This window comes from Fervidobacterium pennivorans, assembly GCF_001644665.1.
Classification (GTDB): domain Bacteria; phylum Thermotogota; class Thermotogae; order Thermotogales; family Fervidobacteriaceae; genus Fervidobacterium; species Fervidobacterium ngatamarikiense.
In genome coordinates this window covers 1,509,900-1,625,242 of the sequence record NZ_CP011393.1, presented here as the reverse complement: position 1 = coordinate 1,625,242, position 115,343 = coordinate 1,509,900, and the positions used below count along the sequence as shown (strand labels likewise).

The window sequence follows — 115,343 nt, the reverse complement described above, 5'->3', positions numbered from 1 at the left end:
CAACACTGCACAGGATGTCTATCCAAGCTTTCGAGCCAAAACTTATAGAAGGTAACGCTATACAACTGCATCCACTGGTATGTCCACCGTTCAACGCAGACTTCGATGGTGACCAGATGGCAGTCCATCTACCGCTTTCGCCAGCAGCGCAAGCGGAAGCAAGGTTACTAATGTTATCAAGGTACAACATAATCTCCCCGGCACATGGAAAACCTATATCGATGCCCGGTAAGGATATTGTTGCCGGTATTTACTACCTAACGATGGTCGATAAGAACTACGATAAAGTTCAACCGGAAGATATCAAATGGAAATTCGCAAGCCCAGAGGAAGCGGAAATCGCTTACGAATTTGGTTACATAAAGCTACATGAACCAATACTTGTCAAAATTGACGATAAGGTCATAAAAACAACATTCGGTAGAGTCATATTCAACTCGATTCTTCCAGAGGAACTCAGAGATTACAACAAAACGTTCGGAAAGAACGGAATCAAAGATGTTGTTTACAAAACTTTCAAAAAGCACGGTATTGATAGGACAGCAGACCTGCTTGATGATATAAAAACGCTTGGATTCCACTACGCCACGATTTCCGGTTTAACGGTCAGTTTGAAAGACTTCCTCATTTCTCCGAAGAAAAACGAAATCATCACTGAAGCGATGAAAAAGATAGATGAGATAGAGAGACTTTACGAGGAAGGTTTACTGAGCGATGAAGAAAAATACAAAGAGACGATAAAGATTTGGACCAAAGCCACAGATTTGGTCCAAGAAGAGACCTACAAATATCTCGGTGAAAATCCATTCAACCCGGTGTTCATAATGGTTGATTCCGGAGCTAGGGGTAACAAAGACCAGCTCAAACAACTTTCTGGTATGCGTGGTCTTATGGCAGACCCATCTGGTAGAACCATTGAAATTCCGATTCTTTCAAACTTCCGAGAAGGACTCTCAGTCCTTGAATTCTTTATCAGTACACACGGTGCGAGAAAAGGTTCAGCCGATACCGCGTTGCGAACAAGCTCTGCTGGATACCTTACAAGAAGGCTCGTTGACGTTGTTCAGAGCGTTGTAATCACACAACCAGATTGTGGAACGCACGAAGGTGTTAGGGCAGCGATACTTAAGAGTTCTGACAACTTCGTTGTTGAAAAAATAGAAGATTTCATATTCGGTCGAGTGTTAGCAAAGGACGTCTACGAACCAGGAAGCGGCAGCATATTAGTTAACCCAGAAACAGGAAAGGTTTACCAGAGAGATACAGTGATACTTGACGATGATGCTAAGTTCTTGTCAAATTACAAAAAGAGAGTCCCTGTTGTTGAAGAAAAAGTTCTCGATTTGAGTGATATTAACATTCCTGAGGTTTACACGGAACTTGCTGAAGATGTCGACCTTGGCACAGAAGTTCTGCCAGCTGAAAGTGAACTCAACTGGGAAATCATTAAAAAGTTAAGAGACGCGCGTGTTAAATCTGTAAAAGTAAAACTCTACCCAATCGTTGGAAACGTAGTAGCAGAGGAAGTTGTTTGGGACAAAGAGCGGAAAAAACAACTTGCCGTAGAAGAAGAACAAATAGATGTAACAGTTGCAAAAATGCTAGAGGAAAATAACATAGACAGCATTGTAGTTAGACCGGAAATCTATGTTCGCTCACCACTCACATGCGAAGCTGAACACGGTGTATGCGCGAAATGTTACGGTCTTGACCTATCGAACCATAAAGTTGTAAGCGTTGGTGAATCTGTAGGTATCGTGGCAGCTCAATCTATCGGCGAACCGGGTACACAGCTCACAATGAGGACGTTCCACACAGGTGGTATCGCTACAACTGCTGACATCACACAAGGTTTGCCAAGAGTTGAGGAACTCTTCGAAGCAAGGAAAAAGACAAAAGATCCAGAAGGTATATTCTCCAAAGTTAAAGGCGTTGTAGTTGATATCTCTCAAGACGAACCAAAGAAGATTTACGTACAAGACGAGCTTGGAACCATGCACGAATACGTTGTTCCATCAAGGGTGAGAGTAAACGTATCCGTTGGTCAAAAAGTCTTACCCGGTCAGTCGCTCACAACAGGTTCTCTCAAAGTGAGAAAGATTCTCGAGGAACTTGGAGTAGAAGACACTGCGATGTACCTACTAAGAGAAATTAAGAAAGTCTACGTACAGCAAGGTGTCGATATCCATGATAAGCATTTTGAACTGATAATTAGGCAGATGCTTAACAAAGCCGAAGTCATTGAACCAGGCGATACCGACTTCTTACCAGGAGACCTTGTACCAATCACTATTCTCAACAAAGTTAATAGAGAAATAATGGAAGGCAACGCGAAGATAGAGCTCAACAGGAAACGCGTTATCGGAAAAGTACTCGCAAAGCATATCCTAATAAAGAACGAAGAAGGTCAAGTTGTAGAACTTGCAAAAGAAGGGGAAGAAATAACAGAAGAACTCTTGGAACAACTCATCAAGTATAATGTAAAAGATGTCCTTGTAATCAACCATGGCAAGGAGAAAGAAGTTTACCAGATAATGCCAAAAGAAACTGTGAAATACAGAAGAAAACTACTCAGAATTACACAGGCATCTCTTGAATACGAAGGCTGGCTGAGCGCGGCAAGCTTCCAGCAAACGCAACAAGTATTAACAGACGCAGCAATCAAAGGTGCGGTCGATTACCTCAAAGGTTTGAAAGAAAACGTTATCGTTGGACAGCTCATACCTGCTGGAACAGGATTTGAAATATTTGCAAACATTCAGTACGAAGAAACGCCAAGACATGCACTCGAAGAAAAAGAAAAGTTGGCATAACCGATTACAAAAAATTGAAAAGCGGCACCTGAAAAAGGTGCCGCTTATTTTTATTTGCTTTCGATTTTACTTACCCTTTCAATCTTTCCTATAGACCACCCACGATGTTGGTGTTTCCCAAAGTCTTACTTCTGTAAGCTTATATCTTTCTGTTGTGAGATGCTTTTCCAACTTATCCCAAATCCACTCCGCGATGTTTTCCGCACTTGGTTGAGGTATTATTTCATTTATGTAGGCATGGTCTAAGTAACTCAGTACTTCTCTTTTTACTATCTCTTTTAACTCAACAAAATCGATGACCATTCCCTCTTCGTCTTTTTCTCCACAAACGACAATTTGGAGTTTGTAAGTATGCCCATGAAGTTTTTCACACTTTCCATGATACTGGACTAAATTGTGAGCAGCATCAAATGTGAATTCTTTAACCACGCATAACATAATGACCTTCCCATCCTTTCATCTGTGTGGAGTCAAACTCGAACGGGAATTTGACAGGTTTGTTCTCAAGCGCAGACTTGTAAATTGCAAGCACGATTTCAACCGCTTTTCTACCTTCTTCACCAGGGATTTTGGGTGCTCTATCGTAAATTATCGATTCGCAGAAATCTCTGTAAAGAGGGACATGTCCGAATCCATACACGGTATCAGGATCCGGTAGTTCCATAAATGGATGACTATCTTCATCCGGGAATTTCCAAACCAAAATCTTGTTAACAGCCAGTCCACCTATAATTACTGTCCCCAGTTCACCAAAAATCGAAAGCGTTTCTTCTAAATTCCTAGGATAAATCGTTGATGTACCTTCAATGATACCAACTTTTCCGTCCTTGAATTTCACAATTGCTCCTCCAAAGTCTTCCGCTTCAATGTAAGGATGCTGGAAGTTACGAATTACTCCATATACTTCTTCTATCTCGCCTCCAAGCATCCACTGAAGCAAGTCAATGTTGTGTGTGCATTGATTCATGAGTGAACCGCCATCAAGCTGCCATGTTCCACGCCAAGGTGCTTGTTCGTAGTAATTCTTATCCCTGTTCCATCTGATATTCGCAACTCCATAGTTTATCCGGCCAAATGCACCGCTCTCAATCTTCTTTCTCAGTTCCACTATTGGAGGATTAAATCTATTTTGGAAACAAACTCCCAATTTTACACTTTTTTCTTTAGCAGTCTTTATCATCTCATCCATGTGCTTCGTTGAAAGTGCCATAGGTTTTTCAACTAAAACATGGACACCTGCTCTCAAAAAGTCCATAGAGATTTCATAATGATAACCGCTTTCTGTGGCAATTGCAACAAAGTCAATATCTTCGCTCTTTATTATATCCTCGTACTTTTGATAGACCCTAGGTTTGTAACCTGCCCGTTCTTCTATACTTTGTGCAACTCGTTCTGCTTTTTCCACAACAATGTCACAAACTGCAATCGCCTGGATAACATCGGAATTCTTCACTATCGCTTCCACATGTTTGGATGAACCTATTCTTCCACACCCAATAAGCGCCATTTTCAGCTTTCTCTCGCTCATTCTACACTCGCACCCCTTTTAACAATTCATTCATTGAATGAACATAAGCAATTACATTATATCATAAAAAAATCTCCGAGGCAATAAGAACGAACTTTTCATTCTTTACTGCTCGGAGATTTGCAATTCAATTATCTGATAGGTCTTTTCTCCGGTATTCCAACTTTTCGTGGATACTTTTCTGGTGTTGGCGACATTTTCTCAAAGATGACCAAAAATCTATCTTTCCCTAAAATGCTGTACTTTCTAATTTCTGCCAGTTTTACTCCCAGCTCTTTCATAGCGTTCACAGCCTGACCTAATTCCTCGTTATATCCAGGACCCTTGTATAGAAGAACCTTCCCACCAACTTTTACGTACGGCGCCGTAAGCTCCAAAACTGTTGCTATCCTGGAAACAGCTCTGGACACTGCACTGTCAAATCTTTCTCTGAACATTCCTTTGTCTTTAAGCTCCTCAGCTCTGACACACATCAATTCTACATTACTTAACCCCAATCTTTCACACAAGTTCTTCACGTAATCTATCTTTTTACATACGCTGTCAATCAAGAAACCATGGATGCCAAATTCTATTAAAAGAAAGACACCGGGAACTCCACCACCTGTTCCTACATCTAAGAAATTATTCCCGAGGTCTTCTGGTTTCACAGCAAGAACGGAATCCATATATAGATAATGAAAAGCTTCGTTGAAGTCTCTGTACCCAACAAGATTTATTGGAGCGTTTATAAGTTCTTCAACGTACTTTTTGACAAGTTCCATTTTTTCCATCGAGAACCACCTTGAAAAAGAATTTAGCAACATCCAGAGGAACACGCGCACGCGCTATGGGTTCGTTTAACCAACGATAAAACCATTCAAGACGCAGTTTCTGAAAGAAAACGGGTGCTCGTTTTTTCACACCTGCGATAACATCAAAACTTCCACCAACTCCCATGGCAAGTTTGAACGGTAGATGTCTATGTTGGTATATCCAAAGTTCTTGTCTTGGAGTGCCCATTCCAACAAATAGAAGATCTGGTTTTAGTTTCTCAATCTCTTCAGCAGGTGTTTGGTCTTCAAAATATCCATGATGGTAACCTACAACGTTCACTCCACGTTTTCTTAAGTTCTCGGCGGTCTTTGGTATAACATCCGGCTTTGCCCCCAACAAGTAAACACTCCACTTCCTGTTTACTGCCTCATTACAAAGGTATATCATAGTGTCTATACCTGGTATCCTATCGGTATGAACCGTGCAGTGCCTTTTTATCGCCCAAACAACACCTGCACCGTCTGGAAGATGAAAAGAGGCGTTTCGTAAAGCTTCTTTGTAATCAGAAATCTGCTCTGCCTTCAAAAATATCTGGCTATTCAACGTTACCACAAATAGCTTTTCACCTTTCTCTATGAGCTCAACAAGATACCCTCTAACATCTTCAGCTTTTCCGCAAAGGACATTGTAGTCATAAAATTGAACCTGTGTCAAAATACCACCACCGAGCTTTTAGAAAATTAAAAAATTTGGGTCGGTTACTCCGACCCTTGCTGACTTACTGTTTGGTGCCGAGGGCGGGATTTGAACCCGCACGGGAAACCCCACATGATCCTGAGTCATGCGCGTCTGCCAATTCCGCCACCTCGGCAAATCTATTTTTATCTACCAGCAAGGTTTATTATACCATATAAGCAAGAGTTTTCAAGTCTCTGGCCCTCAGATAGAGAAGTTTAAACATTTAAAAATATGGTTCCAGTAAACCAACAAGTATTTTGAAGCTTCCTCTATAGTATTGTGCCTCGATGTAAAGCTTATCAACCATTTTCATTCCCGGTGGGTCCGGAACGTAAAATCTCAAGCTTGCAAATATTGCGTTTGATACATCTGTGAAAGTAGTAAAATCACTGAAATAACCAACTTGAACAAAGAGTTGTTTATTAGAAAAGCCCAAAATAGGACCGTATACAACAGAAAAAGCATTCGAAGAGGAATTGTAATCGTACGTCGCATAAATGGCAGGTCCAACTAAAATTCCAAGGTCTGCTTCAAAGTATACGCTAGCGTAAATATTCCATAGTTTATTTAAGGTCCAATCAGCATTCAGGTTAAAACCAATGTACTCGTAACCAGCCCTCAAAACCCAGTTCGATAATTCTCCGTAATTATATCCAATCCCTATGTTGAAGTAAGCGTAAGCAAGAGTGATTATCACGAGAAAACAAAAGACAATCGACCTTTTAAACATCTTTTTATCCCCCTTTTTTGCTCTTCAAAAATAGTTAAAACTACCCTATTACAAATTTGGTGAATTCCAAAACTACTTTTTCATTTGTTTTATCGTTAAGTATCTCTATCTTTTTTGGAAGTTCCCTTTCCATGTAAAGCCTAACTGTTATCGGTTGAACACCGAATCTCGCAAGAATTGCCGCATTCTTTGGTCTGAATTCAACATAATCTCTTCCATACGTCGCGTTGAAAAGTGGTGTTGAAAGGAAATCTGTTATTGACGTTAGTATATCTCCTACTTGCGAGACATTTGGAAGAACGTTCTCCGTCGTTTTGTAGTTTTTGTACACGTATTCCACTTTTCTGGAAATCATATCGTACTGAATGACAATATCTTCGACAACCTCGGGGGATTTAAGATAAAATGTAAATTTTTCCAAGTTTTTGATAACCAAATCGAAAGAGAAAGCAATTTTTTTACGTTGCTGGCCATCAAAAACATCAAAGGTTAGAACCGTGCTTATATTGAAATTACGATTTCCAGCCAACTTCTCGATGAAACCGTAAACACTTATGCCGTCGTCAGACGTTTTTGTTTGAGACAATTGCGAAGTATTCTGCGCACATACAGAGCTGGTAAAGAGAATGAATAACAGCCCCACAATTGCTGCAAAAAAGAAAGTTTTCCTACACTTGAACAAAATCCTCACCTCGTCAAATGGGTCAAAAAGTTTTTAACTTTGCTAAATTTTCAAATCTCCAGCTAAAATTATTATGAAATCTATTGGAAAGACAACTTTCTTACCAGTCTTTGTTAATTCACTTATAATCGCGAGGTATTTAGAAATATAATCAAGCCTGTCTTCGACGTATACAACTTCGAATTCCGTTTCAGAGAATACATCTGTCAAAAGTTTATCAACAAATTTTTTCAGTCCTTCGTTTTTCCTTAATATCAAAACCGCATTTTTCTTTATATCTACGTCTACTCCTTCGTAAAAAATGTTGTTTGGTTTGTAACCTTTCGAAGAGAAGAGATTCCCAATTTTCTCACCAAAGCCGGCTGTTCTGTTCTTAGTATTGTTTACAACGTAGTACCTGTATCTTTCCTCTAACCTCTTTTGCCTAGTTGCAAAACTCGCTCGGTATTCTTCTATCTTAGATTCATCGATGTATAAATTACCGTCTTCTGCTATGTAAAATGGAAATGGGACGCTTTCAATTTGGAAGTTGTTTTTCACTTTTGAAAAGATGTAAACAACTTCCCCTATTTCCATATTGAATTCCGTGCGTTTTTTGATTTCTCTATACAGTTCCGTTAAAGCAAATACGTTTTTCTGTAAGGCTTTCTGGGCAAGCTTTTCTATTATTACCCGCTGTTTGTCCAGCCTTCCTATGTCTCCTTCGGCTGTTTTTCTGAAACGCAGGTAGGCGAGTAATTCCTTTCCCTTCATTTTGTAATAACCAGGCGTGAAGTCGATTTCCAAATTTTGCGCTACGTCTTTGTAATGCATGGGCCTATCGACGAATATCTCAATTGGTCCAAGTTCGTCGCCAAGGAATTTGAAAATGTCGTAATCAACGATAAAATACCTCTTTATTGTTATTCCTGTTAATTGTTCGATTCTCTTTTTAAACTTTTCTAGCCCTTCTGATTGATAGTAGGAGTTAATCTTCTTACCATCAATCATCAAATCCCTCGGAATACTCGAAATTATCATCTTCTTTTTTTCAAGGTCTACACTAGCTACAAGTATAACATCGGTTCGTCTTGTCCCACCAATGTCTTTATCCAACCCAAGAACTAAGATGTTAACAGGGTCCTCAGTGGGGATAAAAAACATCCTCAAAAACATTTCTATCCATATTGTGGAAACAAAGAGCGCGGCAGCTACACCTATGAATATTACAAAAACATAAAGGACATTCTTCATATCACTTTATATCTCCCTTGACCCAACCTATGTATGGAAGGTTTCTGTATCTTTCGTTGTAATCAAGTCCATAACCAATGACAAATTTATCCTCGATTTCAAAGCCTACAAAATCAGGAATAACCTGAGGGGTCCTACCAAGTTTTTTCAATAGGGTCACTACTTTTAAATCGGCTGGGCGATACCTTTTCAAATACTCCAGTATGTATGAAAGTGTTAGCCCGGTGTCGAGAATGTCCTCAACTACTATAACGTGTCTACCTTCTATTGGTTCATCTATCCAGCTTTTCACTCTGATACGTCCGGTTGATGAAACTCCAGAGTAGCTTGAAACCTGGATGAATGAATATTCTACGTTCATATCTATGTTCTGCACTAACTCGCTAAAAAAGTGTATAGACCCCTTAAGAACACAAACTGCATGCAATGTATCGGTTTTGTCCTTGTAGTAGTCCGTAATTTCTTTTCCAAGTTCTTTTACACGCTGTCTGATTTGTTCATTGGATATCATAACCTCTATCAAGGAAATCCCCTCCTACATTAGCTTTTTGGATTTCTAACTTGTTAGAAATAAGTTTTTATTTTCCTGATTCAATTACCCCTGCACAGATAACCCTTGGTCCGTCGTAGAAAACCGCAATTTGACCTGGAGTTACAGCAAATGTAGGTTCGTCGAATGTTACAAATAGTTTTCCACCATTTTCATCTTTGTATTGGACTGTACACCCAACTTCCTTGAACTTTTTGCGAATCTTTACGCTAGCCCGGAATTCATTTGGTAAATAATCGTCATAGACATTCAAATTGGAAACAACCATATGTTTGTCGTATAACTCATCAATAGGGGCAACTAATATAAAATTGCCGTCAACATTCTTTGCCCTCACGTAAAATTTGCTTCCAGCAGCTATACCAAGTTTTCTCTGTCCTATTGTGTAAAATGGTAATCCCTCGTGTTTTCCAATAATCCTGCCATCTGTTGTAATTATGTTCCCCGGTTTGACGTCTATGCCTAAATCCCTAAAGAAGCCTTTCAAATCGTTATCCGGTAAGAAGCACAAATCTTGGGAATCTATCTTCTGCGCCACATGTATGCCTTGTTGTTGAGCGATTTTTCTTATTTCTTCTTTCGTGTAATACCCATTCGGAAGAATAATCCTTCTCAACTTTTCTTTTTTTATTGAAGCTAAAAAGTACGACTGGTCTTTACTTTCATCAACGGCTTTGTAAAGTTTCCCATCTATTATCCTTGCGTAGTGTCCGGAAGCTACATATTCCATTCCATCACTTAGTGCAACATCCATCACTGCACCGAATTTTATGTACTCATTGCAGAAAAAGCACGGATTGGGGGTTCTTCCTATCAAATTTTCGTTTATGAAATAATTAATTATCCTTTCTTTGAAAATATCTTCAACATGAATTATTTTAAACGGAACTCCAAATTTTTTTGCTATCATCTGTGCATCGAACGTATCTGAAGGACTACAACAAACTTTGTGTTTTATCTGTTTGGTTATGTAGAGTTCATCTCTAACAGTCTTCATGTGGTAAGCTGTAACATCGTATCCTTCTTCTAAAAGCAAATACAAAGCAACTGCGCTATCAACACCTCCGCTGAGCAGTACGCCAACTTTGACACCTTTTTTCTTTATTTCAACGTTCAAATTTTGCACCTCGCTTTGTAGTCTTCTATCAAATCTTTGAGTTTTATGCTTCTAAGCGTATCTTCCATCTTTCCTAAAACAATTTCCCATATTTTACTAACTGTGCAAGTCTCTGGACTCTCTTGCTCTGGAACTACATCGACAAAGCACTTGATAGCATCGGTCGGGTTGTCAACTGCCGTAACTATATCGTAAACCGTTATTTCTTCAGTGTCTCTTGCCAGTTCGTAGCCTCCGCCCCTGCCTCTGTAAGCCTTCAGAATACCATTCCTTGCAAGGTCTGCCAAAATCTTTTCAGCAAATTCAAGTGGTAATTTTGCCCTGCATTTTTTCACTAACTCACGTGCACAGACACGTCTATTTTCCAAGCCGATTAGTATCATTATCTTTATTGCGTACTCACTCTTCATTGTGATGGCCAATATCTCACCCTTCCTCTTGTTTAATATATCCAGTTCTTCCAGTTCTTCCAGCTCTTTCAGTTCTTTCAGTTATTCAAATCTGGTCTGATTATATAAACAGGATGTGGAGTAATTCCATTGTTAAGCGCAAGTCTTACGTCACTCACGTAAACATCTATTCTATTACCTTTTATTGCACTGCCTGTATCCTCAGCAATAAAAACCACATTAGCCAACGTTGGGATATAAACAAGCGAGCCAAGTGGGATTACCGAAGGGTCGACTGCTATCGTTAAGAACTGCTGAGGCACTCTTCCATTCCGTGCAATCCTAAATGTGGGATGTGTTGGAACTTTGCCGTCATCCCACTCGGAGTAAAAAGTCACAGTAAAGACTCCCTTGTATTCCGTGAACAATCTTAGGGGATCTCTTGGTTCACCCTCTATGTAGAGCTCGAAATGAAAGACATCAATACACTGCCCGATGGGTTTGTCAATTGTAACGAAACTACCTGGTTTTAGTGAAGTGTTAATTCCTCCGTATACTGCCAATATCATATTTCCGTGGTCGATTGTTACTGTGTTATCGCTAACGCTCAAGACTTTACCTGGTAGAATTGGGTATATGTCCTTGCCTTTTGCGTAGATATCCATCCCAATGGTCTTGCCACCGTTTCTTTCCTGACCATGGTATGAGAGTATATCCGTAGGCTGTATTTTTACAGGAACGCGTACATAGTTTTTTGGATCATCAACAGGAATCTTAATCAATTGCCCAACAGAGAGTTTCGAAGGATCCTTTAAGTTGTTTATACTTGTAAGTGTATTCAAGTCTACTTTGTAAGCAGAAGCAATCGATGAAAGCGTGTCTCCGGCTTTCACAATATAGTAGATATAGCCTGTGTTTAATTTTAGAAGTGTTGCCGGGTCTATGTTCTGAATAGCTGTTTTTATCTCGTTTATTTGCTGTTGTAACTGCCTTAAAAATTCAATATCACTCTGACTTATTTTCTGTGGCATATTCTGCTGAATATTTCTTACTTGAGCGGCAAGTGAATCTACACTTTTTTGTAGGTTTTCAATTTGTTTCAACTGATTCTCAAAGCTAGCAATTTTTCCTTGAATAGTACTATTATTCTTCTCGACGGTGGCAATTTTCTTCGATAAATCATTTATAGAATTTGCGTTACTAGCGTTTGATGATTCTACCTTTTCTACCCTTTTTGAAAGCTTCTCCAAAACCTCCTGAACGCCTTCAATCGATGTAACCTTTGCTTGCAGCTCTGTCACAGACTTTTCGAGTCTAACGACCGAATTTTTGACTTGAGACAACTGCGTTTGCAATTGCTGAGTTTGTTGTATTTGTGAATCGGAAATATTCGGCGATATTCCTGATTTTTCGAGTTTCTCAACCCTTTCCTCAATATTCTTAACTTGCAAAGATAACTCTAAATAATTTCCCAAAGGCATACACGAGTGTGTCAAGAACAAAAGCAACAGGAGTGGCAAAAACAAAAATATAGAAGTGCTCTTTCGCGTATCTAATGTTATTTTATTTCTCCTCTTATACTCTGCCATCTATCTCTCCCTGCCTTGACATAAAAAGAGTTTACGTTCCTATGGTTTGTAACAAGCGTTGAAAACCATTTTGTAGCATCTTCAATTTTTCCAAGCTTATACGATATCTCTCCCAGGTAGAACAGTACCATAGGTTCTTTTTCAGTATCAAGATTTGTTTTTGTGTAGCACTCCTCAAAATACACCAAAGCTCTTGCAAGCGCTTTTAACTCATTATCTTTGTCTGAAATCTCCCGGTAAAGCCAAGCCATTCTTAAATACATCTCTGCTACTCGGCAAGGCTGTTTTTTCGCGTTATAAAACAAGGTTGCAAGTGCATAAGCAAATATTGCAGTTTTGTGGTCACGCTCTTGTGAAAATGAAATACCTTCTGGTATTTTGATTTCATTTTGAACCTTTCTTACTTCATCCATGTAAATAGGAGATACCTGATGTTCAAAATCTTGTTCTAACGCGGCATAAAAGCATCCAGAACAAACGACTACAGAATACAAGAGAGGATTAACACCCTCATAGTTTGGCTTCATATCCTCGTCGTAACTTTTTATCTTTATCCTGTCTGTAAAGACTTTTTTTGAAACTGTGATATTTGAACAAATGGGACACTTGTACCTTTTGTCATACACTTGCGGGAGTTGATTCACTGATTTCATCTCCTGCCAACAAAGCCTCCACGAAATCTTTTGCATTAAATGGCTTCAAATCTTCAATCCTTTCACCTATACCTATGAATTTAATGGGTATTCCAAGTTCCTTTGCGATGGCTATTGCAATTCCACCTTTTGCTGTTCCATCAAGTTTTGTGAGTACGATACCCGTGACGTTAACAACTTCTTTAAATATTTTCGCTTGCTGTAATCCATTTTGCCCAGTTACAGCATCCATAACCAAGAGCACTTCATGTGGTGCCGCCGGAACAAGCTTTTGAACTACTCTGTGAACTTTTTGGAGTTCGTCCATAAGGTGCTTTTTGTTGTGTAATCTACCCGCTGTGTCGAGAATGACCACATCTTTTCCTTTAGAAATAGCATGATTAACAGCATCGTATGCTACAGCGCCTGCATCGGCACCTTCCATATGTGCAATAAACGTTGCTCCACTTCTTTCCGCCCAAACCTTCAGTTGGTCTATAGCAGCTGCCCTGAACGTATCACACGCACCGAGCACAACTTGTTTACCTTCGCTTCTAAACATATACGCCAGTTTTCCGCACGTTGTTGTCTTTCCTGAACCATTTACTCCAACCATGCTTATCACAAAAGGCTTTTCATAAGGAATATAGAGTTTGTTGTCCTTTGAAAGAATTTCAATTAAAATTTCCTTTAAAGCTTCAAAAGCATCTTCTGGTTTCATCTCTTCGAGTCTTTCAAGGATATATTCAGTAGCTTCCACTCCTACATCTGCAAGAATCAACAACTCTTCGATTTCATCACGTGTCTCTCTGTCAAATCTCTTTGTCTTTAGTATCTGACCTATTTTATTAAAAAATGCCTCTCTACTTTTTTTAAGGCCTTCTTTTAGCTTGTCGAAAAATCCCATAGCAATCTGTGACCTCCTCACTTTCTTAAAGCTTTTGTTTTATTTGTCCAAATCGACACATGCATATACTAATCCACTTCGCTTGCTAGTGATTACCCTATCAAACTTCACGGCAAGTCTTTCCAATAAACTATCTTTTATAAGAGTTTTGATAACTATTCTTTTTCTTGCAATCCTTACCATCTCTTTAACAGTCGATGTGTCTAACGTATCGTAACTTGCTAACGGTCTAAGCGGATTGAGGGCCGAACTTTCATACACAGGGTTTTCAAACATTGGGTCACAGTAAACTATATCAAAGGACTTATCGGATTGCTTTTTCATAAAGCTTTTCATATCTTCGTTGAACAAAACTATCTTCTTTATCGCTATGTTTATCCATTCTTCTTTTGATTGATATTTGCTAAGTCCGTAGGAAACCACTCTGTAAATATGCGCTGACACTTCTGTTCCAATAACTTGTTTAACAAAATGTGCCATAAATACTGCATCCATTCCTAATCCAAACGTTGCGTCGTAAATGATATCTTCCGAAGAAGGCTTTAATGCTTCCAAAAGTAAGTCTTTCCCATCTCTTTTGTAATTTTCCATCCTTATCTTCGCCATTCCTGGATGGAAAAATAACCTACCAGTTGGTGTAACTACTGAAAGCTGGAGATTGTTGTCAACAACGTAGTAAACTTTTACCTTACCTTCCTTTACCCTTTCAGACAAATGCCTTCGGTTGTAATAAGGGATACCAAAATCTTGCGAAAGTTTCTTTGCTAACTCCACAGCCTCTTTTGATGGGGTATGTGAAGTAGTGATTACTACTGCATAATCTTCGTTTTTGGACTCGTTTCGTTCTCGACTTACTATGTCCATTGAATTGTCACTGACCATTCTGTGTTTCGTCAACCTCCTCGTATAATAAGTTCGGTAAAAATTAAAATTGGTCTTTGAAAATTGAATGCATATTTTTTAACACCTCTGGTAAAATAGTTTCAGGTTGCCCCTCCTTGAGACTTTGTTCTCTTAAATAAGATTGCCTAACTAGAGTACAGCTTTTTACTTGCCGGAAAATGTTTTGCCTCGTTTTCTTATGTACCGCGAGGTTGTAAGGCTGTACTCAATCCGGAGGTGATTCCTTTGGCTATTTTAGCTATTGATGTCTCAAAGAACTATCTTTCTTTCTTTTCTGATTTCATCGGTAGTGGGACTGTTGAGAACTCTCCTCAAGGTATTGTTGAACTTTTTAACAAAGCTTTTGCTTCTTCTTCCGATTTTTCTCTTGTCCTTGAATCAACTGGTGTTTTTTCTTTTAATGTCGCTAACTTCTTCTTTCAAAACAACGTACCTGTCTTTTGGGTTAAAACTGATAACATTAAGCTCTATCGCAAAATTCTCAATCGTCCTAAAACTGACAAAATCGATGCTGAACTTATTTTCTCTATCGCTTCTAAATTTCCTGAGTCTTTAGTCCCTTTTGTCAATAACTCATATATCATCTCTGAGCTTCGTAATCTCACCAGACTTTATTTAAAGTTCAACGAAGATATCGCTCGATTGAAACTTAGGCTCTATTCGTATGTTTCTCTTTATTTCCCTAAACTTGACTTTAAACTAAATAAGACTTTCGAATGCCTGCTTAAAGATTATACAATCGAAGAAATCGCAAACATGCCAATTGAAGAGTTATTTGAATATATTGCGAAAATTTCCAGACACAATGTCTCTTCACAAGTCTTAGCAGAAAAACTCCAAACTCTTGCTAAAGATGCCTTGAGGTTGTCTGTTAATCCTTCAAACACTCTGAGAATATCTATTGTTTCCACTATCGATTTGATACAGCACTATGAAAAACAAATCGAACTAGTAAAGAAAGAAATAAGTAAATTACTTAAAGTAATTTCGAACACACTAACAACAGTCAAAGGGATAGGAGAAATAACTGCAGCTGGAATTATAGCCGAAATAGGAGACATCAATCGTTTCGAAAAAGCCTCAGCGTTAGCATCATACGCAGGGCTTGTATGGACAATCAATCAAAGTGGAAATTACAAATCAGAAAACAACCAACTAACGAAAAAAGGGAACAAGTATCTAAGAACATACCTAGTAATGGCAGCGAACGGAGTAAAGACATACGATCCTGTATACAAAGAATATTATCGCAAAAAGTACGCAGAAGCAACAACACACAAACACATGAGAGCGCTAATATTAACTGCAAGGAAATTAGTAAATTTAGTGTATTATTTACTAAAGAACAACGTACCGTATGTACCGATGAAATAGGTAAAAAGAACGAAATCAAGTATGTGAAGAATGAAAGTGAAATATTAAGTTATTGAAAGTCAAAGTGTTGACTAGGTTTTTTATTTTTCTATTTTTTCTCCTCTTGACTTATTACCGGAAATCTTGTTGTTGGTGGTATCACTTGCTTCTACCAAATCTTTCAACTTTTGTAATGTCCTTTCTTTATCAGCAATCTGCTCTTTCTCAGCCTCGTAAGCACGCTTTAATTCTCGAAGTTCTTTCGATATCATTATATAGCGTAAAAGACTAGTTAGAAAATACGCTAGGAAAATGATGAATATAATAATGAAAAGCACAAGGAGTATGTTATCTTCTCTCTTTTCTTTCCTACTTTTTACTTTCAAATGCCAACACCTCGGAAGAAACGGATTGAAAAAAGTTACACACTTAGACATTTACATAGAGCTTGTTCCAGTTAAATCAACAACTTCAGTGTCCTTATCAGAATAGGAAGGTGCATCTTTTGTCTGTTGTAGCCCCCGTTCGACAGCTTTGAATGTGTAAGTCTTACCCCTTTCAGCAACGAAAAATGCCTTGAATGTCCCCGAAACATTTTCTGTGAACATCTTGTAACTTCTCCCAGAGTTGATATCGTAAACTTCAACAAACTCACGAGCCTTTGTTCGAATTTCAAAGATGTAACCGTTAACTTTTTTCAAGAATTTAACTTCAGAACTCTCACTAGTGAAATCGTAAATTATGTAAAATTCGTTAGCTCCCCTTATGTCGTAACTTCTGTTTGGAAAGTTTATAGCAACTGTAGTGGCAGGAAGAGTTGTATCTGTGGAAAAAGTTATCGCTAGTTTTGATGAAAAATCCAAATTTTCTTTTGATGTTGTAGGTATATCATACTTACCAAGCGTATCACCAAAAATGTACGAAGACAATTTTGAGACTTTGAAAGGATTTTCAAGAGTCATCGTTGCTTCATGTTCAATCGATGATATAACCAGACCACCTGCGGAGTCTATATCCTGTAGCATCCCCAAAACCTCTTTTGGAAGCCCATTAACGTAAAAATAAAACGTATAGACCTGCTTACCTGTTCCAGACAGAAAATTGCTGAGCAGATAAGCACAGCTAGATAAGATAAGTACCATGGCAACTATTACAGAAACCAATACTGCCCTTTTCAAGCCATTTCGCCTCGCTTGGTTGCTAACTTTTGAACTATTTGAAATTAACATTCGTCACGATCACAATATATCCATTCTGCTCGTGATAATCCACTTTTACCTTCTCCGGTGGTATGTTGAACTTCCTTGAAATCGTTTCAATAACGGCATATTTAATTTCTTCAGAGTTTGCCTCAAACTCTTCCACAGGTATCATCTTGACAATCTCTCTTCTTCTTGTGAGCATTGTTTCGAGTCTTTCTGCCGCTTCCTCTTTAGGTGATTTTGTATTTTTGTGCTTTTTCTTTCTGAATATATCGATAATCCACATCACAATCACCTCTTCTTAAACACAGAAAGTAATGAAGCTAAGAACCCCTTAGAGGCACCTTTGAGATCTTCCTCTATAGGTACCTCTTCCCCCTTGATTCTCTTGACGATATTTTCAAAACTTCTACCTATAACAACACCATCTTCAAGAACAACTGGTATACCTTTGTTTGTTGCTATGATTACCTCTTCGGAGTCAGGTATTACGCCTATTATCCTCATTGCCAAAGCTTTTTCAACATCACTCTTATCGAGCATCTCACCACGTTTAGCCATGTGAGGTTTAAATTTGTTCAGGACGATGTACATCTTGTCTTCAGAAAATCCATAGTTTTCAAGCAATCCGATAACTCTGTCTGCATCCGAAATCGCTGGTAGCTCCGGCGTGGTCACAATGAATGCTGCCTCAGCTGGTGCAACAGAATTCCTGAAACCCCGTTCTATACCAGCAGGCGAATCGATGAGTATGAAATCGAAGTCATCGTACAACTCTTGAACTATTCGCTTCATGTCTTCTGGTGACATCATCTCTTTTGTAGCAACTTGAGAAGCTGCAAGTAAATAGAGGTTTTTCAATTGCTTGTGTTTGACGAGCGCTTCCTTGGCTGAAACAGTCCCGTTTACGACATCAAAAGATGTGTAAATAATCCTATTTTCCAGTCCTAAGACTACATCCAGGTTCTTCAAACCTATGTCAGCATCAATCAAGCACACTCTTTCTCCCATCTTGGCTAATGTACAACCAAGATTTGCGGTGAAGGTTGTTTTGCCCACACCACCTTTCCCTGATGTAACAACAAACACCTTAGGTCTGTTCACATGCCCCACCCCTTTGGTCTTATTAAGAGAAAACTTCACTATTCGTTCAAACCCAATTTTGCATAATAAACCAACTCAGCTTCTATGAACATGTCAATATCTCCATCCATCACAGCTTCAATGTTTCCCGTTTCTACATCTGTTCTGTGGTCTTTCACCATAGTGTATGGATGGAAGACGTAGGATCTAATTTGGTTACCCCAGCTAATGTCTTTCAATTCGCCCTGAATTTGTTCTATCTGCTTTCTTCTTTTTTCAAGCTCAAGTTGGTACAACCTAGCTTTCAACATCTTCATTGCAGTTTCTCTATTTTGGAGCTGTGACCTTTCCGTTTGACATGTTACAACGATACCTGTTGGTAAGTGTGTAATTCTTACGGCAGATTCAGTCTTGTTTACATACTGACCACCAGCACCACTTGCTCTGTATGTGTCAATCCTTAAATCTTCTGGTTTAATCTCGATGTCAATATCATCTTCTATTTCTGGAAGCACGTTAACAGAAGCAAATGATGTGTGTCTTCTTTTGTTAGCATCAAACGGTGAAATCCTCACAAGCCTATGTACTCCACGCTCGTACTTCAAATATCCGTATGCGAAATCGCCCTTAATGTATAGTGTTGCACTCTTTATTCCCGCTTCCTCACCTTCTTGATAATCGACTATCTCCACATCATAGCCTTTCCTTTCAGCCCAGCGCATATACATTCTCAACAACATAGAGGCCCAGTCCTGAGACTCAGTTCCACCGGCACCTGGGTGAATAGAAAGGTATGCATTCGAAGCATCGAATTTCCCGTTGAGAATCATCTCAAGCTCGAATTCCCTTATTTTTTTTGCTACTTCTTCTATCATATCTTCTAAGTGTTCCTGCATCGATGGGTCTTCTTCGGAAAGTTCTATACCCACTTCTATGTCTTCGAAAAGCGCTTTGATACGCTCCATATCTTCGATTATCTTCCTTGTCCTTTGTATCTCTCTATTGACTTGTTGTGCCCTTTTTTGGTCATTCCAAAAATCAGGTTTTAAACTCTCTTCTTCTAGTTCTTTAAGTTTCGCTTTTTTATCCTCGGGGTGGAAGACCTCAATAATATCGTCGAACTTTTTCTTAAGTTCTTCGATTCGTTGTTTTTGCTCGTATGTTATCACACTTATACACCTCTCCTTGCAAATTTTACTTCTTAACTATTATTTTCCAATCAACGTGAGGTAAGTAATGAGCGCTGTCATAAGAAGTAGTATTGTTATTGTGATCTCCTTTGCATAGGTGTAGACAGAATTATCTATAATCGTTCTTGCCTCTTTTTGAATTGTTGTCAAACCATCTGATAACGAAACTTTGACGGTATAAACACCGTCTGGATAACCCTTTCCATCCCATTTTAGTTGTGTTGTGCCGGCATCAATTTTTAAAGGCTTTTCATATACAATTATACCAGAATTATCCACAATTTGAATACTTCCGCTTGCTGGCCTTGATGAGTATATTTTGATAATGCACTCATCGTCAGTCCAATCCCCATTCGGTGAGAATTTATCAGACACGATAAGCTCCAAATTAAATGGGACAGGGCTGAATTTCAACCAAACAGGACTCTCTTTTCCATACTGGACGTTGACACTTTGCTTTATATCTTCAAATCCAGGCGAAGAAAAAACCAGTTCTTGGAGTCCAACTGGTGCCAAGACTTTTTCACCATCTTTTTTTACAACACCATAGAGAAAACCCTTAGGGGAATACACGGAAACAGGGTAGACATTTGAAAAAATCGTAAGTTCACCCAAGCGTGTTGAAGGTATATAGACTATCTTAGGTTGTTTCTCAACATAGAACACTATCTTGTCAAACGAAACATACTTGTTCGAGCTAACAATCCAAACCGAATGATAACCTTCTGCATCAAATTTTACGACAATCCTTCCAAAAACATCGGTATTACCCGCATATTTTCCATCGATGTATACAGCAGCAAATGGTTCATCTGTGTAGAGTAAGACCGAATAATCAGGTAAACTATCAAGAGAAATATTAGGCACATTTCCTATGCCTATGATTATTTGAAAGGAAAGTTCAGAAAACACAGAGACTGATATCACTGTTGTCAATATTAGAAACACCGCTACTCCAAACATCAAAAGATTGACAGGACTTCCACCTGTAATCCTCATGGTTGCGCACCTCCTCAAAAACGCTTCACTTGTTCAAACCAAGCTGGATAAATGCAAGTACCTCTGCCACAGCAACGTAGAGTTTCACTGGTATAGGCTCCAATAAATCTAGCTTGAAAAGCTCTTTGACCAATTCTTCTGATTTCACTATCGGCACGTTACTTTCCATCGCCTTCTTTATTATCATTTCTGCCAAATGACATTTGCCCTTTGCAACAACAAAGGGCACATAGTCTTCTTTTGGTTTGTATCTCAAAGCAACAGCCAACTTCTGTGTGCAATCTTCATCGTATTTTTCATAATCATACGTACGTTCCATCACGCATCGCCTCGAGTTTTATAGACACGACGTCGAAATTATTCCTCAGACGCTTTTCTAACTCCGTTACGTTTTCAGGAATCTTTTCAAAGTAAAGCGTCACACTCGACCTCATTGCGTTTTGTTGAGTCACCCCGTAGATACGGTTATCTTTCAAAAAAACCTCAAAAGTTCCACCCTCTCTGTCAAGAAATACTATCCCTTCATTAATAATTAGACCATATCTACCAGACAAAATGTTCAGATAATTCAAAAAATCCTCTAATTCTTGACGGTCATCATTGCTTTCCTTCTTTTCCATGCTTTGTTGTGCCGAATCCACAGCTTGGGATTGTCTTAAAGCTTTTCTAAGCCTTTGAAGGATTGATTTATCTATTTCTCTTCGTTTAGAAATCTCCTCTAAAAATAGCGCGATGGCAACAATGAGACGCTCTTTAGACAAAACGTCTAACCCTTCGACCAACTCTTCAGCAAGCTGAACAAACCTGACGCTAGGCAATTCCCGAAAGTTGTATGGTTTTTTCGCCAAAACCTTTGCTACGTAATCACCTATGCCGAAATCTTTCAATTCAATTTTTGCACCTTCTTTAGGTGCTTTCTTTCCACTTTTGATTATGTACTCGCCATCGGATGTTTTGACCTTTACGTATTTCCCATAAGACTCCACGACAAACCCAAAAATCTTCACACCCTATACAACCACCTTTGACTGTTCTATCAATTCATCTATATTAACAAAGAACAAGTAAACATCATCTTTCTCGTTGTATATGTAATTTGCGGATATCTCCTCAAAGGAGCCGTTTTTGAATTTAACAACAAGCCCTACGTCCGAGATTGTAGCTTTTGCAACGTTCTTTCTCCATAAGATTATTCGTAAGAGTGCATATTTTAAAAGGTTCTCGACACTTTCAGGCGTTTTACCAAACCTATCAACAAGCTCGTCGTAGATTTCTTGTATCTCTTGTTCACTCGTCGCCGAGGCGATTCTTCTGTAAAACCTCATACGTTCGAATGGGTCGTATATGTAAAATTCCGGTATCACGATACTCCCAGGAATACCTTCGAGTTCTGTATCGATTTTACTTTGGACTTTCCCAGTGTATTCCATGACCGTTTCGTTCAACAGGTCAAGATAGTATTTAAGTCCAAGGTCATTCACAAATCCGTGCTGTTCAACACCGAAGATGGCACCTACGCCTCTTATCTCCATATCCTTCATCGCTATCTTCATACCGCTTCCGGGACCTTGGTATGATTTTATTGCATAAAGTCTTTCTAAAACCTTATCGTTGACGTTCCTTGCATGGAAAAAGTACGCAAAGGCTATCTTATCACTTCTGCCCACCCTACCACGTAGTTGATACAACTGCGCAAGTCCATATCTGTGCGCATCGTCTACGATAAGTGTATTCGCGTCGGGAACATCTACTCCGTTTTCAACTATCGTTGTGCAAAGTAGCACATCCGCATGCTTGTGATAAAACGCATCTATCGCTTTTTTCATCTCGCTCTTTGGTTGTTGCCCGTGTGCGATAACGATATTTGCTTCGGGAACTAACTTCTTCAACCTTTCATAAACTTCGTATATCGAATTAACACGGTTATGAACGTAGATAACCTGGCCTCCTCGTCCTATCTCCCTCAGTATCGCAAGTCTTACTATTCTTTCATCGAATGGGCCAATATGGACCTGTATTTCTTTTCTCCCAAGTGGCGGAGTTTTTATTTCAGACAAATCTTTCAAGTTAGACAAAGCCATATGCAAGGTCCTCGGAATGGGCGTTGCACTCATAGAGAGCACATTGACGTTCACACGCAACTTTTTGAATTTCTCTTTTTGTTCAACTCCAAACTTTTGCTCTTCATCGATAACAACCAAACCGAGGTCTGCAAATTTCACATCACGGAGTACACTGTGTGTTCCCACAAGTAAATCAATTTTTCCTGATTTTACACCTTCCAAAATCTCCTCACGTTCTTTTTTTGTCGAAAACCTGTTCAAGAGGGCTACATTTATACCAAATGGTTTGAACCTCGCTACAAGATTATCGTAATGTTGCTTTGCTAAAATGGTTGTCGGTGCGAGAAGAACAGCTTGTTTACCGGAGACAATTGTTCTAAATATTGCGCGAATAGCTACTTCTGTTTTACCATAGCCAGCATCCCCAACAAGTAACCTATCCATCGGTTTTTCGCTGGCAAGGTCTTCAAGCACCTCATTTATGGCATTCAACTGGTCTGGTGTTTCCACAAATGGGAACGTCTTTGCAAATTCTCCCTCCAACTCCGCATCTCCCGGTAACGAAAGCCCTTTGATGTTGCTTCGTGCATGGTGTATCAGCACAAGTTCGCGAACAAGTTGCTCTATATTTTTCCTTGCTTTCTCCACTTTGCGTGCCCAAGTTCCTTTTTTAAGTGAATCAAGCTTTACATTTACCTCATCACCGACATATTTTTCTACCAAATCTATCCTTTCGATAGGCACGTACAAAACTGAATCCGCAAAATTCAACACTAAGAACTCTCTCTGAGCACCGTTCACCTCTACTTTCTTGATTTCGCTGAACCGAGCAATTCCGTATTTTTTGTGGACAACAATGTCCCCTATTTGCAGTTCTTCTTCTGAAATTATAGGTTCCGAAGGTATGTATTCTTCTTCCTGAACTTTCTTTACAACAAAGAACGCTTTTTCCGAGGGTAACTCCTTGGCGTTCGATAGAATCGTTTCATAGTCTAATACCCCGAAGCGCTTGTAATCCCTCAGTCTATTATCTTGGCCCATCTCTTCCATGGACTTGCGCAGTTCTCGTTCGAAGCGTGTGAAATGTTCGAGCACACTCTTTTTGTCTTTTATATAAAGTTCTACTCCGTAATCAAGTATCGTTCCGTTCACAAACTTACCAGTGAACTGGTTCTCTATAGGCTCTAAAAACTCTTCGTCATTTGATTTAAAATGTTCTTCTTTAAGTATGAACTCACGTGCAGGAAGCAAAAGTGCATTTTGTAAACTTTCCTCACTACGCTGGGTCTTTAGATTAAACTTTCGTATATCCTCGACGACGTTACCAAATAACTCAATTCTAACCGGTACACCATCGGGTCCTAAATAATCAATAATCTCTCCTCTTATAGAAAACGTCCCGCCCTCGCGAACGTTAAAAACTCTTTCATAACCAAGTTTTGCGAACAGTTTTTCAGGTTCCGAAAACCTGTCTCCTAATTTGAGAAGATACGTATTCTCTTTCAACGTCTCCGGGGGCATTACGTAGTGGAGAATTGAACGCAGTGTACAGACTCCCTTTAATTTTCCTTGTGTCGCAAGATAGAGTGCAAATACTCGGCGAGCTCTCACATACCAAGAGGGGCTTAGATTCTCGTAAGGAAGCACATCATAGTCTGGTATATAATAATAACCATCTATCTCACAATCTTTTTCCGTAGGAACTATGATGATTTCATTCATCGCTTTATTAAATAAACACCTCCATTTAAACACTTACACGTTCCATCAAGTCAGTCTCTTTCATTAGTTATTTACAGTTCACATCATTATTGGTTGTTGCTCGAAATCCATACCCGCTGAGCGAACTGACTTATCAGGGTAAAGGAATGCGTATATATCGCTAGCAAGGATATCCTTTTCAAATTGCCACAAGTATAACTCACGGTCCACTTTCCACTCTCGTTTTCCTTCATCTCTTTGTTTTTCAACCTCTTCCAAAATCTGTTTGTAAAGTGATGCCGTGGCAATTAAAGGTATTTCTGATTTTTTCTTTATCTCCTTGAGCAATTCTCTTCCTTTGTTGTTAAATCCCAAGATTCTCAAATACTGTGGACCCGATACGTTAGATTTTTCCATCTTTTCTTTTTCTAAATCAAATAACACATGCAAGATGGCGCGTCTAATTCTTGAATATGTGAACCTTTTGGCTTTTACTAATTCTACAAACTGTTGCAAATCACCTGTTTGCCTTGCAGCTTCCCAAAATCTAAGGTCAAGCCCCTCGTTGAAACTGTATATCTTCTCAAAATCTTCCCTTTTCATCTTTCTAAACATAGCAATCACAAATTCCAGATATTCCCAAAAGATAGGTCCTCTACCTTTGCTAAACTCTTCTTTTAGTATTTCATAGGTCGTAGGAGGAATTGCATCTTTTGCCGTCTCAAACTGCCCTGCTCTAATGACTTTTCTAATAGCCGTTGCTGATGACAACTTTCCTTTGAACTCTGGGTCATTGTCGTCTGCACCTATTCTCTTTATAATGTGTGGTTCTATTGAACTATTGAATTTCATCAAAGCTTTTACGTATTCAACTCCTAGGATATCGTTGGACTTGGAAAGTTTTGCCACTTCCTCGCTCAAAATCCCCATAAGGGCATATTTTCGTGCGTTTGGATAAGAAAAGCCCATCTTCAGTTGCTTTTTGAACTCCGTTTGAAATTCGGGTGTTTGGTTAACGAGTATATGAGCGACTTTCTTTAAAAACTCTATATCTCCGCTTTCGCTTCCAAAAACGATATCTGTAACAACCCCAGTCTTGTGGAGTATGCCAACGGAACCTAGCGCGAATCCTCCGGCATCTTGAATCGCATAAACAGTTGGTAGTTCTAAAACAAGGTCTACACCGTTTAGTAAAGCTATCTTAGCACGCGCGTATTTATTCACAATCGCGGGTTCCCCACGTTGGCAGAAGTTGCCACTCATAACGGCAATCACATAATCTGGGTTGACAAGCTTTATCGATTCTTTCAAATGATGCAGATGACCGTAGTGAAACGGGTTATACTCTACAACAATTCCAAGCACTTTCATATTCCTTACTCCTCAAACTCCCTTTTCATAATCGTGTATATCAAAACAAAGAGTATCAAATTATACACAAAATACACAGCGCCCAGGTACATCATTTCAGCAGTATTTCCATGTTCGCCAAGCAAATCCAATCCTATCCACGTCGGTCCATTAAATGCCAGTTTGTAGACCTGAACGCCTAACGCAATACCGGAAGCTATAAACGAGAGGATTATAAATAAAGAAGAATTTCCATCAACGGCTCTTGAATAAGGATAAACTGCCAAAAAAAACCCACTTAACGTTATCATCGCTAGTGTGAAAAGTAAAAACCTCGAACCTAAGAACGTGAACCCTGTGAGGTTCGATACAATTGGTGAAACGTACATAACAGCAAAATAAACGGCTGTGGATATAAATCCAAAGACAAAAGTTATGAATCCCACAAGGATTATTAAGTAAAACTCCCATTTCGGTAGTTTCGATCGCTCTTTACTGAAAAATCGAACACTTCCAGAATATCTTGAGTGACGCTCCCCTTGAACATTCGTACTAAAATTCTCCTGGCTCATTTTAACGACCTCCTTCTAACTCACGCTCATTTCGTTTTAAATTATACCAGATTTTTACAATTAGGTCTATTTAAACAAACATAGTCGGAGCTTTTCTTTTCTTTTGTTTGCTTAGCAACATATGACTTTATACTTCCGAATAAGGTGTTATAATTATTTTTGACAGAGCTTTTCAAAAAAAAGAGGTGATTTCGTTGGCAATCTTGAACATGTTTACAGATACGACTTTTCGTGATGGTCATCAATCTTTAATAGCTACCCGAATTCGAACAAAAGACATATTAGGAATAATAGATGAAGTGGACAGTTTGGGTTTTCAAGCATTGGAAGTATGGGGTGGTGCAACGTTTGACGTTTGCGTCAGGTATCTAAATGAGGACCCATGGGAACGTTTAAGACTCATAAGCTCAAAACTGAAAAATGCAAAAGCACAGATGCTTCTGCGTGGTCAAAATCTTGTCGGATACAGACACTACGCCGACGATGTTGTAGAACTATTTGTCAAAAAAGCGATTGAAAATGGTATACAGATAATTAGGATATTCGATGCACTTAACGACATCAGGAATTTAGAAAAAAGCATAGAGGTTGCTCTAAAATGTGGCGCACATGTTCAAGGAGCCATATCTTACACTGTTAGCCCTGTCCATACCATTGAATATTACTTAGACTACGCTAAACAACTTGTCGAACGTGGAGTTCATTCGATATGCATCAAAGACATGGCAGGATTATTAACACCAAAAGTTGCTGGCGAATTAGTTAGAAAGTTAAAACAAAAGTTTGATTTGCCAATCGAAGTCCATTCGCATGCGACAGCAGGGCTTGGAGAACTTGCTTATCTTGCAGCAATCGAAGCAGGTGCGGACATTCTTGACACAGCATTTTCACCATTCGGAATGACGACAAGCCAACCCGCTTTTGAACCCATCTACTATGCTTGGTCAGAATATAAACCGCTTCCGGAGATAGATTGGAAAAGAGTCGATAAGATTGTAAAGTATCTAACTGAAGTAAGGAAGAAATACGAAGAATACGACGTAAAGATGTATACTATAGACCACAGGATAATAACCTCACAGGTCCCAGGCGGTATGTATTCAAACCTTGTCAAGCAACTTGCAGAACAAAAGATGCTCAATAAACTTGACGCTGTTCTTGAGGAAATTCCACGTGTAAGAAAGGATTTAGGATATCCCCCATTGGTCACTCCAACTAGTCAAATAGTTGGCGTTCAAGCTGTTTTAAACGTTTTAACAGGTGAACGCTACTTGAAAGTAACAAGAGAAGTCAAAGATTATGTGCGTGGGTTGTACGGAAGACCACCTGCACCCATTGACCCCGAACTTGTAAAGAAAATACTGGGGGATGAAAAACCTATAGAAGGAAGACCGGCTGATTACATTGAGCCAGAGTTAGAAAAAAGAAAAAAAGAGATAGGTCTTTTAGCTGAAACAGACGAGGATTTGCTCATCTACGCAATTTTGGGAGAAGTTGGTAGGCAGTATCTAAAAAAACGGTATGATGAAAAAATACGCGTCGACTGGTCGCTTGTAAATGAATACGAAGGAGGCTATCCAGTTTGATAGTTGGTTTGGGAAACGACATTGTTGATATCTCTCGTGTTGATGAAAGGCTCGAAAAACGAATTCTAACCGAAGAAGAAAGGGAAAACAAGGATGGAAAGATAACGAAAGAATACATAGCTGGTAGATTTGCATTGAAAGAAAGTTATTTTAAGGCTCTCTACACTGGTATATCTGGTAATTCTTTTCAAGACATTTCATTTCTTAACAGAAGAGACGGCAGTGTGTTTTTAATGCTTCATAAATACAAACCTTCGAAAAATGGTATTTACAACTTTGTTTACGCATCGCTTTCGCACGATTCGTTTGCATATGCCACTGTATTGCTCGAGAAGATAGAAGGAAAGGTATTTATTGGTATAGGGACGAACCTTGGGAAGCGAGAAGAGAATATACAAAAAGCTCTTGAAAAACTTACAGAGATTTCAAAGATAGTATCAGTTTCGAATATAATAGAAACCGAACCGTATGGAAAGACAGACCAACCAACATTTTTGAACTGTGTAGTAGAAATAGACACTAACTTAACACCAAACGCACTTTTGGAAGAACTGCTTAGAATAGAAAAGGAAATGGGAAGGATACGCATTGAAAAGTGGGGACCGAGGGTTATTGATTTAGACATCCTGTTTTATGGAAACTTAGTTCTCAAAAATGAAAATTTAACCGTTCCGCACTATGATTTTGAAAACAGGATATTCTTCGTAAAACCAATGCTTGAAATAGCGCCTGATTTTGTCCACCCCATTTCTTTGAAAACTATGAGTGAGATATTTGATGAGTTAAAAAGCAAAAGTTTAAATAATAACATGCACCCATTAAACAGTTGGGAATTTTAAGACAATTTGGAGTGATTCACTATGGAAAATCAAACAGAACGTGATATATTAGCTATCGAAAAGGAAATCGACGAAGCTATTGAAAATGAAGATTACGAAAAATTGAATACCTTGCTCGATGAGCGTGAAAAGCTGCTTCCAAAACTTACGGAAAATGAGCTAAGGGAAATCTATGAACGCGACCAGCTCCGTATGAGAGTACTTGGAGAAAAAATGAAGGAATTTAAGAATATAGCGTTAAAAACAGAAACAGGGAAAAAGATGGTCCAGTCTTACATTCAAACAGAAGACAAGGGTCAAGAAATAGACCGACGTGGTTAAATATTGAATAAAGGTACAAAGGCGAAATAAAAGGATAATATTCAGTTATTTTAAGTGAAGGGGGAGAACACAAATGGACGAAAGATACCAAAAGGCAAAAGCAAAATACGAAGAGGTTGTTGCAAAGTCGATAGCTAAAGTCCCTGAAAGAAAATCTCCGTTCATGTCCACATCAGGCTACGAAATCAAGCGTGTTTACACGCCAGAGGATATTCAGGACCTGGATTACGTAGAAGACCTCGGATTTCCCGGAGATTATCCATATACACGTGGTGTCCAGCCCACAATGTACCGCGCAAGATTCTGGACAATGCGCCAATACGCAGGTTTTGGAACCGCAGAAGAATCGAACAAAAGATATAAATACCTTTTACAACAAGGGCAAACAGGACTTTCAGTTGCTTTCGACCTCCCAACACAAATAGGATATGACTCAGATGACCCAATGGCGGAAGGAGAAGTTGGAAGGGTTGGAGTCGCGATAGATTCTCTTGAAGATATGGAAATACTCTTTGACGGCATACCCCTCGACCAAGTCAGCACGTCAATGACCATCAACAGCACTGCCATGATTCTGCTTGCCATGTACATTGCCGTAGCTGAAAAACAAGGCGTATCACAAGACAAACTCAGTGGAACAATTCAAAACGATATACTTAAAGAATACATCGCACGTGGAACGTACATATATCCACCCGAACCTTCTATGAGACTTATCACAGACATTTTTGAATACTGCTCAAAGTATATGCCAAAGTGGAATCCTATCAGTATCAGCGGTTACCATATTAGAGAAGCAGGTTCTACAGCTGTTCAAGAAGTTGCATTCACTCTCGCCGATGGTATTGCATACGTTGAAGCTGCGATAAAAAAAGGACTTGATCCAAACGTCTTTGGTAAGAGGCTTTCGTTCTTCTTTGCAGCACACAACAACTTCTTAGAAGAAATCGCAAAATTCCGCGCAGCAAGACGATTGTGGGCAAAGATAATGAAGAACAGATTCGGTGTCACAGACCCAGAGGCAATGAAACTCCGATTCCACACACAAACAGGAGGTTCCACATTAACTGCCCAACAACCGCTTAACAATATCATCCGTGTAACAATTCAAGCGCTTGCGGCCGTGCTTGGTGGAACTCAATCATTGCATACCAACAGCTACGATGAAGCGCTCGGTCTACCTACGGAAGAATCTGCAAGAATCGCACTTAGAACTCAACAGATAATTGCATATGAATCTGGCGTTGCTGACACAATAGACCCATTGGGCGGTTCCTATGTAGTGGAAGCGATGACGAACGAAATTGAAAAACGTGCGATGGAATACATAGAAAAAATAGACCAAATGGGCGGTATGGTAAAAGCGATAGAGTCAGGATACGTGCAAAAAGAGATTCACGAAAGTGCGTACAAACACCAGCTTGCTGTTGAAAAGGGCGAGGAAATAATCGTGGGAGTTAACAAGTTCCAGATAGAAGAAGACTTGAAACAAACACAAATTCTTAAAGTAGACCCCGAGCTTGAAAAGAAACAAAAAGAAAGGTTAAAGAAACTCAAAGAACGAAGAGACAACGAAAAAGTGAAAAAGTTACTTAACAAAATCAAAGAAGTTGCCGCTACAGATGAGAACCTCTTCCCGTACGTGCTTGAGGCGGTCAAAGCTTACGCAACGGTTGGAGAAATCAGTAATGCTCTGCGAGAAGTTTTTGGTGAATACACAGAAACAGTGATAATCTAGCTGCCTTCAAAAGTTGGTGGTCTTGAAAATGTTGACAAAGGTAGTTTAATATATTTGAAGGGAGGATTGATATATATGGAAAAGGGAACATGGGAAATCAAGAAAGGTTTTGCTGAAATGTTTAAAGGTGGCGTTATTATGGACGTTACCACAGCAGAGCAAGCTAAGATTGCAGAAGAAGCAGGTGCTGTTGCCGTTATGGCACTTGAGAGAGTGCCAGCAGATATAAGAAAAGCTGGTGGAGTTGCGAGGATGGCTAGTATTGCAAAGATTAAGGAAATCATGGAGGCTGTTTCTATACCAGTTATGGCAAAAGTCAGAATCGGGCACATTGCAGAAGCCAGAATTCTTGAAGCCCTTGGTGTAGACTTTATTGATGAATCGGAAGTCCTCACACCAGCCGATGACAAATACCACATAAACAAACACGAATTCAAAGTTCCGTTCGTTTGTGGTGCAAGAAACCTTGGGGAAGCACTGAGAAGAATCGCAGAAGGTGCCGCAATGATAAGAACAAAAGGTGAGGCAGGAACAGGAAATGTTGTTGAAGCTGTCAAACACATGAGAACAGTTATGGCTGAAATCAGAAAAGTTCAAAACATGCCATATGAAGAAATAGTTACTTATGCAAAAGAAATAGGCGCTCCTGTTGAACTTGTTCAACAAGTAAAAGAACTTGGTAGACTTCCCGTTGTCAACTTCGCAGCAGGTGGCATTGCAACACCAGCAGATGCTGCACTTATGATGATGCTTGGAGCAGATGGTGTCTTCGTAGGAAGCGGTATATTCAAATCAAAAGACCCAATGAAAATGGCAAAGGCTATCGTTATGGCAGTTACATACTGGAACGACCCGGAAATGCTTTTGAAGATTTCTGAAGATATCGGAGAACCAATGGAGGGCTTGGAAATCGAAACACTCGAAGTAAGATTGCAAGAGAGAGGTTGGTGAAAAATGGTAATCGGAGTTTCTGGTATACAAGGTGATTTCAGAGAACACAAATGGATGATAGAGAAGCTCGGAATAGGAACCCACGTTGTCAGAACACCGGAAGACTTGGAGAAAGTCGATGGACTAATTATTCCCGGTGGTGAATCAACAACAATGATTCGAATAATGAAACGCATAGGCTTATTTGACGCGCTAAAGGAAAAAATTCTCAATGGATTTCCAGTTTACGGAACTTGTGCAGGACTTATCGTTCTTGCAAAAGAAATTGAGAATTACCCGCAAGAGTCGTTGGGGGTTATAGACATAAAGGTGCGCAGGAATGCATATGGAAGACAAGTCGACAGCTTTGAAGAATACGTAGAAATCAAAGGATTTGACAGACCTTTCAAAGCTATTTTCATCCGTGCGCCACGTGTCGAAGCTTGGGGAGAAGGGGTAGAAACTCTCGCATTCCTTGATAACCATCCTATCATGCTAAGACAGAACAACGTGCTCGTTACATCTTTCCATCCAGAATTGACAGATGACACACGCATACATGAATATTTCGTCGAGATGGTAAAACAATACAGTAAAAAATGACAATTCTAAAATCATTAAGACGCCGCCACACGGCGGCGTTTTTTGTTCTTTAAATTAAAGTTCCACCTTCTCAATTTTGTTTAAAAAAAGAAATTTGGTATAATACGCTTGAAAATTATTCACAATTTGAAATCAAAAACCCTAACAACAAAAACCAGAGAATGAGATAGATATCTAACATTTTGGACACTTTTTATCTAATTTTCGTATTTGACACTTTTAAAATACGCGGTTAAAATATGCCTGAAAATTAGAGTATTGTTGTCTAATTTCATTTCACAAAGAAAGACTATAAAACTACTTAAAAGTCTCATTTTTCGTTTTTGGGTATCTTGTGAAAAATATCTTAATCCTGAGTGGGAGGGATGTTTGTGAGTTTTTCAGTTTTTATTGTGACATTTTTCACTTGGTTGATTCTCACCTGGACGATTGACCCTCAGGAAATCATTGTAGGTCTCATCGTCTCGTTTGTTGTCTCATTGATATTCAAAAAGTACTACAACATCAAGCTCAACGGGAAGTTTATTCCTGGGTTGTTCAAATTTCTTTTCATTTACGTTCCGGTCTTTGTTTGGGAGATGTTGAAAGCAAACCTTGACGTAGCTTCAAGGGTTGTTGAACCTAAAGTAAGGGTGAAACCCGGCTTTGTTCGAATTAAAACAGGTTTAAAGGGCGATGTTGCAAAGCTGACGCTCGCGAATTCTATAACGCTCACTCCTGGAACGATTACTGTTGATATTAAAGATGATGAACTCTATGTTCACTGGATTGATGTTAAGGGAACCGATGAGGAGTCTAAGAAAGAGTTCTATGGAAGGTTTGAACGCATACTGAAGGGGGTGTACGAATGAGTGGAAGCCTCTTAATCGATCTTATCGTCTTCGGTCTTACAGGTCTTGGAGTTTTCTTCTCACTTTTGCGGTTTCTTATAGGACCAACGAGTTTCGATAGACTTATGGCAATTGACATGATGAATGTAATGATAATTGGGCTCATTTCACTTTTGGCATATATGTTTAAGAACAATATGTACATGGATATCGCAATACTCTACGGATTGCTTGGGTTCATAGAAACCATAGTCTTCGCAAGGTATTTGGAAAATCAAGCGAACACACCCAGCAATTGTGCTGAAACAAAATCTATGGATGGTGATGCGAAATGACAGAATTAACCCAGCAAATAATAGGCTACACATTGACAGGGCTCGGTGCACTTTTCTATTTTTACGCTGGGCTCGGTCTTTTGAGAATGCCTGATTTCTACACTAAATTGCAAGCATCAACGAAAGCAACAACACTCGGTACATTCTCAGTTGTGCTTGGAGTTGGAATACTAAACCCATCTTTCCTTGGTAAATCTTTGTTGCTGATTGTTTTTGTGGCGCTCACAAACCCGGTTGCCTCTTCCGTTATGATTAGAGCTGCATACAAAAACAAAGTACCTGTCTGTAAAGAAACAACAGTTGATGAAATTGCTCCGATACTTACAAATCAAGAAAGTCAAAGAAACGGTGGTGAGAATCATGAGTAAACTCGTAGAATTCTTTACCAATCTTGAACTTATCGACTGGATATTTTACCTAGTAGGTGGGCTTATGGTTGTTTTCTCGATATTTGCAGTCGAAGCAAGGAGAATCTTTGATTCGGTTCTTGCTCTTTCAGCTGTAAGTCTTCTTTCGGTTTTGCTTTTCATTGTCTTGAAAGCTCCAGATGTTGCTATTACTGAAGCTGCCGTGGGCTCTGGTCTCGCGAGCGCCGTTATGATTTTCGCCCTTTTCAGAATGAAGGCAGGTGAAAAGAAATGAGAAGAATTTGGGCAGTACTTATAAGTGTTGTATTTCTTTACTTCTTTTTAGGAACTTACTTTCCAACGCTACCGAAATTTGGAAACATCGATATGTACAGAAGGGTATCATTCGACTACATCAGCAAATCAACGACAACAAGCTACCAACCTGTTGAGTATAAAAAATCCAAAGGGTTAGAAGATGGCAGTGCAAATGTTGTTACATCTATCGTTGTGAATTACCGTTCATTCGACACGCTTGGAGAAGTTACAGTCCTCTTTGCAGCGGCACTTGGAGTAGGAATTCTCGCAAATATCAAAAAGCGAAGAATTGAATTCGAAGAACACAAGGTCTTATCCGTCGCAACGGGTATAATTTTCCCTCTGATACTACTCTTTGGTGCTTATATATTCATCCACGGTCACCTTACTCCAGGTGGCGGATTCCCAGGAGGTACTGTTATCGCTTTAGGTGTTTTGTTATTAATGCTTGCCAAAAACGAGTTTAAAGTCACAGATGTTGCAAAACACACAGAACAAATCGCTGGTTCTGGCTATGTGCTCGTTGGGCTTATTGGTATGGCAGTTGTTGGTGTTTTCCTCGCAAACTTCCTCCCAACAGGAACTATCGGAAATCTCTTTAGTGCAGGTGTAGTGCCTATTGTCTACTCGCTTATTGGTTTCAAAGTTGGAGCCGAGTTGTCGAGTCTTGTATCTGATATGAGGGAGGGGGATAAAGCATGATATACTACATTGCCTTTATTCTCTTCGGTATCGGCTTGTATGGAATAGTCTCCCAGAAAAATCTGTTTAAACAACTTGTCTCGTTAACAATAATAGACACTGCAGTAAACATCTTCATCGTGTCACTTGGGTATTTACACGGTGCGGAAGCGCCTATCTATTCTTCTGTAACTCCCTTAGCTAATTTCGTTGACCCGCTCCCACAAGCTCTCGTTCTCACAGCAATTGTTATAAGCGTTGGAACATTGGCAGTTGCTGCTATGCTATTGGTACACATACACGAAGAGCATGGCTCAGTTGACGCTGATGAAATTCGTGCAGCAAAGGAAGTGATAGAATGATAGCGTTGCTCGTTGCTGTTCCTCTTGCATTTGGGTTTGCAACTGTTGCATTTCCAAAACTGAGTAGATATATTCTCCCATTCGTTGCACTTTTCAACCTAGTGCTTTTGCTTGGTTTTGTTCATCCAGGTCAGGTTACAGAAATAGGCAAATGGCCAGCGGCGTACGGTATTGTTCTTGTACTTGATAATGTTAGCTATCCGTTCCTTATTTTTGTTAACTTAATGTTATTAGCACTCTCCATCTCAGCAACGTATGAAGACAAACTTGGCGTACTTTTGCTTGTTTTAACGGCTGCGTTGAATGGCTTGCTCTTAACAGGCGATTTCTTCAACTCGTTCGTCTTCCTTGAAATCATCGCAGCAGTTGCTTATGTGTTGGCGTCTCAGAACAAGAATTCTTACGCTGCGTTTAAATACCTTATCTTCGGTTCTGTTGCCGGGATACTTTACCTTATAGGTGTTGTTTCGATGTATGTCTATGCTGGGACACTCAATATGGCATATGCAGGTTTCATCGCTTCACCAGAATATGTTCAAGTTGCAGGTATTTTGATTGTTATAGCCCTCCTTGTTGAGTTAAAGATACTACCACTGGGACTTTGGGCTCCTGATGTTTATTCTAACGGTTCAACAGTTACACCCGTTGCTCTTGGCAGTGCGGTAACAGTTGCTATCTTTTACTTGTTCTCTAGGATATTCTTTAATATTTTGGAACCTGTCAAGTCCATGCCGGTCTATGTACTCTCGCTGATATCGATAGTATTTGCTCAGCTTGCAGCAATGAAACAAAAAACATTGGGCAGGACCGTTGCATACGCATCGATTGCAGGAGCAAGTACGGTTATGGCAGCGCTCTCTTCCGGTGCACTTGGAGTAGAAAAAATTGCATCCGCAGCTTATCTATACCTTTTCAACGAAGCAATCTCCATGTTCATTCTTTTTACAATTTATGGTTACCTCAACCACAAAGGTTTCAAAAACAATTCAGTTGCAGGTATTGCGTTCTCGCTTGCTTCAATATCACTCATTGGATTCCCGCTAACTGCTGGTTTTTGGGCTAAGATTAACTTACTCACTGCGCTTTTTGAGGCAGGGGATTACATACTCCCGGCCATACTACTTGTTGCAACAGTTATTGAAGCAGGATACTTAATTAAATGGAACGTTGACCTCTGGTATGTCGATGACGATAGCGAAAATGAAGAAATGGAACTTCCATTCGGAGCGCAAGTCGTTGTTTTGTTATTTGCTCTCGCACTCGTTATAGCAGGTTTTATGCCAGATTTAATCACTGCCTACACAGACAAGATAGCATCTCACATCTTTGATTTCAAAACATACTTCGACACGATACTGAAAGGGGGTATGTGATAATGCAAAGTCTGCAAAGTCTTATAATCTATCTTGCAGTAGGAACGCTTATCGGTTACTTCCTGTCGAAGATAAATAAGCATCTGGGACCTATTGTGCTTTTTGCATTATCCATTTTCGGACTTTACGCTCTTTGGGGAATGCCGACAGGAGTGACAGAGTCACTATTCGGTTTTGAAGGTGTTCTAAAATTCACAGCACTATCTAAATACCTTTCAATTGTCACCCTGATAGTATTTGCATGTTATGGCTTTTTCAACATTTCGTGGATTTCAAAAGCGAAACGTCCAGCAGCGTTCAATGCACTTTCTATATTAACATTGCTCGGTACACTTGGTGTGTTCTTCTCTGCTCATTTAATAGTGCTTTACATATTCTGGGAAATTGCTGTTCTTGCATCTCTCTTTATAGTTCCTATGGGGAAAGAAGAGTCAAGAAAAGCGACAATTTGGTACGTAGTCATAAGCTCGATAGGTACTTATCTGTTCCTATACGGTGTCTTCATGCTCTACGAAAGATATGGAACATTTGATATATTCGAAATCGCTCAACATATTCAAAACGCTTCGACTGGATTTAGATGGGCTGTCGTTCTACTGTTGCTTGCGGCAGGTATAGCAAAAAGCGGTATATTCCCACTCCACGTGTGGCTCAGAAACGTCCATGGCAACGCGCCAGATACGTTCAGTGCAGTCCTTTCTGGTCAACTTGTGAAGATGGGGTCTTACTTAATCGCGCTAATTTTGAGTGTTTTTCCAATAGCAAACATGTTTTCAGAGTTCTACAACGGAGTAAATATCCTTTCCTACATACTTATATGGCTTGGTAATATCTCCATCCTTGTTGGAACGTTGATGGCAATAAAGCAAAACGATATGAAAATGTTGATAGCATACTCTACTGTTGCAAACGGTGGCTATATACTTATAGGTTTGGCTATGCTTCACCAGGTTGGTTACGCAGGTGGTTTGTTCCATGTAATCAATCACGCGCTTGCCGCAACGATGATATTCCTTTCATTCGCAGCGGTTGTTTACAGAACGGGAACGACAAAGATTGACGAAATGGGTGGACTTATTCATAGAATGCCTGTAACATTTGTCACATACCTTGTTGGCATTATCTCGCTAGCTGGAATTCCACCGACAAGTGGATTTATCTCAAAGTGGATGATTTTCCAGGCTCTCGTATCAAAAGGCATGTTCGTTACAGAAATGTTTGTGTTCATAGGAAGTATCGGTTCATTCCTCTATGTCTTCAGACCACTTGCTGGTGTCTTCCTTGGTCAGCTAAAGAGCAAACACAAAGAAGTTAAAGAAGTACCTATAATTATGCAAATTCCAATGATAATCCTTGTTGCATTAACAGTTCTTTGGGGTGTATTTCCGCAGCAAGTGCTCGTATGGATTACCAATGTCCAAAAAGAATTCGGCATGAAACCATTTGAATTCGAAGGCACCGTGTTAAAAACAAGCATGGGCTATTGGGACACATGGATAGTCTTTGTCATGTTCGCAGTTGGTTTTACAATCGCAGCAGTTATTTATATGCTCATGCCAAAGGGAAAGAAGATACCTTTGGAGGACCAGTACACATCAGGAGAATTCCTGCATAATTATGACCTTTACCACTATGCAACTAAGTTCTATGCTTTCCTTGAAAGAGAATATGAAGGTCATCCATCGTTCGAAGACTGGTACTTATCCATTGTGAACGCCCTGAAAGCCTTCGGGAAATTTGTCGACTATTTAGCTCGCAGAACAGCTTCGGCTTACATCTTCTGGGCAGCAATAGTTCTTGCGTTAATCATGTGGGTGAGGTGGTAAGCGATGACGACATTGGCAACTGTTGGAAGAGTGACCGCTGTTTTATTGACTGCATTCTTCTTTGGATTAACATTTGAAGGACTAGGTAGAAAGATAACCGCACGTATCCAAAAAAGATACGGTCCACCTTGGTATCAGAATTTCATTGATGTTTTCAAAACATTAACAAAACATGGTTGGACGCACGGTTGGATTTTCGACTTCGGTGTGCTTATGGCACTCGGAGGAGTAATTGCAACGCTTTCGTTCGTGCCTCTTGGTAATCTTGTTGCATTCCCAGGTCTTGATAATTTCTTCGTTATCGCATACCTTTTCACAGTCGGCGCGCTTGGTATGGCAATGGGTATGGTTGGAACTGGAAACCCTTGGGCATCTATAGGTGTTGCTAGGGCCTTAACCCTTATGCTTGGCTACGAAGTACCATATCTGATAGTGATAACCACATTATTGTTCTATCACAAAACGGGGAACATTTCCAACATAATAATGGCGCAAGCACAGTCTGGTCAATGGAATATAGTTAAATTCCCAATAGGTGCGCTTGTTGCTCTCATTTCGCTCCAGGGTATGCTCGGTAAAGAGCCATTTGAAGCACCTATTGCACCAGCCGAAATTGCATCTGGTCCCATGGTTGAACTTTCTGCGAAATATATGGGATTACTGATCCTCATGAACACCTTTATGGAATTCATCGAAATAAGCCTTTTTGTAAACTTCTTCCTTGGCGGAGGAACATATTTTGTGTTCTTGCTCAAATATTTCTTAGTTTGGATATTTGCAGTAATGGTTTCAGCAGTTTTACCAAGGTTCAGAATAGAACAAGCAGTTGCGTTCTACTGGACGGTTCCGATATTACTTGCTTTCGTGCAAGCGTTCTTCGTTGTAAATGGTTGGGTATTTTAAGAAAAATGGATAATGCGGAGGTGAAATAGATGGCTCAGATAGACGAAAGAAGTGTGTGGGAAAAGATTGCTGACCAACTAAGAAGTAGGTCAATGTGGATGTTGCATTACTGTACCGGGTGTGGTGCGGTAGAACTACCACCATCAATGACTTCACGATTCGATATGGAACGTCTTGGAATGGGACCTATGGCAACCCCAAGGCAAGCTGATATATTCCTTATAACCGGATACCTTAGCGCAAAGACATTAAGAAGGGTTATATATACATACGAAAAAATGGCTGACCCAAAATATGTTATCGGTTTTGGCTCTTGCACCATAAACGGAGGAATTTACTATGATTCCTACTCCACAATCAACAGACTCGACTATTATATACCTGTTGACCTTTACATCGCTGGCTGTATGCCAAGACCAGAGGCAATATTGAATGCTTTTAATACCCTGATGGAAATGATTAGAAAAGGTGAGGCTAACGGTTGGAAGCGCTACAAAGAAAATTACGAATGGTACAAGCAAAATCAAATTAGAAGCCTCGGCGAGGTGATTGTCCATGACGAATTCCACGAATAAACCTGTTACTGAAGTACTTGGGAAGGCTAAAGAACTTTTCAATGTCAAAGTCGAAGACATTGCAGAAAGGCAATACAAACTTATAGCAGAAAAAGACAAGGCTATTCCTCTGCTTGCTTTTCTAAAAGAATCAGGTTATTCACACTTGTCAATTCTTACTTGCGTTGACTGGATTGAAGAGAAAAAGTTTGAACTTGTCTACATACTCTTTAATTGGTCCAACGGTGTGACCTTCCTTGTCTCGACGTTTATCGATAGAGACAAACCTGTGTTCTATACTGTGAAAGATATGTGGCCAACGGCTGAGTATTATGAACGCGATGTCCATGAATTCTTTGGTGTAGAGTTTGAAGGAAACGAAAGATGCAAGCTACCGCTCATTCTTGAACTCTGGAACGATTTACCACCATTGAGGAAAGATTTCGACCCATTGAAATATTCTAAGGAACACTTCCCTGACAGAGAATACGAGAAAGATGCCATACATGAAGCAAAGATAATAAGAGCAGATTTGGAAAATACGAGGGGTGATATAAATGGGTGAGGTCAAACTGTTCTTTGGTCCAAATCACCCTGGAATGCACGGTAACTTCAGTGTTCACATGTACGTCGAAGGAGATATCGTTGTTAAGGCAAGACCACTACCAGGTTTTTTACACCGTGGGTTTGAGAAATTGATGGAAAGAAGACTTTGGTATCAGAATCTTGCATTGATACCAAGAATATGTGTGCCTGAGCCTGATATAAATGAAGCTTGTTATGCAATGGCAATTGAAAAGATAGCCAAAGTGGAAGTACCTGAGAGGGCACAATGGATAAGGATGATAGTTCTTGAACTTGCACGAATTGCAAACCATCTATGGTCCTTTGGAGGTATCGGAGGACCTTTAGGAATGTATACAAGTATGTTTTGGAGCGTTGCTGATAGGGACAAAGTACTTGACATCTTTGAAGAATTGACAGGAGCAAGGGTTTACCATATGTACATCATACCTGGTGGGGTAAGAAAAGATTTACCACCAAAACTTGAGGAAAAGATTATGAAACTCATGGATTACTTGGAACAAAGAATGCCAGAATACGAAACGTTCATCCTTAAAAATAGAATACTCCATACAAGGCTCAAAGGTATTGCAAAGATAGATACAGAAACCTGTTTGAAACTTGGCGTAACAGGTATAGGCCTGAGGGCAACCGGAGTTCCATACGACATCAGAAAGATTGACCCCTACTTATTCTATGACAAGGTAGAATTCGAAATCCCGACTGCTACAGAAGGTGACGCACTAGCAAGAATAAGCCTAAAACCAAAGGAAATAAGGCAGAGTATCAGGATAATCAGGCAAGCACTTGAGAAGATGCCATCTGGTCCTGTGAACACAAAAATCGGTGATGGAAACGGTTTAAGAATTAGGGTTCCGAAAGGAATGGCATATGCGCGTGTTGAATCTACGCGTGGAGAATATGGCTATCTTGTCGTATCCAACGGTGGGGAGACACCTTACAGAGTGGCAGTCAGAGGCGCTTCCTATCCGCAAGGCTTGTATGGCGTTGAACATCTACTACCTGGAACAAGGATAGACGATGTACCTATCTGGCTTGATACAATGGGCGTTTGTGCACCAGAAATTGATAGGTAATGGGAGGTGCCAATGATGGAAATAAAAGAAAATAGAACAGAAACCCCAAAGAAAAGTTTCTTCGCGCCCTTGATTGCTTGGAAGAACCTTTTCGAAAAACCGGTTACCATCCGTGTTCCGAAAGAACAGAGAGAAGCAGCACCAAGATACAGGGGCTTCCATGTGAACGATTGGGAAAAATGCATTGGTTGTGGGACCTGTGCGAAGATATGTCCGACAGACGCAATAACGATGGTCGAAGTACCGGATATGAAACAAGAATACGGTATGAAACCGCAGAGACCAACTATAGACTACGGACGCTGCAGTTTCTGTGCGATGTGTGTTGACATTTGTACAACAGGTTCGCTGAAAATGACCAGGGAATACATCTTCGTTTCTCCTAACCCCGAAGATTTCTACTTTGCACCAACTGAAAAGGGGTTGCTCAAGAAAAACCCAGAGGAAATCAAAATTGGCTGGACCAGGGATGAGAATAGTGAACTTCTCGACCTTGACAGAGTAATGCCGGAAATGTTATCAGCAGAAGAACGCGTAAATTCCTTTGTCGAATTTGTAAAAGCATATAGCAAAGAACAAGCTATAGCGGAAGCGGCAAGATGTGTAGAATGCGGTATATGTGTTGACAGGTGTCCTGAGCACATGCAAATTCCACAATACATAAAGGCTATCTGGAAAGATAATTTGCAAGACGCACTAAAATGGCTCCTTAAGGGCGTGGAGGACCAAAACAATTTTGGTGCGAACCCACTTTCCGGTGTCTGTGGCAGAGTCTGTACGCATCGCTGTGAAGAAGTCTGTGCAATTAGTCACAGGGGAGAACCAATCGCCATTAGATGGCTGAAGAGATACATAACAGATAGTGTTCCGGCTGAGAAATGGCATGAGATTGTGACCTTCGATGTCAAGAAACAACCCAAAAAGGTTGCTATCGTAGGTAGTGGACCTGCTGGATTGTCTGCAGCTTACTTTTTAGCGACGATGGGCTACGAGGTTGATATTTACGAAGCGCTTAACCGTCCTGGTGGTGTAATGAGATACGGTATCCCTAGATACAGGCTTCCAGATGAGGCTCTTGATAGAGACATCGCATTCATCGAATCACTTGGTGTAAGGATTTTCACAGGTGTCGCTGTCGGGAAAGACATCACTTTTGATGAATTGAAAAACAAATACGACGCAATCTTTTTGGCAACAGGTTTGACACTCGGTAGGTCAACGAAGATACCAGGTTCGGACCATCCAGATGTTGTCCAAGCTCTGCCACTGCTAAGAGCTATCAGAGATTACCTACGTGGTGAAGGTCCTGAGCCGAAAATACCAAAACGTGTCGTAGTCATTGGTGGTGGAAATGTTGCAATGGATATTGCAAGGAGCATGGCAAGGTTACAAAAGATGAAATACGGAGAGGTAAACGTAACTGTCACTTGTCTTGAAAGAACACACGACGAAATGCCTGCTGACATGGAAGAAATCGAAGAAGCTATTGAGGAAGGCGTCAAAATCTGCCCGGGTTGGGGTCCACGAAGGGTAGTCTTTGACGACAAAGATAACATCAAAGGTATTGAATGTGTCAAATGTGTCGAAGTATTCGATGAAAACAGAAGGTTTAACCCAAAATTTGACGAATCGACAGTCCAGTACTACGATGGTGATATGATAATTGAAGCTATTGGTCAAGCACCGGATTATTCATATCTACCAGAGGAATGGAAATCCAAGCTCCAATTTGTTGGTCCAAGGATACTGACAAACAACCTTAGGCAGACTCAAATTCCATGGTTGTTCGCTGGTGGAGACATAGTTAATGGACCAGATATAATCCATGGTGTTGCGGACGGATATTGGGCAGCAAGGGGTATTGACCAGTATCTGAGGGAACAAAAATAAAAAAGATAATCACATCTTATCCTTATTTTAGGAGGTGAACTACATGTACGATGTTCTTAAATTAGCGGAACAATTCGAAATCGAGGGCTACAAATTCTACACATCGAAAAAGCAGGAAGTTAAAAACAAATCTGTCGCTGAGATTTTTGAATACCTTGCACAAATGGAAAAAGAACACACTGAATTCATCCGAAACCTTATGAAATCTCTTGAAGAAGGTAGAGAAATACCCGAAATCCCCAGTCAAAGCGCAAGCTATTTCAAATCACGATACGAAGGGCAGAAAATTTCAGAAACATCACCAGAAGATGACATCGCAGACCTTTCTGTTTTAAGAATGGCTTACTTGATTGAAAAAGACTTCATGGAATTTTACGGTAAGGCAGCTGAGAAAGAGACAAACGAGAAAGTGAAGAGCATTTTGACAATCTTGAGGGACTGGGAAGAAGGACACAAAAAGATAATCGAGGAACAAATCAAAGCAATAATTGAAAGAAACAATCTTGAGCTTGGATTTTATCCTTTCTAATAGACAAAACAATAGCATTGAACAATTAGCCGGGGACGAAATGTCCCCGGTTTTTTATACATCAGGTTGAAAACATGAGAACCTATTGAGATTATGCAAATATTCAGTAACATTTGTCCTTAAATATGCTTTTAATGACCGTTTTAAGCTTTCAAAATTTTAACTCTTTTTTGTATAATGTGACAAAAGAACAGAAAATTGTTACATCAAGCTTAGTAAAGCATATATCGGGCTTCTAAGAACTGCTTGTTGGTTTCTCAACTCTTGAAAGGGAGGGATAGTTGTGAGGAAGATTTTGTTGGTTTCACTGATGCTTCTTGCGGTCGTCGCGCTTTCGGCAATTAGGATAGGTGTCTTTGAACCACTTACTGGTGCTTTTGCTGCAGGCGGTCAGCTCACATTGAAAGGCATCAGACTCGCTAACGAAATGTACCGGACTGTTCTAAACCAGAAGGTTGAACTAATAGTGCTTGACAACAAGACCGACAAGGTTGAAGCTGCTAACGCAGTCACAAGACTGATTCAAGTTTATAACGTGAGTGCCATCATTGGTAGTTACGGTAGCTCGCTGGCAATCCCAGGTAGTGAAGTAGCAAATAAGATGAAAGTTCCAATGGTCGGATGTTCACCAACAAATCCACTGGTGACAAAGGACAAAGAGTATGTTTTTAGGGTATGTTTCATCGATCCGTTCCAGGGAAGAGTCATGGCAAAGTTCGCAGTTGAAACCCTTGGTGCCAAGACTGCTTTCATTATACAGGATATCTCATCCGACTACTCAGTAGGGTTAGCGCATTATTTCAGAAATGCGTTTATAGAGTTCACAAAGAACTCTAAATCAGTGGTTGGAGTAGCTTCATACCAAGGTGGTGACCAAGATTTCACTGCTCAACTCACTCTTGCAAAATCCAAAAACCCAGATGTTCTTTTCATCCCAGCAGGTTCATACGGAGATGCGGCTCTTATTATGAAACAAGCTCGCGAAATGGGAATAAAGTCGATATTCCTTGGTGGAGACACTTGGGAAGTACCAGAAATCATAGAAGTTGGCGGTAATGCCGTTGAGGGTGCCTATTTCAGCACACATTTCGACGAAAAGGCTATGACAACTGAGATGACAAAGAAATTCGTAGAGGCTTATAGGAAGAAATACAATGAAGAACCAAGCGCATTTGCCGCTCTTGGTTTCGATGCTTACCTTGTAATTATTGACGCGATAAATAGGGCGAAATCGGCGAAACCTGAAGATATAAAGAACGCTCTTGCACAAACCAAGAACTTCCAAGGTGCGACTGGTTCAATCACCTTTGACGAAAACGGTGATGCTATTAAGGATGCAATAGTAAAGAAAATTGAAAATGGGAAATTCAAACTCGTAAGTATCGTTAAACCATAATTGTTAGCTTTATTAGAGGGAAGGAGTGATGCGTATGTTAAAGCGTTTATTTACTATTCTGGGAATCTTATTAATCTTCTCTGCTATTTTTGCAGCTAATGAAATAGTTATCGGTGTCACGCAACCACTCACGGGAAACTATGCAATGGGTGGGCAACTAGGACTACGAGGCATAGAAATGGCTTACGAAGAAGTTCCTAGTGTTCTAGGCAGACCCATCAAATTAGTTGTTCTCGATAACAAAAGCGACAAGATAGAGGCCGCAAACGTTGTTACAAGGTTGATAGAGCAGTTCAAAGTATCTGCTATAATAGGCACATACTCAAGTGCACTTGGCATTCCCGGTGCGGAAATTGCCAACAAGAATAAGGTAGTATACATTGCACCGTCGAATACAAACCCACTTGTGACAAAGGATAAACCTTTCGTATTCAGAGTATGTTTCATTGATCCTTTCCAAGGAACAGTGATGGCAAAGTTTGCAGTTCAACACTTGAAAGCAAAGACAGCGGCAGTAATCTACGACGTTTCAAATGACTATTCAGTTGGTCTTGCATACTACTTCCGAGACGCTTTTGTAAAACTCACAGGTGACCCAAAATCTGTCAAAGTTTACATCGCCTACCAAGGCGGAGACCAAGACTTCACAGCACAGTTAACAGCGATTAAAAAAGCGAACCCTGATGTTATATTCATACCTGCTGGCATAGTTGGTGATGCCGCACTTATCGCTAAGCAAGCTCGAGAACTCGGACTCAAACAACCTCTACTTGGTGGAGACACGTGGGATTTACCACAGTTGATTGAAATTGGTGGGAGCGCCGTTGAAGGAGCATACTACAGTACTATGTTCGATGTTAAAGCGGAACTTTCAGACAAAACAAAACCGTTTGTGGAAAAATACAGAAAGAAATACAACGAAGACCCAGGTTACTTACCTGCTCTTGCTTACGATGCTTACATGGTATTGGTAGCCGCTATAAAAAGGGCTGGGTCAGACGATCCGGAAAAAATCAGAAGAGCATTACTTACAACAGACTTTATAGGTGTTTCCGGAAGAATAAGATTTGACCAAAATCGCGACGCAATAAAAGATGCCGTCATTAAAACCATCAAGAATGGAAAATTCGAGTTTGTGACAGTTATTAAAGGTGAGTAATACTATCATCAGCTTGTTGCGTGGGAATGGCTTTCTGCCATTCCCACGTTTTAAATAACCAATGCTTCAGGTTCAAAGATTTACAAGTAGATTTCACAAATCTTGGGGGTGCTGTCATAATGGATATAAGCTTGTTTTTACAACATCTTGTTAACGCTATTTCTCTTGGTTTCGTCTTCGGTTTGGTAGCTGTTGGATATGCTCTTGTCTATGGTGTTGTTAAGCTGGTTAATTTTGCACACGGTGATGTGTTCATGATGGCTGCTTATTTCATGTTTTACACTTCGCTCATATTCGGTGCACCATGGCTAAGTGCTGTTATATTAGGTATCGTTCTCACTTCATTATTGGGTGTTGGTATCGAGAAAGTTGCTTACAAACCTTTAAGAAAGTATCCAAGGATAAATTCACTTGTTTCATCGATAGGAATGTCCTTCTTACTGCAAAACTTCGCTGTTGTGGTTTTCGGAGGTATTCAAAGGTCATTTCCAGTTCCTGAACCGATGAAAAAAACACTTGTGTTTGGCGAAATAAGGGTTCAAGCAGTTTCAATTTACACTATCATCTTTTCCATTATAGTTGTGCTCATACTGACGTTCATATTACAAAAAACGAAAATAGGACTTGCCATGCGAATTCTCTCAAGAGATTTCGACACAGCCAGGCTAATGGGAATAAATGTAAACAGAACTATATCTTTCACTTTCGCTCTTGGTTCCGCTCTTGCTGCAGTCAGCGCCGTATTCTGGGCGCTCAGGTATCCCCAGATTTTCCCGTTTATGGGACAATATCCGGGCAGTAGAGCATTTATAGCTGCTGTGGTGGGTGGTATTGGTAGTCTTAAAGGAGCTCTTATCGGTGGTTTCGTCTTAGGCTTACTAACGGTTTTGATACCTGCTTTCTTCCCCGAATATTCTGGTTACCGAGAAGCGTTCATATTCTTGCTTTTGGTGCTTGTCTTAATTTTCAAACCAAATGGGCTCTTTGGTCAAGAGGTTGGTGAGAAAGTATGAAACGTTCAACGAGAGTTCTGCTTAGTATCTTGTTTATAATCTTGATCTACGTGTTTGTCTTCTTTGCCGAAAAACACATGGACCCATTCATTAAAAGGATACTAAACACAGGGTTCATATACGTCATTCTCGCAGTTAGTCTGAATTTAATAAACGGATTCACAGGGCAATTTTCTCTCGGTCATGCAGGGTTCATGGCAATTGGTGCATATACATCGGCATTACTTTACATGTCGCCAGAAAGTAAAATGTCAAACTTTTTCATGGAGCCTCTAATATCTCCATTAGACAGAATCCAAATACCATTTTTCTGGGCTATAATCGTTGGTGGATTAATGGCAGCGCTTGCAGGTTTTATAGTTGGTGCTCCTTCTCTGAGAGTTCGTGGAGATTACCTTGCCATAGTAACGTATGGTTTTTCTGAGATTATTCGCTCTCTTTTCAACAACCTTCAAAATATCACAAACGGACCTCTTGGTCTAAAAGGTCTTCCAACTTACACCAACCTTTGGTGGACTGTTAGTTGGGCTATCATAACCGTGATAGTTGTCCGAAGAATAGTCGACAGCTCTTATGGAAGGGCTTTGAAGGCTATAAGAGATGACGAGGTTGCCGCAGAAAATCTTGGAATTAACCTTTTCAAACACAAAGTTCTCGCATTTGTAGTCGGTGCATTCTTTGCAGGAGTTGCGGGTGGATTACTCGGAAGTCTTCTCATGACTATCGATCCTAACTCGTTTAGTATACTCTTCACATATCAAATAATAACAATAATACTCTTGGGCGGTCTTGGTAATATAACAGGTAGCGTTGTTGTTGCGATCGGCTTTGCATTCCTCATGGAAGCACTAAGATTCGTAGAAATGCCTATGAAAATCTTTGGTATTACAATCCCTGGAATACTCGGTATGCGTATGCTCATATTCTCAATACTGCTTATGATTACAATCCTTTTCTTCAGAAAAGGACTATTTGGAGAGAGAGAATTCACATGGGAAGGATTTGTTCGTTTGTTTACTAAAAGGAAGGTGAACCAACAATGATAGCAACCCAGACTATTCAACAACCAACTAGTGAGAAGAAAACAATTTTAAGAATGGAGCATGTAACGAAACGTTTCGGGGGTCTTGTAGCAGTTTCTGATTTCAATTTAGACCTCAAAGAAGGAGAACTATTAGGTCTCATAGGTCCCAATGGAGCAGGTAAAACCACAATATTCAACCTGATTACCCACGTGTTCCCAGTCACCGAAGGCAAAATCGAATTTATGGGACGAGACATCACAAAGTTGAAAACTGACAAAATTATAAGACTAGGTATTGCACGAACATTTCAGAACATAAGATTATTTGGAAGCATGACAGTCAAAGAAAATATAATGACAGCTTTTCATGCGCACTTGAAGTCTGATTTATTCTCCGCAGTCGCATTTCTTCCAAACTATCAAAGAGAGGAAGAGTACATCCATAGCATGACCTGGGAACTAATGAAAGAAGTTGGAATTGAGCATTTGGCTGACTATAAAGCAACTTCCTTGCCGTATGGTTTACAAAGAAAGCTTGAAATTGCACGCGCTCTGGCAACTAATCCTAAGTTACTCTTGCTTGACGAACCAGCCGCAGGTATGAACCCAGATGAAACACTTGAACTGAACAAATTGATACTCGATATCCGAGAAAAGTTCAAACTAACAATTATAGTTATTGAGCATGACATGAAAGTTATAATGAACATTTGTGAGAGAATCATTGTGCTTGATCACGGTGTAACCATTGCTGAAGGAACACCTGAAGAAATACAGAAAAATCCAGTTGTTATAAAGGCTTACTTAGGTGCAGGTGATGAAGATGCTTGAGATATTAGACCTCCATGTCCATTACGGTGGTATCCATGCGATAAAAGGAATTTCGATGAAAGTTGAGGAAGGTCAAATTATATCGCTTATCGGCGCTAACGGAGCCGGTAAGTCAACAACGTTAAGAACTATTTGCGGTCTAAAAGAGGCAACGAGGGGCAGTATCAAGTACAAAGGTGTTGAACTTACAAAGCTTGATACAAGTGAAATCGTTAAACTCGGGGTAACGATGGTTCCAGAAGGAAGACGCGTGTTCTCAAATCTAACTGTTTACGAAAATTTGCTTGCTGGTGCTTACCTAAGAAAAGATAAAGAGGGTATAAAAAAGGACATCGAATACGTCTTTGACCTCTTCCCAAGATTAAGAGAAAGAATCAACCAGCGTGCAGGAACACTATCTGGTGGGGAGCAACAGATGCTTGCAATAGGTAGAGCCTTAATGTCGCGCCCAAAATTACTCCTATTGGACGAACCATCCCTAGGTCTCGCACCAGTATTGGTTAAGGAAGTTTTCCAAATGATTAAAAAAATACACAGCGAAGGGGTTACTATACTGCTTGTTGAACAAAATGCCTATGAAGCATTGAAGCTATGCGATTATGGCTATGTACTTGAAACAGGTCGAATTGTTTTGCAAGGCACAGGTAAAGAACTGTTGGAAGACGAGAGAGTGAGAAAGGCATACCTTGGAGGGTAATAAAAGAAAATTATTAAGCCATTGGCACAAGTGAAAAGCGGAGGTTCACCCTCCGCTTTTTGTTTTTCGCAAGTGAAGAAATGTGTTATAATCGTTATTTGGAAAAAACCTGTAGAAACATCCAAATATAGCAAGGAGAGTTTGCTGTATGAAATTGGAGAATATGTATGAAACGCTAAGAAACATACACGGTCCTCAAGGCAAATGGTGGCCAGGCTCAGAAGAAGAAATTATAGTTTCGGCAGTACTGACGCAGAATACTAATTGGAAGAATGTTGAAAAGGCACTTGAGAACATTAAAAAAGATTGTAAAAACAATATTCTACATTGCCTGGCAAAAATGAGCACCCAGCAGATATCTTTTTTGATAAAACCTGCAGGCTTTTTCAATATTAAAGCCCAAAGATTGAAAAACCTTTTAACGTGGCTAAAAAACTACGATTTTGATTTAGAGAAAATCAAAACAAAAAACATCGAAGAGATAAGAAAGGAGCTTCTGTCCATAAAAGGAATTGGGAAGGAAACTGCGGATTCTATAATACTTTACGCATTAGAGTTACCCATTTTCGTTATAGACGCTTACACAAAAAGGTTACTTAACAGGCTTTTAGGCATCAAATTAAAAGAATACGACCAGTACAGATTACTTTTTGAAACAACATATCCCAAAGATGTTGCACTCTATCGAGAATTCCATGGGCTTATAGTTGAACACGCCAAGATGTTTTGTAGAACCAAACCTTTGTGTGAATTATGTCCTATTGACTCTTGCCGATACAAAAATGCTAAAGATTAAACAACATGGCTCCGGTGAACCGGAGCCATGTGAATTTATGAATTTGTGTTGCATGAGAGCAATTATTGCGCTTTTAATGCTTTTACTTATTGCTGTTTGTAAAGTTCGAAGTAATCGTTACCGGGCCTCATCGGATTTGGATACCAACCTTTGACCCAAGCCCTCTGAGCCCTTACACCAACTGGCTGATAAACAGGGATACTGATGTAGTTATCTATAGCGAATTTTTGTATCTGCACATACAGCTTCGCTCGCTCTTCTGGGTCAGATGAATTTCTCGCCATTTCTATGAGCTCATCCAAGCTCTTACCTCCAAGCTCTTTTCTTGGTGTACTGACAAATTTCTTAAAGTTATCTCCCTGCCTTGGTGCATACGTTCCAGCAGAGTGGTAGAACGTGAATATGAAGTTATCCGGGTCTGGGAAATCAGCAAGCCAGTTGAAGATTGGCATTGGAAGTTCAGCTTTTCTCATGGCATCGAGGTAACTTGGCCAGTTAAGTGCTGCTATATCAACTTTGATTTTGCCAGGAGCTATCATCTCAAGATACGTCTTAATCATTTCAGCTATTCTTTGCCTCATCAAGTTTCCAGTGTTGTATGCTATCGTAAACTTAAGGCCTATCTTTAAGGCTTTCCCGTCCCATGCTTTTTCAAGTGCTTTTCTTGCCTCAGTTAAGTTGAATTTGTAAAGTGGCAATGTTGGGTCAAATCCTAAGAGTCCATTGGGCAATGCCGCGGGAATTCTTGTTCCGTATCCTTTTAGAACATCCCTAATCACTGCATCATAGTTGATGACATAGGATATCGCTTTTCTCGCGTTGATGTTGCTGAAAAAGTCTGGAGGCATTCCGTTCCCGTCCCATTTTCCACTACCTATGTATTTGCTGTTTGGCGAAACTGACCAGGAGAATCCCACAACGGTGACTGACATAGATGGAATATTGTCTATAATTTGTATGTCCTTGTTCCCTCTTATCTGGTCAAGATATTCAAGAACAACGGCAATATCGTCAGCATCGCCTTTTTCAAGCATAAGTTTTCTTGTACCCCACTCACTAACAGTGAGAAGAATAACCTTCTTAAGTCTTGGTTCGCCACGCCAGTAGTCTTTGAATGCTTCAAGAACAACTTTTCTGTTTGTTCTGTCCCATTCCACAAGTCTGTATGGACCTGTTCCAATCGCTATCGCGTACAATGGTGACTTTTCTTTAGCTATGTTTCTGTACTTCCACCAAGTATCCGGTTTTCCATCCCAGAGTCCCATCTTAATAGATGTTTCTTTGTCAAGCACAGCCGACCATCCAACTGTGTGTGCCATTATTGTGAGGAATGGACCATATGGTCTTGCAAGTCTGAACACTACATTGTCCCCTTCAACCTCGATAGCTGGGTCTATAACTTCTTTGTACATTTGAACTATCTTGTCCTTGTATTCGGGCAGTGGCTCACCATCTTTGAATACCTCAGAAACAGGTTTTCCAACATACTTTTGTATCATCTCGTTGAGTGAGTTAACACCGAAAATAGCGTTCCAAAGCATCCACATTGGACCACCAGCAGGATCGTAAAGCAATCCCCTTTCAAAAGAGTATTCAACATCTTCTGGTGTCAACGTTGCACCGTTATGAAACTTAACTCCTTTCCTTATAGGAAACACGTACGTCTTTCCACCGTCTCTTATAAGTCCGTTCTTAACGCTTGGAACTTGTGTCGCTAACCTTGGTTCGAATTCTGTCAAACTACTACCTTTATAAGCGATAAGGCTTTCGTAGACGTTGTAAATAACTTCTCCGCTGACAGTATCATACGCTTGGTGAATATCAAGTGTATCTGGTTCACCAACACCTGCTGAAACATAGATAGTTGGGTCAAATGCAAAACTAACAACCGCAAGAACTAACAGACTCACCAGTATAGACATTACATACTTCACAGCAATCCCCCCTTTCGGTTTCAGATAATGTTAACTAAAAGTATTGAAACTTTCCAAAAACCGCATTATCCTTATAAAGAGGGGACACCCCCCAACCAACTCTCGACAAAGGAGGTATCCCGATATGAACAACTCAACACTCTCTTGTCCCAAATGCGGTTCCACCAGCTTGTACAAAAACGGTCATGACAAATACGGTAACCAACAATTCCTTTGCAAAGCCTGCCATCATTCTTTCAAACTTTCCCATTCTCACAAACACAAAAACTTCCCTTTCCCTTATCCCAAATGCACTTCTTGTGGTAAATCTAAGGTTTTTGTGTAGTGAAGAATCTTTGGAAAACGCACAATGGTAATATCAATCTCATTCTTTCACACTTACACTCTTTCATCACTACAAGTTAACACTATCCGGTTTCATTTTATTATATCACCTTGTTCTAAATTTCCAAAATTTCTAAACATTCTTATGGAACTCACAATTTCCTAATCTTCTTGATTTTTGAGAACCTATATGGTAAAATTTATTTTGCCGATAAAAATGTTCGGGGTGTAGCGCAGGTGGCTAGCGCGCTTGCATGGGGCGCAAGAGGTCGCTGGTTCAAGTCCAGTCACCCCGACCAAAAAAATCAGGGCTAAATGCCCTGATTTTTTATTATTTGCTTCACAAAGTTCAATGTTCAGATACAATCTTTGCTATTTCAGGAATAACATCATTAGGAAATACGCGAAACCAGAAAGATAAACTTACACATAATAATATGGTACATCAACTTTATACTTACCTCTGAATTCCGTTTCTTTAAGCATCAAAGGACTATCTAAATCATGGAAGTCAAACGCCCCGGTCCCAAGTGCAAAATGGACACTCTGATTCACTCCAAGACTTGATTCCGCCATGCAACCAAGCATTAATCTCTGATTTGCAGCTCTCACCATCTCAACAATCGCAAGTGCATCGCTAATACCAGATTTCATAAGCTTGATGTTTATGTAATCCACCGCTTCTTCTTTAATCAATCTCATTACTTCGTATTTTGTCCTAGCACTTTCGTCGGCTGCAACAGGGAAAGGTGAGTTCCATCTTACGTATTTAAGCCCTTCAATATCGTGCATTGCGACTGGTTGTTCAAAAACATGTATGTCTATCCCTGCACGGTATAACTCGGTAACAAATTTCACCGCTTGTTTTGGTGTATAACCTGTGTTGGCATCAACTATATACTTGCACCCTTTTGAAACTTCATAAATTGCCATCATCGCTTGGATATCTTCTTCAAGGTTTTCTCCCACCTTTATCTTTATCACGCTGTGCCCACGCTCTACAATCTTTTTTACATCCTCCACTCTCTCTTCAATAGTCCCTATGCTTACTGTATAATCCGTCTCTATTTTCGTCTTCATACCACCGAGTATTTGATAAACCGGAACGCCAATTTCTTCACTAAATGCATCAAGAACTGCATACTGCACTGCAGCTTTGATACTTGGTGCACCAAAAAGTTTGTCGGTCACATCGAATATCTGGCGGTAATTTCTAACATCCATTCCAATAATCATTTCATTTACAACAGGTTCTAACCCCAAGAGTGCCTGTATCTTTTCACCGTTTACCCTAAATGATGGCGATGCTTCCCCACGACCTATGATACCGTTTTCAAGCTCGATGATAACCTCAATGTTCTGCGTGTCATATGAAATGTTGTTTGTGATATGAAATGGCTTAACGTATTCAAAACGGTTCAACTTAAACTTTACCGATTTGATTTTTCCCACTTTAAACACCTCCTATTTTCTTTTTCCCATAGTTAACTCTTCGAATTTAACAACCTCAATTTCACTCTTTAAATCAATCACATAGCCGTCTTCTTCTTTGCTGATTATCTCCATTTCTCCTATTTGATTGTCGTAAGGATCCAATCTCCACGCTTTCTTTTCTGGATGGAAATCCCCTTGAAATTCAGTATTAGCGAACATTCTGAAACCATCGATATTCGTAAAGTAAAATATACGCATAGGTTCTTGTTCTCTTCTCGCTCCTCCGAACGAAAGGTCAACTGGAACCCATCCGTATCTTTCAAGATAGACAAGAGCCCAATCGTGTGGAGAAGCTACTAGCGGAGTTATACTCCAGCCAGATTGCCATTTAGCAGGTATACCAGCCATGCGACATAACGTGATGAAGAGCAACGCCTGGAACCCACAATCTCCTTTGAATGTTGTTGCAACATATTCTGGAATGTTATCATACAATGCATAAGGCAAGACATACGAATAGTTCACATTTAATGTCACAAAGTCGTATATCCTTCTCGCACGTGCTAAATCATCGAGCGTGGTCCAATCTTCGTTGTGGAATATCGTGTGAAGCAGCTCTTTTAGAAAAGGAGAGAACACGATATGGGGTGGTAATTCACTGATGTCTTCTTTTGAGGGCTTTTGTGTGTAGAGTGATTGTTGACCAATCCACTCGTGAACTGTGTACTCAAATTCCACATAGAATTTTTCGTTATCCTTTCCTTCCATATATACTGTTCTTTGACCAACTGAATTGTCTGCAATTTCGCACTCGTGACTTGCACTTATCAATTTGACATCGCTCTGCTGAAATTCTTCTTTTGGAAAAGGCAACCATACACGAACTTTTTCCTCTCTTGGATTCTCTTTCTCAACTGTAATTCTTGCTCGCACACGATAGCTCTTTGGCTTCCCGCTTTTCAGTAACCGCTCAACTGCTTTATTTATTAGCTCCCGTCTTTTTAGCGTTTGCTTATCTACCCTTTGCCTTGCCTTGTATTCCTTTTCGTTGAAAGCCAGGTTCTTATCAAACCTGCTTTCAAAGAATCTTTGCGTCTCGATGTAAATCCAATCTAATCGACCTTCTTTCCAAAGTTGTTCAAATTCAGCTTTTGTTGCATTCTTAAACGTCTTTTTAAAGATTTTGAAGGCTTCTTCTTGAGCATATCTGTACGTTCTTTTTAGTAGTTCCATCCTGAAGAGTTCAAATTTTAATCTTTCCCTCATCTGTGGTGGTAGTCTGTGTTCTAATATCTTATCAATTTGCTCACGGGCTTTTTTGAAAAAACCTTGGTAGATGTATTTTTTCAAAATATCTGGAAGTGGGTAACTAAGAAAATCCATCTTTGCCATATCAGTTCCCCCTTGACTTTTAGCTATGCCTTCTAACTTTATCTCACGATTTTATTGTATAACATTTTCAGCAGATAGCAAAACCTCAAAATTAAGAAAACCCCTGCACACAAAGACGTGCAGGGGCAGAAAAGCACTCAAAAGAACACAGTAAGGCGTTGAATGGGAATTTTCATACCTAATTTAATACCCACTACCCGTTGATTTAATCTCAGGGAAAGAAATTGTCGAAAGTTTCGTTAGTTGCATAATAATCTTAGGAATGTCCGTGTTGTCCATAAAACCTGTGAAGTAATATGCTCCAGGACCAAATGCGTATACTGGAACAGGGGCAGCTGTATGGTCGAATGTTGTCCAACCAAATCCTACCTTCTCACTGACAAATCTTGCAAGTTCTCTTCTCAAATTGTTTGATGGAATCTTTCTCAAGTTTTCGTATTCGGAATCTGTAATAGATATACCATACCAATCCTTAAGACCTGCAATAAATTTCTCTTTATCTGCAATATTGAATTGACTTAAAAACATCTGTGTAGTTCCTTTCGCTTTTCTTGCCTGTTCAACATTGATTGTGTAACCACCTTTTGAAAGTGACAAGCCGCCTGTTTCGTGGTCGCCGGTAACAATCACAAGTGTGTTACCGTCTTTAGCCGCAAATTCCAGAGCAACTTTGACCGCGTTATCAAATTCAACAACTTCTTTCCATACGCCGTAAAAATCGTTTGAATGTGATTCCCAGTCTATCTGAGAACCCTCAACCATGAGCATGAATGGTTTGCCATCTTTTGAGAGAAGCTCGATTGCTTTTTTGGTCATAACATCAAGTGTTGGTTGAGCAGATGATCTATTAGAAACTGAGTCAAGATGTCCTTTGGCAAATAAACCAAGAACTTTTGAAGACTGTACAGTACTAAGTTGCTCAACTGTTGTTATATATTCATATCCCTTGCTCTTCATTAATTCAATGAGATTTAGCCCGTCGGTTCTTCTACCACCTTGCGCAGTTGGGACAAACATATCCCATCCACCGCCAAAAATGACGTCAACGGTTCCAGATTCAGCCAGCTGTTTAGCAAGTGTCACTTCGTCATCTCTGTTGGTAACATGACCGTATACAGAAGCTGGAGTAGCGTGAGTTACTCTACACGTAACTGCTAATCCAATATTGTAACCAGTTCTCTTAGCAATTTCAAATATTGAAGGCATTGGTGTACCGTCTGGAAGAACACCTATAGCCCTGTTCAATGTCTTGTAACCACCAAACAGTGCCGTCCCTGCTGGAGCAGAATCGGTCACCCACGAATCAGCAGAGTATGTTGTAGTAATACCTGTGTATGGCAGTGTCATGGTCGTCAAAACCCGTCCCTCGAGAATACTTGCTAAAAGCAGTTGATTGAAACTCATACCATCGCCAACAAGGTAAATGATGTTCAGCGCAAATGAGATGATGGTTACAAATACTAAAAATAACAACACCAACCCTCTAAGTTTCATACCCGACACCTCCAGAGTTTTGATTGATAATGTTAACTAAAAGTATTGAAACTTTCCAAAAACCGCATTATCCTTATAAAGAGGGGACACCCCCCAACCAACTCTTAACAAAAGCAGGTTTCCCAAAATGCATAACCCAATGCTTTCTTGCCTAAGAAGAATACGAAGAATTTAGTGATATATATTCAAAGGTTTTTGTGTAGTGAAGAATCCTTGGAAAATGCATAATGGCAATATCAATCGCATTCTTTTACGATTATACTCTTTCATCACTACAAGTTAACAGTATCGTTTTGATTTTCCCAGTTTTTTCTTTAGGAATCCATCAGCAGTCTAACACGTCTGCATTAGCAGAGTCTTTAAAAGTGTTAAGATTTAAAAAGCCAGCTGGCATTTTCCCAGCTGGCTTTCGTTAATAAATTTTTTTTAGAATTTCTTTATATCCTCCGGCATCCTTGGAAGCATTTCATACATATCTTTGTACAGATACATAACACCTGTTACCGAAACCTTGTCTCCAACTTTTAGTGTTTCAACTTTGAATGGCACTTCTTTTCTTATATACACCAAAATCTCAAAATTATCCGTCTTTACCTTGAACTGATACTTATCAACAGAGCTCACAGTTCCTGTAACCACAACCAAATTTGAAAGATACTTTTTGAAGTCAGCATCTTTAAGTTCAACAGCCGTTGGTGTTGCTGAGCTAATAACCTGAACCTTGTCTGGTATTATCTCAAGAATCCCATAGTAGACTTTTGTCTTGCCAGCAACTTTGACAACATTACCAACTTTTAGGTCGACAGGTAAGACCTTTCCGTATAGCATGATTCCTGCAGTTTCGTCCTGCATGTACGTTGTCAAACTTCCAAGCACTCCAACTGGGGCAAGAATGATACCCGTAGCCTCGACCGTTTCTCCTTCTTTAAGTTTGTAAATATCAGCAATCTTGACTAGGTTCTGTGCAAAGAATACAACACTGAGAATCAATAAAAGTGATACCAAAATCCTTTTCATACTGCCAATCCATCCCCTTTGTTTTTAGTTGACGATTTTAATTTCAAACGGTGCGCGGAGCATAATCATGTACTTTCCTTCGTAGCTATCATACCAGAGTTCACCGTAGAACCTTACCTTTCTACCTTTTAGACCATAGAGGTTGTATCCATTGAATAAATTGTTGTACTCACCACTTCTTATCTTAACGAGCGCAAAGTCAGAATATACGTAGTAAGTATCGTTAGAAAATATTACGTTGTTAACATCCATCTCTAGCCATACAATCTTACCTTTGTATGAACTCAGCTGGCTTGCCTTAGTTTTGTCAATAACCGGTGCGTTATCGTATTTCGAGAATATACCTCTTCTGTTTTCGTATGCTCTTTTATAAGCATCGACGATTGCCTTAGTATAGTTTGGAACTGATGTGCTGTCGTAAATCAAGGGTCGAGCATATCCATTCTCAGTAAGTGATGCTTCATAAAGATACTTCGCATCAGTTTGTCTATCTTTTCCAAAAAGGTAAACCAAAATCCTTCCATAGCTATCTTTTCCTTTTTGCTCATATGAAAGTTCAAAATTACTCGCGAACCAGTAAAGGTAATTCTTTGCATCCTGTCCATATTCACCTACAGGTTTGTCACCTTCATGAATTTCCGGTGCATCAATACCAACAATTCTAAATGATTGTCCTGAAACTCTTAGTGTATCCCCATCGAGCACTTCAACACCACTTACCGCTGTTTCTTGACGAGAACAAGAACTCAGTGTCAAGGTAAGAACCAAGCTAACAGCGATTACAAGAAAATATACAGCGTTTGTTTTGGATTTTCTAAAAACCATTTTCCCTTTTCATTCCTCTATAATTTCTAACCTTGATTTTATTTTACTACGATATCTGCTTGTTTCAAAGGCTGGATTTCAAGCTCATCTTTGAACAAGGTCAATATACCTGTTACTTTAACAGTCTTTCCTTCTGATATGCCAACCAGACTAATACCTGTTGCACTCTTAATGTAAACCTTTACTTTAAAGGCTCCGGTGTTCACAATGAAATTATCTTTTCCAATACTCTCAACTGTGCCGGTTACATATACAAGATTTGAAACGTAAGACTTGTCAAGTAACTTTAATTCAACAGGTTTTACAGTGCCTTTACCAACCACAGTTATGTTATCTACGACTATCTCAAGAACGTTGTTGTAGACTTTCGTTGAGCCACTCACAATAACAGTGTCTCCCACATTCAAACTCGTAGGAATGGACTTTCCATAAAGCATTATTGCTCCTGTTTCATCCTGGATATACGTTACCGAATTGCTCAGCAATCCAACAGGTGCTAGAACGGTTCCAGTCACGGTAACCTTTGAACCTTCTGGCATACTGTAAAGGTCTGCAATTTTGATTGTTGTCTGCTTGCTTTCCTGAACTGCTGGTCTTGGGGTAAGACTTGCAACCAGCGATTGCACTGTACCGAGTAGGTCTATGCTTGTTTGGTATGTATACGTTAGCTTAAGTAAAGCAAACTGAGTTGTTGGAAGTGAGGAAGAAGCATACAAATCACCGTTGGCAAATGAGAGTGAAAAATCTGCAATGTTTAACTTCACACCATACAGCGGCAACCAACCACTACTTGCCCAGTTGCTGTTGTATTTTGTAAAAATCCCAACATAAAATCCTGGGAAGTTGTATCCAACTTCTCCCATAACGTTCCAAGAGCGTGGCATGTTCGGGTTTGAAGGTTCCCCTGTTGCAAAGCTCACATCGTATTTATTCGCACCAATCCAAACAAACTGACCAGCTGCAAACCAAGGACCGGATGTGAGTTTGGCACCAACCAAAACGCTTGGCTCATTGATTGTGTTGGTTGCTGCACCGATACCAGCCCAGTAATCAACCGTTCCAAATGGGAACTTTTGGGAATTGGAGTAATTCAAAGAAACTTGATGGTAGCGGGTTTCATAATAAGCTCCAAAACGGCCAAAATCTGTTGTTAACGTTCCGTAAAGCGCAAAATTATTCAACTCTGTGCTGTATGCTCCACCTATTTCGTATGAATAACTGTCAAATTTGCCATAGACATAACCAGCAACCCCACCAAGTCCAGGTGTTGTATTTGAAGTGTTGTATGTATCAAACTTCAGCCCTCCGAGCGAAACACCCTCGTATTGAGAAGTTAAACCTCTTGAAAGCCTCATCCTACCTGCTGCAAGGTAAATGGTCTGAACATATGGAATATTAACAGAAAGCTTTGTATCAACGAAGTAATACCTTGGGACGATGAAGTCATAGTCAAAGAGCTTAAATGTGGTATGCGAATACGTTAGATAATCGGTGAATTTGATTGCCACGGAATCAAAAGGTGCTGGTGGTGTGACTGTCCAGTATGCTATTGGAAAATTATCGAGATTTCCCAAGTTCATGTCGTAGGTTAAATACCCTGTTAACTTGAAATCAATTTTGAAGGCAAATGAAATCAAAACCAAAAGAATCGAAAAAAACAGGACAAAATATCTAATTAATTTGCCTCTCAACTTAGCTCCCTCCCCAAAAGACTAATTTTCCCATTTCAACCTTGGATAGTCATTACCTTCATTGATTGTCCAAACGTTCGTAAAGTCCCAACCAGCAAATGTAGCTTGTTGTTTCATCTCAGCTGTAGTTTTACCTGTTGCATATGAATCACTAACTCCTAAACCAACTACTTGTGTATCGTAATATGAACTTGTCACAACTGGATCCGCACTCCCACTTTCTTTGTATGCTATGAAAGCCTTACCATTTATTATCGAAGCAGCCACGTAGTTGTTTTCTATCACCGCGCTTCCAGAAGCTGCGCTGAAATTACATATGAAACCTGCTGAACTTGTTGAACTTGAGTAATCGCTACTCACTTGTCCTCCTTCAACATAGCAATTTCTCACAACTACCGCAGGCTTACCTGAATTCACCTTTAACCTACCAAGTAATCCTCCAATCGCATATTTAACTCCCGAAACTATCGTATTTCTAACTGTACATTCTTCGATTTCTGTTCCGTCTGTGGCTTCTCCAATAAGACCTCCACCATAGCCAGAACCGCTGTATGTTACCCTGACAGAACTGTTAACAACTTTGACCCTGTAAACTTTGGAAAGCTGAGAAGCACCTGCTAACGCTCCTGCACGGCTACTTGCCGTAATGTTTGCATTTTCAATTATTAGGTTTGTTACTGTTGCGTTGTACAAGTAACCAAACAGACCAGCATTGCTCTTTGTTGTGTCATTGAAAGATATATTCATTATTTTATGCCCATTACCATCGAACGTTCCGACAAACGCACTTGCTGAAAGATTCGAGCTATATGTTCCTATCGGAGTCCAATCAACCCCTGCAAGGTCTATGTCTGCTCCGAGTTTGAAATACTTATTAGCACTTGCAAACGCTCTTACACTAATTAAGTGTTCAGGTTTCGTGATTATATATGGATCATCTGGTGTTCCTGAACCTGATTCGAACGAGAACATTTCCCATTCTGCATACAGAGGCATTTCAAGTATTCCTTCGTTTCTTTTGGCTTTACCGTAGAAGTTAATACCCTTACCCTCAAGTGACTGTTTGAACTGTTCAAACGTAGAACTGAACAGATATTTGAAATTGCCAGCTGAGATTGTTATCTTGAGCCAGTTGCTGACGTTAATGTTAATGTTTCCTGCTTCATCTTTAGTTACATCTGACACTGTTCCAGAAAAGATAGCATAATTGCCTTCAACATATGTGTTTGAACTTTCAACTGTAATAACAGAAGCTCCAGAGAATGTTGAATAAACACCTTTTTTAGAAGAATATGCAGATTTGTAGGCATTCTTTAGCGTTTCATATATCGTTATATCCTCCCATTCTTCAGCAAGGTTTGGAACAATCACACCATCTTTCAGCGCCTGTTCTTGATACAAAGTCTTACCATCCTTGCTGAACAAGAAAGCATATCTTTTTCCATCTTTTTCACCTTTAACAAGAACCTGGGCAATTCCTTCCGGTTGGGAGTTTATAAATTCTTCAAGCCTCGCCTTTGCCGTTGAAGAATCTACACTATCGTCTATTCCTATAAGTTCGTAAGTTTGTCCATTCACTTTGAACGTTTTTCCATCGACAACTTCATCAACAAAAACGCCAACTCCAGGATAGCTATCTCCGATTTCAGCACTTAGAACTTTTAAACTCCACGCACCATTTGAAAATTGTAGGTAACCTGTCAAAGTAGCTTCCGTGTCGTAGGTGTAAGGAAGAGAGAAGCTCGAGCTTAAGGATACCACATTGATAGTTGCTTTTCTTTTGTTTGTCTTATCGTATTCATAGGTGAATGTCATCTTCCCGCCGTTGAGAATACCGTATACTTTAACGTATTGGAAATCCCAAAGAGCCCGTGTAGGAACGCTTACATTATTTGCAATATCGATTGTCAAGTCGGTAGGTTCAACCGTAAACGTTTCTGTTGCAAAGCTTTTAGAACCACCTTTACTGAAATCTATTTGCACAGAATCTCTGTATGTCGTGCCTATGACGTTATTCAACGTGATCTTCTTTCCAACATCCGAAGAGTAAAATCCCGCTTTGTAAACATAGATACCGGTTTGTCCATCGTGAATAATTGCATCACTTCCTGAGACGTAAATAATCGTTCCTTCAACTTTATCAAGCGATACCGGACCTGCTGAGTTTAAAATCTTCAGCTTTGCATCATAGATGCTTCTAACTGACACAAGCGATGGATGTTGTGGAACACAGCTTGTTACGACAAAAATCAAAACCAATGTCAAAATAACAATAAATGCAATATAAACCCTCTTCACCTATACCACCTCCGAAATTTCAAAGATAATGTTAACTAAAAGTATTGAAACTTTCCAAAAACCGCATTATCCTTTAAAGAGGGGACACCCCCCAACCATCTCTTGAAAAAGGAGGTATCCCGGTATGAACAACTCAACGCTCTCTTGTCCTAAATGCGGTTCTACCAGCTTGTACAAAAACGGTCATGACAAATACGGTAACCAACAATTCCTTTGCAAACTCTGCCATCATTCTTTCAAACTTTCCCATTCTCACAAACGCAAAAACTTCTCTTTCCCTTATCCCAAATGCACTTCTTGTGGTAAATCTATGCAAATTTACAAAGTCCGTCGCTCTTTCGTTGTCTTCCGTTGTAGAACCCGTCATACCAAAGATAGAGTACCTTTTAACCTCCCCGAACCAGTCACTTTTATTCCTGAGAAATTTAAATATTTCCGTTTTCCTATCTACTTCATCTTAAAAGCTTTCGTTTTGTATATGAAACACAATATGTCTTATCGCTCTCTTGCTCATTCTCTTAATATCAAAGTATCTCATGTCACCATATACAAATGGGTTATTAAATTGTGTACTTTATTCTCTGTACTTTTTCCAACATTTACCATCGAAAATGTTTTCTCAGTTCATGCTGATGAAACTGTTCTTGTGTTCAAAGAACAAAAGTACTATGTTTGGCTATTAGTTGATCACGAAACTAACTTAATTCTTTGTTGGCATGTCTCAAAGTATCGTGATATGGGACAAGTCAAAGTGTTGCTCGAGAAGTTCTTTGGTAATTCAAAACCTAAAAACATTGAACTTATTACTGATGGACTTGGTGCATATGAAAGTGCAGTAAAGCTGTTGTTTAGAAATATCAATCACGTAGTAGTACCGCTCGGTAAAAACATGTGTGAATCTAAGTTTTCATTACTGAAAGACTTTTTCCGACTCAAGCGAGGGCTGAAGAATACGAAGAATTTAGCGAAATATATTCAAGGATTTTGTGTAGTGAAGAATCTTTGGAAAATGCACAATGGTAATCTCATTCTTTCACAACTGCATTCTTTCATCACTACAAGTTAACACTATCGAATTAGAAAAAGTCTACATTATTTCTTTAATTTGTGGTTAACGTGAGGAATGAGGTATTTCACCGTAGCTTATTATTATATCGTAATGTTAAGATATTTTTAAGCTCAATTTTCCTATATTAGTCCAGAAAATCTAAAAAAACCGGTAAAGGGTTGCTACTTACCAGTTTTTTTTTAATTTTTGGTATATTTCTTCCATTTCTTAAATGATAATGATAATGATAATGTGTTTAATTTCAGTAGGAAACGACATTTCTTATCGATACTGAATAAATCGTGTATCGTCCATTCTGATAAATTAGCATCAGCTGTTATACTGGCTTTGTAAAGCTCTTTCTTATTCAGTACAACCAGCCCACTTCCTTTCCGTTCACAATAGCGTTGGTCGTAATTCCACTGTTTAACCTTCTCACAACACGTTGTGCGCTAAGCAATTTGAAACGCACTTTTTTGTTATTTTAACAAAAATCTTATTTTGTAAGCGAAATCTTGGAAAGTTCCAAAAGAAAGTTATAAAAAAGTTCGGCTGGTGTTTAAGAAACAGCCGAGCTTTAAACGTTCAATTTCTTGTTAATGCGCTATATCTTTTCACTTATCGCCTTTGCTTGTAAGAACAGTCCAAGGTAGTCCCTTCCGCCCGCTTTACTGTCCGTTCCGGACATGTTGAATCCGCCAAATGGATGGACACCAACGAGTGCTCCTGTGCATTTTCGGTTGAAGTACAAGTTACCAACGTGGAATTCCTCTTTTGCCCTTTCGATGCGTTTTCTATCTCTTGAATAGAGTGAACCGGTAAGTCCGTATTCTGTCGAATTAGCGATCCTTAATGCGTCGTCGAAATCTTCCGCTTTGATTATCGCAAGCACAGGCCCAAAGATTTCTTCTTGAGCAATCCTTGCATCCCAGGCAACATCTTTGAATATTGTTGGCTCGATGAAGTAACCACCAAGGTCTTCTCTTGCATTTCCACCATAAATCAGTTGTCCTTCTTTCTTGCCAACCTCGATGTAAGCCATTATCTTCTCCATTGAACTCTTGTTTATAACAGGACCAAGCCAATTTTCTTTGTATCTAACATCTCCTATCGTTATTTTAGATGTCCTTTCTAAGACCTTTTCAATTACCTTGTCGTATACCTCCTTAACAATTATCGCTCTGCTACCTGCGCTGCATTTTTGACCTTGGAATCCGAATGCACTGACAACGATTCCTTCTGCCGCTGCATCTAAATCTGCTGTTTCGTCAACAATCACGGCATCTTTTCCACCCATTTCAAGTACCGTTCGTTTAATCCAAATCTGACCAGGTTGTGGTTTCGCTGCAAGTTCATGGATGCGAAGTCCAACATCTTTTGAACCAGTGAAACTAATGAATCTTGTCTTCGGATGTTTTACCAAGAACTCCCCAGCCAGTGCACCACTGCCAGGTAAGAAGTTAACAACCCCGTCTGGTAGCCCTATCTCTTGGAGCACTTCAAAGAATTTTGCCGCAACAACTGGGCTGTCACTTGCTGGTTTTAAAACAACCGTGTTTCCTGTGACTATCGCTGCGCTTGTCATCCCAACAAGTATTGCAAGTGGGAAATTCCAAGGTGGAATGATGATACCAACACCAAGTGGTATGTATCTTAGTTCGTTGTATTCACCCGGAATTCTGACAAGTGGTTGTTCCGATGCATAACGTAACATCTCGCGTGCGTAGAATTCTAAAAAGTCGATTGCTTCTGATGTGTCGGCATCCGCTTCTATCCAGTTTTTACCAACCTCGTATACCATTATTGCATCGAATTCTAACTTTCGTTCTCTAATTCTTTTTGCAGCTTTGAGTAGATACTCTGCCCTTACATGCGCAGGTGTTCTGCTCCATGTTTTGTAGGCTTCCCATGCTGCTTCTAGTGCTTTTTCTGCAAGTTCTTCATTTGCACTGCTTACAATACCAACAATTTCATCTGGTTTGCTTGGGTTAATTGACTTAATCTTTTTCTCTGTTTTATACGGCTTACCTCCGATGACTATGTCGTATTCTTTACCAAACTCTTTGTAGACTTTTTCAAGAGCCTCTTTCATCTTTTGCTCATTCTCAGGAACGGAAAAATCAACATATGGTTCGTTTTTGAAAGGTGGTATAATCGTCCAATCTGTTACCTCGTACATCCCAATCCCCCCTGGAATAGATTTGAGTTCCCATTAATTTTTAGTTTCCTTCCCTTTCTTTAAGTTTTTTCACGATAAACGAAGCGACATGGATACCTTTTGTACCTCTCCCGAATCCAGCATCAACACCGTTTTCTACAGCCATGTCGTTGTTTATCTGCGTTCCGCCCACAATGATTAGAACTTTTTCTCTAATCCCTTTTTCTATCGCAAGTTCGTTGAGTCTTCGCATGTTCTTTATATGAACATCGTTGTGTGTAATTATCATGGATGCAAGGATTGCATCTGCACCTGTTTCAATTGCAGCATCGATAAGTTTTTCAGGTGGAACACTCGTGCCAAGGTATACGTATTTTATTCCGTATTTTTCAATACCGCCATGTTTGATATCAAGGATTTCCCTCAATCCAACTGAATGTTCGTCTTCTCCGACAGTCGCTGCAACGACTTTTATCGGTCGTTTGGCAACATATTCGAATATCTCTTCTTCTGGGAGAGTTTCTGGTTTTTTCGGCAGTTTGAGTTCATCTATCTTGATTTCAAAAGGAACTTTCGCTTTGACTTCAACATACGTGCCTTCAGCAGGATGGAGCACGGTTTTTGCAATAATTGTTGGGTCCTCAAGTCCGAGCTTTTCACAAACTGCAAGTGCTGCTGCCTCTGCATATTCTTCTGGTAGTGCGAATGTCATATCAATCTGAATCCATCCATCGGAGTACCATTCGACTTCCGGTTTGATAATGTTTCTTGCTTTCATGTCTTTTATACGCTGTAATCTGAGGTTCACGTTGTCTGTTTCATCGAGTTCATCAATGAATTGTATCTTTTCTGGCTTATGGAATGTGCAACCGCCGATGAGGTCGCATGGTTTTTCTATACCTTCAGGCAGGTTATTGTATCCAAAGTGCTCACAGACCGGAGCCATATAATCTGGGTCTCTTGGAACAACTGTTCCAGCTGCAATTTCCCCGTCTTTCTTTCGTGCGATTCCATCACCAAGTCTTTCCGGATAGTACCCGTTGTCAACGAACATACCAGCTTCGAGTGCTTCAAAATAACCACCCATCTCAAGAATCTCTTCAAGCATTAGAATAGCTCTCATTTTCAGTTCCCTGACTTTTTCTCTAATTGCTTCTTGGTCAATCTTTACGTATTTCTTTATACCATCCATTGCAAGGAGAGTATGCTTTGCTGTTTCGATTCCTCTGATAGAGTTTATATGCCATGGCACATTTCTTCCTTCGTCCGGGGTAATTGTTGATTGTAAGTCTGCGCTTGTTAACCTTGAAAGTACGGCATTCAGAACGTGTACTCTCGTTGCATCAAACAAGTCTGATTCGATGTATCTTGTGTTCATCTGTGCTCTGAATTTGAAACCTTTAAAGAGTTCTCTAAGCGCTACGGCGTATGGCAAATCTATTCTCATCTCTGGTAGCGGTGCAATCACTGGAGGAACAGTTGATAGTGCGATATTTTCCTTTGGCATACCAACTTTTACTGAGAACATACAGTTGATACCATGTTGGACAAGCAGTTCAGGCATAACGGTCCATGCTAGTTTTGCTGATGCGTTTGCATTGTGCGCACCATCAATTTGCAACATGTTAGCCCATGCCATTATTTTCTTAGCAACTGCTGCGTCAACAAAAGACCTAACAGGGTTAACACCTCTGTAGAGAATATTGTATTGTGGGTCTTGGTGGGCACCGTTGACCCCTTCTTCAGCAAACAATACCGCAATCTCAGGACCTGCAACACCAGAGACGTAGCTATGGAAGTTTATAGGTCTTCCCACTTCATCTTCTATCAAATCTAAAGCTTTTCTTGTCGCTCTTACCTGCTTTCTTGTGATGGGTATTCCACCAACCCCTTCTGGTGTTCCTTCGATAAGCCCGTCAAAGTGTGATTGACCGAGGGTTCTAATAACCATTATATGATCTGCACCGTGCCAAGCTGCCATACGCATTCTTCTGATGTCATCTTCAAACCTTCCAGAGGCGATTTCACTAGTGATAACGACGTCCGGTTGTGGGTCGATGTTGTTGAAATAGTGCGCAGCTGGCAATGGAATGCTATTCTTCAAAGGTTCGCTTATTTGGTAATATTCGTATCTATCAACTTTTGTTCCTTCAGGAAGTTTCTTCCTCCATGTCCAACCTCTTCTTCTTGGACGGTATTTATCAAGGTCTTTTAATATTTCTTCAACGTCGATTGGAACTTTTGGATCGAGTCTATCCATTCTTCTTCACCCCTTTGAATATCCTGTCAACATCGTCCCAGTATTCTCCATTTATCATTCTTCTTCCCGCTTCTATGTAATCGATGTTGTGTTCTTTTGCTATTCTCCAGACGATGTGACCGGCGCCCTTTCCAAGGAGTCCTCTTTCGAAAATCATGTCTACAAGCTTTTTCGCTTCCAAACTGTTGAATCCCATCCTCAACAAGACCGACCTTTCAATAGATGGACTTGTGTGTGTTCTGGCAAGTTCAACAAGCGGATCAACAACTTTCTCGACAAGATGCCAAAAGTAAGCGTTGAGTTCTTCATCGGTCATATTTTGAAGATGTTTAGACCTTTCTGCAAAATCATCTGGTCTTGGTTTCATCTGTTTCCCTCCCCATCAAGCTCTTTGCTCTTCCTTATAAGCTCTTTTTGACTTCTTCTATCCATTTGATTATTTCCTCTCTTGTTGCTCTTAAATCTTCTTCAAGGAATTTCATTTCGGTTTCAGTAAATTCACTTCTATTTTCTCTTTTGATAAGCTCTTTCAAATAGCTCTTTTTCATCTCTTCAACAGGATATTCAATAACACCAATTTGAGAAGGATGTTCCGGAATCGCTATGACCTTCCCAGGAACATCTTCTTTTATTGGGTCTCCACGTTTTACAATCATTCCCATCTTTTTCGCAAATGTGAGTTGTGCTGACGGCAATTTACCAGCACCTGTGTATTCTGTCTCGTTGACCACTATTGTTTCGTCTTCATCCATCTCGAGAGCAAGCGCTATCGCTGCTGTGAGTGATGTGTTGCCCGCCGGTCCTCTTTGCAACCCTTCAAGCTGAGCAAGCATTTCCGTAACATAGAAAACCTCTCCTTGGGTCACAAGTACGTATCTATCCATATACCTGAGCGGTCTTGCTGCATTCTTTGGCACATCGGACCTGTCTGGGAATACTGCAAACGGTATACCAAATCCTGTATGACCGGTTGTAAAGTACTTTCTGTTGAAATCCGTGTCACTTGCCATATGCAGACCTCTCAAATCGACACTTGCACCAATGACCTTCGTTTGCGTCGCTCCAGCTTTCTTTAGCCCCCGTGCGGTACCTGTTAGCAGCCCTCCACCGGCATGTGTTACAACAACGGCATCAGGAAATCTTCCTGTTAATTCCTTCATCTGCTCAGCAATTTCATACCCAAGGGTTTCAATACCTGCTATCGCGTAAGGAGAGTAAAGTGATGCGTTGAAGTAACCTGTTTCTTCAAGCAATACCAAAGTGTAGTAAAACAATTCAGGTCCTACCGTTAGTTGAATAACCTCTGCACCGTATGCCTCGCATGCACGTCCTTTTTCAAGAATCTCAGGTTGACCTCTCCATTGGCTATCGTAACATTCTTGGACTATTATGCACTTTAGGCCTCTTTTCGCAGCTTGAGAAGCGACAGCCGCACCGTAGTTACCACTTGTGGCTGCTATAACTCCTTTATAGCCGAGTTTTTGAGCGTGGTATACACTTACCGCTGCTCTTCTATCTTTAAAACTTCCGGATGGATTTGTTGCTTCATCTTTCAAGAATATCCTTGCACCTTTGCCTTTCGGAGCTATTTTTTTGATAAGCCTATTTATGTTTTTAAGCTCTACCAAAGGTGTGTTTCCAACGCATGTCTCAGCTTGGATTTTTCTAACTTCTTCAATGGAATACCCAACTTCTTCCATCATCTTTTCATAGTCAAATGCGATACCTTCGATGATAAATTTTTCGTAATCTATACCCACAGCCTTTCGCATTATCTCGGCACGTCTTGCCATTACTGCAGCATAAGACCTATCTTGGCTCATTTGTCATCACCGTCCGATGACTCTAATATTTCCCTTAACTCCAAACCTATCGTTATGAGTTCCGGGACAGGTTCACCGAAATCGTGCTCGTATTTTGGATTGACAGCCACAAGTTTCCCTGTAACCAGTCTCCCTGTCATCGTTTTTATGGTAACAGTCGCTCCTATTTCTGCCACCTCGTCTTGTAGAAAGCCCTTAACCCTCATTTCGAGTGGAACTTTTTTAGTGTCCTCGGGCACTTGTGGTGCACGTTCATAGGGATGTAGTATAGTAACCTGAACTTGCACCCAATCACCTTTTTTGGCAAGGTTAGCGAGCACTGAGCTCACCTCCGTTGTTATCTTGTGAACGAAAGAATAGACCTAGGTACTGGCAAGTCAGCCATACATTTCAAACCAGGTTGTGCGCTCATTACTATTGGAATCATGTTAGTTGCAATTGCTATCGTTGCTTTTCCTCCGGGTATTTCTGGTTTTATAGAAAGGTTTATATTTATGTCCCCATATATTTCTATGTAGTCTCCTGTTTCGACTCCTTCAAGGTGTGGATGTATTTGTTGCGGATGGTAAAGTTCAATGACACATTTGTCTCCAACGTATGCTTTCGCCGAGTGATTGCAACCTGCAACCATGCCAGGTTCAACTTTAACAACAGGGGTTTCTCTGTAAACATTCGAGATGATAGGTTTTCTTTCTTCCTCTATCTTTGTAATGTTCCAGCCCAAAGCTCTTGCTATCATCGCAATGCTCTGTGGGAATCCAATGTGACCAACTATCGTACCTTTCTTTAACCCTTCTTCAAATTGTTGTGGTGTTGTGCCAACTCCTTGTGTCTCCATGACCGTCTTCCCAAATGGTGATAAGTCGTTTATTCTTTTCGCAACAATTTTGTCAACTCTTGTGCACACTCCCGTGAGAGCAATGATTAACGTGTCGAGAACAAATCCTGGATTGACTCCGGTTCCAAGTATCGTCACTCCGTATCTTTTTGCCAAGCTATCCATGTAAAAGGATTCTTCCGGATGTGAATCAAACGGAAATGCCATTTCTTCAGCTATAGTAATAACGTTTGCATGATTTTTGACAGCGTATTCTATTTGTGGTAGAACGTCTTTAACAAACGAACTTGTTGCAATAACAACAAGGTCTGGGTTTGTTTCTTCAATGACATCGATAGAATCTCTCACACGAACACCGTAGTTTCCAAGCCCAAGCAGTTCACCAACGTCTTTACCTATGAATTCCGGGTTTTTATCGATAACTCCCACTAGTTTCATGAACTTGCTTTCAATAACATTCTTTGCGATGCCACGTCCCATAGCACCAAAGCCCCAAGTTACTATTCTCATCATGATCCCCTCCTACGTAAAAGTATGGTATAAATATTTTAGTCAAAAAATAGGCAGGGCAGGACGACTTAGTGTCCCTTGGCTTTCAAGCCATTACAGGAGTCTGTCGCCTGCCTTTAACCATGATAAGTTGGTTGGGTTTTTAACCCTCGTCACACTGGAGGTTTGGTTCAGCAGGCCCCTGCCCTCGCCTTTTAACCTATTCAATCGAAAGGAGGTTTTAGTATGTCTCAAAACTTCTCCATCTTTGTCGGTATTGACATCTCCAAGCATAAGTTCAACGCCTGTGCTATCCAAAATCCTAATTCTATCATCTTCGAATCTGCTTTCGATATGTCCAAACAAGGGTTTTCCTCCTTTGTTCAAAAGCTCTCCGTTTTCCCTAAGTCTTCTGTCCTTATCGCTATGGAGTCTACTGGCTGTTACCATCTTAACCTTCTTTCTTTCCTCTCTCTCAATGATTTCTCTTGTGTCGTTCTTAATCCTTTGCTTGTTAACAAATCTCTTCCCGTTGGGCTTAGGAAAACTAAAACTGACAAAATCGATGCTCGCTCTATTGCTCTTACCATCTTCTATACCCATCACATTCTTCCTACTTCTTCTTTCCTCAACTCAGATTTTCGGGATATTGCAAGGAAAAAGGAAAGCATCACTCATCAAATCTCAAGAGTCAAAAACGACATCGAAAAGCTTCTTTCTCTCCTCTTCCCTGAACTTGAAAAAGTGACCAACATCTACAATGATGCTATCTTGGATTTGCTTTCTTCTTTCCCTTCTGCTAAAGCTATCCAAAAAGCCTCCATTGATTCTCTACGTGTTTTCTTTTCAAAAACAATCGGTAGAAAGTTAAAACTTACCCCAGAAACTCTTAAAGAGCTTGCTAACAACTCCATCGCTCAGTATTGGCCAGTGAAAGAGAAGATTCTTATTCAAACTATCAAGGAACTTCGATTTTTACAACAGCAACTTAATGAGTTTGATGAGATGCTCAAAGAATATTGCAAATGTGCTTCGCTTAATCAAGATGTTGAAATACTCACGTCAATTGACGGAATTGGTGAAAATAGCGCACTGTATTTTCTTGCCGAAGTTGGCGATATTTCAAGATTTAGCACATACAAAAAACTAATTGCCTATTGTGGGCTTGACCCAAGCGTAGATGAATCAGGCAAACACAAAGGAGAAAGCCGTATATCCAAAAGGGGCAATGCCCACCTGAGACGAATAATTTGGCTGATGAGTGTGAATGTAGTGAGACACAACGAATATTTTAAAGCATATTTTCAAAGAAAACGAGCGCAAGGGTTAGTATACAAAAAAGCGATGATGAGTGTAGCGCACAAATTGCTAAGGACGATATTTGCTATGATGAAAAAGCGCGAGAAATTCAACATCGATCATACATTTTCGTCTTCTACTCAAAATTTAATTTTACATAGTTGACTCCCATTTTAAAGGATAATGTTAACTAAAAGTATTGAAACTTTCCAAAAACCGCATTATCCTTATAAAGAGGGGACACCCCCCAACCATCTCTTGACAAAGGAGGTATCCCGATATGAACAACTCAATGCTCTCTTGTCCCAAATGCGGTTCCACCAGCTTGTACAAAAACGGTCATGACAAATACGGTAACCAACAATTCCTTTGCAAACTCTGCCATCATTCTTTCAAACTCTCCCATTCTCACAAACGCAGAAACTTCCCTTTCCCTTATCCCAAATGCCCTTCTTGTGGTAAATCTAAGGCTTTTGTGTAGTGAAGAATCTTTAGAAAACGCACAATGGTAATATCAATCACATTCTTTCACACTTACACTCTTTCATCACTACAAGTTAACACTATCTTTTAAAGATGCCTTTTCGCTAAATCAAAACCTCTCTTTTATTAATTTTACACAATTTTATTGTCGGAGTTCAAACGTTTCTAAGCGTATGGTATTTGCTATAACCAAAGACATGCAATTATAGCCCCTTCATGCTCGTTTTCTCTTTGTTATGCTCGTTTATACGTTAGTATGCAAAGCGAATAAAAAAACTTCGAAAATGGTGATTTAGGATCTTTTTTCAAAAGATGTAAAACAACACAATTATAATATCGGTCGATAAAGTGATTTACTTAATGTGAATTTAACATACTTTTTTCACTAATTACTCATTGAAAGTTACATTGAGAATGATATAATAAGCATGAAAACAAAAAATGAAGTGCGTAATTTTTTCATAACTTATTAAAAGGAGGTTGGAGCTATGGCATCCAAAAAAGGTTTGACTGTAACACTTATTGTTATCGCTATCATCGTAGTAGCTATCATTTGGGCAGTAGCAGCAAACAAGAGCAAAGCAGCTGCAACAGAAGAAGCAACAAACACAACGGTTGAGTCAACAGAAACAACAGAAACAACAGAAGGGACAATGGAAGCAACAACAGAGACAACAACAGAAGCAACAGAAATAACAACAGAAACAACAACAGAAGCAACAGAAACAACAGAAACAACAGAAGCAACAGAGACAACAGAAGCAACAATGTAATTTTTTTAAAAGAGAAAGCGGGCTTAAAGCCCGCTTTTTTAACTTTTTTCAAACCTTTCATAGATTTTATCAATATTCCTAAGATAGTAGTCCGGTCTAAAGAGTTCTTCAAACTTTTCTTCTGTGATTAACTGACGTACTTTTTCATCGGAACGAACTCTCTCTTTAAATGACTCTCCTGTTTCCCAGCATTCCAAGGCGTATTTTTGAACAAGTGTGTAAGCCTCTTCCCTACTCATTCCAGCTTCTACAAGTGCAAGTAGTATTCTTTGAGAATAAACCAACCCCTGAGTTATGTCAATGTTCTTTTTAACTTTGTCTTCAAAGACCTTCAAGTTTCCAATCAGGTATCTTGCCTTTTCAAGCATATAGTATATTGTCATTGTTGAATCCGGGAGTATGTATCTTTCTGCAGATGAGTGGGAAATATCCCTTTCGTGCCAGAGTGCCATGTTTTCAAAAGCGACTTGTGCGTAGCTTCTCATCAACCTCGCCATACCCGTCAATCGTTCGCAAAGGATTGGATTTTTCTTATGAGGCATGGCTGAAGAACCTCGCTGTCCTTCCTTGAATGGTTCCATAGCTTCAAGCACTTCCGTACGTTGTAAATGCCTTATTTCAATTGCTATGCGCTCAATTAAGCCTGCAATTAGAGCAAATGTTGCAAGCAAATGAGCTATGTAATCACGCGAGATAACTTGTGTGGCAACGGGTGTCGGTTTTAATCCAAGCTTTTCCAGTGCGATTCTTTCAACTTCTGGAGAGATATTTGCGTAATTGCCAACAGCACCACTTAATTTTCCAACAGCTATCTCTTCACGAACATTTTTCAGTCTTTCAATATCTCTGAGAAGCTCCGCATACCACGAGAGAAACTTCAACCCAAAAGATGTGGGCTCTGCATGTACACCGTGTGTTCTACCAATCGTAGGAAGCGTTTTGTATTGGAGGGCTTTCTCATATAGAACCGCACTTAGCTTTTCCATCGATTCCAAAATGATATCTGTTGCCCGGACAAGTGCAAGTGAATTAGCCGTGTCAACAACGTCAGACGAAGTTAGCCCATAATGGAAGTACCTGGCTTCATCTCCCATATTTTTTGTTACGGACTTTATAAACGCAATAACATCATGGTCAACCACTTGCTCTGTAGCTAATATGTCATCCACATCAATAACTGCTTTCTTTCTGATTTCTTCAGATGTTCCTTTTGGTGCAACACCAACTTGCTCGTATGCTTCAACCACGGCAAGTTCAACTTCGAGCCATCTTTCATACTGAGCTTTCAAGGTCCATAAACTTTTCAATGGTTCAAGTGCGTATCGCTCTACCATCTTACTACACCCCCCACTGTGGTGGGTCAACTATCAGATTTTGCCCACCGTTTTTCTTTCCTCTAACAGCCACCAATTTTGCCTCTTTTTCAGGTGCCCCGTGTAAGAAGCACATTCTTTGAACTGTGAGATTTACTTCACTTAGATAACTCAAGACCGTCGTTAAGATATTCGGGGAAAAGACAAATACAAACGTTCCACGGTTCCTTATCAAATACGAAGCACTCTGTATAAACCCCTTTATTGTTTCTAAATCAGCAGTGCGACTCAAACGTCGTATCTTACTCGGGCTTTCCTTACCTTTCCCTGATAAATGGTACGGAAAATTCGACACAACCATATCAAACGTCTCTGGTTTATAAATATCTTTCACGTCTCTAACATCCAAATTTCTGAACCTTACCTTATCATCAATACCATTTAACTTTGCGCCGAGGTTTGCAAGTTCAACAAGTTCGCTCTGAATCTCTATTCCCTCAACAGTAAGATTATACAGTTTGGCAAGTGCAAAAGCAACTATCCCTGTTCCACTTCCAAGTTCTACAACGGTTTTCACATCACTTGTCGGTTTAGAATACCAAACTAAAAAAGCCGACGCGTGCGTCGGCTTGTGATGTGGTGTATCTATAGTTTTTATTCCCCGCAAAATCTCTGAAGAAAATTTCCCAATGTTCATCACAAGGTTTTCCCCTCATTTAAAGTTATCCACCGACGAAATCAACAAGTGATTTTTGTATAGCCATGGCTGCCGATTTTAAAGATGCCTCAAGCACAGCTTGTTGCATATTCAGTTGCGTTAAGACCTTTGTCAAATCGGCATCTTGCTCTTTTGAAAGGTATTCAGTGTTGAAGAGTTTCAAATCCTCTATCCTGGAAGTTACCATCTCTGCCATCCTTGACGTTGCACCAACAGATGCAAAATGCTCCATAACTGAGCGTTCCAAAACACCGATTTCTTTCAAAGATATCTCAGAAAGCTTTCTTTCATTTCCTTCGTATAACGCACTTATCGCATCATCAATGGTGGAAAAAACTGTCTTACCGTTCTCGAGGGTAAAGACATCGTAAACAGTTACTCCATAGGTAATAGCGTAACCTAAAGCATTGATTCTCCTTCTTATATTTGCTTCTATGGGTGTTTGTATGTTACCATTTTCATCAACCGGTCTTAGCTCCGACCTTGCACCACCGAAGATATACTCATCACCTACTCTTGTATTGGCAATCTCGATGAGATGCTCTTTCAAAGCTTTGAGCTCAGCTGCTATCGAATTTCTTTCATCAACGGTATTCGTGCCATTCGCACCCCGGACCATCAATTCACGGATTCTGTGATAGACATTTGATAGCTCTTGAAGTGTGGTATCGTAAGATTGGACAAAATTGTTGACATGGTCAACGTTCCTTTTAAACTGTTCAAGTTCTCTCAACCTGCTTGAGATATTAGAAGCCCTTGTAGCGATAACAGCATCATCACTGGGATACTGGACTTCCTTTCCAGAAGAGAGTTTATCGTGCATTCGTGCGATTCTGTATAAGCTTTGTTGAATGTTGAAAAGTGTTCGTTCGTTTATCATGTTATTTGTAATTCTCATACCTATCACCTCTTCAGCTTATCCAGACAAGGAAATATATTATCTACCAACCAAACCTAATTTATCAATGACTCTTGAAATCATATCATCCACAGCGGTCATCACCCTTGCTGCCGCATTAAACGCCTGTTGGTATTTTATCATATTCGCCATTTCCTCATCTAAAGAAACTCCTTTAACTCTTTCTCTTTCACCATCAATTTCCTTTTTCATCAAATCTGTATTGCTCTTTATCTTCATCGCAGTTTCACTTTCAACACCGAGTTCTGCTACAACACTACCAAGATATTCGTTAAATGATTCCAATCCATCGTTGAGAACCTTTTTGTTTCTCAAAGCCGAAAGTAGTTCTACAATACCTGTGTTTGCACGGCCGGAAGGTTTAAAGACCTTTGCATCCCAGTTCGGGTTTTCTTCAGTATATCCGATATCCACAGCCAACGTTTCGGGATTACTCTTAATCGTTGAGTTAACAGCGAATTTTTCGACAAACCTATATGGGTCTTTCGGGATCTGTTTATCTATGAATAATGCATCTGCCTTTATGTATCTCATTCTCTGGTCTTTTGGATGTTCAAATGGGTTAACAAATACAAATCCTTCATCCCAGTCGTTTAAAGGATTCCCATCGGGGTCTATAAATCCGAGCGCTGTCCAAAGTGCTTCTGGACCTTGGATAACTTTCTTAAGTTCAAAATCTAAAGACCGTGAGCCACGCAAGACAAATTTTCCATGGGGTGTAACATCCGCTATGATACCCGTATTTGCATCGTTTATCATTTTTGCCAAATCTCGTAATGTAGTCTTTGTAGGGTCAATTCTTATCTCTGTTGCCCCAATTCTGATAGAGAATGCTTGGCTTCTACCTACGATGTTTTCAAGCGTTTCGCGAGATGTGTCAAGGGCTTTATACGTTTCCACACGAATATTAGCTTGTGTGAACAGTCCACCGGAATCTGATAATTTTATGTTCTTTAAATTAAATTCGTTCGCTTTGGTTGGGATTATAAGCAACTTATCATCGTGCACGAATGCCCTTATATCACTCCCAAAATGTGTGTTAAGTTGATTTGCCAAGTCCTCAAGCGTAGTAGACGCTGTGATGTTTAAGATTTCCTCTTTTCCATTGATAGCTATCTTGTAGCTCCCAGGATTGACTTTGAAATCCTTCCTATCAACCACAAAAACATCAACATTTTTCGTCGCAAACCCCATAGTGTTGAACATGTTACCGTTGAAGTCAAGTGCGAGTGTATTTCTTAAATTCTGAGTAGATTCAAAGTAGAGCCTATATCCACCATCACCGTGTGCACCAACTTTCAAGTCAAACCACCTATCGGAAATCGATGAAAGCGTATTTTGGAAATCTTCAACTTTATCGTATGGGTTAACCCGTGCAGCGAAGATTTTCTCCGTTCCGTCAAAAAACACTATCGCACCCTTTTCGATAAAAGGTTTCGTTACAATATCGCTGAAATCCTTCCTATCGCTCATACCAGAAATGAACTTGATTGGACCGTTTTCAACACGTTTTGCTCCAGCCAATCGATAAAGCTTAGAATCCTCAATCCTATCTGCAGATATATCGTTGAAGAACTTCAAACCAGTAACACTTCCATCCCCGTTAAAACCATCTTGGTGGATTAAATTGAATTCGTCTGTCAGAGAGAGCACAAATTCATCGAGCCTATTCATGTATTTGACAAGGATTTCATCGCGAAGGTCAAATAAACTTTTCAACTTTCCATCGTTGAACACCACTTTCGAGTTCCCTGCAAAGACTTCTTTGAATCCTTTGCCAAACGGTCTTTCCAAAGCCCGTAACTCAACAACATCTTGACCTGTTAAGACTATCTGGTTGCCTATTCTAAGTGTTATCTGACCAGCGTTGTCTTCGTAGTAGTATATATCAGCAAGATTTGACAACTCATCTAAAATCCTGTCTCGCTCATCAAGCAAATCGTTTGGTGTGTATCTCAAACTCACCGCTGTTCTTACTTTCGCATTTATATCAGCAAGTCTTTTGACCATTGCGTTTATTTGCTGCGTTCGTTGAGCAATTTCGTTATCTAAATCCACACGTAACTGCTCCAAACGCATATACAAATCCTGGACATGCTGGACCAATTCCTCCGCTCTGCTTACAAGTCCACGTTTCGCTGCAGTATTTGTTGGGTCTGTTATAACCTCCTCAATTCCTGACCAGAGCGAATCAAACAAATACCTAATTCCCGCTTCGGAAGGTTCAGCAACGAGTTGTTCAACGAAATGTAGGTTCGCAGTGATTGTGTCCCAGTAATTGTATTTGTTGTTTGTCTGTCTGAATTGTATATCGAGGAACGCATCTCTTACCCTTTTGATGTCACGAACATATACACCCGTTCCTATCTGCAAAGGAATAGAAGGTTGTGTGAGCGAGCTTGTAGGAATGGGGTGCATGGTAAGTAATTCCGGTCTTTGCCTTGAAAAACCGGGTGTATTTGCATTTGCTATATTATGGGCAACAACGTTCATTGCCAACTTACTTGCGTAAATTCCAAGGAGTCCGGTGTTTAGTGTTCCAAATAAGCTGATGTCTGGCAAATCACATCACTCCCTTTGCTGACTTGGGAAACAAACGTAGTGGTAATTCACTTTAAGCTATCATATCTGGAAGAGTTGTAGTTTGCGGTATACGGAGCCACACCTTGTTTATTTTGGTTAAACGAATAATTTGGGGATGGATTAACACCTCTGACAAGATTGTTGAGAAACTCGAAATAGTGCTTCTCAAATTCGAAGATTTGCCTTATACTGTCCATAACAATTGTCAGTTCGTTGAGTTTCTCAACAATCTCAGCAGCAAAGTAAGCTACTTGCGAAACATCGGGTGCTGTCGAGTTATCAATATAATCCTTGACGCTTTGGTAACCCATTTCCCTTAAAATAACATCCCTTTCATCTTCCAGCCTTGAAATTTCCAAAGAGAGCTCCTCTATCGTGACTGCGTACCTTGAAAGCATATCTGACTGCCTATTAAGAACAGCACTTTCAAGTCCCCTAAAGGCTTGAATCATACTATCAAATACCCGAATTTCATTTTTCAGATTCTCAATTAACACTATCTCATCCCTCCAATATCTTCTTTGCTATCTTCTCCACATCAACTTTGAAAGTCCCATTCTCAATCGCCTGTTTAATTTTGTTAACAAGGTCGATTCTAATTTCAGGGTAGTTCTTAGCCATCTCGATATATTCAGCGACTTTCTTTCCTTCTTCGAGAGTAATAGAATCAGTTACGTTCTTTGCTTCGCCCTTCACTTTAGATTTTTCTACGTTCTTCTCCGTTTTTCCTTTAACTTCCTGTACGTTCTGAGCGCCCTGTATTCCCGCTTTGTTGATTTTGTCAATCATACACTTCACCATCCTTTCAAAGATTTATAACCATTCCTAAGTTAATTATCGGCAATAATTCGAATTCTCTTGAGTACCAATGTCAGTAATGATACTTTTCGTTTTTTAGAATTTTAAAACCTCTGAAAATCTGCTCAAGCAAAAGAATCAGGCACATTTCATGAGTAAACGTCATCCTAGAAAAAGAAATCCTCTCGGTTGCGTTTTTTCGCAGAGTCTCATCGATACCGAGAGGACCACCTATGACGAAGACCAGTTCAGAGTCTTTCATGAAAGTTTTGTCCATATACTGAGCAAATTCTTCACTGGTCATCTGTTTTCCCCAAAGGTCAATAAGTGTGTATTTACGGTCCTTCAATCTTTTCAATATGTGCTCCGATTCTTTTGAGATTATTACTTTTGGGTCGAGTGTGTTGATATCCCCGCCAAGCGGGACGAAGTTTACCTCAACTTTTGCAAAACGTGAGATTTTTTCTTCGTAGAATTCCTGAGCTGGCAGAAGATGTTTCGAGATTTTGCCTGGAATGATGATTTCTATCCTCATACTGGTGAGTAGAAATAAACACCTCCTATTTCTATTAGCTCTCCAGTCTGTTGCAAAAAGTCCAGTGTTTTCTCAAATAATGCCTCATTGTTTGAAAATACTAACTCTTTTATGTAGGTCATTTCCTCTTTGAAAACGAATGTTTGGGACAATATGCGCTTTACAAAATAGGCAAATGTAGAGACTCTAAGCATTTCCAAATCGCATACCATCTTTGCAGGTGTTGAGTAGGATATGTAGTCACTTTCATCTAAACCTTTCAAACATCCGCTTCTTTTCACAGCCTCGACGTAAGTTTTGAATTCGTTTGATGATATCTTGAACTCATTTTGCGCAAGCTGGTTCAAAGCTTTTACTCTTCCGTTGACAAATGCTTTGTAAGTTTTCTCAACAAATTCTAAAAGATGTTCAGCAACTACTGGATATTTTTCAAGTAGTGTTGCAAAGAAGGCTTTATTTCTATTTATCTCGTAACCGCCTTCTGAAAATAGTAAAATCTTATCGTTAACTAAGATATCAATTGCAGCTTTAAGGTCACCTATGGGAATTTTGTTATCTTCCGCAAATTGCGGAAGTGTTTTTTCACTTAATGACTCATACAAAACAGCTCTCAGAATCATTAGTTTTATATTCTTCAACCTCTCAGGTTTCTGGACTTTCCTCTCGTAAACCTCGTCAACGAGCTCGTGCATAGTCTGGAAACCGTATTTGGAAGGGTTGATGTTAAAGGAAATTAAAAAGCGAGAAAGGTTGTCACGAGTGAATTCTTTTCCAGAGCGTTTTAAGAATATCTCCATCTCTTCAGCTAATCTGTCTACGGGGTCTGTGAGATTCTCGTTTTTCACTATGTCCTCGTAGGGTATGAACTTATCAACGGCAGAAACGAGCTCATAACTTGTTGACTTTGTCCTTGCGAGCGCAATTACACGTTTACCATACGATTTGAGTTTATACACTAGTGCGGTGAAATCAGCATCACCGGTTACAAGGAAAAATGTATCTACAATGTTATTTCTGAGCGCTTGTTCTATGCAATCCACTGCTAATCTTATATCGTTTCCTTTCTTATTTGGCAAAAATTCTGCTTCTGGCACTTCGACAAGTTCTATACCGTAGTTGTACAACGCAAATGCTGCCATTTTATTTTTCGACCAAGAACCGTAAGCCTTTCCGCCAACGATTCTCCCATACTTCTGCGCTTCTTTGTACACAAGTTGGACATCTACCGGTTGATTTTGAAAATCAAAAAGTAGGAAGATATTAGAAAAAGTGGAAAAAACCGCCCCTTCCATTCTGTTCACCTCTTCCCCCAGAATGCTCTTAACGCGCTTAGTAATTTTAAAAACCAAAATAAGGCTTAAAAACTTTTACAGTAGCAATTATCACATTCTTTTTGGTCAATAAGATTATACACCATCTCACCTACTGGATTATCAATCCCCGCAAGATAATCTGCTAAGTGAAGATGAAGGCATTTTATCCTTTTCCAATCCTTTATCCCACCTGTTCCAACGGAAGACAAAACAGAAGACCAAGTAGAATCCTCTGGTTTCAATAAAGATAATCTTTTTGATATAACTTTCTCATGTGCAATTCGAAGTTTCTCCAAGAGTTCCGGGTTATTTTTAATCAGTTCTTCGTATTTGGTAATATAACCTTTTTCTTCTAACTTGGAAACTTCTTTTCTCAAATGAGGACATGTGAGGTAATGAATCGTGGGGAACGGCTTACCGTCTCTGATGGGATAGCTGAGGACAACCTGTGGAAAGCCACAAGAGCAACGCTTTTCAACACCCAGAACGTTGTCAACATTTCTACCAAGTTGCGAGTGGATAGCTTTTAAATCTTTATCACTAACGCGTTCCACTCGTCCATCACCATTTTTTCAACAATGTTGTACCCTTCAAAAAGGTTCGCTTTTTGAACGATGATTCCAGATAATATTAACAACCCATCTTCTTTTAGATAGTTCTTAGCACTCTTTAACATCTCAACAAGTATTTCCGCAATGATGTTTGAAACGATTATATCGTACTTTCCATCAACATTCGAGAAAAGGTCAGACCATCTTACTTCAATATCCACGTTGTTCCTTGTCGCATTTTCTTGTGCAACCTCAACTGCAAGGGGGTCGTTATCTACTGCCAGAACCCTTCTTGCTCCCAGTTTCTTTGCAAGTATTGCCAGTATTCCACTGCCACAACCAAGGTCGAGAACATCCATTCCGGGTTTTAAATACTTTTTAAGATACATCGCAGACATTTTTGTTGTCTGATGTAACCCTGTCCCAAAAGCCAAGCCTTGTGGTATTTTCAAAACGATAATTCCGTCCTTTTCTTCTAAATGATGTTCTTCCGGGTCTACCCAGACGCCTTCTATCATTTCAAAAGGTTCCGTTATTATGTTTTTGAACCAATCTTCGGGCTTTGTTTCCCTATACCCAACAAAAACCAACCCGGCATCTGTGAGTGCATTCTTGACCTCTTCCAACTTCTCTTCATATGGCGAAACAACAGCGAGGAATTTTCCCTCGCTGCTTTCTATTTCGTAATAATCGTATTCACCATATAATATATCATCTACAATGTCTTGCTTTGACTCATCAAAAGTAAAGACTATTTCTTTAAAAACCTTGTTGTTCTTTAAATTACTCAGAAAGTACCCTCCTCATAACGTAAGTATTGTTTCTTGGCAAGTAAGCCACGGGATCTCTGAGTTCTGAAGCAACTCTAACTTCAAAATGTAGATGCGGACCAGTTGATGTACCCGTGCTCCCAACTCTTCCAATAAAATCACCTTTTTCAACTCTCAAACCAACATAGACATTAATTTTCGAAAGGTGCGCGTAATAAGTCTCAGTACCACCATGGTCGATGATTATTAAATTTCCGTATCCGGATTTCCATCCAGCAAACTTAACAACACCCGACCTGGCGGCAAATACAGGATTACCTGTATCTGCTCTTATATCCACCCCTGTGTGAAACATCGTTTTGTTGTATATCGGATGGATTCTCCAACCAAACTCCGAGCTGATACTACCGTAAACAGGCCATATGTAATCTACAAGTTGCGTAAACGAAGTATTTTCTTTTCCAAGAGGGACAAAAACTTCTTTACCAGCCGGTATACTGTTCCCAATTGCAGGGTTTATTGCTAAAATATCCTCCGGGTCGATAAAAAACGCTTTAGCCAAAGCTGAAAGTGTCAAAGTTTTGACCGGTCTGTACATGATTCCTGGGACAAAAGGTATTTTCAGCTTCTGCCCCACTTTTAAACTTGATGGCGATATATCTGGGTTCCAATCAAGAATAACTGGAATAGGTATCCCAAAACCCTTTGAGATACTATATAAAGTGTCTCCCGATTGCACTTGATAGTTTATGTAAAAAGCCAATGCCATTCCAACCATCGCTAACATCAGGAATACTAGTATTTTTCGCACTCCTACCACCCCTTATTCTAATTGTTACAAAAAAATCCTGTTATATTTTACCATAAAATTTCATTCTGTCAAAATCGGAGTGCTACTGACTATTTTTCACCCATCAAGTTCTAAAAATTCTCATTTTTTCCTAATATAGGTCAATAATGCCATGATATCAGCTGGTGTTACACCAGGAATCCGCATCGCTTGTCCGATTGAGAAGGGCCTGATTTTTTCTAACTTTTCCCGTGCTTCGGTCGATAAATTGGGCACTTCTGTAAATTTTAAGTTTCCAATATGTAAATTTTCGTATTCTTCAAATACTTTCACTTGGTCCAGCATAGCTTTTATATATCCTTCGTATTTAAGTTGTATTTCAACTTGTGTAAGGACTTCTCTGTCCGTAATAGGCTCTGGGTCTAAGATTTTTATATCTTCGTATTTAATCTCAGGTCTTCTGAGCAGCTTTGCTAATCTTGTTCCTTCACTCAAAGGAGATGAACCAAGTCTTACCAAAAGTTCGTTCACCTGTGCTGAAAGTGGGACTTTGACGTTCTCAAGTCTTTCTAACTGTTTTTGTACTTCGTGCTCTATCTCCAAGACTCTTTCGTAAAACCACTTCGGAATCAAACCAACTTTGTAACCGTATTTTGCCAACCTAAGGTGTGCGTTATCGTGTCTAAGAAGTAATCTGTATTCTGCTCTCGAAGAGAGTAATCTGTAAGGTTCGTCCGTGCCTTTTGTTACGAGGTCGTCAATCATGACTCCAATGTAACTCTCAGACCTTTTTAAAATCAGTTGTTCTTCCCCACGTAATTTCAACGCCGCATTGATTCCGGCTATAATCCCCTGACCAGCCGCCTCTTCGTATCCACTGGTTCCGTTAATTTGCCCCGCGAAATAAAGGTTTTCAACAAGTTTTGATTCTAATGTGGGATAAAGCTGTGTTGGGTCGATGTAGTCATACTCAACAGCGTAAGCGGGTCTAACAATGACGACATTTTCAAGTCCTGGGATTGTTCGGAGCATCTTAATCTGAGCAGCGTAAGGTAAACTTGTGGACAAACCGTTCAGGTAGTACTCTTCCGTGTCCTTCCCTTCAGGTTCAACGAAGACCTGATGGCTTTCACGCTCGAATTTTACAACTTTGTCTTCTATTGATGGACAATACCTGGGTCCTTTTGCTTGGATAAGTTTCACTTCACCGTACAGTGGCGAGAATATCAGATAATCGCGTATGATTTTGTGCGTCTCCGGAAGCGTATGAGTTAACCAACATGGATAGTCTTTCGGAAGAACCTTAGGTTCGTTAAAATGAGAAAACGCCCAGGGTACATCATCTGTATCTTGCCTCACCATTTTTGAAAAGTCGATGCTTCTTTTCAGTACACGCGCAGGGGTTCCTGTCTTAAACCTCCCAACCTTGAAGCCAAGATTTATCAGTGATTCTGTTAACCCATGTGCAGAAAAATCACCCATTCTACCCGCTTCCATAGTTTCTCTACCGATGAATATCCGCCCTCTAAGGAACGTCCCTGTGGTTACTATGACTGCTCTTGCACGGTAGTCTATCCCAAACGAATCAACGACACCTGTAACCTTCCCATTCTCAACGATAAGTTCTTTTACAATTCCATAACGTAAAAGCAGGTTTTCTTGATTTTCCAGTTTTCTTTTCATTGTTCGAGAATAAGCGTATTTATCTATTTGTGCCCTCAACGCTTGAACCGCTGGTCCTTTACTTGTGTTGAGCATTCTCACATTTATCATGGTTTCATCGGTAGTTTTTGCCATCTCTCCGCCAAGCGCATCTATCTCTCGGACTACGATACCTTTGGCTGAGCCACCAATGGCAGGATTACATGAAGCCCAACCGACGTTGTCAGGGTTTCCTGTTATTAGCATGGTTTTTAGTCCAAGCCTTGCACACGCAAGCGCTGCCTCAATTCCAGCATGCCCGCCACCAATTACGATGACATCGAAAGAGTAATCATCCTCTGGTCTTTCAAAATACTTGCCGTAGTCTATTTTCATCTTCTCATTACCTCCTCACCATTCACAAACACAGCAACGGGATTTTCTTCAAATGGGTCATTATCATATAAAGCAAAGTCCGCGCAATACCCTATATCTATTTTTCCACATTGATATCCGGCAATCTTAGAACCTGCCTCGGTATAGTAATAAACCGCATCTTCTCTTGTAAAGCCCATTTTAAATGCATGTTCGAGCACGTACTTTGGATCCGCTGGCGAAACCGGGGAATCCGTAGAAAATGCTATCATGTAGCCGGATTTGTGCATTTGTAAAAATGGATAAGCAAGTTCGAAAGAAACGTTATCTAATAGCGGGATATCTTCAAAATAAAAGTGGGGTTGGATTGATAGATAAAAATTTCTCAACTTTGGAAAATCATTTTTCAAAACAAATTGCAGGTGAATCAACCTGTGTCTTAACCTCACTTTATTTTTCTCAAGTCGGCCTAAAACTTCCGCAAGTGCCCTATCACCAATTACGTGTATATTCAACTGGATATGTCTTTGCTCTGAAAACTTTACTACCTCATCGAAGTTGTCCGGCAACGTATTTATACCAAAACCACCTGTGTCTTTATATGGATAAACCATCCATGCAGTCCTTCCACCAAGCGAACCATCGGCAAACAGCTTTATACCACCAATTTTCGAAATGCCGAATTCTCCGAACTCGTAATTCCAAGGTTCATAGGTGTAGAGCTTTTCAAAAATTCTAATTTTGCTGTTTTTCAATAGTTTTTTTAGCATCTCAAAACCAACGCCGTGGAAGTCATCTGAGTGCACTTGGGTAACACCGTGTCTTAGAAATTCCTCCTGGCCTTTTTCGAAAGCCTTTGAGAAAAACTCATCTCCAAGGAAATTCCAAACTTTTTCTATCTCTTTTTCAAAGAGTAAATTATTTTCATCTTTGCGTTTTCCTATTTTCTCTTTCAAATAATTATTTATCCAAGCAACATGGCCACACTTTCGCACTAACAAAACGGGTATCTTCAGCTCATTCGCCTTATCAAGTATTTGTTGTTCAGGAAGGCTCTCCCAACCACGTGCAATAATAAAGTTTTCTGATGATTCTCTTACCTTTTTAAAAATGTCGAAAAGATTTTCTTTCGTCAGGTCGTGTGTCAATACTTTCATTCCAGTCCCAATGATGTGTGCATGTGAATCTACCCATCCAGGCATTACAAATAGACCTGTGGCGTCCACCACAGGTCCGGTATCTGAATAAGGTACAAACCTACCATTTTCGATGTAAAGATTTTTCTTTTCAAAAATCGTTCCGTTCCAAACGTAACCGTTCTTGACTATCAAAGTTACACCTTCTGTCCGCCATTTTTATGAAAGTATCCCAGCAAGCTTTACTAATTCCATATCGAGTCTCTTCTTTTCTTTCAACACCTCGTCAAGCTTGACCGTTGTTATCTTTCCTCCTTGGAGTGCTGTCATAACTCCACTCTCTCCACGCATCAAAGCATCAACAGCTGCCACTCCCATCCTTGAAGCAAGGAGCCTATCGAACGCTGTTGGAGAACCTCCACGCTGGATGTGACCTAGTATAGTTATTCTTGTTTCGTATCCTATTCTGTGTTCTAAGTGTCTTGCAACGGTGTATGCACTCGCCGCACCTTCTGCAACAACAACTATACAGTTAATCTTCCCTCTTGCCCTTTCCTCCAGTAATTTATTCGCCAATTCTTCGTAATTCACTGGAACCTCTGGAATGATTACTGCCTCTGCACCAGTTACTAAACCACTTACCGTTGCGATATAACCCGAAGACCTACCCATGACCTCAACTATAAAAGCTCTTTCATGTGAGCTGGCAGTGTCTTTTAATTTTTGTATAGCATCAACAACCGTGTTGAGACAGGTATCTACACCTATACTCATATCAGTCATGGCGATATCGTTGTCTATTGTTCCAGGTATTCCAACGACAGGTATCTTCTGCTCTTCTTCCAAGAACATCGCACCATGTAGACTACCCTCACCACCAATAACAACCAAACCTTCAATACCGTGTTTTTTTAGAATTTTTGCCGCTTCCGCCCTTGTCTCTTTCCTAACAAATTCTGGACATCTACTCGTTCTCAAAATCGTTCCACCCTTTTCCATAATGCCACCAACGGATGCAAACGTCATCGGTTCGATATCTTCATCAAGAAGTCCCGCATATCCGCGTTTAATTCCATAAACTTCCAAACCGGACTTGATACCATATCTTACAACAGCCCTGATAGCGGCATTCATTCCTGGAGAATCTCCTCCACTTGTCATCACTGCTATCCTCTTCAACTTGACCGCCTCCTCCTTAAAAAAGGGTTTTCCACTTCGTATCAAGACAAGGAGAATTATACCACAAATCTTACAATAGTCTACCTAATCCCATATTATCAGCTTTTTTAAAACATTTTACATTCTTTCTCGTTTTTTCTTAGTCTTTTTCTCTTTGCCTTTCCCTTCAGCTATATCGTGAGAGCGTTTAAGGGCTTGAACAACGTAATAATTCACCGTACCGCGCGGATATTCGTAGTTTTTGTTCATAATTCCTGCTTTCATGTCGGTCATCAACTCGATTGCTTCGTCCACATCATCGACGGTCCAGATGTGGAAAAGTCCATTTTTTACCGCCTCAAGCACTTCATCAGACAAGACCAAGTTTCTTACATTCGCCTTTGGTATAATAACTCCTTGATTACCTGTGAGCCCTTTTATTTTGCAAATACGGTAAAAACCCTCCACTTTCTCAGTAACGCCACCAACTGGTTGAACGTGCCCATGTTGGTTTATCGATCCTGTAACCGCTATGTTTTGCTTTAATGGTATTTTGGAAATCGCTGAGATAATTGCTAAAACTTCAGCAAGAGATGCACTGTCACCTTCGACATACCCATAAACCTGTTCAAAAGAAATTGAAACACCTATCGAAAAAGGCACTTTCTTGGCATATTTACTACCTAAATATCCTGTTAAAATCATTACAGCCTTGCTGTGTATCTGACCACTCAAATCAGCCTCTCTTTGAATATCCAAAATACCAGAACTACCAAGATATGTCTTTGCTGTTATCCTTACTGGCAAACCGAATTCAAAATCACCAAAGTTCATTACAGTTAACCCATTCACCTGCCCTACAACTTTGCCAGATACGTCTATCATGAGTTCCTCTTTTCGAAACATCTCATCGTATTTTTCCACAACAAGCTTCAACCGGTCCTCTCGTTCTTTTAAAGCACGTGCCACGTCTTCGTATTCAATATACCTAGAATTCCTCTTTGTGGCAAAAAAGTTCGCCTCTTCCAAAAGGTCGATTAATGCGCCAAGTCTCATTGAAAGTTTTGTTCTATCACCAGATAGTCTCGCCGAATACCAGATTACTTTTTCTATTGCACCTCTTCTCACAGGTAAAAGTTCTCTTTCGCGAGTGTAATCAGTAATGAAAGCTACCAGGTCCGAGATGTTTTCAACAGTAGCATCGAGCTCCCAATCCATTTCCACTTTGACTTTGAATAGCTTTTCAAAATCTGGGTCGTATTCATGTAATAGTTCATATATCTCGGGTGTTCCTATGAGTATCACTTTAACTTTCAGCGGTATAGGTTCCGTTTTCAAAGTTGCTATCGTTGAATAACCGTATGCTGTATCGATGTTCTCGACCTCAAGCTGTTTTGAAAAAAGGATTTTCTTCAGTCTGTCCCATACAAACGGATGCACGAGCAGTTCCCTCGCATCAACAATCAAAAAACCCCCGTTTGCCTTGTGTAACGACCCTGGACGAATCATATTGAAGTCTGTATATAGCATTCCTTCGCGCTCAATATACTCGATTTTTCCGAACAGGTTATGATACGTTGGTGTGTCTTCGAAAACCACAGGTGCACAATTCAAATCAGAATTATCAACCACAAGATTCACACTGTAAGCTCTTCTGAAATAATATTCGAGGTCCGCAAGCTTTTTTGTTGAACTAACTTTTTCTATTATGTCCTCTTTGATTTTATGTATAAACTCCCTCACATCACTAAACGGGTACTTTTCTTCAATTACGGAGAAAAACTCTTCCGTAGCGAACAACAACGCGTATCGATTTAAATCTTTTACACGCTCTTTGTACAGGCTCTCAAGTTTACGCACATTTTCCACAGCTGCTTCAATTAATAATTGAACTTTCTTTTCATTTTCTTCTATCTTTCTTTTTTCATCTTCGCTCAGAGCTGTAAATTCTTCCTCCTTCAAGACCTTGCCATTGATAACAGGGTAGTAATTCACACCGGTTTGTGTAAACTTAATCAAAAAACCCAATGTCTGTGCTTTTTCAACCAAATCTTTCGTTATACGTTCCTGTTCGCTTTCGAATTCTTCATCTATCTCTCTTCTCCGTGCTTTGTAATCTTCTCCCTCAAAGACCTTTGAAATCTTTTCCGTTAAGTTTTCCACAAGTTTTTCCATATCTTTTTTGAACTCAGCGCCCTTTCCTGCAGGCAGGAAGAGTGTATCTGCCTTCTGTGGGTCATCAAAATTCATTACGTAAGCAACATCTGACGGCACGGGTTTTTTCTGGGCATATTCGGTAACAAAATGTTTGACAAAGGTCTTTCTACCAGTACCAGGTAGCCCAACGACAAAGACATTGTATCCATCCTTGTCCATGTCCAATCCAAAACGCAAAGCCTTCACAGCCCTTTCACGACCTATGAAAGACTGCGTTTTCTTAACTTCTTCGGTAGATTCTATCTGTGGAATTATACGTTTATCTACAACCAGTTCTTCCCATCTAATTTTCCTCAAAGGCATCAATCTTCACTCCTTTCTTAGTGAAGTGGTGCTTACCATGTGGTGTCAAAACAAAGTAAGCGCTTCCAGAACCTGTAAGTGCTGCAGGGTTTTCACTTCTTAGCACTTCTATCTTGTCTAACAAATCCTCAGGGATAACTTTCTCGAAGATATTGTAGGTTCCTGACTTTATCTTTTCCAAATCTTTGGAACGATAAGCTTCGTATAGTTCAATTGCTTTCATCGGGGCTTTTCCAAACCATTCTGCTCTCAACTTTCCGTAAGCCTCTTTTGTTGATATTGAAAAACCAGGAAAATACACATCTACGTTGAAACCTTCAAGTGGTTCGACCTTTTCGATTATTTCCCCCCTGCCTGAAACGATTGCAGTACCACCATATAAAAAGAAAGGCACATCGCTACCTACCGATTTTGCCAATTCAAAGGCATCCATTTCACTTATAAGCCCTAAAGCTTTTAAAGCCATCAAAAATCCCGCAGCGTTGCTACTACCACCTCCAAGTCCTGCACCGATAGGTATATTCTTCTCAAGCAAGACGTATGCGTCATAGTTATTTATTTTAACCAGTCTCCAGATTCTTTCAATTATGTTGTTTTCAATTTCCACGTTTGATTCTAACTTCAGGCGCCCATCTCCGTGTGTTATTTTGACGGTCATCCTATCAAAAAGCGAAATCGTTTGAAACAACGAATCTATTTCGTGGTAACCATCTTCTCTTTTTCTCAAAACATCCAGGCAAAGGTTCAACTTTGCGAACGTTCTAAGTATAATGCTACCACCTTTGCCCATCCTTCCATCTCCCCAATGTAATCTTTTAACCTTTTCGACCTCATTTCTACGAAATTCTCCTTCTCGACTATCCCATTGTATTTAACGTCTGCAATATAGAGCACACCAACATGAACGCGACTCACAGGATTCTCTATCTCGTTTATTAAACCTACATAGTTCAGTGATTTCACTTCAACATCGACTTCTTCTGACAACTCTCTTCTTAACCCTTTTTCCAAACACTCAATTGGGTCCTGTGAATCTTCTATATTCAGGTGTCCCCCAACTCCAAGTGTAATCAGGTTATGGAGCCTTTTTTCTGTTTGGTTCGCAGTTCGCCTAAAGAATATATATTCATCTCTTTCTTTCAGAACAATGTATGGAATCACTTGCCTTGTCGTTTCGTCGTATTCTGCTATTTCTCGTTCAACAAAAAATCCATTTTTTAGCACACTAAAAAACTCTTCCTGAGGAACTTCCACAACACCTGTTCGACCTTTGCACAAACCTTCGACTTCTTCTGTTTTTATAACAAGTACTTTTTCTTTCATAGCGTTGTTTTCAGCAGTGCTCATGATTGTTCTCTCCTCCTCTTAATATGTTTCAACATCCATCTCAAGAAGTTGCTTTGCTATATCTTTATCTATTTTACTCGCAATAAGTCCTATTGCGGCAAATATGTAGTGTTTATCTCTGTACAACCTTACCTCTTCCGACGGTAATAACTCCATCGGGTGCAGTTTTGAAAGATGTTTCAAACTTTCCAAAACTTCCTTTGCGTACTTAGACCTTGATAGAAATCCACCCGTGCCAAAGATAACACGCACAGCGGTCAAATCTTTTCCTTCAGCTACAGTTTTTCTACCTGTTGGAGTGTAAAGATGTTTTTTGCTTCCCGCATGCCTTCTCAACCCTTGCTGAGCACAGAACGTTGCCAGCTTGCTGATGAAATATTCATCGCGCTCAGTTGCAGGATATGGACTTATTCTTGTGACAAGCTCATCATAATCTTCAAATTGCTTTCTTAAATTCTCCTCACCAATCATCTCGATAACGTTGTGTGCGTTTACGTATAGTCCCAAATCGCCTTCAACGGTCCTTTTTGCAAAAGGTTCAGGAGAAATGAGCATCTCCTGGATTTCTGGAGAGCCATCAGTGACAGAATCTACATCCGTTGTTGCACCACCGATATCTATCGTTAAACAATCACCAAAATGTTCATAGGCAAGCTCTGTTGTTATCATAACCGCAGCGGGAGTTGGAATGATTTCGTAGTTCACCATATCTTTTATCTTATCCATTCCAGGAGCCTTTACAATATGTTCAGCGAACACTTCCTTTATTACGTTTCTTGTTGGTTCTACGTTGAGATAATCAATCCTTGGGTAGACATTCTCAGTAACGTAGACTTTTTTACCCGCATTTGTTAGTATGAATTCTACTTGCTCAGCTGCTGCGACATTTCCCGCGTAAACAATAGGTACATCAAGTGGCAATTTAGCTAACATCTTGGCATTATGTATAACTGTTTCACTTTCACCATAATCAACTCCACCAGCCAAAAGAATCAACTTAGGTTGTATGGACTCTACCTTTTTTAAATGAAACTCATCCATTTTTCCAGCTGTTACATACTTAATAACCGCTCCTGCACCAAGTGCTGCCTCCTTTGCTGCTCGCACTGTCATATCGTAAACAAGTCCGTGAACAGTCATTTTCAACCCACCTGCAGCACTGCTTGTTGCTGCGAACTTTTCCCAACTGATATCTTCACCGAGTTGTTCTTTAATCTTCTTAAGAGCTCGTTCTATACCTATCGTCACATCACCTTCGTTAACCGTGGTCCAATGTTCCGCCTGGGCTACTACTTTCGGCTTAAAGCCAAAATGAAAAGCCGTTAGAACCGTTGTTGTTGAACCAATTTCCGCAAACAATAAGTCGATTTTCATAACCTATCCCTCCAGATAGTGTTCTCACAAATTAGTCAGTCAGACTAATAGTATTATACTATCCATTTGACAAATTAAAACTTATATGTCCCAAGAATTGCACTCATCGTTGTTCTAACAGAATGATTGATAACGCTATGTGAAATTTAATGAAAATAAATGAAAAAATAAGTAATCAAAAGGATTCTTCTCACAGGTTATTTTTTTCTTTCTGAAAGAAATATTTTGAAAAGATAGGTGAATTATGTTTTCATAGGGTATGTATGTTATACTCTGCGTCGAGGGTGGTCACACCCGCAAAAACACATTACTTTAGGGAGGGAGACCTATGAAAAAGTGGTTACTCTTAGCTGTGTTCTTAGCACTTATGATTGCCTCGGTATTGCATTTTGCGGTTGATGTTGGAGTTGTACTTCCAACAAACGTAGAACCAAGATGGGTTCAGGATGAAACCAGGTTTAGAGAAGCTTTAAAGACCACGAAGTACTCCGTTGAGATTTTATTCAGCCAAGGCTCGCCAGCAAAAGAAAGGGAAAATGTAGAAGCACTTATTGCAAAGGGTATCAAAGTTTTAATCATATGTCCACATGATGCGGTTGCCGCTGCAGCATCAGCAGAGCTTGCTAAAAAAGCGGGTGTTTATGTAATCTCTTACGATAGGCTCATCATGAACACCGAAGCAGTAGATTACTACGTAACATTTGACAGTGTAGAAGTTGGTAGAGCCATGGGTAGGTTCCTTGTGGAAAAAGTGAAACCTGGGACAAAGAATAACCCACTTTACCTTTACGCAGGTGCTCTTTCTGATAACAACTCTTTCTTGTTCTTCCAAGGCGCATGGGAAATCCTACAACCAAAGATTGCTGATGGCACATTTAGGATAATCAACTCTTCGGAAGCTCAAAAAGTTCAGAACAAGAAAAATCTTACAAGAGACGAGATGGCAAAAATAATTGGTCAGATTACCACAAACTGGGACTTTAACGTTGCTAAGAGAAAGGCAGAAGACGATCTCACAAGAGCCAGAGCCGCCGATAAAGGAACAGTTTACATTCTTGCTCCAAACGACGGAACTGCAAGAGCTATTGCCGATGCATTTAGAGCAGATAAAGATGTCAAGGAATACTACATCACTGGTCAGGATGCCGAGAAGGCATCAGTGCAATACATAATCGATGGTAAGCAATCAATGACTGTTTTTAAAGACGTCAGAATCCTTGTTAAAGACGCCATAAATGCTGCGCAGTTACTATTAGAAGGAAAAAAGCCAACAACGACAGCTGTCTATGACAATGGCAAGAAGAAAGTACCTGCTATACAATCTGAAATTCAGGTCGTTACAAAAGACAACGTAAAACAGATTCTTATTGATTCTGGTTACTACTCTGAAAAGGACTTTATCTGGCCAAAGAAATAAGATAATTTGCGACTTTAACTAAATCAAACTGGGTGGTGTGAAATAGCACCACCCAGTTTTTAGAAAAATTCTTTAGTATTGTTGTAAAGGCTTTTGGAGGTGATTTAATGGCAGAAGATTTTATTCTGGAAATGAAAGGTATAACAAAAGAATTTCCCGGTGTTCGAGCTCTTGACAACGTGGACTTTAAGGTTCGCCGGGGAGAAATTCACTGCTTGGTGGGTGAGAACGGCTCTGGAAAATCAACTCTTATGAAGATTCTGAGTGGATTTTATCCACACGGGGAGTATGAAGGTACGATAATTTTCGATGGACAAGAAAGACATTTCCGAAATATACATGACAGTGAAAATGCAGGTATAGTGACAATATTCCAAGAGTTAGCCTTAATACCTGAACTTACCGTTTATGAAAACATATTCTTGGGACACGAGATAAAGAAAGGTAGATTTATTGACTGGAACGAGACCATCGCTAAATCTAAAGAAATCCTTCATACTCTACGTCCCGATTTAGATCCGTCGAGAAAAGTTAAAGACTTAGGTGTTGGATTACAACAAATTGTTGAAGTAGCCAAAGCTCTTAGTAAGAATGTGAAGCTTCTAATATTGGACGAGCCAACATCTGCCCTAAATGAGGATGATAGCGAAAACTTGCTAAGGATTATAAAAGAACTGAAGAAAAGAGGTATTACCTCGATTCTTATTTCACACAAACTTAAAGAAGTCATAGAAGTGGCAGATACGATTACTGTTTTGCGTGATGGAAAAATGGTTGCAAGACTGGAAGACAGGTCACAGTTCACCGAAAGTAATATAGTGAGGTATATGGTTGGTAGGGAAATAGAAGATATTTATCCAAAAAGAAAAAAGAGAAAATTTGGCGAGAAGATATTTGAAGTGAGAAATTGGAAAGCTTACGACCCAAGACTGAACAGATATATAGTCAAGGAAGCTAATTTCTACGTAAGAAAAGGCGAAATTGTCGGAATTGCCGGCTTGATGGGAGCCGGAAGGACAGAGCTGGCACTAAGCTTATTTGGAAACCCTCTGGGATATATAGTAGAAGGAGAAATCTACTTCAATGGGGAATTGGTAAAATTTAAATCGCCATCTGAGGCTATTAAATCAGGTTTTGCATACCTATCAGAAGATAGAAAAGCTTTAGGATTGATTTTAAATTTCGATGTAAAGACAAACATCACCTTAGCTGGCTTAAAACAACTCAAAAACGGTCTTTTCGTAAATGAAAACGAAGAAATCGTAGTAGCCGAAAGGTTTAAGGAATCATTGCGCATAAAAACACCCACGGTGGAACAAAAAGTTATGAATCTCAGCGGTGGTAATCAGCAGAAGGTTGCAGTTGCAAAATGGTTATTTGTAAAGCCAAAACTTCTTATCCTGGATGAACCGACACGTGGTATTGACGTTGGCGCTAAGTATGAAATATACACACTTATGAACAGGTTGGTAGAAGAAGAAGGGATGAGCATAATAATGATTTCCTCCGAATTACCTGAAATCTTAGGAATGAGTGACAGAATTTATGTCATGGCTGGTGGAAGAATCGTAGGCGAACTCAATAGGGAAGAAGCAACGCAAGAAAGAATAATGCACATGGCAGTTGATTACTAATAATTAACAAAGGAGGGAACCAGATCATGGTTTTTTTTGCTGAACTTGGTAAAGTTATAAAAAAGAACATCAGAGACTACGGGATGTATATTGCCCTTGGTGTTATAATGCTGATATTTAATATTCTAACGGATGGACTTTTCCTTTCCTCAAGGAATATAAGTAACCTATTTAATCAAATGGGATACATAGCAGTCCTTGCAGTTGGTATGACACTGGTCATTGTTATTAGGCATATAGATCTTTCTGTTGGGTTCATGGCAGGCTTTCTTGGTGCCATCGCTGCCAGGCTTTTGAGAGACGGCATGCATGTGTTACCAACCATTTTGATAGTCCTTGCACTTGGTACGGTTTTCGGATTCGTTAATGGATTCTGGGTTGCAAAAATAGGATTGCCTTCCTTCGTTGCCACGCTTGCAGGTATGTTGATATTCAGAGGTGCTTTATTACTGTTTACACAATCTACTGGAACAATAATCGTCACAAATGACACTTTCAACCAAATAGGCAATGGATTTATACCGGACGTTTTGGGGAAGGGCGATATCCATCTCTTAACACTAACAATCGGACTTGCAATTATCGGGTTTTATATCTACAGTGAAATAAAAACGCGAAACAACAAAATAAAATACAACTTTGAAGTATTATCAACTCCTATTTTCATACTCAAACTTTTGTTTATAAGTGCTATCGTATTTTATATTTTCTGGATTCTTGCAAATTATAATGGTCTTTCTTGGACATTTGTCATAACCCTCGCTATAACCTTCATATACCACATTCTTACAACAAAAACTGTCCTTGGACGACATATATACGCTGTTGGTGGAAACCCCGAAGCGGCACGTTTAAGTGGCATTGACGTTCAAAAAATCACTCTTTTTGTCTTTGGTTCTATGGGATTTTTGACAGCAATATCGGGTATACTTTATACCTCAAGACTCCAATCTGCAGCACCTGACGCTGGAACATTGTTTGAACTCGATGCTATTGCAGCTGCATACGTTGGTGGTGTCTCTGCCGCAGGTGGGGTTGGTAAAGTTACTAATTCGCTCATAGGAGCTCTTGTCATGGCTTCACTGATTAACGGTATGAACCTCCTTGGTGTGGGAATATCACTGCAGTACATAATCAGAGGTGGAGTTCTTATAGCTGCAGTTGTGTTTGATATCAAGACAAGAAGTAAAATAAGTTGATAATACTTCCAAAACAAAAATCAGTTGTTGGAGGTGTCCAAACTGGCAAAAATTCTTCATGAAACAATGAAAGAGAACAATTATTCTTTGATCTTAAGAACTTTATATCACTTGCAGCCAATCGAACGAGTACGCCTGGTACAGCAAACTAGTCTATCATCAAGTACAGTTACACGTTGTATTGCAGAACTGATAGATGCTGGTTTTATCTCAGAAGTAGGAACCTCTGAAAGGACAAAGCTTGGTCGTAAGCCTGTAAAACTTAAAATCAATCCAGAAGCTTTTAATGTGCTAATAGTTGACATTGGAGCTTTTAAAACTAATTACGCCCTCGGCTTTGCAGATGGTACGTTAGAAAAACTCGAATCTTTGAATACACCGGACTCTTTCGAAGAGATATTGGATAAAGTAAATAAACTTTTAACTTCGTACAAAAAAGTAGAGGTCGTAGCATTCTCAATTCCCGGTATGGTTGACGTAAAAAGTAGTACCATTCTGTTTGTTCCAAGTAAGGGGTGGCGTGATGTAAAGATAGAGATTGAAGGAAAGGTAGTATATGCCGATAACGAAGCAAATCTTGCCATGATATCAGAGGCTTTTGAAAGACAGGAGATTCGCACCTCAAAATGTTCCGTCTTTGTGACTGTCAGAGAAGGGTTTGGAACAGGGGTGTGGATAAACGGTTCTATCTTTCGCGGCCCGTCTTTCACAGCAGGTGAATTTGGGCATACAACGTTTGACGTACATAGTAAGAATCTGTGCCATTGTGGTAATACAGGCTGTGTGGAGACCTATGTATCATTATCCTCGTTCTTTGGAGAAAATTATAGTTATTTTATGTCTTATCTTTCCGAAAAGAATTGGAGAGAAAATCCCGAGATTTTGGAATATATTGATTTGCTTTCACGAGCTTTGTCAAATATAGTTAACGCGTTAAATCCTGAGTACTTGATAATTGGTGGAGATCTTTCCGGACTGGATGGCGAATTTTACGAAATATTGGAAGAATTTACAAAGCGTTATTCACTTGAACATGCTGCAAAGATTTTAAAAGTCATGCCTTCAACGTTTATAACTGACACATATTTGTATGGCGCGCTTTATGCTGTAATTGAAGAATACTTAATACCACGTATGGTTCGTAAAATTACAAAAAAATAATCAAATAAAAGCTGGGTACTTAATTTACCCAGCGTTTTTTCACACAACCGTATGTACTGACCTGTATACGATGGATCGTTAGTTAAAATATGCTTTCTCATCCTGTGTTACGGGTATGTATTGGTGGTGTTCCCCTACCAAATTCATAACCGACTCTCACCACCAAGTTTTAGTTCATGTCGGACGCGATAAAAAAAGATGGCCTGAAAACCAGGCCATCTTCTTGTTATTTATTTTTCTCAAAACTTAACACTTGGTGTTTCTTCTGCTCCAGGTTTTGCCTCAAAGTATTGCTTTTCCCTGAAACCAAAAGCATTTGCAATCAACACGTTCGGAAATCTTTTTATAAACGCATTGTACTCCCTAACAGCTTCGTTGTAGTCTTTTCTTGCTACAGCTATTCTGTTCTCTGTGCCTGCCAGTTCGTCCATTAGTTGTCTGAAGTTAGCATCAGCCTTGAGCGTTGGATAATTCTCAGCAATGGCAAGCAATCTTGATAGGGCGGTGTTTAATTGCGCATCGGCTGTTGCTTGTTCTTCCGGAGTTCGTGCACCTATTAATTTAGACCTTGCATCAGCAATCGCTTCAAAGATTTCCTTTTCGTGTGAAGCGTAACCTTTTACAGTCTCAACAAGGTTCGGTATCAAATCCGCCCTTCTTTGCAATTGGTTCTGAATCTGGCTGTAACTTTCTTGAACTTTTTGTTCCAGAGATACCATCTTGTTGTACGTGCCTATCGCCCAAAAGATGGATATTAAGACGATGATTAGTATCACAATAAGTGCTACCATCCTTGGTTTTAACTTCAACTTCTTCACCTCCAACTTTTTGACACTGGATTCGAAACTATTGTACCACGATTTTTGTATTTTTACTAACCACGCCTATAACCTCACCACCTGTGAGTTCTAACACCTTGTTTAAATTTTCCCTCGAGACAATTAAAATCATGCCATAGCCCATATTAAATGTTCGCATAGCTTCCTCAATTTCAACAAATTTCAACATCCATCGCATGTAATCTGGCAATCTAATAGTAATTTCCCATCCCTTATCCCTTAATACTCTTCTTAACGCTCTCAGAACACCACCACCTGTAACGTGGGCAATACCTTTTACAAGTTCAAAGACATTGGTAACCTCACTGTATATTCTTGTACCTCTCAGGAGGTCGAAACCTAACTCTTTGATGCTTATCTTTTCTTCTTTTAAAATTTTTCTTATCAGTGACCATCCGTTGGAATGAAACCCGCTGGCGGGTAATCCTATGATTAAGTCTTCATAATTTATTGTTTCAACAGGTATCCTTCTTTGAAGCGTTCCAATACAAAAACCTGCAACATCCCAATCTTTATCACCGTAAATAGATGGTATTTCCGCCGTTTCACCAGCAACAAGTGCCATATTCAATTCTGAAAGCTTCTTGGCAAGCGCTTTGATAAATTCGTAGTGTTCTTTGTCTATATGGTTCACACCCAAATAATCGACAAATGCTTTTGGAAATCCGCCAACACATACAATATCGTTGTAGTTCATCGCTATCAAATCCTGGGCTGCATCCTCCCATCTGTTGTGTTCAATATGTAACAACAACTTCGAACCAACACCGTCTGCCGTTAATACTATCGGAGGATTCGTGAAATTCAAAATCGTAGCGTATCCTGTAGGTTCTTTAACCACCCATTCCGGAATTTTGACGATGCTTTTAATATAATCGGTAAATTCATCATTTCTAAGGACATCCACACCCGAACCTGAGTATGTGTATTTTCTCCCTTCTCCATTCATATTCTCACCCCGCATAATTACCCAAAATAACAAACTACAAAGCGATGTCATCTCTGTAAAACATACCTTCGAAATGTATATTTTGAAGGTTCTTGTATGCCTTTTCCCTCGCTTTTCCCAATTCGTTATCAGTTCCAACAGAATGTAGAACCCTTCCTCCGGAAACAACCAACTCCCCGTTTTGTTCTCTGACACCAGCATAGAAGAGTATGTTTCCCTCTTTTTTACTATTTTCGATATTCTCAATCACAATCTTTTGCCCTTTTCTAGGACTTTCTGGGTAGCCTTCCGAGGCAACAACCACATCAACCGCGAATCTTGATGGTCTGTATTCATCAAATTCTTCGTTTTTAAAAGCCTTTAGAACGTTTTCTACAAACTTTTCAGGCTCCATAGCAGCTATCACTTCAGTTTCTGGGTCTCCAAGTCGGACGTTGTATTCCAAAACGTATGGTTCATCCTCTACAATCATAAGGCCTATATAAAGAAAACCTTTGTAGTAAATTCCTTCTTTTTCCAACCCGAACAATGTTTTATCAAATATGGTCTTTATTTTCTCTATCAGTTTCTGGGTTATTTCAACAGGTCCATAAGCTCCCATCCCACCGGTGTTTGGCCCTTTGTTACCCGTAAAGGCACGCTTGTAATCACGGGTGAACGGTAGCAGTGTGAATTTGCGACCATTTACGATGGCAATGGCAGATAATTCCCAACCCTTTAAGAATTCATCCACAACCACGGGACCACTAACCCCTGGAATTAGAGTTCCATCCATGAGTTTGCTACCGTTTTCAATAGCATTTGAAAAGTTATCCTCTATTATCACACCTTTACCTTGCGCAAGCCCATCTGCTTTAATAACATAAGGAGGTGTGAATGATTTGAGTGCATCAACAAGCTGAACTTTGTTTCGCGCAATCTGGAATTTTGCGGTAGGTATATTGTATTTCTCCATAAAGAGTTTTGCAAAACATTTTGAACCTTCGAGTCTGGCACCAGCAGAATCTGGTCCAAAGACGTTTATTTTTCCATCTGCGATACCCTTAACCAAGAAATCCTCAGAGCCGGGAATTACTAAATCAAAATCAGCTAAGATATTACCAGCAAAGAGCTCAGCTTCGTTAATACTCAAATTTTTACCCACTAGCTTTGTCCCGGCGTTACCTGGGTAGAAAGAAACTTCACAACCAGCGTTTTTGAACGCCCATCCTATAGCGTGTTCCCTTCCACCACTTCCAAGCACCAAAATTTTTTTAATTCTTCCAACTTCGCTCATGCATCTTCACTCCCAGAAATACGTTCTTTAGCACGGTTTTCAGTGTCTGAAGAGCCTTATTGGGGACTTGTAGAATGTTATCCCCTTCTCCCGGGCAAAATTCAGCACTTCATCGTCTCGTATAGAACCGAGCGGAGCAACGATGCATTTAATACCTGCATCAATAAGTATTTCCAAACCATCTGTGAATGGGAAAAATGCATCAGACGCCGCTATCGCACCTTTTGTATTATCTTTTGCCAGGGTTGTGGCTATCCACGCTGACCTTTTTCTTGACGGCTGTCCTCCGCCAATGCCAGCAGTGACACCATCTTTTACGATCACTATCGCGTTAGATTTTACTGATTCCACAACAATGAGTGCAAATTTTATTTCTTTAACATCACATGGTACACCGAAAAGTAATTCCGGTTCGCCTTCGAATTTTCTTTCAGATAGAACCAGGCTACCAAATGCTACTTTTCCAGCGTACGGTGTGTATTCCTTTGGCTTTATCAGTCTGACTTTCTTTTTCGATAAGTATTCCACTGCTTGTGGTTCAAAATCCGGTGCAACGATAACTTCAAGGTAGATGTTTATAGCTTTCGCCATATCCAAAGTAAATGGGAAGCTTGTTGCAAGTATTCCTCCGTAGCTTGATTCACTATCTGCCTGAATTGCCCTTTTGACAGCACTTATTTTTTCTTCAGCACTATCATTTCTTAGATACGATACCCCACAAGGTGTTTGGTGTTTTATAACCGCAACGCCACCACCGATTGTTTGTAAGTTTTTGGCAAGAACCCAAGCTGCTTCAGCATCCAGTATGTTGTTGTACGAAAGTTGTTTACCTTCATGCAGCAATTCAAATTGAGGCTGTCCAAAGATAAAAGCCCTCTCATGTGCGTTTTCACCATACCTCAACTCGATATCGTATCTTTCAAGCTCAAGTTTCTTAACGTTTTCCACCTGCAAAAATTCCATACACTTACACCCCCCACGTAACTTTTCTTCCTTCTATCTTGTATGGTTTGTGAAGCAGATTGTTGATTACCCTCCAATAGTTCTCATGCTCAAGCTTGTGAATTTTCGATTCCAAAGTCTCCAAGTCCCAGTTCTCTTCAATCTCTATAGCTTTTTGAAAGATTATCGGACCGGTATCTATACCAGCGTCTACAAAATGTATGGTAATCCCCGTTACCTTGACTCCATAATCATACGCTTGTTTTATCGCATCCTTTCCCGGAAAGGCTGGAAGTAAAGATGGATGAATGTTGACTATCTTAGGGAAATACTTAGCCACGATATGTTCAGGGATAATTCTCATAAACCCCGCCAACACTATCAAGTCTGGTTTTAAGTTAGCCATAACCTTTTCGAAGTCCTCATACCAAGGTTTCGAAAGAATTATTACCTCTACACCTAATTTCTTTGCCCTTTCAATTGCTCCACATGCTCTGTCGACAATAAGTGCTTTCACATCAGCAATGAGTTCGCCGGAAAGTGATTTTTCTGCCAGCACTTGGAAGTTACTTCCATTACCGGAAGCAAGAACGACTATGCTTGGTTTGTTAAATTGTTCAGAGTTCATACTGGATAGTTCAGATCGAAACACCCCATGCATATTCCACGCACCCCACAGTTTTCGAAGACTTCTCGATATCCTTCAATAGACAAGTAAACCAATTTATTTGCTCCAACATACTCTTGGAGTTTTTGAATGTCGTTTTGAGAAGCAATCAGTTCGCTTCTTCTCGATGTATCTATCCCATAATTACAAGGTCCAATCACAGGTGGTGAATGGATACCAACGTAAACCTTTTTAGCACCAGCCTCTTTTACCATTTCGACTATCAAATTCATCGTTGTTCCGCGAACAATTGAGTCGTCAATTAACAAAACTTCCTTACCCTCGAGTACGGCATTTAAAGCTGCCAGTTTTCTTCGAACAATGTCTTGCCTATTTTTCGGCATGATAAAACTCCGTCCAATGTAGTGGTTCCTTATCAATCCATATTCGATTGGTATGCCAGATGCTTGGCTGTAACCAAGCGCGCCGGAAAACCCGCTGTCCAAAACAGGAACAACAATATCCGCTTGAAGCTTGTGCTCTTCGTATAGTTTTCTTCCTAACGCTTTTCTAACTTCATGCACGTTCACACCGTAGAAATTACTATCAGGACGAGCAAAGTAGACGAACTCGAACGAACAAAATCTATCATCGCGTTTAGCAAATCTGACAATTTCAGGTGGGTTGTTATCGGTAAAAAACACAACAGTTCCAGGTTCGATTTCCGTTATTTCTTCGCAACCTAAAACCCTCAATGCTACATCTTCGGATGCTATAATATAGCCATCCTGAAACTTGGCATAAAAGAGTGGACGGATGCCAAAGGAATCCCTTGCTGCTGCAAGGAATGTATCGTGCAAAACCACTATCGAATACGCCGCTTTTATCCTGGAGAGTGCCCATTGGAGCGATTCACGCGGATTTTCATAGGGAGCTATGGAAAAATAGTGGATAATAATCTCTGTGTCAAGTGTGGTTGCGAATATACCTCCACTTTCCATTATGAATCTTCTTTTTTCGTCTGCATCAACAATATTTCCGTTATGTGCAACCGAAATTCTCCCTTTGAGGGTGTGGGCTGTTATCGGCTGGATTTCGTCAAGTGAGCCATAAGTGGAATAACGTACGTGACCGATTCCTTTGGTGCCAGGAATGTAACGTTCTGAAGTCAGAACACTTTCAACCAATCCTTCACCCTTTACCGACCTGAACCCGTTCACAACTACACCTGCGGATTGCTGACCTCTGTGCTGGAGCGTAAGTAAAACATCGTGAATAACGTTATACGCCTCGTCAACGTTCCATACACCAGCTATACCACACATCTTTTTCCCCCCACGTGAATCTGAGATTTACTCTCTTCTTTTTATTATTATCTTTGCCAATGTTATTAAAAACACGCAGAGGAACCAACCGGTTCCTCTGCGCACACTTATCCCTTATTTCACATCAGGTAGGAGTATTCTCAAAATGTCTTCATTCTTGATTCTGATGTAGCCTTCTTGGAGTTCTTTGAAAGCGATGCTAACAGAGTAGTTGTCAGGTGTTGTGACAAACGGTTTGGCAAAATCGTTTATCGCTTCTGCCCTTTTTGCAACGACTATTGGTATTGCATACTTGTATGGTATCTTCTCCAACAGTTTGTCATATTGTATAACAAGTCTGCTCACTTATTGCACCTCCTCCATCAACCGCTTCACTTTGGAAGTATTTTTAATCCTTTCAAACTTTAATCTTTCTGCGTAGATTATGGACATCAAGTTTCTTATCGATTCTTCTAAGTCTTCATTGATTATTAAGTATTCAAATTCTGGGATGAACTTAAGTTCTCTCTTGGCAGTTTCTAACCTTTTTTGTATTTTCTCTTCTGTTTCCGTTCCCCTCTTTTTAAGCCTCTCTCTAAGAACTTCGTAACTCGGTGGTGCGATAAAAATAAACTTGGCACCAGAGAAATTCTTCTTGACTGTTAAAGCGCCTTGAACATCTATATCAAGTATGACATCCAAACCTTTTCTTATGTTGTCGTAGACCATTTCTGCAGGTGTTCCATAGTAGTTGTCATGAACCTTTGCCCATTCGATAAATTTGTTTTCTTTTATCATTCTTTCAAATTCTTCGTGCGTCACAAAGAAATAGTCCACTCCGTGTATCTCTCCAGGTCTTTGCTTTCGAGTTGTGCACGAGACGGAGAAGACAACTCGCTCAACTCTCTCAAGAACGGATCTAATAATACTTGTTTTACCAACGCCACTTGGACCACTTATAACAAACAGTATTCCTCCGGCATGGACTTCGTTTTGCACATCAAAGTCCTTTCCCTGACCATCCATTCCTATCTTAGCCCTTTCTTATCTTTTCGAGTTGTTTTTCAATTTCAACCATCGATTCGATGAATCTTTGTGCAATTGTTTCAGGTTGGATAGCACTGAGTATGATATGGTTTGAGTCCGTAATAAGAATGGACCTTGTTTTTCTTCCGTAAGTTGCGTCTATGAGTTTTCCTTCGTTCTTTGCATCCTCTTTCAACCTTTTAAGTGGGGCGCTTTCAGGGTTGACTATAGCAATAACCCTGTCACCAGCGATAACATTACCAAAACCGATGTTGATTAATCCAAACATAATCTACACCTCCCAGATTGGTAGAACATATTTTCAATATCACGGTCGCATTGTTACTCTATATTCATTATCTGCTCTTTGAATTGGGAAACTAAATATTTTCCTTCAAGTGCGAAGTTGGTAATATCGGTGAATCTGCTCTTTGATAGTATCGTATTGAACTCCCTTAAAATTTCTTGTGATATGAAATTCAGCATGTCACCTACAGGTTCGTCCTTTGAAAGCAACTCGCGCGTTCTTTTGAGATGGCTATCCAACCTGACAAGCTCTTCGCGTATGTCTGCCCTGTCGGCAATGAGTGCAACAGCACTTTCAAAAAGTTCTCTATTAAGTTCAATATCATCAGGTAGCAGTTCGCGTGTGTTTGTTTTAATCCTTTGCGCAACTACTTTTGGAATCTCCGCCGCCCTCTCGTTTATTCTGTCTACAATTGATTGCATCTTTTCTACCATCTCTACCAAATCTTTTGTTAACTTTTCACCTTCGATTTTTCTCTCCTTGACTACCTCAATCAATGATTCCTCCAAAACGGCTTTCGCATGTTGCCAAGCATTTTCAATCTCTTCGTTACTTATCTCAAATTGAAATGCATCTCTGAAAGTAAGTAAATGCTCTAAGCTAACAGGCATTGGGATGTTCAGATTCTCTCTGATGTCAGAAAGTGCATCGTAATACGTTTTGAGCAAAGAATAGTCAACAGAAACTTGGATTGGCTTGATGAATCTAACCCAAATTCTTGCAGTTACCTTTCCTCTGGAAATGTATTCTTTTATCTTTGTTATAGCATCAAGCTCTTTCGAATTAAGAAAGTAATTCATGGAGACGTCGATTGTAAGTCCCTTTGAGTTTAACGTTTTTACTTCGCACGTAATTTTGTAATCCTCGAATATCTTTTGAACCTTTGCATATCCTGTCATGCTTCTGGGCATTTAGACCACTCCTACGGTTTGCTGATACTATTATACATTAAATTCCCAAAAATTCCAAGTATTTCACTAAAAATTAAAAATAAATGCGGGAGTATCCCTCCCGCATTTTCTTTTACCATCTTACAACATAGCTCATTCAAGTTTTGAAAGAATGGTTTCGGCAATTCTTTCCCTGCTCAGTCCGTAGATTTCAAAAAGTAGTTTTGCGTCACCGGAAACAGGGAAATCATTTAACCCAAGCTTGATGAACCGACCTGGTAGTATGCGCATTTCAAAAAGTTTTTGGGCTATGAGACTACCTAACCCATTTAGCACGTTGTGGTCCTCAACGGTGACTACGAAATTCGAGTATTTTCTGAGCACTTCTTCATCCAAGTCATACGGACAACTCACGTTGATAACTGCAAAATTGACCCCTTTGCTTTTCAAAATTTCATAGGCTTTAAGTGCATGTGGGACAGCAGAACCTATCACGTATATCACACCATCTGTTCCGTCCCTCAGGATATCCATTTTTCCGTATTTGAACTCGTAATTTTCATCGAAGAATAAACTCCCGTCTTCTTTCCTTATTGGCTCGACCTTACTTCTTCCAACCGCGACAACAAAGTTTCCGTATTCTTCGGCTATGTATCTAACTACCCTATCTGTCTGATTCGGGTCTGCTGGAACTATGACCTTAAAGCCATACCAGGCGAGTGGCGCACCGATGTAATTTAGTGCATGGTGTGTTTTACCATCTTCACCTACATCAATACCACAATGTGTGACAACAACCTTGAGGTTCGTGTTGTTGATAGCGTTCAATCTGTGTTGATTAAATGTTTCATCGATACCGAAAACCCCAAAATCGGCAAAGAATGTAACAATACCATCTACAGACATCGCGCCAGCCAAAGCGGCTGCGTTATGTTCTTGTACTCCTATTTCGACAACTCTATCAGGTCTTTCTTTATCTAAAAAGTCCAGCTTCACAGAACCTTTGAGGTCACAATCAACGGTAACGACGTTATCGTTTATCACAGCAAGGTCTGCAATTGCTCTACCAAGTGCACTTCTGTTGTCCGTTGCTTTATCGTATACCCTGGCTTTGCCCGTGTCCAAACGCACATCGTAGTAAAGTTTTACCTTCTTGTGAGCTTCAATAGGTAATTTTTTGCGCATCTCTAAATATTTCTCAACGTCGTTCTCAACACCAAGTTGAGCTAACGCTTTTTCCAACTCTTCTTTATTTAAAGGCTTCCCATGGTAATCAGGTTTATCCTCCATGAAATCTACACCTTTACCGATAACGGTATGAGCAATTATTGCTGTTGGATAACCATCATCTCTTGCAATTTTCAAAGCTGCAAGTATTTGTTCAAAATCATGACCGTCTATCTCTATCGTTTTCCAGCCTGCCGCTTCAAACTCTGCCTTTATATCAACATACATAATCTCGTGTGCATGCCCACTGATTTGAATATCGTTGTAATCAACCAACACAGTTAAATTATCGAGTTTATACTTCCTTGCGGTTCTTCTTGCCTCTTGAACTTGCCCTTTAGCACTTTCCCCATCGCTCATAACTACGTAAACATGGTAATCCTTATTTTTATACTTCGCTGCAAGGGCAAAACCAACACCAGCCGACAAACCTTGTCCAAGATTTCCTGTGGTCCACTCCACACCAGGAATCCCACGAGTAATGTGTCCTTCAAATATAGATGCTGGATGTCTGAAGCCAGCTATCACTTCATCTCTATCCACAAAACCATAGGCAGCTAAGGTAGAGTAAACAGCTGGCGAAATGTGACCATGACTTATGACTATTCTATCCCTATCTTCATTCCAAGGGTCTTGGGGATAGACATTGGCAAATGAATAAAGAGCTAATAGCATATCGATAGAAGACATTGACCCACCGGGATGGCCTGAGTTCGCTACGTAAGTCATCTTCAGGATATCACCACGGCACTGAATGCTCAGCCTTTTTAGTTCATCAAGTGTCTTTCGCACTCTTAATACCTCCCATCTTTGGATTTTTTAGTTCGTCTTTTATTATTCGTAGGCTATTTCGTATATCTTTCTGATATCTTCTGCCTTTAGTTCCTTTACTGTTCCAAATGGTGCATGTTTGTTGGCAATTTCAGTGAGCTTTTCGATATCTTCCTTGCTAATACCAACCTCTTTCAATGTTACGGGAGCACCAACTTTCCTGTACCAACTCTTAAGTTGATTGATAACATCATCTGGTGAGAATTCGCCACTCATACCAAATACATTCTTACCAAACTTGATAAGTTTTTCAGATATCTGTTCTTTAACGTAACTCATCCAAGCAGGAAATACAATTGCAAGACCTGCGCCATGGGCGATATCAGGATTGAACGCACTTATAGCATGCTCAAGCTCGTGAGAAGACCAATCTCCACCTGTTGTGCCCAAACCTGTCAAACCATTGAGTGCTAACGTTGTAGCTAAGCAGAAGTTTGCCCTAGCTTCGTAGTTTTCAGGTTCTTTGAGTATTACCTCTGTGGTTTCCATCAGTGTTTTAATTATACCTTCATCTATTCTATCAATTAAATCACTACCAGCAACATCAAAGTAATACTCCATAACATGACTTATCGCATCTATCGCACCATACACAACTTGATTCGCTGGCAAGCTGTATTGTGTAGTCGGATCAACAATCGAAAGGACCGGATAGACGTGTTTTGAGCTAAAGTAAAACTTCTCTTGAGTTTTTTCGTTTGTCACAACCGCATTTCCGTTCATTTCAGTACCTGTAGCTGACATCGTAAGGATAACATACAAAGGAAGTGCCTTCTTTACATTGTACTTACCTATAAACGCGTCCCAAATATCGCCATCGTAATAGAAACCAGCTGCTATTGCTTTTGCACTGTCGACAACGCTTCCTCCACCTACTGCAAGAATTGCCTCAACGTTATTCTCACGCGCAACTTCTATAGCTTCGTGAACCTTTGAAAGAACAGGATTAGGTCTAACACCAGAAACCTCTACTTTCTCTATACCATTATCATGGAGCGACCTAACAACCTTTTCGTATACACCATTTTTCTTAATCGAACCTCCACCGTAAAGCATCAAAACTTTTCTTATCCCATCTTTTTTCAGATATTCACCTATCTTTTCAACAGTTCCTTTTCCAAAGACCAATTTCGTTGGGTTGTGAAAAACAAAGTTTTCCATATTTGTCCACCTCCTAATCACAAATTTGTTAACAAACAGTTTGATTACTTTGTTTTCTTTTAATATTATATCACATGGTATATAATATTGGTAGAGATAGTCAAACCCTACGGAAAAGTTGCAAAAACTAAAAATGCATGGAGGCGATAGATTGTTAAAGATTTTAAAATCTAAAAGAACAGATCTAATAATAGCTATTGTGATTTCAAGTATTCTTTCCTTGGGAATTGTAATACTTATAGCTCATCTGCTAGCTAATTCTGTGGCAATCCATCTGATATCTCGAATCCAAACGACTGTTGTCGAAAAAATAACATCAGATATTGAGAAATATTTAGAACAAATAGTGAGACCCCTCGTAAAATACACTGCAGATAATGACCTTTCGATTTACATCAAGGGCGCTATGGATGAATTATCAATTCGGCTGCTGCAATGGGAAGTTGCAAACGCTAACAACGCTTTGCGTTTGGAAGGTTATCTGGAAATATTTATTATGTTGAAAGATAATCGTGTCGTCTCCGAAGACGGATTAGTGAAGATGTCTATACCAACTAAGATAACTGAAATGATTTTTTCAGGTGAAAAGGAACATGATATATACATGCTATACGAATACAAAGGAAAGAAAAGCATCGCCGTTCTGGTAGGAATCAAAGGTCCAGATGGAGAAACGAAAGCGATTTTGATAGGACTTTATCCTGCAGACGATCTCCAAAAATTGATAGTGCAGACAAAATTTGGAAAATCCGGTTACGTTGGGTTACTCTACGGCACATTAACGGTAGCACATCCTATGGAAGAATATGTTGGGAACTTCGATTTAGCGAATAATCGCTGGACAAAATCTTTTGCTGAAATGATAATGAAATATGAAAAAGGAGAAGGAATTTATACTTTTCAAGTTAAAAAATTCGCAACATTTCGCAAAGTTGCGAAATATAATCTTACGGTAGTTGCAGTCATTCCATATTCCGAGATAGTTGAAGAAGCTAACAATGTCGTCAGGTTGAGAGGTTTTTCCCACGCGATAATAACGCTCAGTACATTTTTGGCAATCTTGTTTTCAGTCGTGATCATTCTTTTTGCCATAAACGTTGAAAAAAATGAAAGATTGAAGAAAATGGTAGACGAACTCAATGAAATGAACAACGAACTTGAAGCCGCTTTTAACGAATTGAAGGAAGCACAAAGTAAAATAATAAACTCAGAAAAGATGGCGGCATTGGGTAAGATGATGGTAAATATAGCACACGATGTTAACACACCAGCCGGGGTGATTTACTCGTCACTAACAGAAGTTGAACACACATTAAATGATATGAAGAATAAATTCTTCTCAGAGGAACTAACCGAAAGTGAATTCTTAGACAAGGTTGATGTCTTATACCAGTTAACGGAAATAATGACCAGAAATATCAGAAGAATAATCGACCTCGTCCAGAGTCTCAAACGCGTTGCTATAAGCGAGATGGTCGAAAACTATTCTTCTGTGAATCTGAAAGTGTTAGTAGAAGATGTCCTAAGGGCTATGTATCCGAAACTTAGAAAGTCAAATGTAAAAATATATACGGAAATACCAAACGACTTGGTCGTCTACAGCATTCCGGGTGCACTTGCACAGATTTTGATTAATCTCATAGACAACGCATTGGTGCATGCATTCGATGAAAATGAAGAAGGTACGATGCTTATAAAAGCAGAAAAAATAGTCACTGACGAGGGGAAAGAAGTGATAAAGATAACATTTACAGACAATGGAAAAGGTATGGACGAAAAAACAAAAAAGCATGCATTCGAACCTTTCTTTACAACGAAACCAGGTGTTGGCTCAGGACTTGGGTTGAGCATAGTTTACACATTGGTTGTTGAAAAGCTTGGAGGTGAAATAGATTTAGAGAGCTCGCCGGCAACAGGCACCAAGATAATCATCACGATACCTGAAAAGAAGGGGGATGAACACGATGAGCAAAGTGACAAAAACTCAGGAAAATAAAAGTCCAGCAAATAGGCTCATGATACTAGTTATTCTCACTTTTCTCTTCTTGCTTTCTCCCAATGATTCTTTTGCCGTTTCTCTGGAAAAGTATCTGGAAAGTTCAGATACATCTGCTTATACTCTAATTTCTTCCTCAACTTCACTTCTCAGAGGGAAGCTCTATGTTTTGAACGTGAAGAGTCAAACCTGGAGAGGCATCGAATGGAACCACAAAGTGGGTATATACATCCCACGAAATTTAGCTTACAAAAACCATGGAATCCTTATGGTATCTGGTTCGGCACCAAAAGATCCCATGGCAAGCCTCAGCCAATACGCTCTCGTTATTGAAAGTATCGGCGCTCCGTTTGTGATACTATGGGATGTACCAAACCAACCATTATTTGGTCTCAAAGAAGATGCCCTGATTGCTTACACTTTAGCAAAATACCTCGAAACAGGCGAGGAAGATTGGCCCTTGCTCTTTCCCATGGTAAAGGCTGTCGTTGCAACGATGAACTGCGTTCAGGACTTTCTCAAAAAAGAATTACAAATCGAACTTCAAAAGTTTTTAGTAACTGGCGCATCCAAAAGAGGTTGGACAACATATTTGACAGGTGCTATCGAAAAAAGAGTTCTTGCGATAGTTCCAATCGTATACGATAATCTAAACATGCCCGCACAAATGCGAAAACAGCTCGAACATTATGGAACATTCAGTGAACAGATAAAAGACTACACAAGGTATGGCCTCACAAAAATGATAGCTGAATCTTCCCCAACCGAAGTTCCAGAAATTGTTAGGGCAATTGACCCCTTCTATTACAAAGATAAACTCACCATACCAAAACTTGTCGTTATAGGCACGAACGACCCGTATTGGGTTGTTGATTCTTCTCAGCTATATTTCTATGACGTACCTATCCCAAGGTATGCATACGTTATGCCAAACGAGGCACACAATGTAAGTAATCAGGCTGAATTTTTCAACACTCTCAGAGCATTTTTTGCACTGTCCATATTAAACAAACTTCCAGATATATCGTGGAAAGAGACCGAAAACGGCATAATCCTTAGAACATCTGAGGAGTTAGAATACGCAAAGGGATGGGTTGCTCTTTCAGATACGCTGGATTTCAGAAAAGCACGATGGGAAAGTATAGATTTGCAAATACAATTTAGTGAAAACGGGGACAAAATGGTTGAATTCATACCTAAAGAAAGCAACTTAAAAAAGAACGTAGCAATTTTTATTGAGGTCAGGATTGTAAAAGAGGGCTATTCTTTCAGTTTGACAACGATTCCAAAGGTTTTCAAGAAAAACACTAACTAGAAAATCTAAAAAGCCCGCCGATGGCGGGCTTTGCTTACTTACAAAATCAATCTTGATTTGATTTAATTTCCAACCATAGGTCATCCATTATTAGTGGATCCGTTGGATTCCCTCCACCCATGATGTAGGCTTTTGGTTCTTGCTGGAGTGGTCTGAATTTGTTTTCAATACCATCGTAGTCCCAACTGGTCACATATATTGTCCATCCTTCGAAAGATGAAGGGTTGCCAAGCCAGTCACCTTTTATGATTATCTTTACCCAACCATCTTCAACAAAAACTTCGGGAGAACCTATCTGCGTCCCAAATCTATCTTTTGATGCTCCTTGTGAAGTGTAAATCGCACTCGACCAACCAGTTGCAAAAACTTCCCAATCCCAGTCCCAATTATCGAACTCATAGTTCTGTAAAGGCAAAACTCCCGTGCCTTTCTTTGTTGGGTCATCGATGAATATTTGGTATGTAACGTGGTCAAAGCCGTTTGGTGGTCCCCAGGTTTTTGTTAAGTCTCTTGGTTTGATAGAAATTACCAACGTATTACCGATGCTTTCAACTTTCTCTTCAACAATATCCATCTGCCGCTTAAATGTTGCATCGGTTGGGTAAACGTAAGTTCCTGTAAAACCAATGTCATCATCGAGAGGATCTTTCGTTTCAGCTAACAACTTCTTTTCTAGTTCAACTATGAATCTTATTTCATCAGTGTAAACTGTATCTTTAACGTTTTTTCCAACTGCCCTGACAAGTAGTACATGCTCACCTGGGTCGAGTTTGAATGGATCTATTGTAAATGCGAATTTCCCATCTGTTGGTTCTATCTTAATTTCGTTCTCAACTTTTCTGTCTATGTAAACATAAACCGCTTTTGCATTCGTCGTCCCGGTTATTTCTTTCAGTGCGGTTATCTTTTCACCGTCTGAAAGGTTCAAACTGATAGTTGTGTTAGTTTTGTAGAGTTCCGATTTCTCGGTTAATATACCGAAAACTGTCAGTGTTCGTGCTGGAATTCGCAAAGACACGTAGCCTCCATCTTTTACAACAAGAGGAGTACCTACGCCTCCGCTGAAATTGTAAATAGGTTCCAAGGTTGTTCCAGGCTCATAATTTGTTTTAAAATTCGCGATCCTTGGATCGTTTGCTGTATTTAAAACAATGAACAGCTCCTCTTCTTCACATTTCAGCGTATAAACTAACAAACCTGCACCTCGTTTTTCCGATAA

Annotated in this window: 110 protein-coding genes and 2 tRNA genes (2 of these 112 cut by a window edge); 41 read left to right on the top strand and 71 right to left on the bottom strand. The window is 39.9% G+C overall.

The genetic code is table 11. The annotated features are described in order from the left end of the window. On the top strand, positions 1-2,813 hold the 3' portion of the coding sequence (locus tag JM64_RS07555; RefSeq protein ID WP_064012117.1) for a DNA-directed RNA polymerase subunit beta'. The gene continues 2,140 nt to the left of window position 1, outside the view; the window shows 2,813 of its 4,953 coding nt (coding positions 2,141-4,953); its start codon lies beyond the left edge, outside the window; its stop codon occupies positions 2,811-2,813. A gap of 78 nt (positions 2,814-2,891) precedes the next feature. Here JM64_RS07555 and queD read toward each other — a convergent pair whose 3' ends face one another. From queD to JM64_RS07480, 15 genes are all read right to left on the bottom strand, one after another. Further along, positions 2,892-3,251 carry a 6-carboxytetrahydropterin synthase QueD gene (gene queD / locus JM64_RS07550; protein ID WP_064012116.1) on the bottom strand — a complete coding sequence of 120 codons (360 nt, stop codon included), beginning with the start codon at positions 3,249-3,251 and terminating at the stop codon, positions 2,892-2,894. Beyond that, positions 3,235-4,341 carry a Gfo/Idh/MocA family protein gene (locus tag JM64_RS07545; RefSeq protein ID WP_064012115.1) on the bottom strand — a complete coding sequence of 369 codons (1,107 nt, stop codon included), beginning with the start codon at positions 4,339-4,341 and terminating at the stop codon, positions 3,235-3,237. The genes queD and JM64_RS07545 overlap by 17 nt, the downstream gene beginning before the upstream one ends. Before the next feature lie 131 nt (positions 4,342-4,472). Beyond that, positions 4,473-5,114 (bottom strand): 16S rRNA (guanine(527)-N(7))-methyltransferase RsmG, encoded by a 642-nt coding sequence (gene rsmG / locus JM64_RS07540; RefSeq protein WP_082868353.1) that lies wholly within the window; start codon positions 5,112-5,114, stop codon positions 4,473-4,475. Beyond that, a complete protein-coding gene (locus JM64_RS07535) occupies positions 5,080-5,811 on the bottom strand; it encodes a WecB/TagA/CpsF family glycosyltransferase (RefSeq protein ID WP_064012113.1) in 732 nt (243 codons plus the stop codon). The genes rsmG and JM64_RS07535 overlap by 35 nt, the downstream gene beginning before the upstream one ends. A 72-nt stretch (positions 5,812-5,883) precedes the next feature. After that, positions 5,884-5,968: transfer RNA gene (locus tag JM64_RS07530), tRNA-Leu, on the bottom strand. A gap of 90 nt (positions 5,969-6,058) precedes the next feature. After that, entirely contained in the window at positions 6,059-6,565 is a 507-nt protein-coding gene (locus JM64_RS07525) for a hypothetical protein (RefSeq protein ID WP_064012112.1), read from the bottom strand. A gap of 40 nt (positions 6,566-6,605) precedes the next feature. Further along, on the bottom strand, positions 6,606-7,256 hold the full coding sequence (locus tag JM64_RS07520) for a hypothetical protein (protein ID WP_231882326.1): 651 nt from the start codon (positions 7,254-7,256) through the stop codon (positions 6,606-6,608). Positions 7,257-7,289: 33 nt separating this feature from the next. Next, positions 7,290-8,480, bottom strand: a complete 1,191-nt coding sequence (locus tag JM64_RS07515; RefSeq protein WP_064012110.1) for an LCP family protein — start codon at positions 8,478-8,480, stop codon at positions 7,290-7,292. A 1-nt stretch (position 8,481) separates the two neighbouring features. Continuing rightward, complete coding sequence (hpt, locus tag JM64_RS07510; RefSeq protein WP_156487925.1) at positions 8,482-9,003, bottom strand: hypoxanthine phosphoribosyltransferase; 522 nt, start codon at positions 9,001-9,003, stop codon at positions 8,482-8,484. 55 nt (positions 9,004-9,058) lie between these two features. Continuing rightward, positions 9,059-10,147, bottom strand: a complete 1,089-nt coding sequence (mnmA, locus tag JM64_RS07505) for a tRNA 2-thiouridine(34) synthase MnmA (RefSeq protein WP_082868352.1) — start codon at positions 10,145-10,147, stop codon at positions 9,059-9,061. Beyond that, entirely contained in the window at positions 10,144-10,569 is a 426-nt protein-coding gene (locus tag JM64_RS07500; RefSeq protein WP_064012109.1) for an RrF2 family transcriptional regulator, read from the bottom strand. Before JM64_RS07500 ends, mnmA begins: the two co-directional genes overlap by 4 nt. A 65-nt stretch (positions 10,570-10,634) precedes the next feature. Then, on the bottom strand, positions 10,635-12,125 hold the full coding sequence (locus JM64_RS07495) for a 3D domain-containing protein (RefSeq protein WP_064012108.1): 1,491 nt from the start codon (positions 12,123-12,125) through the stop codon (positions 10,635-10,637). Beyond that, on the bottom strand, positions 12,095-12,778 hold the full coding sequence (locus JM64_RS07490; protein ID WP_064012107.1) for a DUF2225 domain-containing protein: 684 nt from the start codon (positions 12,776-12,778) through the stop codon (positions 12,095-12,097). The genes JM64_RS07495 and JM64_RS07490 overlap by 31 nt, the downstream gene beginning before the upstream one ends. Beyond that, positions 12,744-13,664 carry a signal recognition particle-docking protein FtsY gene (ftsY, locus tag JM64_RS07485; RefSeq protein WP_064012106.1) on the bottom strand — a complete coding sequence of 307 codons (921 nt, stop codon included), beginning with the start codon at positions 13,662-13,664 and terminating at the stop codon, positions 12,744-12,746. The genes JM64_RS07490 and ftsY overlap by 35 nt, the downstream gene beginning before the upstream one ends. Positions 13,665-13,703: 39 nt before the next feature. After that, positions 13,704-14,546, bottom strand: a complete 843-nt coding sequence (locus tag JM64_RS07480) for a class I SAM-dependent methyltransferase (protein ID WP_231882325.1) — start codon at positions 14,544-14,546, stop codon at positions 13,704-13,706. 246 nt (positions 14,547-14,792) lie between these two features. Between JM64_RS07480 and JM64_RS07475 the strand changes: the two genes are divergently transcribed. Then, positions 14,793-15,941 (top strand): IS110 family RNA-guided transposase, encoded by a 1,149-nt coding sequence (locus JM64_RS07475; protein ID WP_011994508.1) that lies wholly within the window; start codon positions 14,793-14,795, stop codon positions 15,939-15,941. 80 nt (positions 15,942-16,021) lie between these two features. Here JM64_RS07475 and JM64_RS07470 read toward each other — a convergent pair whose 3' ends face one another. From JM64_RS07470 to JM64_RS07420, 11 genes are all read right to left on the bottom strand, one after another. Further along, on the bottom strand, positions 16,022-16,306 hold the full coding sequence (locus tag JM64_RS07470) for a hypothetical protein (protein ID WP_064012105.1): 285 nt from the start codon (positions 16,304-16,306) through the stop codon (positions 16,022-16,024). 51 nt (positions 16,307-16,357) lie between these two features. Then, positions 16,358-17,098 (bottom strand): hypothetical protein, encoded by a 741-nt coding sequence (locus tag JM64_RS07465; protein ID WP_064012104.1) that lies wholly within the window; start codon positions 17,096-17,098, stop codon positions 16,358-16,360. 34 nt (positions 17,099-17,132) lie between these two features. Continuing rightward, entirely contained in the window at positions 17,133-17,408 is a 276-nt protein-coding gene (locus JM64_RS07460) for a trigger factor (protein ID WP_014452511.1), read from the bottom strand. A 5-nt stretch (positions 17,409-17,413) separates the two neighbouring features. Beyond that, on the bottom strand, positions 17,414-18,226 hold the full coding sequence (gene minD / locus JM64_RS07455; protein ID WP_064012103.1) for a septum site-determining protein MinD: 813 nt from the start codon (positions 18,224-18,226) through the stop codon (positions 17,414-17,416). Positions 18,227-18,264: 38 nt separating this feature from the next. Continuing rightward, positions 18,265-19,374, bottom strand: a complete 1,110-nt coding sequence (gene prfB / locus JM64_RS07450) for a peptide chain release factor 2 (protein ID WP_064012102.1) — start codon at positions 19,372-19,374, stop codon at positions 18,265-18,267. A gap of 39 nt (positions 19,375-19,413) precedes the next feature. Beyond that, complete coding sequence (locus tag JM64_RS07445; RefSeq protein WP_064012101.1) at positions 19,414-20,394, bottom strand: hypothetical protein; 981 nt, start codon at positions 20,392-20,394, stop codon at positions 19,414-19,416. A gap of 25 nt (positions 20,395-20,419) precedes the next feature. After that, positions 20,420-20,713 carry an EscU/YscU/HrcU family type III secretion system export apparatus switch protein gene (locus tag JM64_RS07440; protein WP_064012100.1) on the bottom strand — a complete coding sequence of 98 codons (294 nt, stop codon included), beginning with the start codon at positions 20,711-20,713 and terminating at the stop codon, positions 20,420-20,422. Beyond that, positions 20,697-21,401 carry a hypothetical protein gene (locus JM64_RS07435; RefSeq protein WP_064012099.1) on the bottom strand — a complete coding sequence of 235 codons (705 nt, stop codon included), beginning with the start codon at positions 21,399-21,401 and terminating at the stop codon, positions 20,697-20,699. The genes JM64_RS07440 and JM64_RS07435 overlap by 17 nt, the downstream gene beginning before the upstream one ends. 3 nt (positions 21,402-21,404) lie before the next feature. Beyond that, a complete protein-coding gene (locus tag JM64_RS07430; protein ID WP_064012098.1) occupies positions 21,405-24,179 on the bottom strand; it encodes a DEAD/DEAH box helicase in 2,775 nt (924 codons plus the stop codon). Positions 24,180-24,257: 78 nt separating this feature from the next. Continuing rightward, a complete protein-coding gene (locus JM64_RS07425) occupies positions 24,258-25,529 on the bottom strand; it encodes a nucleotidyltransferase (protein ID WP_064012097.1) in 1,272 nt (423 codons plus the stop codon). Between the two features lie 5 nt (positions 25,530-25,534). Next, complete coding sequence (locus tag JM64_RS07420) at positions 25,535-26,080, bottom strand: hypothetical protein (RefSeq protein WP_064012096.1); 546 nt, start codon at positions 26,078-26,080, stop codon at positions 25,535-25,537. 209 nt (positions 26,081-26,289) lie between these two features. Between JM64_RS07420 and JM64_RS07415 the strand changes: the two genes are divergently transcribed. From JM64_RS07415 to JM64_RS07285, 27 genes are all read left to right on the top strand, one after another. Beyond that, positions 26,290-27,666 (top strand): pyruvate carboxylase subunit B, encoded by a 1,377-nt coding sequence (locus JM64_RS07415; RefSeq protein ID WP_064012583.1) that lies wholly within the window; start codon positions 26,290-26,292, stop codon positions 27,664-27,666. Beyond that, a complete protein-coding gene (gene folK, locus JM64_RS07410) occupies positions 27,663-28,505 on the top strand; it encodes a 2-amino-4-hydroxy-6-hydroxymethyldihydropteridine diphosphokinase (RefSeq protein WP_064012095.1) in 843 nt (280 codons plus the stop codon). Before JM64_RS07415 ends, folK begins: the two co-directional genes overlap by 4 nt. Before the next feature lie 21 nt (positions 28,506-28,526). Beyond that, positions 28,527-28,826 carry a hypothetical protein gene (locus JM64_RS07405; RefSeq protein WP_064012094.1) on the top strand — a complete coding sequence of 100 codons (300 nt, stop codon included), beginning with the start codon at positions 28,527-28,529 and terminating at the stop codon, positions 28,824-28,826. Positions 28,827-28,899: 73 nt separating this feature from the next. Continuing rightward, positions 28,900-30,564: an acyl-CoA mutase large subunit family protein gene (locus JM64_RS07400; protein ID WP_064012093.1), complete on the top strand. Its 1,665-nt coding sequence runs from the start codon at positions 28,900-28,902 to the stop codon at positions 30,562-30,564. Between the two features lie 75 nt (positions 30,565-30,639). Next, a complete protein-coding gene (gene pdxS, locus JM64_RS07395; RefSeq protein ID WP_014452498.1) occupies positions 30,640-31,515 on the top strand; it encodes a pyridoxal 5'-phosphate synthase lyase subunit PdxS in 876 nt (291 codons plus the stop codon). A gap of 3 nt (positions 31,516-31,518) precedes the next feature. Beyond that, positions 31,519-32,097, top strand: coding sequence for a pyridoxal 5'-phosphate synthase glutaminase subunit PdxT (gene pdxT, locus JM64_RS07390; protein ID WP_064012092.1), 579 nt, complete (start codon positions 31,519-31,521; stop codon positions 32,095-32,097). Positions 32,098-32,468: 371 nt separating this feature from the next. After that, a complete protein-coding gene (locus JM64_RS07385) occupies positions 32,469-32,948 on the top strand; it encodes a Na+/H+ antiporter subunit E (protein ID WP_082868350.1) in 480 nt (159 codons plus the stop codon). Next, complete coding sequence (locus tag JM64_RS07380; RefSeq protein WP_082868349.1) at positions 32,945-33,262, top strand: cation:proton antiporter; 318 nt, start codon at positions 32,945-32,947, stop codon at positions 33,260-33,262. The genes JM64_RS07385 and JM64_RS07380 overlap by 4 nt, the downstream gene beginning before the upstream one ends. Continuing rightward, positions 33,259-33,630 carry a monovalent cation/H(+) antiporter subunit G gene (mnhG, locus tag JM64_RS07375; protein WP_064012090.1) on the top strand — a complete coding sequence of 124 codons (372 nt, stop codon included), beginning with the start codon at positions 33,259-33,261 and terminating at the stop codon, positions 33,628-33,630. Before JM64_RS07380 ends, mnhG begins: the two co-directional genes overlap by 4 nt. Further along, positions 33,623-33,904 (top strand): hydrogenase subunit MbhD domain-containing protein, encoded by a 282-nt coding sequence (locus JM64_RS07370; protein WP_082868348.1) that lies wholly within the window; start codon positions 33,623-33,625, stop codon positions 33,902-33,904. The genes mnhG and JM64_RS07370 overlap by 8 nt, the downstream gene beginning before the upstream one ends. Then, entirely contained in the window at positions 33,901-34,629 is a 729-nt protein-coding gene (gene mbhE, locus JM64_RS07365; protein WP_064012089.1) for a hydrogen gas-evolving membrane-bound hydrogenase subunit E, read from the top strand. Before JM64_RS07370 ends, mbhE begins: the two co-directional genes overlap by 4 nt. Further along, a complete protein-coding gene (locus tag JM64_RS07360; protein WP_064012088.1) occupies positions 34,626-34,970 on the top strand; it encodes a sodium:proton antiporter in 345 nt (114 codons plus the stop codon). The genes mbhE and JM64_RS07360 overlap by 4 nt, the downstream gene beginning before the upstream one ends. Further along, positions 34,967-36,343 (top strand): complex I subunit 5 family protein, encoded by a 1,377-nt coding sequence (locus tag JM64_RS07355; protein ID WP_064012087.1) that lies wholly within the window; start codon positions 34,967-34,969, stop codon positions 36,341-36,343. The genes JM64_RS07360 and JM64_RS07355 overlap by 4 nt, the downstream gene beginning before the upstream one ends. A 2-nt stretch (positions 36,344-36,345) precedes the next feature. Beyond that, a complete protein-coding gene (locus JM64_RS07350) occupies positions 36,346-38,169 on the top strand; it encodes a proton-conducting transporter transmembrane domain-containing protein (RefSeq protein ID WP_064012086.1) in 1,824 nt (607 codons plus the stop codon). A gap of 3 nt (positions 38,170-38,172) precedes the next feature. Beyond that, positions 38,173-39,072: a respiratory chain complex I subunit 1 family protein gene (locus tag JM64_RS07345; RefSeq protein ID WP_064012085.1), complete on the top strand. Its 900-nt coding sequence runs from the start codon at positions 38,173-38,175 to the stop codon at positions 39,070-39,072. Between the two features lie 38 nt (positions 39,073-39,110). Further along, positions 39,111-39,647 carry a NuoB/complex I 20 kDa subunit family protein gene (locus tag JM64_RS07340; protein ID WP_064012580.1) on the top strand — a complete coding sequence of 179 codons (537 nt, stop codon included), beginning with the start codon at positions 39,111-39,113 and terminating at the stop codon, positions 39,645-39,647. Continuing rightward, positions 39,628-40,191 (top strand): NADH-quinone oxidoreductase subunit C, encoded by a 564-nt coding sequence (locus JM64_RS07335; protein ID WP_064012084.1) that lies wholly within the window; start codon positions 39,628-39,630, stop codon positions 40,189-40,191. The genes JM64_RS07340 and JM64_RS07335 overlap by 20 nt, the downstream gene beginning before the upstream one ends. Beyond that, on the top strand, positions 40,184-41,287 hold the full coding sequence (locus JM64_RS07330) for an NADH-quinone oxidoreductase subunit D (RefSeq protein WP_064012083.1): 1,104 nt from the start codon (positions 40,184-40,186) through the stop codon (positions 41,285-41,287). The genes JM64_RS07335 and JM64_RS07330 overlap by 8 nt, the downstream gene beginning before the upstream one ends. 15 nt (positions 41,288-41,302) lie before the next feature. Next, complete coding sequence (locus JM64_RS07325; RefSeq protein WP_064012082.1) at positions 41,303-43,177, top strand: FAD-dependent oxidoreductase; 1,875 nt, start codon at positions 41,303-41,305, stop codon at positions 43,175-43,177. 43 nt (positions 43,178-43,220) lie between these two features. Continuing rightward, the gene (locus JM64_RS07320) at positions 43,221-43,706 is read left to right on the top strand and encodes a ferritin-like domain-containing protein (protein WP_064012081.1); all 486 of its coding nucleotides are present in this window, start codon (positions 43,221-43,223) and stop codon (positions 43,704-43,706) included. Positions 43,707-43,989: 283 nt separating this feature from the next. Further along, entirely contained in the window at positions 43,990-45,102 is a 1,113-nt protein-coding gene (locus JM64_RS07315; protein ID WP_231882324.1) for an ABC transporter substrate-binding protein, read from the top strand. A 34-nt stretch (positions 45,103-45,136) separates the two neighbouring features. Beyond that, entirely contained in the window at positions 45,137-46,261 is a 1,125-nt protein-coding gene (locus JM64_RS07310; RefSeq protein ID WP_064012578.1) for an ABC transporter substrate-binding protein, read from the top strand. A 119-nt stretch (positions 46,262-46,380) separates the two neighbouring features. After that, positions 46,381-47,274, top strand: a complete 894-nt coding sequence (locus JM64_RS07305) for a branched-chain amino acid ABC transporter permease (protein WP_064012080.1) — start codon at positions 46,381-46,383, stop codon at positions 47,272-47,274. Further along, positions 47,271-48,317 (top strand): branched-chain amino acid ABC transporter permease, encoded by a 1,047-nt coding sequence (locus JM64_RS07300; protein WP_064012079.1) that lies wholly within the window; start codon positions 47,271-47,273, stop codon positions 48,315-48,317. The genes JM64_RS07305 and JM64_RS07300 overlap by 4 nt, the downstream gene beginning before the upstream one ends. Then, on the top strand, positions 48,314-49,129 hold the full coding sequence (locus JM64_RS07295; RefSeq protein WP_064012078.1) for an ABC transporter ATP-binding protein: 816 nt from the start codon (positions 48,314-48,316) through the stop codon (positions 49,127-49,129). The genes JM64_RS07300 and JM64_RS07295 overlap by 4 nt, the downstream gene beginning before the upstream one ends. Next, entirely contained in the window at positions 49,122-49,826 is a 705-nt protein-coding gene (locus tag JM64_RS07290; RefSeq protein ID WP_156487924.1) for an ABC transporter ATP-binding protein, read from the top strand. Before JM64_RS07295 ends, JM64_RS07290 begins: the two co-directional genes overlap by 8 nt. Before the next feature lie 148 nt (positions 49,827-49,974). Then, positions 49,975-50,622, top strand: a complete 648-nt coding sequence (locus JM64_RS07285) for an endonuclease III domain-containing protein (RefSeq protein ID WP_064012076.1) — start codon at positions 49,975-49,977, stop codon at positions 50,620-50,622. A gap of 86 nt (positions 50,623-50,708) precedes the next feature. Here JM64_RS07285 and JM64_RS07280 read toward each other — a convergent pair whose 3' ends face one another. Continuing rightward, a complete protein-coding gene (locus tag JM64_RS07280; RefSeq protein ID WP_409976132.1) occupies positions 50,709-52,544 on the bottom strand; it encodes an ABC transporter substrate-binding protein in 1,836 nt (611 codons plus the stop codon). 136 nt (positions 52,545-52,680) lie between these two features. On the opposite strand from JM64_RS07280, the gene JM64_RS10070 reads away from it, so the two are divergent. Further along, positions 52,681-52,881 carry an IS1/IS1595 family N-terminal zinc-binding domain-containing protein gene (locus JM64_RS10070; protein ID WP_231882323.1) on the top strand — a complete coding sequence of 67 codons (201 nt, stop codon included), beginning with the start codon at positions 52,681-52,683 and terminating at the stop codon, positions 52,879-52,881. 221 nt (positions 52,882-53,102) lie between these two features. Further along, positions 53,103-53,179, top strand: a tRNA-Pro gene (locus tag JM64_RS07275). 124 nt (positions 53,180-53,303) lie between these two features. On the opposite strand, the gene JM64_RS07270 is transcribed toward JM64_RS07275, so the two are convergent. The 7 genes from JM64_RS07270 to JM64_RS07240 form a co-directional block, all read right to left on the bottom strand. Then, complete coding sequence (locus JM64_RS07270; RefSeq protein ID WP_064012074.1) at positions 53,304-54,332, bottom strand: L-Ala-D/L-Glu epimerase; 1,029 nt, start codon at positions 54,330-54,332, stop codon at positions 53,304-53,306. 12 nt (positions 54,333-54,344) lie between these two features. Further along, entirely contained in the window at positions 54,345-55,706 is a 1,362-nt protein-coding gene (locus JM64_RS07265; protein WP_197473437.1) for a transglutaminase-like domain-containing protein, read from the bottom strand. A gap of 183 nt (positions 55,707-55,889) precedes the next feature. After that, positions 55,890-57,200, bottom strand: coding sequence for an alkaline phosphatase (locus JM64_RS07260; RefSeq protein WP_064012073.1), 1,311 nt, complete (start codon positions 57,198-57,200; stop codon positions 55,890-55,892). 426 nt (positions 57,201-57,626) lie between these two features. Next, complete coding sequence (locus tag JM64_RS07255; protein ID WP_064012072.1) at positions 57,627-58,217, bottom strand: single stranded DNA-binding domain-containing protein; 591 nt, start codon at positions 58,215-58,217, stop codon at positions 57,627-57,629. Between the two features lie 24 nt (positions 58,218-58,241). Further along, the gene (locus JM64_RS07250) at positions 58,242-59,042 is read right to left on the bottom strand and encodes a thermonuclease family protein (protein ID WP_064012071.1); all 801 of its coding nucleotides are present in this window, start codon (positions 59,040-59,042) and stop codon (positions 58,242-58,244) included. 38 nt (positions 59,043-59,080) lie between these two features. Then, positions 59,081-60,733, bottom strand: a complete 1,653-nt coding sequence (locus JM64_RS09800) for a hypothetical protein (RefSeq protein WP_082868347.1) — start codon at positions 60,731-60,733, stop codon at positions 59,081-59,083. Positions 60,734-60,754: 21 nt separating this feature from the next. Beyond that, positions 60,755-63,031, bottom strand: coding sequence for a M26 family metallopeptidase (locus JM64_RS07240; RefSeq protein WP_064012070.1), 2,277 nt, complete (start codon positions 63,029-63,031; stop codon positions 60,755-60,757). A 124-nt stretch (positions 63,032-63,155) separates the two neighbouring features. Between JM64_RS07240 and JM64_RS10065 the strand changes: the two genes are divergently transcribed. After that, positions 63,156-64,097 (top strand): DDE-type integrase/transposase/recombinase, encoded by a 942-nt coding sequence (locus JM64_RS10065; RefSeq protein WP_064011740.1) that lies wholly within the window; start codon positions 63,156-63,158, stop codon positions 64,095-64,097. Positions 64,098-64,683: 586 nt separating this feature from the next. Here JM64_RS10065 and pruA read toward each other — a convergent pair. The 6 genes from pruA to ord are packed head-to-tail and all read right to left on the bottom strand — an operon-like array spanning position 64,684 to position 71,668. Next, positions 64,684-66,258, bottom strand: a complete 1,575-nt coding sequence (gene pruA, locus JM64_RS07230) for an L-glutamate gamma-semialdehyde dehydrogenase (protein WP_064012069.1) — start codon at positions 66,256-66,258, stop codon at positions 64,684-64,686. Between the two features lie 40 nt (positions 66,259-66,298). Further along, on the bottom strand, positions 66,299-68,497 hold the full coding sequence (gene oraE, locus JM64_RS07225; RefSeq protein WP_064012068.1) for a D-ornithine 4,5-aminomutase subunit OraE: 2,199 nt from the start codon (positions 68,495-68,497) through the stop codon (positions 66,299-66,301). Beyond that, positions 68,490-68,864 carry an ornithine aminomutase subunit alpha gene (locus tag JM64_RS07220; protein WP_014452468.1) on the bottom strand — a complete coding sequence of 125 codons (375 nt, stop codon included), beginning with the start codon at positions 68,862-68,864 and terminating at the stop codon, positions 68,490-68,492. Before JM64_RS07220 ends, oraE begins: the two co-directional genes overlap by 8 nt. Positions 68,865-68,898: 34 nt before the next feature. After that, positions 68,899-70,320, bottom strand: coding sequence for a 2-amino-4-oxopentanoate thiolase subunit OrtB (ortB, locus tag JM64_RS07215; RefSeq protein ID WP_064012067.1), 1,422 nt, complete (start codon positions 70,318-70,320; stop codon positions 68,899-68,901). Beyond that, on the bottom strand, positions 70,317-70,640 hold the full coding sequence (ortA, locus tag JM64_RS07210; protein ID WP_064012066.1) for a 2-amino-4-oxopentanoate thiolase subunit OrtA: 324 nt from the start codon (positions 70,638-70,640) through the stop codon (positions 70,317-70,319). Before ortA ends, ortB begins: the two co-directional genes overlap by 4 nt. 17 nt (positions 70,641-70,657) lie before the next feature. After that, entirely contained in the window at positions 70,658-71,668 is a 1,011-nt protein-coding gene (gene ord, locus JM64_RS07205; protein ID WP_064012065.1) for a 2,4-diaminopentanoate dehydrogenase, read from the bottom strand. A 225-nt stretch (positions 71,669-71,893) separates the two neighbouring features. Here ord and JM64_RS07200 point away from each other — a divergent pair, with 225 nt between their 5' ends. The 3 genes from JM64_RS07200 to JM64_RS07195 all read left to right on the top strand — a co-directional run bounded on the left by JM64_RS07200 (position 71,894) and on the right by JM64_RS07195 (position 74,202). After that, positions 71,894-73,111 (top strand): IS110 family RNA-guided transposase, encoded by a 1,218-nt coding sequence (locus JM64_RS07200; protein WP_014450884.1) that lies wholly within the window; start codon positions 71,894-71,896, stop codon positions 73,109-73,111. A gap of 115 nt (positions 73,112-73,226) precedes the next feature. Further along, complete coding sequence (locus JM64_RS10060; RefSeq protein WP_231882322.1) at positions 73,227-73,427, top strand: IS1/IS1595 family N-terminal zinc-binding domain-containing protein; 201 nt, start codon at positions 73,227-73,229, stop codon at positions 73,425-73,427. Between the two features lie 490 nt (positions 73,428-73,917). Next, the gene (locus tag JM64_RS07195; protein WP_064012064.1) at positions 73,918-74,202 is read left to right on the top strand and encodes a hypothetical protein; all 285 of its coding nucleotides are present in this window, start codon (positions 73,918-73,920) and stop codon (positions 74,200-74,202) included. Positions 74,203-74,240: 38 nt separating this feature from the next. Here JM64_RS07195 and purB read toward each other — a convergent pair whose 3' ends face one another. From purB to JM64_RS07105, 18 genes are all read right to left on the bottom strand, one after another. Then, positions 74,241-75,536 carry an adenylosuccinate lyase gene (gene purB / locus JM64_RS07190; protein WP_064012063.1) on the bottom strand — a complete coding sequence of 432 codons (1,296 nt, stop codon included), beginning with the start codon at positions 75,534-75,536 and terminating at the stop codon, positions 74,241-74,243. A gap of 4 nt (positions 75,537-75,540) precedes the next feature. Beyond that, positions 75,541-76,212 carry a tRNA1(Val) (adenine(37)-N6)-methyltransferase gene (locus JM64_RS07185; protein ID WP_064012575.1) on the bottom strand — a complete coding sequence of 224 codons (672 nt, stop codon included), beginning with the start codon at positions 76,210-76,212 and terminating at the stop codon, positions 75,541-75,543. 25 nt (positions 76,213-76,237) lie between these two features. After that, positions 76,238-77,131: a flagellar hook-associated protein FlgL gene (flgL, locus tag JM64_RS07180; protein WP_064012062.1), complete on the bottom strand. Its 894-nt coding sequence runs from the start codon at positions 77,129-77,131 to the stop codon at positions 76,238-76,240. Positions 77,132-77,170: 39 nt separating this feature from the next. Further along, the gene (flgK, locus tag JM64_RS07175; RefSeq protein ID WP_064012061.1) at positions 77,171-79,714 is read right to left on the bottom strand and encodes a flagellar hook-associated protein FlgK; all 2,544 of its coding nucleotides are present in this window, start codon (positions 79,712-79,714) and stop codon (positions 77,171-77,173) included. Between the two features lie 47 nt (positions 79,715-79,761). Further along, positions 79,762-80,232, bottom strand: a complete 471-nt coding sequence (locus JM64_RS07170) for a hypothetical protein (RefSeq protein WP_064012060.1) — start codon at positions 80,230-80,232, stop codon at positions 79,762-79,764. Between the two features lie 4 nt (positions 80,233-80,236). Further along, positions 80,237-80,524, bottom strand: coding sequence for a flagellar biosynthesis anti-sigma factor FlgM (gene flgM / locus JM64_RS07165; RefSeq protein ID WP_064012059.1), 288 nt, complete (start codon positions 80,522-80,524; stop codon positions 80,237-80,239). Between the two features lie 82 nt (positions 80,525-80,606). Beyond that, positions 80,607-81,068 (bottom strand): 23S rRNA (pseudouridine(1915)-N(3))-methyltransferase RlmH, encoded by a 462-nt coding sequence (locus JM64_RS07160; protein WP_064012058.1) that lies wholly within the window; start codon positions 81,066-81,068, stop codon positions 80,607-80,609. After that, positions 81,065-82,360, bottom strand: coding sequence for an NYN domain-containing protein (locus JM64_RS07155; protein ID WP_064012057.1), 1,296 nt, complete (start codon positions 82,358-82,360; stop codon positions 81,065-81,067). Before JM64_RS07155 ends, JM64_RS07160 begins: the two co-directional genes overlap by 4 nt. Before the next feature lie 65 nt (positions 82,361-82,425). Beyond that, a complete protein-coding gene (locus JM64_RS07150) occupies positions 82,426-82,935 on the bottom strand; it encodes a DUF501 domain-containing protein (RefSeq protein ID WP_064012056.1) in 510 nt (169 codons plus the stop codon). Next, positions 82,908-83,558 carry a 50S ribosomal protein L11 methyltransferase gene (locus tag JM64_RS07145; protein ID WP_231882320.1) on the bottom strand — a complete coding sequence of 217 codons (651 nt, stop codon included), beginning with the start codon at positions 83,556-83,558 and terminating at the stop codon, positions 82,908-82,910. Before JM64_RS07145 ends, JM64_RS07150 begins: the two co-directional genes overlap by 28 nt. A 157-nt stretch (positions 83,559-83,715) precedes the next feature. After that, positions 83,716-84,513 (bottom strand): LysM peptidoglycan-binding domain-containing M23 family metallopeptidase, encoded by a 798-nt coding sequence (locus JM64_RS07140; RefSeq protein WP_064012054.1) that lies wholly within the window; start codon positions 84,511-84,513, stop codon positions 83,716-83,718. A gap of 120 nt (positions 84,514-84,633) precedes the next feature. Continuing rightward, complete coding sequence (gene mnmG, locus JM64_RS07135; protein ID WP_064012053.1) at positions 84,634-86,529, bottom strand: tRNA uridine-5-carboxymethylaminomethyl(34) synthesis enzyme MnmG; 1,896 nt, start codon at positions 86,527-86,529, stop codon at positions 84,634-84,636. Further along, complete coding sequence (locus tag JM64_RS07130) at positions 86,526-87,839, bottom strand: amidohydrolase (RefSeq protein WP_064012052.1); 1,314 nt, start codon at positions 87,837-87,839, stop codon at positions 86,526-86,528. Before JM64_RS07130 ends, mnmG begins: the two co-directional genes overlap by 4 nt. Before the next feature lie 24 nt (positions 87,840-87,863). After that, the gene (gene pfkA, locus JM64_RS07125; protein ID WP_064012051.1) at positions 87,864-88,823 is read right to left on the bottom strand and encodes a 6-phosphofructokinase; all 960 of its coding nucleotides are present in this window, start codon (positions 88,821-88,823) and stop codon (positions 87,864-87,866) included. A gap of 117 nt (positions 88,824-88,940) precedes the next feature. Beyond that, positions 88,941-91,322 carry a Lon protease family protein gene (locus JM64_RS07120; RefSeq protein ID WP_064012050.1) on the bottom strand — a complete coding sequence of 794 codons (2,382 nt, stop codon included), beginning with the start codon at positions 91,320-91,322 and terminating at the stop codon, positions 88,941-88,943. Continuing rightward, positions 91,303-92,112 carry a 4-(cytidine 5'-diphospho)-2-C-methyl-D-erythritol kinase gene (ispE, locus tag JM64_RS07115; protein WP_064012049.1) on the bottom strand — a complete coding sequence of 270 codons (810 nt, stop codon included), beginning with the start codon at positions 92,110-92,112 and terminating at the stop codon, positions 91,303-91,305. The genes JM64_RS07120 and ispE overlap by 20 nt, the downstream gene beginning before the upstream one ends. After that, positions 92,067-92,669 (bottom strand): NUDIX hydrolase, encoded by a 603-nt coding sequence (locus JM64_RS07110; protein WP_082868345.1) that lies wholly within the window; start codon positions 92,667-92,669, stop codon positions 92,067-92,069. Before JM64_RS07110 ends, ispE begins: the two co-directional genes overlap by 46 nt. An 18-nt stretch (positions 92,670-92,687) precedes the next feature. Continuing rightward, complete coding sequence (locus tag JM64_RS07105; protein WP_064012048.1) at positions 92,688-94,043, bottom strand: GlmL-related ornithine degradation protein; 1,356 nt, start codon at positions 94,041-94,043, stop codon at positions 92,688-92,690. Between the two features lie 328 nt (positions 94,044-94,371). Here JM64_RS07105 and JM64_RS07100 point away from each other — a divergent pair, with 328 nt between their 5' ends. From JM64_RS07100 to JM64_RS07085, 4 genes are all read left to right on the top strand, one after another. Continuing rightward, positions 94,372-95,460 carry a sugar ABC transporter substrate-binding protein gene (locus tag JM64_RS07100; protein ID WP_064012047.1) on the top strand — a complete coding sequence of 363 codons (1,089 nt, stop codon included), beginning with the start codon at positions 94,372-94,374 and terminating at the stop codon, positions 95,458-95,460. Between the two features lie 107 nt (positions 95,461-95,567). Beyond that, positions 95,568-97,094 (top strand): sugar ABC transporter ATP-binding protein, encoded by a 1,527-nt coding sequence (locus JM64_RS07095; protein ID WP_064012046.1) that lies wholly within the window; start codon positions 95,568-95,570, stop codon positions 97,092-97,094. 26 nt (positions 97,095-97,120) lie between these two features. Beyond that, on the top strand, positions 97,121-98,293 hold the full coding sequence (locus tag JM64_RS07090; RefSeq protein ID WP_064012045.1) for a sugar ABC transporter permease: 1,173 nt from the start codon (positions 97,121-97,123) through the stop codon (positions 98,291-98,293). A gap of 33 nt (positions 98,294-98,326) precedes the next feature. Continuing rightward, positions 98,327-99,454 carry an ROK family transcriptional regulator gene (locus JM64_RS07085; RefSeq protein ID WP_231882318.1) on the top strand — a complete coding sequence of 376 codons (1,128 nt, stop codon included), beginning with the start codon at positions 98,327-98,329 and terminating at the stop codon, positions 99,452-99,454. Positions 99,455-99,693: 239 nt separating this feature from the next. On the opposite strand, the gene JM64_RS07080 is transcribed toward JM64_RS07085, so the two are convergent. From JM64_RS07080 to JM64_RS07025, 12 genes are all read right to left on the bottom strand, one after another. Further along, complete coding sequence (locus JM64_RS07080) at positions 99,694-100,245, bottom strand: LemA family protein (RefSeq protein ID WP_064012573.1); 552 nt, start codon at positions 100,243-100,245, stop codon at positions 99,694-99,696. 55 nt (positions 100,246-100,300) lie between these two features. Further along, positions 100,301-101,242 carry a phosphoribosylformylglycinamidine cyclo-ligase gene (locus JM64_RS07075; RefSeq protein ID WP_064012043.1) on the bottom strand — a complete coding sequence of 314 codons (942 nt, stop codon included), beginning with the start codon at positions 101,240-101,242 and terminating at the stop codon, positions 100,301-100,303. 34 nt (positions 101,243-101,276) lie between these two features. Continuing rightward, on the bottom strand, positions 101,277-102,518 hold the full coding sequence (gene purD / locus JM64_RS07070; protein WP_064012042.1) for a phosphoribosylamine--glycine ligase: 1,242 nt from the start codon (positions 102,516-102,518) through the stop codon (positions 101,277-101,279). Positions 102,519-102,557: 39 nt separating this feature from the next. Further along, on the bottom strand, positions 102,558-103,481 hold the full coding sequence (locus JM64_RS07065; RefSeq protein WP_064012041.1) for a phosphoribosylaminoimidazolecarboxamide formyltransferase: 924 nt from the start codon (positions 103,479-103,481) through the stop codon (positions 102,558-102,560). A gap of 4 nt (positions 103,482-103,485) precedes the next feature. After that, on the bottom strand, positions 103,486-104,088 hold the full coding sequence (gene purN, locus JM64_RS07060; protein WP_064012040.1) for a phosphoribosylglycinamide formyltransferase: 603 nt from the start codon (positions 104,086-104,088) through the stop codon (positions 103,486-103,488). Then, positions 104,085-105,392 (bottom strand): amidophosphoribosyltransferase, encoded by a 1,308-nt coding sequence (purF, locus tag JM64_RS07055; protein WP_064012039.1) that lies wholly within the window; start codon positions 105,390-105,392, stop codon positions 104,085-104,087. Before purF ends, purN begins: the two co-directional genes overlap by 4 nt. Positions 105,393-105,506: 114 nt before the next feature. Further along, positions 105,507-105,737, bottom strand: coding sequence for a DNA-directed RNA polymerase subunit omega (locus JM64_RS07050; protein ID WP_064012038.1), 231 nt, complete (start codon positions 105,735-105,737; stop codon positions 105,507-105,509). Beyond that, positions 105,738-106,397 carry a guanylate kinase gene (gene gmk / locus JM64_RS07045; RefSeq protein WP_064012037.1) on the bottom strand — a complete coding sequence of 220 codons (660 nt, stop codon included), beginning with the start codon at positions 106,395-106,397 and terminating at the stop codon, positions 105,738-105,740. A 7-nt stretch (positions 106,398-106,404) separates the two neighbouring features. Beyond that, positions 106,405-106,686, bottom strand: coding sequence for a DUF370 domain-containing protein (locus JM64_RS07040; RefSeq protein ID WP_014452437.1), 282 nt, complete (start codon positions 106,684-106,686; stop codon positions 106,405-106,407). A gap of 53 nt (positions 106,687-106,739) precedes the next feature. Beyond that, the gene (locus tag JM64_RS07035) at positions 106,740-107,615 is read right to left on the bottom strand and encodes a YicC family protein (protein ID WP_064012036.1); all 876 of its coding nucleotides are present in this window, start codon (positions 107,613-107,615) and stop codon (positions 106,740-106,742) included. Positions 107,616-107,747: 132 nt separating this feature from the next. Next, complete coding sequence (locus JM64_RS07030) at positions 107,748-109,613, bottom strand: transketolase (protein WP_156487922.1); 1,866 nt, start codon at positions 109,611-109,613, stop codon at positions 107,748-107,750. Between the two features lie 42 nt (positions 109,614-109,655). Continuing rightward, the gene (locus tag JM64_RS07025) at positions 109,656-110,813 is read right to left on the bottom strand and encodes an iron-containing alcohol dehydrogenase (protein ID WP_064012034.1); all 1,158 of its coding nucleotides are present in this window, start codon (positions 110,811-110,813) and stop codon (positions 109,656-109,658) included. Between the two features lie 151 nt (positions 110,814-110,964). Here JM64_RS07025 and JM64_RS09795 point away from each other — a divergent pair, with 151 nt between their 5' ends. Together JM64_RS09795 and JM64_RS07015 are read left to right on the top strand one after the other, a co-directional pair. Beyond that, positions 110,965-112,809, top strand: coding sequence for a sensor histidine kinase (locus tag JM64_RS09795; RefSeq protein ID WP_197473436.1), 1,845 nt, complete (start codon positions 110,965-110,967; stop codon positions 112,807-112,809). Further along, complete coding sequence (locus JM64_RS07015; RefSeq protein WP_064012033.1) at positions 112,778-114,124, top strand: PhoPQ-activated protein PqaA family protein; 1,347 nt, start codon at positions 112,778-112,780, stop codon at positions 114,122-114,124. Before JM64_RS09795 ends, JM64_RS07015 begins: the two co-directional genes overlap by 32 nt. 46 nt (positions 114,125-114,170) lie before the next feature. Here JM64_RS07015 and JM64_RS07010 read toward each other — a convergent pair whose 3' ends face one another. After that, on the bottom strand, positions 114,171-115,343 hold the end of the coding sequence (locus tag JM64_RS07010) for an alpha-amylase family glycosyl hydrolase (RefSeq protein WP_156487921.1). It continues 1,377 nt past the right edge of the window; 1,173 of the gene's 2,550 nt are visible here — the last part of the coding sequence; its start codon lies beyond the right edge, outside the window — the gene reads right to left on this strand; it ends in the stop codon at positions 114,171-114,173.

Bases quoted from the DNA above. Each gene is read 5' to 3' on its own strand.
- queD (WP_064012116.1), bottom strand. From the start codon at position 3,251: ATGTTATGCGTGGTTAAAGAATTCACATTTGATGCTGCTCACAATTTA.
- JM64_RS07545 (WP_064012115.1), bottom strand. From the start codon at position 4,341: ATGAGCGAGAGAAAGCTGAAAATGGCGCTTATTGGGTGTGGAAGAATA.
- rsmG (WP_082868353.1), bottom strand. From the start codon at position 5,114: ATGGAAAAAATGGAACTTGTCAAAAAGTACGTTGAAGAACTTATAAAC.
- JM64_RS07525 (WP_064012112.1), bottom strand. From the start codon at position 6,565: ATGTTTAAAAGGTCGATTGTCTTTTGTTTTCTCGTGATAATCACTCTT.
- JM64_RS07515 (WP_064012110.1), bottom strand. From the start codon at position 8,480: ATGAAGAATGTCCTTTATGTTTTTGTAATATTCATAGGTGTAGCTGCC.
- JM64_RS07495 (WP_064012108.1), bottom strand. From the start codon at position 12,125: ATGGCAGAGTATAAGAGGAGAAATAAAATAACATTAGATACGCGAAAG.
- JM64_RS07490 (WP_064012107.1), bottom strand. From the start codon at position 12,778: ATGAAATCAGTGAATCAACTCCCGCAAGTGTATGACAAAAGGTACAAG.
- ftsY (WP_064012106.1), bottom strand. From the start codon at position 13,664: ATGGGATTTTTCGACAAGCTAAAAGAAGGCCTTAAAAAAAGTAGAGAG.
- JM64_RS07480 (WP_231882325.1), bottom strand. From the start codon at position 14,546: ATGGTCAGTGACAATTCAATGGACATAGTAAGTCGAGAACGAAACGAG.
- JM64_RS07460 (WP_014452511.1), bottom strand. From the start codon at position 17,408: ATGTGGATTATCGATATATTCAGAAAGAAAAAGCACAAAAATACAAAA.
- JM64_RS07445 (WP_064012101.1), bottom strand. From the start codon at position 20,394: ATGAGGATTACAGGTGGAAGTCCTGTCAATCTTTTGATGTTTGGAGTA.
- JM64_RS07440 (WP_064012100.1), bottom strand. From the start codon at position 20,713: ATGGAACGTACGTATGATTATGAAAAATACGATGAAGATTGCACACAG.
- JM64_RS07430 (WP_064012098.1), bottom strand. From the start codon at position 24,179: ATGAATGAAATCATCATAGTTCCTACGGAAAAAGATTGTGAGATAGAT.
- JM64_RS07425 (WP_064012097.1), bottom strand. From the start codon at position 25,529: ATGAAAGTGCTTGGAATTGTTGTAGAGTATAACCCGTTTCACTACGGT.
- JM64_RS07420 (WP_064012096.1), bottom strand. From the start codon at position 26,080: ATGAGCCAGGAGAATTTTAGTACGAATGTTCAAGGGGAGCGTCACTCA.
- JM64_RS07415 (WP_064012583.1), top strand. From the start codon at position 26,290: ATGTTTACAGATACGACTTTTCGTGATGGTCATCAATCTTTAATAGCT.
- JM64_RS07405 (WP_064012094.1), top strand. From the start codon at position 28,527: ATGGAAAATCAAACAGAACGTGATATATTAGCTATCGAAAAGGAAATC.
- JM64_RS07400 (WP_064012093.1), top strand. From the start codon at position 28,900: ATGGACGAAAGATACCAAAAGGCAAAAGCAAAATACGAAGAGGTTGTT.
- pdxS (WP_014452498.1), top strand. From the start codon at position 30,640: ATGGAAAAGGGAACATGGGAAATCAAGAAAGGTTTTGCTGAAATGTTT.
- pdxT (WP_064012092.1), top strand. From the start codon at position 31,519: ATGGTAATCGGAGTTTCTGGTATACAAGGTGATTTCAGAGAACACAAA.
- JM64_RS07380 (WP_082868349.1), top strand. From the start codon at position 32,945: ATGAGTGGAAGCCTCTTAATCGATCTTATCGTCTTCGGTCTTACAGGT.
- mnhG (WP_064012090.1), top strand. From the start codon at position 33,259: ATGACAGAATTAACCCAGCAAATAATAGGCTACACATTGACAGGGCTC.
- JM64_RS07370 (WP_082868348.1), top strand. From the start codon at position 33,623: ATGAGTAAACTCGTAGAATTCTTTACCAATCTTGAACTTATCGACTGG.
- mbhE (WP_064012089.1), top strand. From the start codon at position 33,901: ATGAGAAGAATTTGGGCAGTACTTATAAGTGTTGTATTTCTTTACTTC.
- JM64_RS07360 (WP_064012088.1), top strand. From the start codon at position 34,626: ATGATATACTACATTGCCTTTATTCTCTTCGGTATCGGCTTGTATGGA.
- JM64_RS07355 (WP_064012087.1), top strand. From the start codon at position 34,967: ATGATAGCGTTGCTCGTTGCTGTTCCTCTTGCATTTGGGTTTGCAACT.
- JM64_RS07350 (WP_064012086.1), top strand. From the start codon at position 36,346: ATGCAAAGTCTGCAAAGTCTTATAATCTATCTTGCAGTAGGAACGCTT.
- JM64_RS07345 (WP_064012085.1), top strand. From the start codon at position 38,173: ATGACGACATTGGCAACTGTTGGAAGAGTGACCGCTGTTTTATTGACT.
- JM64_RS07335 (WP_064012084.1), top strand. From the start codon at position 39,628: ATGACGAATTCCACGAATAAACCTGTTACTGAAGTACTTGGGAAGGCT.
- JM64_RS07330 (WP_064012083.1), top strand. From the start codon at position 40,184: ATGGGTGAGGTCAAACTGTTCTTTGGTCCAAATCACCCTGGAATGCAC.
- JM64_RS07325 (WP_064012082.1), top strand. From the start codon at position 41,303: ATGGAAATAAAAGAAAATAGAACAGAAACCCCAAAGAAAAGTTTCTTC.
- JM64_RS07320 (WP_064012081.1), top strand. From the start codon at position 43,221: ATGTACGATGTTCTTAAATTAGCGGAACAATTCGAAATCGAGGGCTAC.
- JM64_RS07310 (WP_064012578.1), top strand. From the start codon at position 45,137: ATGTTAAAGCGTTTATTTACTATTCTGGGAATCTTATTAATCTTCTCT.
- JM64_RS07305 (WP_064012080.1), top strand. From the start codon at position 46,381: ATGGATATAAGCTTGTTTTTACAACATCTTGTTAACGCTATTTCTCTT.
- JM64_RS07300 (WP_064012079.1), top strand. From the start codon at position 47,271: ATGAAACGTTCAACGAGAGTTCTGCTTAGTATCTTGTTTATAATCTTG.
- JM64_RS07295 (WP_064012078.1), top strand. From the start codon at position 48,314: ATGATAGCAACCCAGACTATTCAACAACCAACTAGTGAGAAGAAAACA.
- JM64_RS07290 (WP_156487924.1), top strand. From the start codon at position 49,122: ATGCTTGAGATATTAGACCTCCATGTCCATTACGGTGGTATCCATGCG.
- JM64_RS07285 (WP_064012076.1), top strand. From the start codon at position 49,975: ATGAAATTGGAGAATATGTATGAAACGCTAAGAAACATACACGGTCCT.
- JM64_RS07280 (WP_409976132.1), bottom strand. From the start codon at position 52,544: ATGTCTATACTGGTGAGTCTGTTAGTTCTTGCGGTTGTTAGTTTTGCA.
- JM64_RS10070 (WP_231882323.1), top strand. From the start codon at position 52,681: ATGAACAACTCAACACTCTCTTGTCCCAAATGCGGTTCCACCAGCTTG.
- JM64_RS07265 (WP_197473437.1), bottom strand. From the start codon at position 55,706: ATGGCAAAGATGGATTTTCTTAGTTACCCACTTCCAGATATTTTGAAA.
- JM64_RS07260 (WP_064012073.1), bottom strand. From the start codon at position 57,200: ATGAAACTTAGAGGGTTGGTGTTGTTATTTTTAGTATTTGTAACCATC.
- JM64_RS07255 (WP_064012072.1), bottom strand. From the start codon at position 58,217: ATGAAAAGGATTTTGGTATCACTTTTATTGATTCTCAGTGTTGTATTC.
- JM64_RS07250 (WP_064012071.1), bottom strand. From the start codon at position 59,042: ATGGTTTTTAGAAAATCCAAAACAAACGCTGTATATTTTCTTGTAATC.
- JM64_RS10065 (WP_064011740.1), top strand. From the start codon at position 63,156: ATGAACAACTCAACGCTCTCTTGTCCTAAATGCGGTTCTACCAGCTTG.
- pruA (WP_064012069.1), bottom strand. From the start codon at position 66,258: ATGTACGAGGTAACAGATTGGACGATTATACCACCTTTCAAAAACGAA.
- oraE (WP_064012068.1), bottom strand. From the start codon at position 68,497: ATGGATAGACTCGATCCAAAAGTTCCAATCGACGTTGAAGAAATATTA.
- JM64_RS07220 (WP_014452468.1), bottom strand. From the start codon at position 68,864: ATGAAACCAAGACCAGATGATTTTGCAGAAAGGTCTAAACATCTTCAA.
- ortB (WP_064012067.1), bottom strand. From the start codon at position 70,320: ATGAGCCAAGATAGGTCTTATGCTGCAGTAATGGCAAGACGTGCCGAG.
- ord (WP_064012065.1), bottom strand. From the start codon at position 71,668: ATGAGAATAGTAACTTGGGGCTTTGGTGCTATGGGACGTGGCATCGCA.
- JM64_RS07200 (WP_014450884.1), top strand. From the start codon at position 71,894: ATGTCTCAAAACTTCTCCATCTTTGTCGGTATTGACATCTCCAAGCAT.
- JM64_RS10060 (WP_231882322.1), top strand. From the start codon at position 73,227: ATGAACAACTCAATGCTCTCTTGTCCCAAATGCGGTTCCACCAGCTTG.
- JM64_RS07195 (WP_064012064.1), top strand. From the start codon at position 73,918: ATGGCATCCAAAAAAGGTTTGACTGTAACACTTATTGTTATCGCTATC.
- purB (WP_064012063.1), bottom strand. From the start codon at position 75,536: ATGGTAGAGCGATACGCACTTGAACCATTGAAAAGTTTATGGACCTTG.
- JM64_RS07185 (WP_064012575.1), bottom strand. From the start codon at position 76,212: ATGAACATTGGGAAATTTTCTTCAGAGATTTTGCGGGGAATAAAAACT.
- flgL (WP_064012062.1), bottom strand. From the start codon at position 77,131: ATGAGAATTACAAATAACATGATAAACGAACGAACACTTTTCAACATT.
- flgM (WP_064012059.1), bottom strand. From the start codon at position 80,524: ATGATTGACAAAATCAACAAAGCGGGAATACAGGGCGCTCAGAACGTA.
- JM64_RS07160 (WP_064012058.1), bottom strand. From the start codon at position 81,068: ATGAGGATAGAAATCATCATTCCAGGCAAAATCTCGAAACATCTTCTG.
- JM64_RS07155 (WP_064012057.1), bottom strand. From the start codon at position 82,360: ATGGAAGGGGCGGTTTTTTCCACTTTTTCTAATATCTTCCTACTTTTT.
- mnmG (WP_064012053.1), bottom strand. From the start codon at position 86,529: ATGAAAATAGACTACGGCAAGTATTTTGAAAGACCAGAGGATGATTAC.
- JM64_RS07120 (WP_064012050.1), bottom strand. From the start codon at position 91,322: ATGCCTTTGAGGAAAATTAGATGGGAAGAACTGGTTGTAGATAAACGT.
- ispE (WP_064012049.1), bottom strand. From the start codon at position 92,112: ATGGGCAAAGGTGGTAGCATTATACTTAGAACGTTCGCAAAGTTGAAC.
- JM64_RS07110 (WP_082868345.1), bottom strand. From the start codon at position 92,669: ATGAGCACTGCTGAAAACAACGCTATGAAAGAAAAAGTACTTGTTATA.
- JM64_RS07105 (WP_064012048.1), bottom strand. From the start codon at position 94,043: ATGAAAATCGACTTATTGTTTGCGGAAATTGGTTCAACAACAACGGTT.
- JM64_RS07100 (WP_064012047.1), top strand. From the start codon at position 94,372: ATGAAAAAGTGGTTACTCTTAGCTGTGTTCTTAGCACTTATGATTGCC.
- JM64_RS07095 (WP_064012046.1), top strand. From the start codon at position 95,568: ATGGCAGAAGATTTTATTCTGGAAATGAAAGGTATAACAAAAGAATTT.
- JM64_RS07090 (WP_064012045.1), top strand. From the start codon at position 97,121: ATGGTTTTTTTTGCTGAACTTGGTAAAGTTATAAAAAAGAACATCAGA.
- JM64_RS07080 (WP_064012573.1), bottom strand. From the start codon at position 100,245: ATGGTAGCACTTATTGTGATACTAATCATCGTCTTAATATCCATCTTT.
- JM64_RS07075 (WP_064012043.1), bottom strand. From the start codon at position 101,242: ATGAATGGAGAAGGGAGAAAATACACATACTCAGGTTCGGGTGTGGAT.
- purD (WP_064012042.1), bottom strand. From the start codon at position 102,518: ATGAGCGAAGTTGGAAGAATTAAAAAAATTTTGGTGCTTGGAAGTGGT.
- JM64_RS07065 (WP_064012041.1), bottom strand. From the start codon at position 103,481: ATGGAATTTTTGCAGGTGGAAAACGTTAAGAAACTTGAGCTTGAAAGA.
- purN (WP_064012040.1), bottom strand. From the start codon at position 104,088: ATGAACTCTGAACAATTTAACAAACCAAGCATAGTCGTTCTTGCTTCC.
- purF (WP_064012039.1), bottom strand. From the start codon at position 105,392: ATGTGTGGTATAGCTGGTGTATGGAACGTTGACGAGGCGTATAACGTT.
- gmk (WP_064012037.1), bottom strand. From the start codon at position 106,397: ATGGATGGTCAGGGAAAGGACTTTGATGTGCAAAACGAAGTCCATGCC.
- JM64_RS07040 (WP_014452437.1), bottom strand. From the start codon at position 106,686: ATGTTTGGATTAATCAACATCGGTTTTGGTAATGTTATCGCTGGTGAC.
- JM64_RS07035 (WP_064012036.1), bottom strand. From the start codon at position 107,615: ATGCCCAGAAGCATGACAGGATATGCAAAGGTTCAAAAGATATTCGAG.
- JM64_RS07025 (WP_064012034.1), bottom strand. From the start codon at position 110,813: ATGGAAAACTTTGTTTTTCACAACCCAACGAAATTGGTCTTTGGAAAA.
- JM64_RS07015 (WP_064012033.1), top strand. From the start codon at position 112,778: ATGAGCAAAGTGACAAAAACTCAGGAAAATAAAAGTCCAGCAAATAGG.